The following is a 115343-nucleotide window of genomic DNA, read 5'->3' on the forward strand; positions in this document are numbered from 1 at the left end:
CCATTTAAGGTTGGGCTTGAGGGTATACACGACCTGCTTGCCGTCCGTCGAGATCGTCCAAGATTCAGCGAGAGCGGGTTCGATTTTGCCCGTCAAGCCGTTTTCGGAAATCAGCCCTTCGCCAATGAGGGGAAACACATCGCTCTGTTCCTGGCTCAAAACCGTATTAAAGGTTTTCGGATCGCTGAGGCTGCTGAGAACCAGTTGGGGTACCCGAGCTTGGGCAGACTTGAGCTGCCACTGGCACCCCGCAACAGCAACCACTAGCAAGCAACCCACCAGTCCCCAAACTATCCAACGGCGAACGGATAATAGAATGGCCTTCAGCATTGAAGTCTATTAGCTCGAGAATACAAACGCTGTAGTTAGCTTAAAGCACAATGATAACTTGGACCCCCCAACCGACCCAAGATGGCTCCTATACCTTTAGTTCGGCAGAATTTGGCGAAACCTTTCACAGCAGGCAGGGTGCTAAAACAGAGGCATTTCAAAAGTTTGTCGCCGCTACCGATCTCTGCCAAAAAGCAACGCAACCGACGCTCCGGTTGCTAGACATTTGCTACGGTCTGGGCTACAACACGGCAGCGGCGCTCGAGAGCATCTGGCGCGTCAATCCAAGCTGTCGGGTTGAGGTCTACGGGCTGGAGTTGGACGCAACGGTACCCGTTGGTGCGGCAATACCAGAAGTGCTGAACGGCTGGTCGAACGGGGTACAGGACGTCCTGCGGGACTTAGCCCGCACGCACACCTGTCAGCGAGAGAACCTGAGCGCTCATCTGCCGATCGGGGACGCCCGTCAAGGGATACAGCAACTCGTGCGACAGCGTTTTGAGGCGGATGCCATCTTCTTGGATCCGTTTTCACCCCGCCGCTGTCCTCAGCTTTGGACCGTAGAGTTTCTAGGGATGGTTGCGAAGTGTTTGGCCGCTGACGGGAAGCTCTCCACCTATTCGCGCTCGGCAGCGGTGCGGACTGCACTCCTGGCAGCAGGACTCTGCATTGGGACGATTCCCCTCAGCCAAAGTCAGGGGTCGTCCCACGAATGGTCTCAAGGGACGGTAGCGGCATGGCGATCGCAGACGCTGTTCCCCCTGTCGCAGATGGAACGCGAACACCTCCAAACGCGCGCTGCCATCCCTTACCGCGACCCGAGTCTGAGCGACGGAGCCGCAGCGATCGCCGCCCGACACCAGCAAGAACAAGCGCAAACGCAGCTCGAATCCACCTCTAGCTGGCGCAGGCGCTGGGGCATTCGTTAAGCTCGCCCGCACGGTAAAATAACGCTATGAAGATTTCCGAACTGATGCGCTGGTTTGAAGGCTGGGCGAACCCGGCTTGGCAAGAAAAGTGGGACAACTGCGGTTGGCAGATCGAGCCGGGAATTTTAGACGAACCCGCGCGGGTTTTGGTCTGTCTGACGCCGACTTTAGCAGTCATGAAAGAGGCGATAGCGCTCTCTCACCAAGGCACGTCCGTTAACCTCATTTTTGCCCACCATCCCCTCATTTTCGGCCCCCTCAAGTCCGTCCGTAAGGGAGATGCCATTGGGGAGATGGTCAGGCTGGCGATCGCCCACAACATTGGGGTCTACAGCGCCCATACCAACTTCGACCAAGTTGCAGGCGGCACCGCCGATGTCCTCGCGCAACTGCTCGACCTTCAGCACCCCGAACCCGTGGAGCCAACGCAGAACGGCCTGGGGTACGGTCGAGTGGGCGACTTGCAGCCGGCATTATCCCTCCAACAGCTTTTAGAGCGCGTTCAAACCGCTCTCAACCCGCCAGATTTACTGGTTTCGCCCCATGCAGACCGCCAGCAGACGATCGAACGGGTGGCCGTTCTAGGCGGTTCTGGGGCGAGCTACATCAGCGCGGTAAGCCAGACGGGCGCGCAAGCGTACCTCACCTCAGACTGCAAATTTCATCAGTTTCAAGAAAGCCGCGATCGCGACCTCATCCTGATCGATGCGGGTCATTACGCGACCGAACGGCCTGCTTGCGCCCGATTGGTAGAACGGTTGCAGCAGGCGGGGGTGGAATGGGCGAAGCTGAGCGATCGCGATGAAGACTTTCGGCAGTTTGGGCGCGGGCTCTAAAGATTAACCTTAGGGAACGTTCGGGGCGATCGCCCCGGAAAATCTTGAAGAGGCCAGCAGGACCAGCCTCACCTCCGCACAAAAACCGATCGGTTTAGAGACCTAGATCGGACAGGATGTCCGTAGCGTGGGTTTCGGTATTGATACTGCTGTAGACGTGGGCGATCGCCCCTTGGGGGTTAATCACGTAGGTGACCCGCTTTGCATATCCGCCACCATCCACATCGTAGGACTGGATAATCGAGCGATTGGTATCGGCCAAAAGCGGAAAAGGCAGGTTAAACTTCTGCGTAAACTGCTGGTGCGACGCTTCATCATCGGCACTGACGCCTAAAACGACAATATCTTTACCTTGGTAAACCGTGTAGTTATCGCGAAAGCTACAGGCTTCTTTCGTGCAACCAGGCGTATCGTCCTTAGGATAGAAGTACAGAATCACCGTTTTACCCGAAAAATCCGATAGCGACACGGTATTGCCGTGGGTATCTTGGGCAGTAAACGCAGGTGCAGGGGTTCCCACTGCTAAAGCCATATTTCACCTCATCCTTGACATAAAGTTTAGGCCCGAGACTAAAGAACGGTCTCGTCAAGCCTTCAACATTGTAAGGCTTGACGAGACAAGGTCGCGGTCGTGCAGCTCACGCCCCCCGCTGAGGAATTTGACGCGGCATGACAGGAACGGGCGGAGGATAGGCAATCCGCTCGTGATTGACCTGCTGCCAGACTTGGACAAAGATATTGGCTAAGCTTTCAAGGTCTTCGCGGCTCAGGCTGGCATCTACAAGTTGACCATCTTCCCACCGGGTTTTAAAGATTTGCTTCACCGTGCGCAGGGCGACTTTAGGATCTTTTTGTTTCATCGCTCGCAAAGCCGCTTCGCAGGAGTCCGCCAGCATCACGATGCCCGTTTCCCGACTTTGAGGCGTTGGCCCCTCGTAGCGAAAGTCTCGCTCTTGAATCGCGATGGGTGGAGTGGACTGCTGAGCGTGCTGGCAAGCTTGATGGTAGAAGTAGGCGATGAGCATGGTGCCCTGGTGTTCTGGGATAAACGCCTGTACCGCTGAGGGAAGTCCTGCTTTACGGGCCATCACCAGCCCTTGCTCTACATGCTGGCGGATGAGATGGGCGCTCAACCAAGGATCGTCGAGATCGGTGTGCTTGTTGGGACAGCCAAATTGGTTTTCGATAAATGCTTGGGGGTCGTGCATTTTGCCAATGTCGTGGTACAGCGTCCCGGTTCTGACGAGCTCGACGTTACAATTGAGGGCGCGCGCGCCTGCCTCAGCCAGGGTGGTGACGAGTTGCGTGTGCTGAAACGTACCGGGCGCTTCTTCTGCCAGTTGCTTGAGGAGCGGTCGGTTGGGGTTGGCCAACTCCGCCAGGCGAATCGGCGTAATTAAATCGAATAGTTTTTCCAGGTACGGGCTCAGGCCCAAGGCAATAATGCACCAGCCCACGCCAATCAGTCCTTGCCGGAGCGCAGATAGAGTTAGGCTGTAGATCCCTGGATTGCTGGTGCTGCCTAGGAAGATCGCATAGGCAACAGCCTGCACGACCCCCAACACCAGCCCCACGCGCGCTAATTCTTCCCGCGATCGCACGTGTCCCGCCAGCAGACTGCCGACAAGGCTGCCGATGGCAATGGCCGCAAAGGTGGGCCAGACTGCAGATGGCAATCCCAGCGGCACTAAAAAGCCGAGCAGGACCACCACGATCGCCCCGATCGCCGATCCGTAAAAGCTGCCCAGGAGCAAGCCTACGGCTGGTAGCGGCGTATAGGTGACTTCCGTCAGGCCGATCAAGAGAGGCGCGCCGAGGGACAATAACAGCACCAAAGACGTATCTGCGGGAGACCAGCGCTGGTGGGACCAGCGCTGGTAATATCGCCCCTTCAGCCATGCAAACAAGCCTAGCGCGACGCCGACGGCAAGACCTGTCATCAGCAAACCGGGAACGTTCACGCGCCGCTGACTCAGCCCAAAACTATCCAAGAGCGCGAAACTAGCGGAGGTGATGGGCTGATTTTTGCGAACGATCTCCTCCCCTTTGCGAATAGAAACCTGAATGGGTTGAATTTGCTGCGCCGCTTGTTCTTGCTGGCGCAGGGTCTCTCCCGGCTCGATCGCGAGGTTAGACCGGAGGACCTTGGGCAAAAGCTGGATTGCGGCCTCGCGGTGGGGTGCGCTCCAGTCGTCCACTTGGGCGGCGACGGCTTTTTTGGTCACGTCGCCGAGCAGTCCGGGGGCAACGCCTTGAGCCAGCATCCGCCGCAAAACGACTCTGAGTTTTTTATAAAATGTCTCCCATTCCCGATCGGGAAGGTCGAGGATCGGCTCGACTTGCAGCGTCACGAGCTGGGCGGCAACGGAACGCTTGGCGAGCTGGTAGCGTTCGTTAGCTTGGATGACGGTCTGGCGCATTCGCGCCCATTGAGGTGCGGTGAGGCCCGCTTTGCGATAAAACGCGCTGAGTTCGGTTGCGGACTGTCGCAGTTCCGGCGATGGCTCGATCTCGGCCAGGCGATCGCGGGATGTCACCGCTGCCAATAGGGCCTCTAGCTCTGAAAGGCTGAGCCGTCGCAGGATTTGCTGCGTCTGAATGGAAAGCGTTGCGGTGGGCAAAAATGGGAACGGTCCTGCCAGTTTGCGAATGGCCTGAGCCTGAATCATGAGGGTTGAGAGGTCATTCTCAATGGTCTCGGTCAGGGGTTGGCTTAAGGTAAAAACATTCAGCGCTGTCTGGCGGGCCGCCTTGCGTGCGATTGCGGTTGCAATTTTATCCTCGACGATCGCCGTCCGAGGGGCATAAATCGTTTGGGGGGCGCGCGTGTTGACGGTCAACTGCGGTTCGTTGTAGAACCGATAGCCAATGGTGCCGGTGAGGGCCAGCAACGCCAACAGCGCCAACAAAGCAGACCGACGAAACGTAGGACCGCGACGAGTTTTGACAGATGGAGAACAAAACCCCATCCGCTCGCTCAAGGATCCGAGCTTCAGACCCTTCAAACGATGGAACCCCTTCGATAAAAAGGGAGATACGCGAACAGAGGCGCTACTGCCATCGGTACATCTCGATCGGTCGCCATTACAGTGGGAGTGGACTCGGAAATAAAGCTGCCAGGATCGGACTTGGATGATGAAGCGGATACAATCCTCACCTGAACCATTATACGAAACGAGGTCTCAATCGAGTGCGTTAGCGCGGACGAAGCTGTCCCGGCGGGGAAACCGCAACGACAGACCAGTCTCGATCTGGGCTGGGCGTATGGCAACCAGCCCACCGCGCCGCACAGAGGTTGCCTAACGTTTGCAATCCGTCTTCTAGGGGTGTGGCGACAGACCACTGCAGGGTCTTGAGGGTCCAGCGCCAGGGTGCGGGCAGGTTCGAAAAGCCGTTATGGAAGCCTGACAAGGCGGCCAAGAGAATTTGCAAATCGGGTTGATGGGGAAGGGCAAGGGCCGATCGCTGTAGGGTCAGGCGGAAATCTTCAGGGGCGCTGAGCAGCAGGTAGAGAACCTGCGCGATCGCGAAGTCTGGGTTCGCTTCGAGGGCGGAGCTGTCCCTCGAGATCTGCGGCGGGATACCACTGCGATCGCTCAGTTGTCGGTACACCGCACCCAGTTGTTCGGCTAGGGCTGTTTCTTGCAGTCCGGGCGTTTGCAGGAGATAAGACAGTAAATATTCGGGCGGCTCGGCGCGCTGGAGCCATTCTAGGGTTCGAATGACAGCGAGGATGCGGCTTGCCGCTTGGGGCTGGACGTTGGCAGAGCGTTCCGACTCGGCGATCGCCGGATACATGAAGGTCAACGGCAATACATTTAAGAGCGAATCTTGCCATCGGGTGCAGTGCCACAGGTCGGCGTCGATGTCTCCGGGACCCTTCAGCCAGCGCGCGGTCAGAAGGCAGAGGCGGTAAGTTCTCGGTAACGCTTCTCGCACCGTCAGATCTCTTTCGCCCGCAGGCGGGAGTTCGTCGAGTTGCCCTTTGGCATGCAATTCGCCTAGGGCAGCTCCGACCCATAGGCCCTGAAGTTTTAAGTGCAGCGGGTCTGCGTTCATGGGGTCGCTCCTGCGATCGATCGCGTTGCCGAGACAGGAAACGAGTCTCCCGTCCAGAGCCTTTGCCAGGTTAGTGTTTTGGAATCGGAAGCGAGCCGCCACCGCAGTAACTGACGCGCTGACTGCCCCACGCCAAGCCCCGGTAAGCCCAAGGCCTGTCGAGGCGTTTCGGTGGCCGAGGCGATCGCCGTTTCTGGGTCGCAAATGCCCCACTTCACGAGATTTTTGACGCCCTCTAGCAAAGGTAACGTCGTGCCCGACAGGGTTCCATCTGGCAGGCGCGCGGTCCCTCGGGTCACTTCAATCTGCCGGCTGTCCCACGGGTAGCGCCCATCCGGCAATCCTAGGGGGGCAAGGGCATCGCTGACCAAGAACAGTTCTCCGGGATTGGTGGCGCGGATCAGCCATTGCAGCATCTGCGGTGCAACGTGCTGCCCGTCGGCGATCGCTCCGCACCATACCCCTGGCGCGAGGGCAGCGACCCCCAGCAGACCGGGCTCGCGATGGTGCAGGGATGGCATGGCGTTAAAGGCATGGGTGACCATGGTGGCACCTCGGGCAAAGGCGGCTTGGGCTTGGGCGGCGGTGGCATTGGAGTGGCCCAGGCTGACGGTGATGTTTTGAGTGCGGAGATAGGCGATCGCCTCCCCAGACTCATCCAGTTCTGGGGCTAAGGTCATCACTTTTACCCAAGGCGCGTAGGAGCCGAGCACCTGCTTCAGCCGCTCCAGAGTGAGGGGCTGAAGATACGCTTCGGGATGGGCACCGCGCTTCTGCGCGTTGAGAAAGGGACCTTCTAAGTGCGCGCCTAAAATTTGGGCGATCGGCTGGTGGCCTTGGGGCTTAAAGCAAGCGATGCAATCCAAAGCCCGATGAATGTTGCCAACAGCAGTGGTGACGATGGTAGGCAAAAAAGCGTCCACCCCTTGCGCCCATAAAAAAGCAGCCACCTCCTCTAGCAGTAACGCTTTATCTGGCCCTAAATCTGGAAATGCTAGCCCTAAGGCTCCATTAATCTGAAGGTCTAAACCGCCTAGAGAGAGCCAATCTCCCGCAACATCAACGCTAGATTGCAAAACCGATCTTGCCCCATCCATCGGCATAATGGCGAGAATCTTCCCCAACTCATCTAGCGCGAGCTGCTGTCGCCCTTGATATCCGAGAAGGTGGGCATTGACAATCCAGTAGCAGAAAGATGATTTCATGGCAGCCAATACATCTTATTGCTACAAAAATAATCATTAAATAAGTTCATTACATCCATCCAAAAGAAAAGTAAACGCGTTATTTTTTTTGCAATTTTAATTAAATCACTTCGCTATATTAAAAATTAATTTCATACTCGCGATGCGCTCGAGTCTTTGCCTAAAATTCTTGATTTTGATATAGTTCGAGGAACTCCTGACCAGAACAATTTTAGGTATGACCCAATCTAATCTATATCAGCCTGTTCTCCTTCGAATACTACATGGTGCTGCTGCAATATTAACCGTTCTAGCCTTAATTTCAGGTTTTTGGGTTTATAACACCTACGACAAGCGCTGGGGAAGTATTGCCTTACCCGCGCTGGCTGACATTCAAGGCATTCATGGCACCATTGCTCTAACCTTCCTATTGTTTCTACCCGTCTTTGCCTTATACAGCTTTCATCTGGGCGCTCGTCGTTTAGTTCGAGACGGATCTTTCAGTCAATTAAAACAGTTTGGCAAGCCCATTTGGTGGACTTCATTACATCGCCTTGCCAATACGTTAATGTTACTTGCAGTAACGCTTGCTGCGATTACTGGCCGAATGATGAAAGAAGAGTGGCTCCCTGCTGGAGAGATCTATCGACAATGGTATCTAGCCCATCTACTTGCATGGGTCGGCGTGTTTGTTAGTCTTGCAATACACCTACTCATTGGCGCGAAGGTCGGCGGAACGCCACTCCTCCTCTCGATGTTCGATTGGAAAATACGCCAAGGGGATCGCCCCCAATCTTGGCTTCAAGGAATCCAGTTTAAACATTCCGATTCAATCTTGAAAGCGATCGAAGGAATTGTCATGGTCGGTATCATCTTAGCCTTCATCCTACCCGTTTTTAATCCCTAAAATGCGGCAAATAGCGGGAGGTTAGGCGAAGCGCGAGCGCAATCCAACATTTCGCGCTTGAGGCAAACCAGCCAAAGCAAACCAGCCAAAGCAAAGCCGACCCGAGAGAAAGGTCGGCATACCCACACTCAAAATTCCCATGAGTGGTTGTAAATCCGGATTGAAGAGCTTGACTCAGATCTTTTCATCGCGCGCGATGAATCAAACTCTCTCGTTTTTACCCCGGCTGAACGATGCGCGAAGGTTCGACCGCGACGGTCGAATTAGACTGGGTTTTTTGCACGACTGAATCCGCAGGCAGTAATTCAATGTGATTTAATAAAGTCGTTACAAACGCAAACAGCAGAAATGGTACTGACAACACCAAAATTAGGCCGCTCGTCAGAAAGGCATAGACGGGATTCTGATACATCGCAATGGCCGCACCCAGGCTAATAAAAATGACGATCAGCCAAATCATCACCTGACCGTAGATATCCCCAAAAGTTAGCGTGCAGGCGAAGCGGTATTTTTGCAGTAAACCATTCATAACCATTTCCCTAGAAACGTTAAATCGTGTTACAACCCTAGCTCCATTCTGAATAAACCGAAGGGTTATTTCTAATAATGGCCCAGTTTTGCAATAGAAGTTTGTATAACTCGATAGTTCGATACAAAACGATACCCATCTAATCGCACCATCCTTAAAAATCCTTTACGGAGTTCGTCCCCTCATGTTCCATTCAGAACCGACGCCAGAAGTTGCCATTATCATGGGAAGCGATTCTGACTTGCCGACGATGGAAGCGGCGATCGCCGTCTGTCAAGATTTCGACATCGCCCATCGCGTTGAAATCATTTCAGCGCACCGCACCCCCCAACGGATGGTGGAGTTTGCCCAAACCGCCCATACCGTGGGCTTGAAAGTCATCATTGCCGGAGCGGGCGGCGCAGCGCACCTGCCGGGCATGGTAGCCGCGCTGACGCCCTTGCCCGTGATTGGCGTTCCAGTGGCCAGTCGGCATTTGCAAGGCGTGGATTCGCTGTATTCGATCGTGCAGATGCCCGCAGGGATTCCAGTGGCGACGGTGGCGATCGGCAACGCGCAAAATGCAGGATTGCTCGCAGTCCAGATCTTGGCAGCACAGCGGCCAGATCTGCTGGAGAAGGTTCTACAGTTCCGGCAGGGGCTTGAGGAAATGGTGCAGGCCAAGCAACGTCGTTTAGCAGAGATTGGCGCTAAGGCGTATTTGACGACTCAGTCTTCCCCTTGAAGTCGTGTATGGGGTTGAAAGCCTTAATCGATTGAGCTTTGCGTTCGATATCAGCGTCAGGAGCCAAACTAAAGATGACTCAAGAAAACTTTTTGCTTAAGGTAGCCAATCCAGAGATGCAGGAACAGAGTTTCCGCGAATTTTTAGAAGCGCAGCGGGAATTACAGGAGATCTGGCCGTGGCAAGCCTCTGTAGAGCATTGGGTGGACCGCATCCTCAGCTTTGCCGAGAAACCCTACCTGACAAAGAAGCCTTTGCGGAGCGCGGCTTCCAAACTTATTTCGAACAGGGGGTTGAGTTGGCTCGACAAGGATTGACCACGCTGAACGAAGCAGTCCGGGTGGGATTGGCGCGTAGATCCGAGTTGTAACTATTGCTCAATGGGCTTGCTCCGCGCAAAATAGGACTCGCCAGTTAGATCGGTTCGATTTACACTATGCCTATCCTCCCCTCCTCTGATGCGCTCGCGGCGGAACGCGCCTGGGTTGAAATCGATACAGAAGCGATCGCCCACAACATTTGCGCCCTTCAGTCCGTTCTCACCCCTGGAACTGACCTCCTCGCAGTCGTCAAAGCCGATGCCTACGGCCACGGTGCAGTCAGGGTTGCCGCCCTAGCAGAGCAATTAGAGGTAAAGTCCTTCGGTGTGGCCACCGTACCAGAGGGCATCGAACTGCGGCAGGCCGGGATTCGCGCGTCCATCCTGGTGATGGGGGCCGTGCAGTCCCGCGCTCAGATTGAGGCGATCGCCCAGTGGCGCTTGGAACCCACCCTTTGCGACCCCGTCCAAGCCCAATGCTTTGCCGATGCACTCTCAGCACCGCTCCCCGTCCATCTCAAAATCGACACCGGTATGTCGCGCCTCGGGTATCCGTGGGAGCAATGCGCAGACTTTATGCAGCAGGTCATGGCGCTCCCTCACCTGCACGTCGCCAGCCTGTATTCCCATCTGGCCACCGCCGACGACCCGGATCCCCGCTTCATGAAAGAACAGCAGGCCCGCTTTGAGGAAGCGATCGGGCGATCGCGCGCGGCAGGCATTCCAATTCCCACGCTGCACCTTGCTAACTCCGCCGGAACCTTATTCAGTCCGGCAATGCACTACGACCGAGTGCGGGTCGGACTATCCCTCTACGGCATTTATCCAGGGCCTCAGTTTGAAGCGGCAATCGCCCTCAAGCCAGCCATGCAGGTGCGCGCCCGGATCGCCCACATTCGAGACCTCCCCGCAGGGGTGGGCATTAGCTACGGACACCGCTTTGTCACCGCAAACCCCTGTCGCGTTGCCGTTATCAGCATTGGCTATGCCGATGGAGTCCCGCGCAATCTTTCAAATCGGATGCAGGTGTTGGTGCGGGGACAGCGCGTTCCGCAATTGGGAATTATTACAATGGATCAGATTGTGATTGACGTAACCGCCATTCCCGATGCAGCCGTTGGGGATAGCGTTACGCTCCTAGGGAAAGATGGCAGCAGCAACATCCCGTCCGAAGAGTGGTCCCGACTTCTAGATACGATTCCCTACGAAATCGCATGCGGATTTCAGCAGCGATTGCCCCGCGTTGGGGTTCGAAGTTCGATGTAACACCTGCGATCGCACCCTTCCGTTTTGCGAGCCGATCGGGCTAGAAGCTCGAACGACCGAGCGATCGGTTCTCCCTCGATCTTCAGCCTTATCTCCCTTGATCTTCAGACTTAAATGAAGCTATCGTGCATGAACGAAGGGATCGATGCCATCTTTGACAAAAGCTTAACCCTCTCAGGAACGTTGATGGCTGATCTCATCTTATTTTGGCACCGCCGCGACCTTAGAAGTTCGGATAATGTGGGCCTATCGGCAGCCCGCGCTCGCAGTCCTAGAGTGGTTGGAGTCTTTTGCTTAGATCCCGATATTTTGAACCGCAACGACGTCGCGCCCGCACGCGTCACCTTTATGATTGGGTGCCTTCAAGCACTAGAGCGATGTTATGAAGCGGCTGGGAGCCAACTCTTAATTCTCAAAGCCAAACCGGAAGAAGCCATCCCGAAGCTGGCCCGTGCCCTCAATGCATCGGCGGTATTTTGGAATCAAGACGTCGAACCCTATGCCAAAGACCGCGATCGCCGCGTGACCCTAGCCCTCCAACAAGAAGGCATCTCCGTCTCCACCTTCTGGGACCAACTCCTCCACGCACCCAACGAGATCCTGACTGGAGCGGGAGAACCCTATACGGTCTACACCCCCTTCTGGCGCAACTGGAGCAGCAAAACCAAACTAGAGCCATTCCCCGCCCTTAGAAATGCTCGAGGTTTAACTGCCGAAGAGCACGCCACCGCCATCGAAGCGGGCATTTTACCCCTGCCGACTGCACCAGAACTCGGCTTTGTGTGGGAAGCACCCCTGATTGCCGATCCGGGAGAGCAGGCAGCCAAGGACATGCTCGACTACTTCTGCCACAACGCGATCGCCGAATATCAGGAAAACCGCAACTTCCCCGCCACGCCCGGTACCTCCTTCCTGAGCGCCCCGCTCAAATTCGGGAGCATCGGCATCCGCACCGTTTGGTCCGCCACCACCGTGGTGTTGGAAGGCAGCCGCAGCGACGAAGTCCGCGCTAGCATTCAAACCTGGCGGCAGGAACTCGCCTGGCGAGAATTCTATCAGCACGCCCTTTACGCCTTCCCCGCCCTGGCGGACGGTCCCTATCGACCGCGCTGGAAAACCTTTCCTTGGCAGGGAACAGACGAGCAGTTTGAAGCGTGGTGTAACGGACAGACAGGCTACCCCATTGTGGATGCTGCCATGCGTCAGATGAACCAAATCGGGTGGATGCACAATCGCTGCCGCATGATCGTCGCCAGCTTTTTGACCAAAGACTTGATCGTCAACTGGCAGCGCGGCGAACAGTACTTCATGCAAAATCTCATCGATGGCGATCTGTCCGCCAATAATGGTGGGTGGCAGTGGAGCGCATCGAGCGGAATGGACCCAAAGCCCTTGCGGATTTTCAATCCCACCACCCAGGCGCAAAAATTTGACCCGGAGGGCGAGTACATCCGCGAGTGGCTCCCCGAACTGCGCCATATCGATACGGAAAACTTGGTCAGCGGCAAAATTTCTGCCGAGGACTGCGATCGCTGCGGTTACCCCCAGCCTATTGTCGATCACAGCGTGCAGCAGCGGCTCTTCAAACAGCTTTTTCAGCAACAAAAGTGACGCAATCCAGCGGCTTAATCCTTGGAATGGTGGAGGTACCGTGTTAGGATGTAGGGCGAATGTTCTGGAAAGAGACGCAATTTCCGAGCGTCGATGCAGTACTGGGGTGACTAGCTCAATGGTAGAGCAGAAGACTCTTAATCTTTTGGTTCGGAGTTCGAGTCTCCGGTCACCCATTCCAAAAGTCACACTCAATTCTGGATTGCTGCCAAGTTCAGTCCGGCGAGTCGCTAAACTGAGTTTGGCTCTATCTGAAAATCGCTGAACCCTCAGTGATGTGCGAAGAATTTGTGTACTATTTTAACAGTCCTTAACTTTTTGGCCCTCGCAAATCGCAACAAGGGTTAGAGAGCTGACATCAGTGCAAATAATTCTATGTTTGGTTTAATTGGCCATCTCACCAGTTTGGAACACGCTCAGCTTGTGGCGCGGGATTTGGGCTATCCAGAGTATGCCGACCAAGGGTTGGATTTTTGGTGTATGGCACCGCCCCAAATTGTGGATTCGATTACCGTCACCAGTGCCACAGGTCAGGTCATCCACGGAAAGTACGTAGAATCTTGTTTTTTGCCGGAAATGCTGGCCACGCAACGGGTCAAATCGGCAACGCGCAAAATTATCAACGCAATGGCTCACGCCCAAAAACACGGCATCGACATCACGGCGTTGGGCGGATTTTCATCCATTATTTTTGAGAACTTTAATTTAGAGCGCATTACGCGCGTCCGCGACATCGAACTCGATATCCGGCGGTTTACCACGGGTAATACCCATACGGCTTATATTATTTGTCGCCAGATCGAGCAGGCATCTCAGCAGTTAGGTCTCGACCTCGCAAAATCTACAGTAGCGGTTTGCGGCGCGACCGGAGACATTGGCAGCGCAGTTTGCCGCTGGCTCGATGCCCGCACAGACATCGACGAACTGCTGCTGGTGGCTCGCAACCAAACCCGGCTCCAGGATCTTCAGGCAGAGTTAGGGCGCGGCAAAATCATGGCCCTAGAAGAAGCGCTACCCTTAGCCGATATCGTGGTGTGGGTTGCTAGCATGCCCAAGGGAGTTGAGATTGACCCAGCCACCCTAAAACCCTCCTGCCTCATGATCGACGGCGGCTATCCTAAAAATTTGGCCACTAAAATTCAGGCTCCTGGCGTGCGCGTCCTCAGCGGTGGCATCGTCGAGCATTCCCTCGATATTGACTGGAAAATCATGAATATCGTCAATATGGACACCCCTTCCCGTCAGTTGTTTGCTTGCTTTGCGGAAGCAATGCTGCTGGAGTTCGAGCAATGGCACCTGAATTTTTCTTGGGGCCGAAATCAAATTACAGTAGAAAAAATGGAGCAGATCGGTCGAGCCTCGGTGAAACACGGGTTTAGGCCATTACTGCTCCCACTTGCAGCCTCCTGAAGAGAAGATAGCTGGATAGACTCGTTCCGCCAGAGCGGTATTTCTTGATACAGTCTTTTCTAGGCAATGTATTTTGCATGCGCGCCCCTTGCGGGTTGAAGGTATTGACGGATGGCAGCTTCTAATCGAAAACTTCAGCTTCTGGATTTTGAAAAACCGCTCGTAGAGCTGGAAACGCGCATCGAGCAGATCCGCCAATTGGCGGATGAGAATGGCGTCGACGTGACCGATAACCTCAGGCTGCTGGAAGCGCGGGCGACCCAGCTCCGTCAGGAAATTTTTAGCAGCCTCACGCCCATGCAAGAACTTCAGCTCGCGCGGCATCCTCGCCGCCCCAGTACGCTGGACTACATTCAGGCGATTAGCGACGAGTGGCTGGAACTGCACGGCGATCGCCGGGGTGGCGACGACCCGGCCTTGGTCGGCGGCGTCGGTCGCATCGACGGACAGCCGGTGTTGATGTTGGGCCAGCAGAAGGGACACGATACGAAAGACAATGTCACCCGCAATTTTGGGATGGCAAAACCCTGTGGATACCGCAAAGCTATGCGGCTGATGAACCACGCCAACCGCTTTGGGATGCCGATTTTAACCTTTATCGATACTCCAGCAGCTTGGGCGGGGCTGGACGCCGAAGAGTTCGGGCAGGGCGAGGCGATCGCCCGCAACCTGCGGGATATGTTCGGCCTAGACGTGCCCATTATCTGCACCATTATTGGAGAAGGCGGATCGGGAGGTGCCCTTGGCATTGGCGTCGGCGATCGCATTCTGATGTTCGAGCATTCGATTTACAGCGTCGCCCCCCCGGAAGCCTGTGCCGCCATTCTCTGGCGCGATGCTCAAAAAGGCCCCCAGGCTGCCGAGTCGCTCAAAATAACCGCGAGAGACCTCCTAGGGCTGGGACTCATCGACCAAATTTTGCCAGAACCCTTGGGCGGCGCCCACGCCCATCCCGTGAAAGCTGCTGATATCCTTAAAACATCGCTGATCGAAACCCTGGCTCAACTCCAGGCCCGATCTCCAGAAAAACGCAAGGAAGAGCGTTACAATAAGTTCCGCAAAATGGGTGTATTTATCGAGCGCGCTCAGCTTTAATGCCTGTAGGGACATGAGGTCCTGCGCTCCTGACAAAAGGCTGCATTTTATTTGGAGCGAGCTGTTATAGATGGATTCAATTTACCGCCAAAGATTAGAGCCAATTGTCAATCTTTGGTCAAAAATTTTCCTGGGGTGGAGCTGGCAATCTGCCAACTCGAACGGCTGGAAGGACTGGATTCCGCGTCTTTTGCGAGCTTTTGACAGATTAAGCCTGCGCTCGGACAGCAATGATATAATGAGCGAAGTTTAACATTTGTTAAGTATGTCTTAGAATTCAAATCATTCCCTTCTGAGTCGGTCCGGGGTTACCTCAGCAATTTCTCGGCTCTTGACAAACCGTACTTTCGTCGCGTCTAAATCCTTTGATTTCTCCCTCCTCTTCTCAGCGCGCCCTGATTACAGGGGCCAGTCGCGGCATTGGTAAAGCTACTGCTCTTGCCTTCGCAAAGGCTGGTATATCTTCTATTTTGATCGGTCGCTCCCCAGACTCACTCCAAGCTACTGCTGAGGAAGTGCGAGCCTTAGGGGCCGAGGCGATCGCCCTCAGCATCGATCTGTCCCAAGTCGATCGGGTTAAGAGTCAATTAGAGCAAGTCCTAGAGACCGTCGGCTCCGCAGACATCTTGGTCAACAATGCGGGGATGGGGTACACCGGGGGTCTGCTCGAGACTTCTCTCGCGGACTGGCAGCAGGTCATCGATCTCAACCTGACGAGTCCGTTACAGTGTATTCAAGCGGTTCTGCCGCAGATGCGATCGCGACGTTCCGGCACGATTATCAACGTGATTTCCATCGCGGGCCGACAAACTTTTCCGAGCTGGGGGGCCTATTGTGCCAGTAAATTCGGCTTGATGGGCATGACCAAAACCTTGGCTCAAGAAGAGCGGTCTTACGGCATTCGAGTGGTCGCCCTTTGTCCCGGAGCGGTCGACACCCCGCTTTGGGACACCCCTACCGTCAATGCCGATTTCGATCGGTCTTTGATGCTGACGCCGGAGGACGTAGCGGACGCCATCGTCCATGCGGCACTGCTCCCTCAGCACGTCGTCTTAGACGAACTGGTGCTGATGCCAAATTCGGGAACGTTTTAAATCGTCCCGCTTCAATCTCGTGAGGCTATTTCGCTGGAAGAATTCCTCATTCCCTTTGTTCTGTAAACCTGTAACCTTACTCGTGACCTATGACGATTTCTTCAACCAACCTCTCCGATAGTTCTAACGGTTTCCCAATCGCGCATCCAGCCAGGGAGACTCGCAGTCCAAACGCTAAAGGCGATGGGAGAGTCCCTCGCAAAGAAGTCACTCAGGAAGAAATGATGGAGTCGGTTGAGACGATGCTTCTAGGGGTGGGCGAAGATCCCGAGCGAGAAGGTCTGCTCAAAACGCCCAAGCGGGTTGCAGAGGCGATGCGCTTTTTAACCAGCGGTTACGCCCAATCTTTAGATGAACTGGTCAATGGCGCGATCTTCAATGAGGGTCACGATGAAGTCGTATTGGTGCGGGACATCAATTTGTTTAGCATGTGCGAGCATCACATGCTTCCCTTTTTAGGAAAAGCCCACGTTGCTTACATCCCCAACCAGAAAGTAATCGGGCTGAGCAAGCTCGCTCGCATCGTGGAAATGTACTCCCGACGGCTTCAGGTTCAGGAGCGTCTGACGCGGCAGATCGCGGAGGCCGTCAAAACAGTGCTAGAACCCCAGGGCGTAGCCGTCGTGATCGAGGCCAGCCACATGTGCATGGTGATGCGCGGGGTGCAGAAGCCCGGTTCCTGGACGGTCACGAGTTCCATGCTGGGCGTATTCCGGGACGATCCTAAAACGCGGGAAGAGTTCCTCAACCTCATTCGCCACCAGCAAAGTTTCTAGAGCCACCGCATTGGTTTTTTATCCTAAAGCGTTCAGAGCGGCTTCGCGCATGACCGAGATTGAGGGCGATTCTCCAGTCCACAGCTCAAACGCTGCAGCTCCCTGCTGAATTAGCATCTCTAGACCGTCTATGGTTTGGAGTCCTTGACGTTGCGCCAAGGCTAAAAGCTGGGTGGGTCTAGGCGTGTAGATAAGGTCGTAGACGATCGCCGTAGGGGGGAGAAGGGCGATCGCCGTTTCCCCCAGCGGCGATTCGTTTAGCTTGGGATGCATCCCCATGGGCGTCGCATTCACCGCCAATCCAACATCAGGCAAGAGGGTGTCGATCGACGACCAATCGCGAATCTGAATGGAGATAGACGCATCCGTTTGGCGTAAGCTGTCCTGAAGCTGCTGCAACTTCATTGGGTCGCGACCGACAACGTGAATCGCCGCACAATTGAGCTCGTGACAGGCTGCAATCACCGCGCGAGCCGATCCGCCGCTCCCCAAAACGCAGACTTCTAAATTGCTCCAATCCCGACTTAACGTTTCTAGAGGAGATAAAAAACCTCGAACATCGGTATTGGTTCCCACCCAGTCGCCACCTCGACGGATTGCGGTGTTGACCGCGCCCACGGCTCGAGCCAGAGCGGAAACTTCCCGAAGGTAAGGCATAATTGCCTGCTTGTGGGGAATCGTAACGTTAAACCCTCGATACCCTAGGGCCGCCATACCGTTTAATGCCGATTCGAGATTTTCCGGCTCCACCCTCAACGGCAAATAAACGTATTCAAGAAAAGTCTGGCTTCGATTGAGAGCGAGATCGGCCAGTGCGGCATTGTGCATCGCTGGCGAAAGGGAATGCTCGATCGGACATCCTATGACGCCAAGCAACTTGGTTTGGCCCGTAATTTGGGTCATAGGAGTCGGTCTCTGGATATTGCCCTGAAAGAATGGCTAGCGCGATCGAGGTATCGTCCCTTAAACCGCTTCAAAGTCCTTCTCACCGGTACGAATCCGAATAATTCTGTCTACGGGCGTCACGAAGATTTTGCCATCCCCAATTTCCCCCGTGCGAGCCGCGCCCACAATTTTATCGACGACCATGTCCACCTGACCGTCTTCGACCACGATCTCGATCTTGAGCTTCTGTAAAAACTCAACCGTATACTCAGAGCCTCGGTAGCGCTCCGTTTGCCCTTTCTGACGTCCAAATCCGCGCACTTCAGAAACAGTCATGCCAACGACACCTGCATTGACCAGCGCAATTTTCACTTCGTCGAGCTTAAAGGGACGAATAATAGCTTCAACCTTCTTCAATGTCTTTCTCCAGGGCTAAAACAACACTTTAAGTTCTTAACCGTAACCATACTTCAAACATCCCCCTTTCTATCACCGCCAGCAAAGGGATACTTGTAGCAGAATATACCGTTTTTAGCTTTGCCAAGCAAAGTCTCTCAGGCATCGTTTTCTAAACCCGATGGTTTGCACGCTCCATTTGGTTGCATCAGGTACAGTCTAGCGGTCAAAAAAGCCCTTAGAGTAAAGCTTTAGCCTAATATTCTAGGGGCGCGTTCTCTGACGCCTATTTCTGTAATGAGCGCAGCTTAAAACACTAGAATTAAGCATAGGGAAATGTATTTTTGTATCTTTTCGCTCGGTGCAGGCGCAGCGAAAGCGGAGGAGACTCCTAAAGTTAATGGTTAGAGATTTGCGCGAGAAGAGGCTTGAACATGCTGGAGTTATATCGTCAACAGGCACAAGAGCGAGCTGAAGCAGGTATACCGCCTCTTCCTTTGGATGCTCAACAGGCTACGGCGCTTTGCGAGTTGCTGCAACATCCGCCAGCGGGAGAGGAGGCCTTTTTGCTGACCCTCCTGCGCGATCGCATTCCACCGGGCGTAGACCAGGCGGCCTACGTGAAGGCTGGGTTCCTGACGGCGATCGCCAACGGCACTGCCGCTAGCCCCCTGGTATCGCCCCGAGAAGCCATCGTGTTATTGGGGACCATGATGGGCGGCTATAACGTGCGATCGCTCATCGACCTGCTCCGCCATGCCGAGCCAGACCTGGCCCAAACCGCCGCCAACAGCCTCAAAAAAATTCTGTTGGTGTACGACGCCTTTCACGACGTTCAAGAATTGGCAGAGAACGGCAACTCCTACGCCCAACAGGTCCTCCAGTCCTGGGCCGATGCCGAGTGGTTTACCGATAAACCTCCATTGCCCGAGTCCATTACGGTCACGGTCTTCAAGGTGCCCGGCGAAACCAACACCGACGACCTCTCCCCTGCCACCCATGCCACCACCCGCCCCGATATTCCGCTCCATGCCCTCGCCATGCTGGAAACGCGGCAGCCCGGATCTCTAGAAACCATTGTCGAACTCAAGAAAAAGGGATATCCGGTAGCCTACGTGGGCGACGTGGTGGGGACAGGTTCTTCCCGAAAATCCGCCATCAACTCCGTGCTGTGGCATGTGGGCGACGACATCCCCTTCGTGCCCAATAAGCGCGGCGGCGGCTACGTGTTGGGCAGCAAAATCGCGCCCATTTTCTTTAACACCGCCGAAGATTCCGGTGCCCTGCCCATCGAGTGCGATGTGACCGGGATGGAAACCGGAGACGTCATCACGATTTATCCCTACAAAGGAGAAATCGCCAACGCTGCGGGAGCGGTGATTTCGACCTTCGCCCTCAAACCCGACACCATTCTGGACGAAGTCCGCGCCGGAGGTCGAATTCCCCTCCTAATTGGCCGCACCCTGACCGACAAAATTCGGATGGCCATGGGTCTACCTCCCAGTCCCCTGTTTGCGCGACCGAAAGCCCCCGTCGATACGGGCAAAGGCTTTACCTTAGCTCAAAAAATGGTGGGCAAAGCCTGCGGGCTACCGGGCGTGCGCCCTGGCACCTCCTGCGAACCGATCATGACCACGGTCGGCTCCCAAGACACCACTGGCCCCATGACCCGCGACGAACTCAAAGAATTGGCTTGCCTCGGATTCAGCGCCGATTTAGTGATGCAGAGCTTCTGCCACACCGCCGCTTACCCCAAGCCAGTTGACCTCAAAACCCACCACGAACTGCCGGACTTTATGACGTCTCGCGGGGGCGTGTCTCTGCGCCCAGGGGACGGCATTATTCACTCCTGGCTCAACCGGATGTTGCTGCCCGATACCGTCGGTACCGGGGGCGATTCCCATACCCGCTTCCCCCTAGGCATTTCCTTCCCCGCCGGGTCTGGGCTGGTGGCCTTCGCTGCCGCATTGGGCGTGATGCCGTTGGATATGCCGGAATCGGTATTGGTGCGGTTTAAGGGCAGCCTGCAACCGGGCGTGACTCTGCGGGACGTGGTCAATGCGATTCCCTACGTGGCCATCCAGCAGGGTACTCTAACGGTCGCTAAAGAAAATAAAAAGAATATCTACTCCGGCAAAATCATTGAGATGGAAGGGTTGCCCGACCTCAAGCTAGAGCAGGCCTTCGAGCTGACGGATGCGACAGCGGAACGATCGGCGGCGGGATGCGCGATCGCCCTGAGCACCGCAACCGTAGCCGAATACCTCAGCTCCAACGTTGCGCTGCTCAAAAACATGGTGGCGCGGGGTTACGGCGATGCCCGTACCATTCTGCGCCGCGTCCGCAAAATGGAGGAATGGCTGGCAGACCCGCAACTGATGAAGGCCGATCCCGATGCGGAATACGCCGAAATCATCGAGGTGGATCTCGACCTCATTACCGAACCGCTGGTTGCGGCCCCCAACGACCCCGACAACATCAAGCTCATATCTGAATGTGCGGGCGACCCCATCCACGAGGTGTTTATCGGCTCTTGCATGACCAACATCGGACATTACCGTGCCGCCGCTAAGGTGCTTGAAGGGGAAACTTCCGTTAAGGTGCGGCTTTGGATTGCGCCCCCCACGCGTATGGACGAGCAACACCTCCGCGAGGAAGGCATCTACGATATCTTTAAAGCCGCAGGCGCGCGCACCGAAGTGCCGGGATGCAGTCTCTGCATGGGCAATCAAGCCCGCGTAGACGACGGCGTAACGGTGTTTTCTACCTCGACCCGTAACTTTAACAACCGCATGGGCAAAGGCGCACAAGTATATCTGGGTTCTGCGGAACTGGCTGCAGTGTGCGCGCTGTTGGGCAAGATGCCGACGGTTGAGGAATATATGGAGATCGTCCAGAAAAAGATCGATCCCTTTGCAGGCGATCTGTACCGCTACCTCAACTTCGACCAAATCGCTGGATTTGTGGATGAGGGGCGCGTGGTTTCGAAGGATGAGGAGGCTAAGCTCCTGGCAAACGTGGGTTAAATCAACCTAACCCTCTGTAAGCTCGACTTTATGAAGATCCGAAAGCATCGACTTGCCTGCCGCTGGACTGACAGCCGATACGCCGTGCTGCCTGACGAGGTACTGAGTCAACTAAGGCCAATGGCTGAAGCGGAGTCTCAGGAACTCTACAACCGCTTGTGTTCTTTGAGAATCTCCACTCATACCGACAGGTTGGGTGGGTGAGTATGTCAAGATGGAAAGTACTTCATCCGATAGGCATAGCCTGAAGGGTACAGACAGACATGGTTTCAACTCCGCTCTCCCCTGACGCGGTCGCTCGAGCGTCCATTCGCCCTGAAATTCGGGCGCTTCAGTCAGATCTAGTCGCGTGGCGACGGCGGCTCCATCAGTATCCAGAACTGGGTTTTCGCGAACACCTGACGGCAGCGTTTGTCCGTCAGCGGCTGGAGGAATGGGGAATCGATCGCGAGACGGAAGTGGCTGGAACCGGGATCGTCGCGACTGTCAGGGGTGCAGCCCCCGGTCCCGTGCTCGCCATCCGCGCCGATATGGACGCGCTGCCGATTTTGGAAGAGAACGAGGTCTCTTACCGCTCGAAGCACGATGGTAAAATGCACGCTTGCGGCCACGACGGTCATACGGCGATCGCCCTAGCGACGGCCTACTATTTGTCTCAACATCCCCATACTTTTCAAGGCACCGTCAAGATTATTTTTCAGCCCGCTGAAGAAGGGCCGGGGGGCGCTGCACCCATGATTGCGGAGGGAGTGCTCCAAAATCCTAAGGTAGACGCCATTATTGGCTTGCACCTCTGGAATAATTTGCCCTTGGGTACGGTGGGCGTGTGCAGCGGACCGATGATGGCTGCCGTCGAGCTGTTTGACTGCGAAATTCAAGGCAAGGGCGGGCATGGTGCAATTCCGCAACAAACCATCGATTCGATTGTGGTTGCCTCCCAAATTGTTACCGCGCTGCAGGCTATTGTGGCCCGCAATGTCAACCCTTTGGATGCGGCGGTGGTGACGGTCGGCTCTTTCCACGCGGGGCGCACCCATAACGTGATTGCGGATACGGCTGAGATTTCTGGCACCGTGCGTTACTTCAACCCCGAGTTGGCCGCGTTGATTCCCCAACGGGTCGAGCAAATTATTGCAGGGATCTGCCAAAGCCACGGCGCGTCCTACAAACTGGACTACCGCAAACTCTATCCAGCGGTGATTAACGACGGGGCGATCGCCGCCCTCGTGCGTTCCGTAGCCGAAACCGTGGTCGATTCGCCTGCTGGCGTCGTGCCCGACTGCCAAACTATGGGCGGTGAGGACATGTCCTACTTTTTGCAGCAGGTGCCAGGATGCTATTTCTTTTTGGGATCGGCCAACGCAGCCTTGGGCCTCGCCTATCCCCACCACCATCCCCGGTTCGATTTTGACGAGACCGCCTTAGGGATGGGGGTGGAGCTGTTTGTCCGCTGTGTCGAGAAGTTTTGCAGCGTTTGAGCACCCCGCCCCGCTCGTTCCCTGCGGGCATCTAACCAATGAATCGGGTCAAAGCCGTCAAATGTTCGCTCTAGAGCGCGACTGGGGATTGTCAGCGGCCTTAGGGAACCCTAGGGCCCAATTTTTCGACCAAGAAATTAAAATAAGCTAATACCTTCGATCGCTAGCGCTTGTCATGCGAACTTTTAGGTAACTTCTGCTCCTTCAGTCCAAACTCGAACAAAGCAGGGGATAAGCCAGTGCGTCGCGACGATCGTGGCAACCAGAATGCTGAAACGGCTCGGGAGAGATTGCGGTCTGCTCCAAAGGTCTCGCTGCGGGGAATGCTGACCATTCCCTTTATTTTGCAAGTCATGGCAGTTGTGGGCTTGGTGGGCTATTTGTCCTACCGTAACGGCCAGCAATCGATTGAAGATTTGACCGACCGACTGATGGATGCCGTCAGCAAGCGGATCGAGCAAAAATTAGCAACCTATTTAGAATCCCCTCGTTTGGTCAATCAAATGGCCAGCGATGCAGTGCGGCGCGGTGCGTTGACACTGGACTTAGAGCGTTCGGATCTCCAAAGAGAGCAGTATCTGTGGCAGCAAATGCAATTGTTTCCCAACCTATCCTGGATATCTTTGGCATCCGAACGTGGAGACAGTGTTGGCGTTTGGCGGCCTGGAGAGAATCGAGACCTGCAAATTTCGCTCTCCAATCCCTCAACCCAATCCTATGTCACTTACTATGATACGGACGATCGAGGGATCCGCACCGCGCTGCTCAAAGTGGAAAAGCCCGAGTTCGATCCGCGCGAGCGCCCTTGGTATCGAGCGGCGCTCGCGGCGAGACAGACCGTCTGGACTCCCATCTATGCGGGTTTCACGCCAGGCACGGTTTCTGTTGCAGCTAGTCAGGCCCTTTACGATCGCTCCGATCGACGGGTTGGGGTTATCGGAGCCGATCTCTCGCTATCGGGAATCCAAAAATTTCTGGCCCAAAATCCGGTCAGCGCTTCCGGCCAAACGTTTGTGATCGAACGCTCGGGGTTGCTCGTGGCCAGTTCCAGTCAGGAGTCTCCTTTCCAACGGTTGAAGGGGCAATCTCCTCAACGCGTTCGCGCGCTGGATAGCAAAACGCCGTTAATTCGGGCCGCAGCTCGATCTTTATTTAAAGAGGTCAAAGACTTCAAGACGATTCAACAGTCGCAAAAGTACTATTTTTCGACTGACGACCGAGGGCAATTTGTCAAAGTTTTACCATTTTCCGTCAAGGGTGGACTGGATTGGTTGATCGTGATTGCGGTGCCAGAAGCCGACGTGATGGCGCAAATTCACGCAGGCACCCAAACGACGGCTTTACTGTGTTTGGGGACATTGGCGGCAGCGATCGCCCTCAATAGTTTGTTGAGTCGCTGGTTGATCGAGCCCGTGGTGGAACTCAGTCAAGCGAGTCAAAGAATTGCCCAGGGCGACTTTACGGGGCAGATCGAAACGCCAAAAATTCGGGAATTATCGACGCTCGCGGACTCTTTTAGGCAAATGGGGCAGGAGATCCAGCAGTCGCGGCAGCAGCTTGAAGATTACTCGCGATCGCTGGAACAAAAAGTCAACGAGCGCACCCAGGCGCTCCAGCAAGAAGTCCGGCATCGGGCCACGGCTGAGGCAGCCCTCCAGGCAGCCAACCAGGAACTGCAGCGCCTCGCTTACATCGATGGGCTCACTCAAATTGCCAACCGCCGCCAGTTTGACGAACACATGGCCCAGGAATGGCGCAGGCTAAAACGCGAACAACGGCCGCTCTCTATCATTCTTTGCGACGTCGATTATTTCAAGCAGTACAACGATGCCTACGGCCATCAGGTGGGAGATGATTGCCTTCGCAATATCGCCCACGCGATCGCTTCTGCCGCTCGCCGCCCGCCCGATCTGGCCGCGCGCTACGGCGGTGAAGAATTTGCCATGCTCTTACCCAACACTTCCCTAGAAGGTGCCGTCGAAGTCGCCAGCTACATTCAGGCGTATATTAAGAGCTTGCAAATGCCCCATCGCCAATCTCGAGTTGGACCCTATGTAACGGTCAGTTGCGGGGTCACGAGTACGATCCCCACGGAGTCTATGGTTCCGTTGCAGTTGCTGGCACAGGTGGATCGCGCGCTCTACCAAGCCAAAAGTGCGGGACGCGATCGCATTGCCATCGCTTAGGGCCGCAACCCAGATAGGAACCTTTATTGCATGCGGTCTAAAGTCCGGTACTGGATGGCCTCAGCAATGTGGGCGGTCTGAATGGTCTCGGATTGAGCCAAATCGGCGATCGTGCGTCCTACCTTTAAGATCCGATCCGTTGCCCGCGCCGAGAGTCCCAGCCGCTGAATGGCCGCCTCTAACAGCTGTCTCGACCCATCGTCGAGACGGCACCACTGCCGCAAATGACGGCTTTGCATTTGGGCATTGCAGAACAACTGCGGTTCGTCTCGAAACCGATCGCTGGCAGCCTTTCGGCCCGCTAAAACCCGCGATCGCACGGCTTCGGACGGCTCGCCTTCGCTGACCTGGGTCAGCTCTGAAGGCTTGAGGCGACTGACGCTGACCTGGAGGTCGATCCGATCCATCAGCGGCCCGGATAGCTTGGCCCAGTAGGATTCTCGCTGGCGGGGAGAACAGGTACAGGCTTGGATCGTATCGCCAAAATAGCCGCAGGGGCAGGGATTCGTGCTGGCCACTAGCGTAAACTGGGCGGGAAAGACCACCGACTGACGCGTTCTAGCAATGTTGACAAAGCCATCTTCGAGGGGCTGTCGCAGAAATTCGAGGACATCCCGCTTAAACTCAGTCAGTTCGTCCAAAAACAAGATGCCATGATGGGCCAGGGAAATTTCTCCCGGTCTCGGAAAGCTGCCGCCACCCACCAAGGCAGGGCCGGAAGCAGAATGATGGGGACTCCGAAACGGACGAGAGCGAATTAAAGTCCCCCGTTCCTTGAGGAGTCCGGCGACCGAGTAGAGTTTGGTGACTTCTAGGGCTTCGTTCAGGCTCAGCGTTGGCAGAATGGTTGGCAAGCGACGAGCCAACATGGTTTTCCCGCTGCCTGGAGGCCCGACAAAAACGAGGTTATGTCCTCCTGCTGCTGCAATTTCCAGCGCGCGACGCCCGTGGGCTTGACCCTTGACATCCTTGAGATCGAGGGCGGTATTGAGGGCCTCTCCATCGCCGATCTGGGGTTCTGCCGCCGCAAAGGGGGCGACCGCATCCGGTTGGTGCAGGAAGTCTGCGACCTGCGCCACCGTCTCAAACCCATACACCTTGAGTCCCGATACCACCGCAGCTTCGCGGGCATTCGCTTGGGGCACGACGATCCCCTTAAAGCCAAGCTTGAGCGCTGTTGCCGCAATGGGCAGCACGCCGCTCACCGGATGCAGGACGCCATCTAAGGAAACTTCCCCTAAAAATAAAAAATCTTCGAGGTGTGTCAGATCGAGCTGATCGGAAGCCGCTAAAATGCCGAGACCGATCGGGAGGTCAAAGCTGGGACCTTCTTTGCGCAGGTCCGCAGGCATGAGGTTGATCACGACCCGTCTCATGGGAAAGGCGTAGCCCGAATTTCGGAGTGCAGCCCGCACGCGCTCCCTCGATTCTTGAACGGCGGTATCCGGCAGACCCACAATAATGATGCCCGGTAGCCCGCCGGATACATCCACCTCAACACCCACCCGAATGGCGTTAATTCCAAGCAGTGAGGCGCTCCAAATCCGAGCAAGCATGGGCAATAGGGGGCAATCGAAACGTCAAGTCGGTTGCTTCCAGAATACCTTAAGTTTTAGCCATCAATCGCAGCCAGCGTCACTCGGATTGAGAGACTCCTTGGATTTGCTTTAAGACAATTTGAGCGGCTTTGGCATACTGAGGATCCGATGGCGAACCGATTAATTTGGGGTTATCGGCTAGCGTTTTGGCTTGCGCGTTGGTCAGAGGAACCGCAACGTCGGGCAGAATGCCTTTGTGGTGGATATCCGCGCCATTGGGGGTGTAGTAACGGGCGATCGTCACATTCAGCCCCGATCCATCGGACAGCGGGTTGACCTGTTGCACGATCCCTTTGCCAAAGGTTTTAGTGCCCACGACGATCGCCCTTCGATTATCTTTGAGCGCCCCGGTCACGATCTCGCTGGCGCTGGCGGAGCCGCCATCTACAAGAACGGCGAGCGGTAACTTTGTGACTGCAGTGCGATTCGCTTCATCGGTCGCGCTGCCCCCATCCCGAACGACGGTTTTGACTATGGCTCCCTCGTCAATCCAGAGGCGCGATACCTCAACCGCCATCGACAGCAACCCGCCTGGATTCTGGCGCAAATCGAGGATAAAGCCTTTAACCTGCTGCTTTTCAAGGGATTGAATGGCATTCTTGACCTGCTCGTCGGCGTGGTCGTCAAATTCGGCAAGGCGGATATAGCCAATCCGGTTGCTGCCTTCCTGCTTCACGGCTGAGGTGACGATTCTAACCTGAATCACTTTACGGGTCAGGGCCACATCAAAAACTTTGGCCCCTGGGCGGGAGATCTTCATCTTGACCGTGGTATTCGGTTTGCCCCGGATCAGGCCGACGGCTTTTTCAACATCTAAGCCCCGCACGGGCGTGCCGTTAACCGCAAGAATCCGGTCTCCCGATTTAAGTCCGGCTTCGAAGGCGGGAGAATTCGGCATGGCTTCAACCACGGTCAGCGCTTTGGTGGTCTTGTCCAACTCCAGCCTCGCACCGATCCCCGAAAGTTCGCCGGAGGTTTGTTGCGCGAGCTCCGTAAATTTCTGAGGGTCTAGGAAGCGGGTGTAGGGGTCGTTTAATTTCTTGAGCGCGGCTCGAATCGCTTCGTAGGCTTGCGCTTTAGAGCTATAGTCTTTGCTGAGGAGTTCGCGGCGCGTGGCTTGCCAATCGCTGTGGTTGAACGTCCCATCGACATAGGTTTTTGCAACAATTTGCCAAACTTCATCGACCAGCACTTTGGGACTGTCCTTCAACCCCAAACTGGGGATGCTATACCCAGGCGGAGGCGTTGAGAGGACGGTGCTGGCCGTCATCAAACTACTAAGGGAAAAGAAACGAAGGATCCGCAAGGGGTGTGAGGGGTGATTCATAGGTTCCATAGGCTCATGCTCGGCAAGGCTTTCTTATCGATATAGGATAGTCTGTCTTGGCACGATCGGGGCGTGCGCCTCCCATTTCTCTCGGTCGATTTCTCTCGGTCGAGCGATTGCACAACGTCGAGGCGACCTAAGTAGGCTAGGATGGGTCAAACTCTGGAGAACATCGCTCATGAATAATCCTTCGCTGCGGTCTATGCCCCGCGCGCAAAAAGCCGATGTTTTTCCACCCAATATGGAAGGTTCGATCCTGGGTTGGATCGAAGATACGGGCCGCTTCATGGAACGAGAAGTCGCGATCGATCTCAAATTACTCGAGGAAGATGACCTGACGGTTGCGCTGATCGGTGGTGACGATTACGGGGACGATGAGGAAGACTTTTCCAATGACGATGAGGATTAGCAATCCTTTCGCCCCCTTAGCCCCTCAGACTACCGTTGCTTGGGTCAGTTGATGCAGTTTCTCCACCAAGAGACTTAGAAACAACCCCACGTCCGTCACCACGCCGACGGATTCTAAAGAACCGCGATCGCTGAGCTTTGTCACCACTGCTGGATTGATATCGACGCAAAATAGCTTCACGCCAGCGGGAGTCATGTTGCCCACCCCAATCGAATGCAGCATGGACGACAGCATCAGAATCAAATCGGCTCCTTTAATGAGTTGGGCGTAGTCTGCCTGGGCTTGGATTAAATTCATCTCGGTATCCGGCAGCGGACCGTCATCGCGAATCGAACCGGCCAGCGCGAAGGGAACGTCACGTTTGACGCATTCGTAAAATATCCCTTTGGTTAAAACGCCCTGCTCCACCGCGTTGGCAATACTGCCGCACCTGCGAATTAAATTGATGGCCTTCAGGTGGTGGCGGTGGCCGCCGTGGACCGAATTGCCTCGCTGTACGTCGATCCCCAGAGAAGTCCCGAGGAGGGCTTGCTCGATATCGTGAACGGCGATCGCATTCCCCCCCAATAGCGCCTGTACGTACCCCTCCCGGATCAGCGCAGACAAATGCGCCCCGCCCCCCGTATGAATCACCACGGGACCCGCCACAACAACTGCCTTACGGCCTTGGTCGCGGATGCGGCGAAAGTCCCAAGCGAGTTGCTCCACGACTAATTCCACCCGTCGCTCGCTCGAAACGCCAGATCCCATAAAGCTAAACTCTGCGGGCGGTCGAGCTTCTCGCGATTCGGGCTTGCGAACTGTGCGCAGGCCGTCCACGCCTACGACCACGCGATCTCCCACCGCTAAATCTCGCAGCAGCTTGCACTGGGCCACGAGACCTGTAGGGGTTTGGGTGAGGGCGATCGCCCCGTCCATGCGCTGATTCCCAACGAGAATCCATTGGCCATCCACCCGCACTTCCGTCGGGTAAATCGTGCTGACGTAAAAATCATCCGGTGCAACCCCAGCAATTTCGACAGGTTCGAGCTTGGCATCGCAGACTTCTGGCAAGTTGGGCACTGCGCCTAAGTCGATGAGCTGGGCCACAATGGTTTCCATCAGCGCTGTTGAAGGCGTAATGACTTTAAATTCTGCGGAAGACGTGCTCTGCCGTCGCTCGCCCAAGTTAAAGTTCAAAATCTGGAAACTGCCGCCCGCATCGACGATGTAGTCTAAAGCTCGCTCCATCAGTCTGGAATCGAGCAGGTGACCCTCCATGCGCAGAATGCAGCTTTCGATGTCGGCCTTGGCATGAACCGTGGGTTGCAGAGGCTCCGTCACCCGCAAGGTCAAGCATTTGGCCGCGCCGCCCGCTTTCATGAACTCGGTGAGGGGCGTTTCAAATACCTGGAACCCGCAGTCGCCCAGGCGATGTTTCAATGCCTCGCTGGCTTGGTTCAGCACGATCGCCCGATCGATATTGACCGCATTGCAGGCAAAGTTGATCGCATCGGATTCGGCGATCGCAATTCGCTTTTCTGCGGCCACGCGTTGCTCGATCAGCCGATTAGAATAGGCATCGAAGGCATCGGGGTAGTACAGCAAATAGCCCTGACTCAGCGGGCAAAAGCAAGTATCTAGGTGATAAAAACGCTCGTCGATCAGCCGCAGCGACAGCACTTCGATATCCAGCCACTTCGCGATCGTCTGATGGGAATCCAGTTCCGAACGCTGACCGTAGCCCGCCCAGAGCCACTGACCGTCGCGATCGAGCAACGCGTCCCCAGCCCCCTCAAAGGGGAGATCTTTCGGTAATTCGTGGACTTGGTACCCCTGGGATTGAAACCACTGCTTGAAGTAGGGTTCCTCGCCTTGACGTTCTTTGTGATAGAACCGACTGACAACGGCAGTCTTCCCCAACACCAATCCGGCATTGGCGGTAAAGACCATATCGGGCCATCCGGCCTGGGGTTCGATAGTATCGACAATGGCGTGTTCTTTGAGGATGTCAAACAAGCCTTGCCACTGCTGCTGGGCTAAATCTGGGGAAGGTTTGTGCAAGTTTCCTTCCATCCAGGGATTAATCACGTAGTCTACGTCGTAGTATGTGGGGGGGCACATCAACACTCGAATCGTCACGGTCTTTTTCCTCTCGAGATGAGATAGGTACATGTTGGCAGATCTTGCCCGATCGAGGTTCAGTTCTAGAATGAATAAAGCTGCGCAATTACAAATAGATGCCTTTAACGCTGCTAATTGTAGAAGACGATCCGGCTATATCGCTGGCTTTAATCGATCACTTTGAAGCCGAAAGCTATGGTGTGCTCTCGGCTTCGACGGGAGAAGCGGCTTTGGAAATGCTGGAACGCTATCATCCCCATCTGGTGATCGCAGACATCACGCTGCCGAAAATGGACGGCTACGAGCTGGTGCGAAAACTGCGGATGTTGCCCGCCCACCGACTGCTGCCGATTATTTTGCTAACGGCAAGGGGGCAGGTGGAAGATCGGGTGCGCGGATATCAGCTGGGCTGCGATGTGTACATTTCCAAGCCGTTCGACCTTTTGGAACTCTCGGCAGTGGTGCGGAACTTGCTCGATCGCTCTCAGATGCAGCAGTCGGAATTGCACGTTCGCGCTCAAGGGGAGTTAACTCAGGCTCGTCCGTCTACCTCCAACGAAGTTACTTTAACAGAGCGCGAGGGGCAGGTCTTGGATTTTCTTTGTCATGGGTTGTCCAACCGCCACATCGGCTTAAAACTGAAGCTCAGTCCGCGTACGGTGGAGAAGTACGTGAGTCGTTTGCTCCAAAGGACGGACTCTAGCAATCGAGCGGATTTGGTGCGCTACGCGATGGAGCACCAGCTCGTAGAACGGCGATCGCCCACCGATACTACCGACTGACGCCGATCGGATTTTCTCTGACGTGGGCTAGCAAGCCGCTACAGGCATCTCGCAGCAGGTCGATGACGCGGTCGAACCCATCGGGACCGCCGTAGTAGGGGTCGGGGACTTCCGTTTGCGGCGATCGCCCCGCCTCAGAAGTCCGCTCGCAAAAGTCGCACATGAGGCGAATTTTGGGGTGGTAGCGTCCGGTGCGATCGCGCTCCAGCAACGTGCGGTAGTTATCGCGATCCATGGCCAGAATCAGGTCGAACTGCTCGAAGTCTGCTGGTTCGACCCTTCGACTGCGCCCGCTGAGGGAGATGCCCTGTCGGCGGGCTGCTGCGGTCATGCGCGGGTCGGGCGGTTCGCCGATGTGGTAGCCGCTGGTGCCTGCGGAGTCGCAGACGATCTGTCCGTCTAACCCTGCTTGCGCGATGAAATGGTTCATGATGCCTTCAGCAGAGGGCGATCGGCAGATATTGCCCAAACAAACAAAGAGAAGTTTTACCGCCATCGTCTTAGCCCAACGTCTGACACATTGCTTCAAAAAACCTGGGGCACAAAGCACCCATGCAAACCATAGGGAACGTGATGGGTTAAATGTAAGCGGGCAAGGGGACCTTTTTCAAGGTCTTGATTATCCAAAATGATAATATCCGTGCGGTGATGGGACGCGTCGTAGACCAAACTCAGGATCCAGCCCGCGTCTTCAGCACAAGCGTGGGGTTTTGCCACAAACAGCGGTTCGCTGACAAATCCATGGGGGGCAGCACTCCAAAGAGATTGAGTCCCAGCCTTCAGGTCTAGCTTCAGGATGGCCTGGAGGGGCGCGTTGCCGATCGATTCGTGGGCGGTCCCGATGGTGACAAATTGGTAGGGACGGCCTACTTGTTGCGGGTTTAGGGTAGGAAATTCGCAGCAGCGGGTCGCGATCGCCTCATGCTCGACGGTTTTAGCGGCAAGATCGATCCGAAACCGCCAGAGTTGACCTTCGGGCAGCGTTGCAAAGTCAATGTCTCGAAAATCTTGCTCGGGGTCGACGGTCGGGAAATTCTCGTAGCAGATGGAATCGACGACCAAGGTGTCGCCGTCTTCGTAGGCGTTGGCGTGGTGAAACACGAAGCAGGAGGCAGTTTCTAAGGTTTGAACTGCCCCTTCGCCTCGGGGCACGATCCAGACGCGGGTGGGCCGATCGGCTTTGAAGTCGATGCACTGGCCTGCGCCGCGAAGCCCCAATACAAAGGGGAACGGGTTGAGCGCAACTGGATTTTGGAAAAAGATATAGTAGCGGGGCGTCAGGATGAAGTCGTGGATAAAGGCAAAACCGGGAATGTTAAAGCTTTTAACTCGAATCAAATGCCCCTTTAAGTCGAGTTCGTGGACCGCCACTTGGGTGGTCAGCCCCGTCTTCAGGGAAAAATTCACTAGAATCGGGTCTTGCCCCGGTTCGCCCGGATCGATGCGGGGGTGAGCCGACCAAGCATCGCTGGGCTTGAGGATGTCGCCTACTGTGCTAGGGCCGAGGGTTTCCAGGGTGGCGGGGTTGAGTTCGTGGGGGAGTCCGGCTTCCCACAGGGCTAGGAGGCGATCGCCCCAGTACACCACATTCGTATTGGCAATATTTTTGACCTTCAGGTCGAACAGGTTCGCGAGCCACCCCCCCGGTTTCTGGGTGCCAAATACCCCGCGATACAGGATTTTGCCCGCCGCCGATTCCGCCAAAAAGCCTTCGGTGCGGACGTAGCGATTGCGGAAGGTCGCTTTACCGTCTTTAAATGTAATGGCGCAGACCATCCCGTCCCCATCAAACGGGTGTTGGAGCGGCGTGCCGTTTACATCCAGTTTTCCAGGCCCGTTGCGAAACAACGTCCCTTCTAACTCGGCGGGAATTTCCCCTTCAATGTCTTCGATGGCATAGCTGTATTCCGTCGTCAGGGATTCGTAGCCGCGCTGCCAATCGGCGACGCGATAGGCGGCAGCAGGGCGAGTGTCTACAGAGGTCATAGGTTAGCGCTCGAACAGGAGTGGGGACTAAACATTAAGGCGAGGTATCGGAAACCAGACGGATGTGGGCTTCCAGTTCTGCTTCCGCTAGAAGCACCTCGGAAGAACGGCTCAGATCTGGAACTCGCTCCGGCTCGCCATCGGAAACGCCGTCAGGGACCCAGCGCAGCATGGGTAACGGCAGCAGCGTTGCCAGATTGGTCGCTAATACCAACCGCCAGAGGTTTGCAAAGTCGGTATCGGTTACGCCGAGCCAGTGGGTTAACAGCGCGCCGGACTCGTGGGATACGATCCCAGCCAGGTTGCAGATAGACATCAGAATGGCAAACATCGTCGCTTCCACGCCCGGCGGGCAGAGTTGCGCTGCCAAAATCAAGACGGGCATGAAGGCAATTTGCCCCATCACCGTCAAAATGAGGCTGTCGCCCAAGCTAAACCATCGATCGTCAATGCCCAGAGCGCGATTGGCATGGGTGACCAAAATTAGGGAGGTCATTCCCAACCCGGCGGAAATCAGGGTGCTCCACAGAAAAATCTGGCGGAGGGGCACCGCTTTGAGAAAGCGCTGAAACGCCCAAACGCCCAACAGGGAGGCCACGCTGGTCACCAGCCGCACCCGCCCTAAAAATTCTGGCCCGAACCCGAGATCGTTGGTGGAAAAGAAGAAAAAGGCAGAGTCCGAACTTGGGGTCGCCTGCCACAAAAACACGAACAAGACGGGCAGCCAGATGGTCTTTTGACCGATCGCCACTCCGATTTTCTGAAGCTGCGACTTTGCCGCGCCAAAGTTTTGCGGCATCGCAACCTTGGCATCCTGAATCAGGCTGGCCGTAATCAAGACCAGCAATGGAAAGCTGGCTGTAATCAAAAAGATGTTACGAATGCTCAGATGCTCTAGCAAAAAGCCGCTCAAATAGGCTGTCACCAGCCCCCCCAATGCCGTCGTTGCCCAGCAAAGCGACTGAAGGGAACCCGCGTCAGCCTGCGACTGCGACTCGTCGCGGATGCGCTCCACCACAATGGAATCGACGATCACGTCGCTGACGGCGATCGCCAACGAACACAGCGTAATCGTCACCATCGCGGCGATCGCAGAGTGGACCACCGTCCCCATCGCTACCCAAGCCCCGCAGCCCAAAAGGCTGGAGATTAACAGGTAGGAGCGACGGCGATAGCCAAAAATGGGCAAACTGTCAGACAAAAAGCCAAAGATCGGCTTGATCACCCACGGCAAAGAAACGACCCCCATCATGGCGGCCACTTCAGCGGGGGTCAGCCCTAGATCGTCCTTCAGGAAAAAGCTAGTGGCCAGGCGGGCCAAACCTAAAATCCCCTGGACGAAGTAAACCACCAAGATGGCAAACAACTCCCAGCTTGGCTCTTGACCGAACAAAAGCGTTTGCTTGAGCGCTACCTTGAATCGAGGCGAGTCCGGAACAGACACAACCATTGAGGATCGTTAACAAATATCAACTTTCTTATCATACCTTTGTCGTCCGGGAAGGGGGGACTCAAGGTAGCCATTGAGGCTCGGCCCCCACTGCAACCACCTTAGGGCTGGCATTGGACTCCGTCAGTGCCAGAGACCAAATATTGGCTGGGACGGGTTGGGCCGATCCGCCCGCAGTAGTTGCTGTGCCTCGATCGAACAAAAGCTGAGAGCCATCTGGTGCAAGGCTGAGGGTAACGTTGCGCTGGAGGGGGAGGGTCAGCAGTTCGCTGGGCTTTCCCGTCTTTAAGTCAATTTTGGCGATGAAGGGCTGCTCTTGGTAGTCTTTTCCGGTTATCAGCCGGGTCAGCAGGCAGTACAGCGCGTCTCGCTGCGCGGTAAAAGTAGTGCTGAGAATGGATCCGGTTGTGCGCAGCAATTCTCTAGGATCGCCTTGGCTGCTGACCAGAAACAAGGAGCGGGTATAGTCCGTATTGAATTTCACCATGGTGGCGGCGGACCCGTCGCGGGCAAAGTTCAGTACCATGCCGTACTGGGGCAAAAAATCCAGGACTTGCTCTGCGGCAGCTTTTTGTTCGAGGGGGATGATGGCCAGTCCCTTGCCTTGAGCTGCCACTAAGGTTTCGCTGTCGGGAGCCAGCAAAAAATCTCCCGCGCTGTCGATTTTAATCGGCTCTGGCGTTCCGCTGCCGCGAATTTGCCACAGGCCTGTTTCGCTGGCATTCTGACGGGCAGAGCGCTGCACCACAATGCGATCGCCGTTGGCCGACAGATCGAATTTCAAAATTTGGTAGTCCTGGTTGTCCAAAACCAGATCGACCTGTCCTAGCTGAGTGTCTGCTAGTCCGGTTGTGGCTTTATAGAGCTTTGAATTGAGTTCGCTGGGATTGGCCGCACTGCGATCGGTGGCGGTAAAGAGGAGGCGATCGCCTTTAGGGTAAGCCTTAAAGTGGTGTACCGATAGGTTGGCGGGCGTTACAACCGTTTTTTTGTCCTGGGTGAGGTTGTAGAGAACGATCCGTCCCGCTTCATCCCCGTTGACGCCGAGATAGGCAAAGGCTAAATCCCGGCTCTTAAACTGAGCGTTAAAGGGAACGACCGCACCGCCCGCTGCCGCTTTAGCGCCGTCGAGGGTGAGCTGAAACGACTGTCCGTAGGGTGCGGGTCGGGTCAGGGTGTAGGCCAAGCGCCGCCCCGACCAGCTCGTTTTGCCCGGTAAGGCTGGCGAGATCTGGATCTGCTGCGAGACGCTATCCCAATTCATGGGGCGATTGAAGGTCAGCGTAAAGGCGATATCTTCCGCGCCGACGGACTCCTCGGCCCAGCTAAAGTCTCGAACTTGGGGGCGGGTGCGATCGCCCCAAATGAGCAGCAGGCCCAAGACCAGCCACAGCACTGCGATGAGGCCCACCACGAAACGATCTAAAGGATGAGTTAAAAACGAAACGCGTTTAAGAAATCCTTTCATGAACATCATTCAATCTGAGAGGGATAAAGCGAGATGCGTCCAGCTTACATCCCCATAATGGAATAACCGGAATCCACGTAAAGCACTTGGCCCGTGATGCCGCTGGCGAGGTCGCTGCACAAGAATGCAGCCGCATTCCCCACCTCAATCTGCGTGACGGTGCGGCGCAGAGGTGCAATTTCTTCGACGTGATGGATCATGTCTAGGATTCCGCCCACCGCCGAAGATGCCAGGGTTCGAATCGGGCCAGCAGAAATGGCATTCACTCGCACGTTCTGAGGGCCGAGTTCGGCTGCGAGGTAGCGCACGTTCATTTCTAAAGCTGCTTTGGCAATTCCCATGACGTTATAGTTGGGCACCACCCGCGCGCCACCGAGGTAGCTCAGGGTTACGATGCTGCCGCCTTCGGACATGAGAGGCTTAGCGGCTCCGCTGAGGCTGATGAGGGAATGGGCGCTGATGTCGAGGGCAAGGTTGAAGTTTTCGACTTTGGTATTGCTGAAATCTCCGCTCAAGTCTTCTTTACTCGCAAAGGCCAAGCAGTGAATCAGGATATCTAACTTGCCCCATCGGTCTTTAATGGCTGCAAAGGTTTCTTCTACCTGAGCTGCATCCTGCACGTTGCATGGCAAAAACAGACTGGGGTTCAGGGGTTCCACCAGGGATTTGACCTTGTCTTCCATCCGTCCCCGTTCGTCGGGCAAGTAGGTAATGCCCAGGTTGGCTCCGGCGGCATGGAGCTGTTGGGCAATCCCCCAGGCAATGGAACGGTTGTTCGCAATCCCAGTGACAAGAGCGTTTTTTCCGTGTAGGTCGAGCATGGGCGTGGTTCTAGTCTTGATTTACGGTGCAGTTGCTGCCTACCCATTCTTGCAGCTTATGGGTCGATCGGAGAGGCTTCGATCTGAGCCGCAAACCTTCAGATATCGAAACAGCAATCTATACAGATGTATCAAATATGTTCGTATAATGTACTTCTTGATACAATCGCTCCATCTTGAGTCCGATTAAGTGAGTTATATTACCTATTAATCAAAGGCTAAATAAGATAGCTTCATCTCAATTCTTTGAGAAAATAGATGAAGTTCGCTTCAGTTTAGCCAAAAAAATGAAGATGATGATTCGGGACGCGATCGGGATAAAGATATGGTTTTGATGCAGGATAACCCGTTAGAGGCAGTGTTTCGTCAAATCAACACTGGGGTTTTTCCTCCAATGGTTGAAACGTTTGAACGGGGCAAAACGATCTTTTTTCCTGGGGACCCAGCTGAGCGCGTTTATTTTTTGATCAAGGGCGCGGTCAAGCTATCCCGCGTTTACGAGGCAGGAGAAGAAATTACGGTGGCGCTCCTGCGCGAGAACAGCGTGTTTGGGGTGCTGTCGCTGCTCACCAAAAATCGTTCGGATCGGTTTTACCACGCGGTGGCTTTTACGCCCGTGGAGCTGCTTTCGGTGCCGATCGAGCAGGTGGAGAAGGCGATGAAGGAAGATTCGGATCTCCCGATGGTGTTGCTGCGGGGGCTATCATCGCGCATTCTGCAAACGGAGATGATGATCGAGACGCTGGCGCACCGGGATATGGGGTCTCGTCTGGTCAGTTTTATTTTGATTCTCTGTCGGGATTTTGGGGCGCAAAGCGGCAATGGCATTACGATCGACCTGAAGCTGTCACATCAGGCGATCGCCGAGGCGATCGGTTCTACCCGCGTGACCGTCACCCGTCTCCTGGGCGAACTCCGCGATCAGGGGATGATCTCGATTAATAAGAAAAAAATTACGGTGCATAACCCTATTTTGTTAGGGCAAAAGTTTGCTTAGACAAATATTGAAAATGAACTTGTACTGCGCTTAGTAATTTAGATTGATTACCCTTGAGCGCTCCTAGGAAATCATTCCCACTCTTGACGATGGTCTGAGCTGTTTTTTTAGGTGCTAATTGCATCAAATGCAAACACAACGCCCTTGAGAGCCATTTGGGTGGTGAACGCAGGCAATGCGGTAATCTCATTGGTTTTCGAGTCTACTTCGTAAGGTTCCAGAATCAGTCCGCGCTCCACAATGTAGGCACTCACGAGCATGATATGGCATAGGTTTCGAGGATTTTTTTAAATCGTCATGAATAATGCAGGCTAGATACATTTCGGGATAGTGAAGCTTTTGGCCGTCAACTCGGCCTTAATACGTCTTAAGATGGACTTTAGAACATTACAGCTCCCAAAACACTGAACCATGGACTCTTTAGCAGAGAAACTGAACGTTAAACTGCATCAATGGCAGCCTGATATTGCCGATCGGGTGAGGCAATCCGTGGCTGAGATTATTGAAATGGCGGATCAGAATACACTTGACGTTTTGCGTTCCAGAGCGATCGAGCAAGAAGTGCTGGATTTACTCGATGAACCCAATGCCCGGTGAGGTTTGGTTAGCTGATTTGGGTCTAGCGGCAAAAACGCGGCCTGTTGTCATTGTTTCACGCAGTGACCCGCAGCCGCCACGGGCTTTGATTATCTACGTCCCTCTAACAACACAATACCGAGACAGTGAGTATGAGGCGATCTTGCCAAGGCTTAACTTTCTGAGGCAGGACTCTTTTGCAAATGTGCAGGGATTAGCTTCAATCCCAACCGTCAGACTTGAGCGCAGGTTAGGTGTATTACCAGACGATGTAATGCTTAAAATTAAGCAAGCTCTTTGCTTTGCTTTAGATCTAGACGCTAACCTGTGAAACTGCTTTATGAAGCTAACGCCACAAATCCAAATTTCGCTAGAAGCTCGGCAGTATGTATTGAAGCGCGATCGCTCCAACAAAGAAACAGAGATTGTACGACGAGGGTCTACGATGGAAACCTACCGATCGATAAGCCCTCGCCATGCACCCTTCACGTCTCTTTCTCGCTGCGCTGTTCTTACCATGCGCGATCTCGGGCCTGACCCTTAGTCCAGCGCTAACCCAGCGATCGCCCGCCGAACCCCTGCCCCAGACCAAACGCGATCGACCTTCCACTAGCATTTCCCTCAAACCGCAGACCGTCGTTTTGAGCTTTGGCAAAAAAGGCGCAGCATTTCCAGACTATAGAGAAGCGCGCATTCAATATCCCATCGCTTCCGGGTTGACAAACGCGACTGTTTTGCAGAAAGTCCAGACGGCTATTAGCCTCAAACAGGTCGTCGGCCAATCCCTGGCAGAAATGAAGCAGGAGTATAAAGAAAACCAGTGGCTGACGGAGGTGGCCTATGCCGTCAATTACAACCGCAATAATCTGCTCGATCTGACCTACGCAATTTCAGGCGTTGGCGCCTATCCCAGCAGTTTTGAAAAGCATGTGGCCGTCAATCTTAAAACAGGCCAAAGAGTACGGGCCAAGGATTTATTTAAGGCTGAAGGTCTGGGGGCGATCGCCCAAACCGTCGATCGAATGATGCAACGGGAGATTCAGCAGAAGATTGCAGAGGTGAAACAGCAAGAACCCGACCTGGGAATCGATCGTTTTGCCAACCATCGCTTTCAACCCAAAAATTTAGAAGACTTTACCCTCGGCACGACGGGTGTTACATTTCACTACAACTTTGAATTTCCTCACGTCATTAAAGCCATTGAGCCGTCTGGATCCTATCTTCTGCCCTATACCCAACTGATTCGCTATATTCGTCAGGATGGCGTCCTCGCCTTTCATCTTAAATAGCGTAACGCGGGCAACAATCCCATTTGCCTTTAGATCGAGATCCCTTAAAGCGCGCCTCAGCGATGTCGATCCTCAGCATTAGGCTTAAAAAATCAGGAATGGTAAAGAATGAGATTAATTCAGGCCGGGTGGATAGTATCGATGGCGGTAGTGTTGGCGGGGAGCGGTCTCTCTCGCAATCCTGTCGCAGGGTCGAGTCTGCCGTTCGACACGGCAGCATTAGCAGCTCCGGTCAAGCAGACAATCGAGGCAAAAATCGGACAATTTTTAGAGCGATTTGGCGGTCCCTATACAAAAGCAGCCGATGCCGTCTGGGTTGTCCCCTTTAAGGGCAAAGCGCTGGCAAACTTCGATGTTTTTATTGCAACCTCTTCAGATTCAAACTTATTGATTATTGGCGCGACCGTCGCTAAAAAACAGAACCTCAAGCTCTCTCAAGCGCTACTCCATCGGCTCTTAAAATACAACCATACGGCAGACTACGTGAAAGTCGGGCTGGATGATGACGAGGATTTATTTGCAAGAGCCGAACTCAATGCAAAAACGATGGATTTTGAATCGTTTAAGGAAGTTCTCGAACAAGTGGGGGCCGTTGCCGACGAACTTTACGCTCAAATTAAGCCCAATCTGAGCGCCGCACCCCAAACCCCTTCAGAGTCTCCGGTTGCAACTCATTGAGGATTCGGCCTGCTAGAGTTTAACGTTTCTTAACCCTAGGCATTTAGACTGATCGCAGGAACTCGACGGCCAGTTTTTCTGTACCTCGAGTGCGGGTTTTAAGAATTCGTCATTTTAATGAAGTTTGCCCCTATGAACCGTCGGGACTTTCTCGCGTTTTTTGGCTCAGCGTTGGGAGGAGCCGCGCTATCTCAGCATTTTTTATTCCGCGAAACCACGGCAGAGGCTACGTTATCTCAGGCCGCGCTTCCTTTCGTTCCCGTCCGAGGGCCGATGCCACTTCAGACTAGCGGCATCGCACCGCTGCAACAGGCCGAGCGCTATCGGCAGTTTGCGGTGGCAGACGATCTGGTTTTACCCAAGGGGTATCGATATCAGGTCATTGCGGCCTGGGGCGATCGCCTCGGCGATTCTCGGTTTGGCTATAACAACGACTACCTCTCCTTCATCGAAACCGCCCCCAACGAAGGCCACCTCGTCGTCAACTTCGAATACATCAGCGCCATTCCCTGGATCCAAAGCTATGAAGCTGCGATCGGTCAGCCCCTGCCATTCAAGGCCGTGGAAGTGGCTGTCAAAGCGGCTGGAGACAAGGGCATCGATGCCTTTAGCTTGCAGGATACGGACCCCCTCAAGGCCCAAATTCGCCAGATTGCCAAAGAAGCGCTGATCGACCAAGGGCTTGGGGTGCTGTCCGTTCGCAAAACTCCTGCAGGGCAGTGGGAGCGGACCTACGCCAAAACCGATCGCCGCGTGACCGGAATTTCCGGGTTAGAAGATCGGCGTTACTTGGCCTGTACGGGTCCGGCTCGGGCCGTGTTTCAGAAAGCGAAAGGACAGGGTTATGCGGATCGACTGGGCGATCGCATCATCGGCACCATGGCGAACTGTGCGGGCGGCACAACCCCCTGGGGGACTGTCCTGAGTGCGGAAGAGAATTTCCAAAACCAGGTTGTAGAGGCTGTCTATGCCGACGGTACCTCCTTTTCCCCCAGCAATAAGCGATTTGCGTTCGATGCCGAAGAAGTTTCGGGGCAAGGCAATGTTTTGGGGCTGGCTGGCAACAAGTATGGCTGGATTGTCGAAATAGACCCCGCCAACCCTCAGGACTACGGCACGAAGCATAGTTGGTTGGGACGCTACCGCCACGAGGCTGTCGGGGTTAGGGCTGAGGCGGGCAAGCCCCTGGCGTTTTACTCCGGCTGCGATCGCCAGGGCGGGCACCTGTACAAATTTGTCAGTCGCGATCGCGTCGTCAACCCTAAGAACAAACAAAACTCTCGCCTGCTCGAAACCGGAATGCTCTATGCGGCCAAGTTTAACCCCGACGGAACGGGCCAGTGGATTGCGCTAAAGCCCGATACGCCCATCAACCCAAACCTGCCCAGCCAATTGCTGGGAAATCTATTGCCCTTGCCCAAGCGTCCAGAAGGCGGGTACCTTGCGGCCAAAACCGATGGAGAAGTGCTGGCCTTCAAGCAACAATACAAAACCCTAGCCGATCTCTATACGGGTAGCCCCGTCGAGCAGCAGGGCGCAATTTTAATCGACGCGCACTATGCCGGGAATGCCATTGGCGCAACCGCAACCGCCCGTCCCGAAGATACTGAAATTGCACCAGATGGCTCGTTGTATATCGCCTTTACCTCCGGTACCCCAGGCAGCAGCGGTGGGATAGATGGTGCGATCTTCAAAGGACCTCAGGGCGAAACGCCCTACGAGTACGGCTTCATCATGCATCTGATTGAAGATAAAGCAGACCCAGCCGCCCTGACCTTTCGCTGGTCCATGCTGGCAACGGGCGGAGAGCCAGCCCAAGGCGGGCTGGGCTTTGCCAATCCAGATAATCTTCTGTTCGACCGCGCCGCAAACCTGTGGATGGTCACCGACATGTCCAGCAACAAGCTCAATCAAGCGCTTCCAACTCGCCTGGAAGGGGGCAAGTCCGCCAGCCAGTCGAACCTGCGCGGACTTTATGGCAACAACGCCATTTGGTTTATGCCAACGCGCGGACCGCATGCGGGCAAAGCCTATTTGTTTGGAATGGGTCCGATGGAGTGCGAAACCACTGGGCCAGTGTTCAGCACCGACCAAAAAACCTTATTTCTGTCCGTGCAACATCCAGGAGAAACGAACGGCACCCGTCAGGCTCAGGCTTCCCAACCCCGCCAATTTGCCATGAAAACCACCGATGGCAAAGACTTCGTCCAAACGCGTCAAGTCCCCATCGGCTCCAATTGGCCCAACCCCAACAGCAACAAACCCCCTCGCCCCGCAGTCGTTGCCATCACTCGGGACGACCGACAGGCGATCGCCTAGTCAAACGGCCTAATCGGGCAGAATCGATCGCTGGCACTTCGGACAAATGGCATGGATGAGAAGCTGACAGTCCAGCAAGTGGAAGCCTTCTTTCTCTGCCGTTTTAGACCCCACCTTGAGAATCGATTCGCTCTTGAACTCAATGGTTTTGTTACATTTCACGCAAATGAGATGGTGATGGTGATTGGGATAGGGCTGATTGATTTCGTAATGCTTGTGATCTTCCGCAAATTCCAACTCGCGCAGAATCCCCATCCGCGCCATCAACTTCACCGTGCGGTAAATGGTAGACAAACTGATGGGATTGCCCAGCTCTTGAAGCTTGTTATGAAGATCTTCTGCACTGAGGTGGGTGCCTTCAGTCAGATTTTGAAACACATTGAGGATCACTTCCCTTTGCGGAGTGAGCCGCCATCCTCTCTCATTGAGTTCAGACTTCAGCGAGTTTGCAGTATACATCGCTCTAAGTTCTCAATAAAGTTCACTTATTGAGAATCATACATCAATTCCAAGGGCACTTGCAACAAAGACGTCTTATTGAGAATTAGTCGCTTTAGGTGTCAAAGGCATTCAGCGCAAGGGTTTTCTCGATCTCTTGCCAATGGCTCACGCAGCCCGAAACGGTTAAGGTTGCCGCTCTGCCCCATTCTGTATGGGTTAGCTCGATTTTGAGATAATTTTCCGGCCAGTCTGCCAAGCGCTCCGGCCATTCGATCGCCGTAATTCCTAGGGGAGCATCCAGTCCCAGCCAATAAGTTTCTGGATGCAGATCGCAAACTTCGGCGGGCGTGAGGCGATAGAGGTCGAAGTGATACAGCGGAATCCGGCCTTCGCGATACTCGTGAATGAGCGCAAACGTAGGGCTGACAATGACATCGACAATCCCCAATCCCATTCCTACACCCTGCACTAAGGAGGTTTTGCCCGCGCCCAACCTTCCCTCCAGGATCAGTACTGCCCCGGCAGTCAGCATTTTACCTAAGGTTTGACCGAGAGCCTGAGTGTGTTCCAGGCTCAAAAGCTGTAAGGTCAGAGATGTATCGTCTGCCATTGCGTTCTTTCAAAGATTTCCATCATAGTGGTAGGAATGGACGGTGCGGTCAAACACCCCAGAGGCAGATTCTCCTCTGCGGGCTTTCGCTCGTCGCTTGCTGCAGTAGAGCTGCGCCTGACTCGTTCTGTTCACTTTCCTTTAGGTTAGCGAAATATGAGAGTTGCAATCTTGTCGCAAGATGGCTCGTTTTATTCAACCCGCCGCCTGATGGAAGCAGGGCTAGAACGCGGTCACGAGGTCCAGGTTCTCGATTTTCTGCGCTGTGCGGTGATGCTCCACGCCCGCAGTCCTCAACTATGGCATAAGGGTCAGCGCTGTCCCAGGTTTGATGCTGCAATTCCGCGCATTGGCCCTGGCAAGGCAATCTACGGGACTGCTGTGGCGCGCCAGCTCGAAATCATGGGCGTTCCGATCCTCAACTCGGCAGCGGCGATCGCCTGCGCGCGGGACAAGCTGCACTGCTATCAGCAACTGGCCGGCCAAGGGCTGCCGATTCCTGCAACTGGCTTTACCTATGCCTGCAAGGATGTAGAAACCGTGCTGTCTGGCATGAATTCTAAATCTGTAGTGATGAAGCTGTTGAAAGGCAGTCACGGCATTGGAGTCGTCCTGGCTGAGACGTTACCGACTGCCCGTGCCCTGTTTGAGGCGTTTCGGGGCGTGGAAGCCGACGTACTGGTTCAGGAGTGTATCGATGAGGCGCGTGGCGTCGATCTGCGCTGTTTTGTCATTGGCGATCGAGTTGCAGCTGCAATTCAGCGCAAGGGACCGCCGGGGGAATTTAGGGCCAATCTCCATCGCGGTGCGACGGCCCATCCAGTGGTGCTAACCGCGCAGGAGGAGAAAATTGCTGTAGCGGCAGCCCAAGCGATCGGCCTTCAGGTGGCGGGGGTCGATCTGCTGAGAACGCAACGGGGCGCGCTGGTGATTGAGGTGAATGCTTCTCCAGGTCTCGAAGGCATCGAAAAAGCCACTCAAATTGACTTAGCCGATCGGACGATCGCGTTTTTGGAGAACTGGGTAGTAGATCGGATCGTAACCTAAAGCCAAACGAGCGCGGGGTCAGGATTTGAATATGTCAGAAGGAGAAGATGTTTCAATCTAGATTGGTAAATTGGCAGAAGGCGAGCGGTTGGATGAGATGATTGAGTAAATTTTGCATCCCTTCGACATGTCCAAGAATAGCTCTGACCAATTCTCTAAACAGTTCTTAGAGGAAGTCCTGACGCCTCTGGGCAACGTAGAAATTAGTCACGAAGTCTTGGGCGAAGCTCAGCTTGTCGATGTCTACTTCGTTCCGAGTCCTCAACCTTCTGTTGACCCTACTTCTTTAGGGCTGCTCGGTCGCATTTCTCAACATCCTTGTCTGATCGAACCCTTTCGCAATCAGCCTACCGCTACGGAGATACGGAGTTGTTTGCTCAAGCTGTTTCAGGTACAGGGAGATCGTCAGCGACAGGCCAGACGAGAATCGAAAGCGTTACTAGAAGTTAATTTGCCCCAACTTTGGATTTTTGCGCCTTCGGCCTCCGAGCGTTTATTGCAAACTTTTGGGGCAATCGGTTCTGAAAGCTGGCCTGCTGGAGTCTATTTTTTGGCACCCTCATTGAGGACGGCGATCGTCGCGATCGATCGGCTTCCTCGTACTGAAGAGTCCCTCTGGCTGCGGTTATTGGGAAAGGGAAGGACGCAAAAGGGGGCGATTGCTGAGGTGTTGGCGTTTGAGACGGACGACCCCAGGCGCTCCAGTATAATGAGATTGTTGGCAAACTGGAAAATCAGCATTGAAGTGACCGGGCAGATTGAAGCAGAGCAGGAGCTGATGATGGTGTTATCGCAAGCTTATCTAGAGTGGGAACGGCAGACGGAGCAACGCGGCAGACAAGAGGGCAGACAAGAGGGCGAATGCTCGCTTGTTCTCCGCCAGCTAACCCGCCGCATCGGTAACATCGCCCCAGACCTGCGAGCGAAAATCCAATCGCTCTCGCTGCCTCAACTTGAAGCCTTAGGCGAAGCACTACTGGACTTTTCGCACCCTGATAATTTGGTGGAATGGCTGCGATTGCATTCTTGAGAAAAACCTGCATCGCGTTTCCGATCGACTGCGATTACTGGAGTGTAGCTCGAAAGAGATAATCACACTTTTAACCAACAAGGTTGCGCTCTAAACCGATTCTGCACCCAAACGCTGAAGCGAAATTACTGCCGACGCTGAAACTTGAGGGTGCTCGTCTTTACTCAGATACTTGAGGGCCGAAATACTCTTCGGCGTCGGTAGGTTTCCCAGCGCTTCGGCCAGTCGCTGCCGCACCAACCAATCCTCCGCTTGAGCAAAGCGCAGCAGCTCGTCCACCGCATCGATCGCCTTAATCTCACCGAGGGCGGCGATCGCCGCCTGTTGGATCACCACCGCTTCGCTGCTGAGTGCCTGCACTAACGTTTCGCGGGCGCGCGGGTCCTTCAAATTGCCCAAAGAAACAGCCGCACTAAACTGCACCAACCAGTTCGTGTCTTCCAGGAAAGCGCGCACCAACGGCTCAAAAGCGCGCCGATCTGCCAAGTAACCCAAAGCGCCCGCTGCTGCTGCTCGAATGCTGTAGTCGCTGTCGTCGAGGATTGCGAGCAAAATGTCGTAACATTCCGGCGTTTGCTTGATGCCCAAGGCAAAAATTGCCATGGAGCGAATGTCGAGACTGGGATCGTTTAAAACTTTTTTAATGAGGGGGACGGCATCGATGGGCGCGACATCTCGCAGGGCCACCAATGCCAAACGGCGATCGCGGGTACTGTTGCTGTCGAGCTGATGCGAAATCTCTTGAAGGTTGGGGACAGCCATTGTTTGTTACAAAAGTTCATCACTGCTTTCAGTATAGTACGCTGCATCCGGCGACGACTGTTGGGGAATGCCCTCGGCGAAGTTAGGGATAGGGATATCGCGAACTTTTGGATTGTGGCTGCGCGCTTCTACCGACGGCGCAGCAGCTTGCTGACCATCTTGCGCGAGAACCGGAAATTCAGATCGGATTTTTCGGCCCAATCTTGCAGCAATCGATAAAATAAATGCCGATCTTCGGCCTGGAGCACCGCCACTTGATCGGCAGTTTCGATGACGTAGGGGTAGCCGTTGCCGATCGCGATCTCGCCGCGCACGTAGTCTAAAGCCCTATCCAGCAATCCCGCTTCGTACATCCATCGCGGAAACTCCAGCCGGACGGGCGGGTTGTCGTTGGCTTTGAGGTAAGTAAACGTAATGCGGGTTGCGTGCTCTTCGTACTCGGCCAAAATGCCGTGTCCCCACGCATCTCCAGGGCGATCGCACAGAAACAGAGGCGTGCGATCGCCCCATTGCATGTCTGAGGCTAAAAGCTGGGCGTCGTTCAAGGTGGTCGTTTCGGGGACGCTTTCCAGGCACTGCAAGGTTTGGATCAGGTCGCAGGCATGGGACGTATCGATATAGCCCACGAGGGGGACGCGATGCCGTTCGCTGGCCCGCAGGAGGTTGACGTACTGCTGCGCGTAAAAGGCGCGACATTCCAGGTCAAAGGCTTCGGCAAAGGTGGCGACGAGCGAGCCGTCGAAAAAGACGATGCAGTCCGCGCGTCCGGCATAGTCTTCGATGAATTCGATGACGCGCTCTACTTCCATCTCAAACCGACGCATGCTGACTTGGCGATCGAGGGAACGGCCATTGCGCTGCACCTGGAGTTCCGCTGGGGTCATGATGCTCAGGCGCACGTTTTTGTCGTAGGTGCCGAGAGGTAAATGGGGGTTCTCAAACCAGCCCACTTGAACCAAGGCGATCGGCGGTGCGACGTCCTTGCTCGGAAAAATTTGGGAGCCATCTACTGCAAAGGTGGTGATACCCGTGAGGCGATCGCGCACCCATTGCAAACTCTCTTCCCGATTGGCCCACTTGAGCTTTGAGGGGACGATCCAGTTGGGATGCTTGCCGAGCGGCTCTAGCGGGCGCGCGCCGGAGTGGGGATAATCTGACAAAATTTCTGCAATGTCCGGGTCAGATTGCGCCGAAACTTTCCGAAGGGCGCGGCGATAAGCTTGATAGGTCGCGGACGCATCGTGGTGAAACTGAGAAAATTCCGACTGTTTTTGGTCCAGAATCTGCAAAAGTTCCGAGGGTTTCAATGGCATGGCACACCAAAATGATGGTCTGAAGAACTAAACTCCAACCGATGGGTCAGAAACATCCCCTAAGTTAGCGCGTTCTCAGCCGTTTTAGACCGGATAAAATCATCTGCTTTTGCAAAAATCTGCTGCCGCCGTTCGGGATTCATTTTATCTAAAGACTTCACCATCATCGACAGGCGCGGATTGCGCGTCAGCATGTCCTTTTTGCGGTCTATAAAGCGCCAGTATAGGCCATCCCAAACTTCGCACCAGTCACCCTTAACGTAATTCCCCATTTTGTTGAGATAGTTAGACCCCGACAGGTAGGGCTTTGTCATCATCTGGCCCCCATCCGCAAACTGACCCATGCCATATACGTTCGGCACCATCACCCAATCGGCACTGTCTACAAACAGCTCCATAAACCAGCGAAATACTTCATGGGGATGGGCCTCTGCCAGCAGCATGGCATTGCTCATCACCATCAGACGCTCGATGTGGTTCGCCCAGCCGCGCTCCCGCACGCGCTGGATCGTCAGATCGACCGGAACCAGTCCTGTCGTGCCGTCATACCAATCGGCGGTGAGCTGCCGCGTATGCTTGAGGGCATTCTGCTGGCGCTGAGTGGAGCCGATCGCGTGGTACGCACCCCGGATGTACTCCCGCCATCCAACGATTTGCCGCACAAATCCTTCTAGGGAATTGAGCGGGACATCGGTCTCAGCCGCATAGGCCAAAGCCGCTGCAACGACTTCCTGAGGCACGAGCAATCCTACATTCAGCAGAGGCGAAAGAACGGAATGAAATAAAAAAGGCTCTTGGGTCGAGAGCGCGTCTTCATAGGGGCCGAAGTTCGCAAAGCGTTCGGTTAGGAATCGATCCAGCCAAGCCAGGGCATCTTGACGGGTTACGGGCAACCAGAAATTGGCGCTGCAACCGGGATGGTCTGGAAACTTGGCGTCTACCAAAGCACCCACGTCTCTAACGTGCTGGGTATGGACGGGTCGAGAGAGTTGCGGCACTTCGATGGTTTTAGGCAATGGCTTGCGGTTTTGCTCGTCATAGCTCCATTGTCCGCCTTCCGGTGCGCCTGCTGGATCTACTAAAATGCCCAGCCGCCGCCGTTGCAGTTTATAGAAGTCGCCCATGAAGAGGCGTTTGTAGCGATCGCGATAGTCCTGAAACTGGCCGTGGGTGGTCAGAAACATGGGGCTATCGTAGGTGATGAGCTTGAGGCGATGGAGGGCGCAGAAGGTTTGGAGGCGATCGCGCATTCCGCAGTCTTCCATCTCATAGGTACGCAATTCTGACGCGCTGTATTTTTGGACGGCTTGCCAAAGTTTATCTTCGTAGGTAGACGAAGCTTGCGGCAGCGTCTGTTGGCAGTACTCTACCGTCACGCCCTGCTCCCGCAGGAGATCTCGGTGGTGACGCATCGCGGCAAGGTAAAGGATGAGCTTGTGTTTGTGAAACTTGAAGTCCGTACACAGCCCCTCGTCTTCGGCCATGAACACGGGCATTTGGCGAAGGGGCAACCTTCCGTGGTCCGGGAAAAGCATGTTGCCGAACAGAATAATCATAGAGGCTTTAACGTAGCTGGACGCATGAGAGGGGCAGCTACACAAACCATGCTATTTCAGCCACTCAAAGACATCATTCAGGGTGAGCTGTAGGGTCGAAGCGAATACTGGGACAGGTAGCAGAGTAGCGGCCTCATCAATTACCCTTAAATCTTGACCGGACTGGCAAACAATAATCGAACGGTCGTCGGGGTCAATGGCCCATCCCATCTGAGATCCGTGCGCTATGCAATGGGTAATATTTTTCAGCACTTTTGTCATGTGTTGGTCGGGGGAGAGAATCTCAATCGTCCAGTCTGGCGCTGCGGTAAAGATATCGCCGATTTCTCCGTTTTCAGAACGGGGAATCCTTGAGTTTTCAAATACTGCAATATCCGGTACAACGGAGCGATCGCCAAAAGTGCATCTTAATTCTGTGAAAGCTGTCGCAACCCCTTTATTCCTCAAGATTGAGTTGATAGCAGCACCGAGTTCAGCCTGAAGTATGCTGTGGCGTCCTTTTGGCATCGGTTTTTGAATAATTTTTCCGTCAATGTATTCACTGGCAGGTTTTGTCTCTGGCAGGGTTAGAAATTCTTCAAGGGTTTTAGGCTTAACTGGCGTTTGAACCATCGCGGTGGCCTCAGGCGATCGATGCTATTGTGCTCTCACTATATTATTTTAGACATCATCAAGCTTAGGCTTTAGTGTCGAGGTGCAAACTAGGACAGGTAGCTACGTATCTGCTCGATCGGCGATCCCAGATGACAAAAGCCTCAATTTCCCTTCGTTTATACTAAAAGCAGTTCCGCTAGAGAGTCCAGCAATGGTTCGTCTTGATGCCAATCCACCCTCTGCCTATGACGACGAGATCCTGGATGGGATTGTCGATGACATTCAGTGGCCTCCCACCCAATTAGATAGCGATGAGCCGTCTTTGGAATCAGACTTTCACCGCAACCAGATCGACCTGTTAATTCGACTGCTCAAGTATTGGTGGCAAGATCGGCCAGACTTCTACATTTCTGGCAACCTGACGGTGTACTACAACGTACAGCAGCTCAAAAAACGCGACTTTAGAGGGCCAGATATCTTTGTGGTGCTGGGGGCCGAAAAGAAAGATCGTTGCAGTTGGACCATCTGGGAAGAAGGGGGCCAATACCCCAATGTAGTCATTGAGCTATTGTCTAGCGCTACGGCAACAGTAGACAAAGGCGCTAAAAAAGACCTGTATCGAGATGTGTGGCGGGTGCCCAATTATTTCTGGTTCCATCCCGAGACAATGGAGTTTGCGGGGTTTCATCTTGTGAGTGGTCGGTATGAGGCGTTAGCTGCTAATGATGCCGGATGGCTTTGGAGCGAGCAGCTTAAGTTATTTTTAGGCATCCATGAGCGTCAGCTCCGGTGGTTTAGCGCAGAGGGGCAGCTTGCACCGTTACCGGAGGAAGCAGAACGACAAGCTAAAGAGCAAGCGCAGCAGAGAGTAGAACAATTAGAGGCACTGTTAAGATCGCAGGGTATTGACCCCAATCAATGCCTTTGAAGAGTGCTGTACTTAGATTGAGATCCCCTTGAGACACGGTTCGAAAAGTTTTTTAGACATTACACTCGCCCCCTAGCCCCCCAATTTTGGGGGGAATGACCCTAGTTCTCGGCTTTCTCCCCCCAAATTGGGGGTCGGGGGGCTAATGCAGGAATAAATGAGGTTTTTGAAACAGCCTCTGATAGATTTAATGCAGGGTTAGGTGCTAAGCACTGATAGCCTCTCTCCGCCCAATCTTCGCGAAACGAGAGTCCCTGCGCAGACATGGACTCTTTGTTAGACGAGGGATGTGTCTTTTATCCTGATACAGTACCATTCTCCGTAGAAATACTGAACTTCAAAGCCCGTGATATGAAACCCAAAAAGGCTGGGTAAGTTATGAATGGGAGCGAACAATACATCTCAAACCTAAACGTTAAACCAAGAGAGCAAGCACAATGAAATCTGAATTCAAAGCTAAATTCTTACAAAACCTCGTCAGCAAGAAAAAGGGTGCAGAAGGTTTCACCCTCATCGAATTGTTAGTTGTTATCATCATCGTCGGTGTTTTGGCTGCTATTGCACTACCCAGCTTCTTGAACCAAATTGGTAAGGCTCGTGGTTCTGAAGCAAAAGCTAATCTAGGCACCATCAACCGCGGTCAGCAAGCCTATCGCCTTGAAAACCAAACGTTTTCAGATGAAGTTACGAACTTAGACGCAAGAATCACTGGCAACTTCTATACATACGATGCGACAGGCGGTCAGTACACCACAACTACTGCAGCAGACCCAGGTACAAATACTGACCTTAAGGTTTATGCTTCCGGTGTTGCGCAAAGTGGAGATAACACTTCCGCAATGGTAGTATGCGAAAGCGCAACTAGTGACGCAGCTGGCGGGACAGCCGCCGCTGATGTAGATGCAAGTGCAACAGTTGCTGCTACTGCTGATTGCAGCTCCGGTAACGTAGTACAGTAGAAATTAGACAGCCTGTTGTTTTTTAATTAAGAATTTCTAGAGCCTAGAGGGCTATTTAGAAATTTTTGAAAAGAAGAGGAAGAGGAGGAAGAATGACTAAAGCATTAGTTTCTCTTCTTCCTCTATTAAAGATTGCTGGAATTGAGCTTAATAAAAAATCAAGAACAAGTAAACTGCTACTTAGGAGAGAAATAGCAACTTCAAATATATTAAAAGTCCTAATGTGAGTTAATTGGAAAACTCATTAGTTCCATTAGATTTGACTTTTAATATATTTGAAGTGTGGATTGATGTATACCCACAAGTGCCAACCAGGTAGATGCCACGACTAGTTGGTATTCACTGAAATCTCCTCTAAAATAAGGGCTTTTACGCAAACTTTAGAATACAATAAGTTTTAATTCTAATTAAAACTCTGAATCAATAACTTTGCCATCTAAATCAGAGACTCTTGATTGTTGAATTCAGATTAATTGAGTTTAACAGTCTACTTTTGCAAATATAGAAATTATAAAATCTTGAAATCTTTAATATACTTTTTAAGTGCTTGCTGCAAAAATGCAGCCTGAACTTATGCTTTGCAGCTTATCTCTAGTCAGCAATATTTTTTGAAGGCAGTATTCCATGCGCTGCAAGCAGCACAAATCCACTCCTAGAGTTCTGAGGGTTCATATACCTGATTTGTGTCAGGACACATGTGTGAGTAGCTTATCTTTAGAAGTCATAGAGCAACGAACTTGCAGGCGAACATTATTATGGAACCATAAAACCCAACAGGGTTTTACATTAATTGAATTACTTGTTTCTGTTGTAGTTATTGCGATCTTAGCAGCGATTGCGTTACCGAGCTATCTCAACCAAGCAGGAAAAGCCAGAGGCTCAGAAGCAAAATCAAATTTGGGCACGATCAACCGCGCTCAGCAAGCTTATCGGTTCTCTAATGGTACTTTTGCCTCAGATATCAACGATCTAGAATTGGATGCAGTAACGTTAAGTAGCCAACACTATGTTTACTCAGTGGTCGGCAGTGTGGGTACAGCTACTGCCGTTGCAGAACCAAACTCAAATGACTATAAAGTTTATGCAGCAGGAGTAGCACAGGGAAATGATAATACTTCCATTCAGATCATTTGCGAAAGTTTGCAAAGCAAAGGGGCTGCTTCCGACAACACTGCTACTGTCAATGTTAATGCAGGGCCACCAGCTATAGCAAGCTGCTCTGCAGGTAGTAGGCTTCAATAGATAGTTACCATTTAGGATTGAGTAGCTTTAGTATTTTCTGTCTTTGGCCTTAGATTTGCTAGACTTACATTAAAGGTTTATTTGGCGATATGAATAACCCTGTAAGTAAAGCCTAAAGAAATCTTTTTGGGATCGAATATTAGATTTTCTTAGTGCGTATTATTTAAGTTTAAAGAGTTTTGAATCTTTGCCTCATTGGTCTCATTAGTAGGTTATGATTCTAAGGCTAGTGCTTTTAATTAAGCTACTGCGGAGCATTAAATGAATAATCAAAAAATAGCTAATAACCATTTAATTGAAGGTCAGTACGAGGAAGCTGTAAGACTATACGAACAATTAATTCAGGAAGAACCGGATATTTCATCTCACTATTGGCATTTAGGATTAGTATACCTTCTTCAAGGTCTAGAAGACTTAGCTCAAACAACATGGCAGTTCTATATAGCTCATGGATCGGATATAGAAATTGATGTTTGGATTTATGAATTAATTGAGGTTCTTGAAACCGAGGCTCAGCATCAATCAATACTCAACAACATTGAAAATAGCTGGTTAATTAGACAGCATATTCGAGAAATAAAACCAAATGAAATAAATAACTTACTTTATCTAGTTTTATTGACTGTCGATTTAAATAGTTTTAGTTTAGATCTTATAGAGCAGTGGAATCTTTTAGAGTTAATTTGTAATACAGAATATGGTGATATTGATTCTGAATTACTCCTTAAGACACTAATTAAGCTATTAAAATTTCCTTCAACAGTAACGATAAATTTTCTTGAAGTTGTTTTAGCTCGTATTCCTGACTCTAGATTATGGATTGACGCCTTAACGACTTGTGCAATTGAAGTTGCCGATCAATTAGGACAACCAGAATTTGCTGTTCAGATTGTTGAAGCAAACCTTTGTATAAGTCCAGAAGATTTCAGGTCGCTACAATATTTATATATATTTTACGATAAATGCGGTAACTACAAGAAAAGCTTAGAAGCCGCAAATTTATTCTTGAATCAGTGCTCTAGTCCAATTGAAAAAGCATTTGGAAACTACTTAGTTACTCAATCATTTATTAAGCTCGGACGTTGGTCAAACTCAGATGAACTTATAAAGCGATATAAAAGCTCAATAAAAGAAGTAATTAATACTAGTGTAATTGATGCGGCCAGCAATGTTCAATTCTCTCTTATTGTTCTGCCTACTTTACTAGAGTATTTGCAAGATAATCCCCATGAAAATAGTTTCTTGCAAAATGGAATTGCAAATCTATTTCAGGAAAATGTCAAAAAATATACACCTTCTAAAGTATTTAAACAATCCAAGAAATCAGATCGTTTGAGGATAGGCTATATTGCACACACGTTTAGAGTTCATTCAGTGGGATGGTTAAGCCGTTGGCTTTTTCACTATCATGACAAAGAAAGATTTGATATTGGCCTGTATTTTGTTAATCAGAATACAGATAATAATTTCTCAAAAACTTGGTTTAAAGATAAAGCAACTTTTTATCGAACCTTAGGTATTAATCCGCAAGAAATTTCCGAGCAGATCGTTAAAGATGAGATTGACATTCTAGTGGATCTAGATAGCACAACATTTAATGGAACCTGCATAGTAATGGCGTTTAAATCTGCTCCTATCCAGGTAACGTGGCTGGGAAAAAACGCTTCAGGAATTCCAGCAATCGATTATTACATTGCAGACCCCTATGTTTTACCTGATAATGCACAAGACTACTATCAAGAAAAGATTTGGCGATTGCCTCAGACATATATTGCTGTGAATGGCTTTGAAAGTGATGTGTCTACACTTCGTAGAGACGATCTCAACATTCCATCAGATGGGATTGTTTACCTTACCGCACAAAATGGACTCAAACGTCATCCAGACACCATACGTTTGCAACTACAAATTTTGAAAGAGGTTAAGAAAAGCTACTTATTAGTAAAAGGATACTCAGATGAAGAAGCAATTCAGCGACTTTTTATCGAAATTGCAGAAGAAGAAGGTGTTGCCTTAGATAGGTTGCGATTTTTGCCCATGGCTCCTAATGAGTTTATTCATCGGGCCAATTTGCATGTTGCCGATGTCGTTTTAGATACCTACCCTTATAATGGAGCTACAACAACACTAGAAACACTTTGGGCTGGTATCCCATTAGTAACGCGGGTAGGACAACAATTTGCAGCTCGTAATAGTTACACTTTTTTGATGAATGTTGGAGTTAGTGAAGGTATTGCCTGGAACGAAGAGGAGTACGTTAAATGGGGCGTTAAGTTTGGAACTGACGAGCTGCTGCGGCAAAAGGTTTGTTGGAAACTGAGGCAGTCCCGCCAAACATCTCCCCTATGGGATGCAAAGCAGTTTACCCGTGAAATAGAGAGTGCATATACAGCAATGTGGGAAAATAGTTTAAAGGTGTAAATAAATCTTTTATAGAGAAATATAGTGGTCATAAATAGACAAAAAGCTTCATTGCTAACACAGTAACTTTAAGAGAATTTTTCTTTGTTTTAGTATGAATAGTTTGTTTTTTTAGATCTAAAGAATCTTCGATATTTTTAATGCTTAACTCTAAGTTATATAAATCTGCAACGGATCTTTTTTCTCAAGGAAGCTACTCGGAATCTATTGTAGCATTTGAGGAGTTGATTCATGTGTATCCAGATGAATTAGTTAGCTATTGGTATATTGGACTAGCTTATCTTTTCCTGGATGATGAAACGACAGCTCAACTAGTATGGCTTGGTGCGATCGCGGAGCATAATAATCAAGATACAGAAGCTATTATTCAAAGTTTAATTAAAACTTTGAGCAAAGAAGCAGAACACTTAAGCACAATTCAACTATATTCTAAATCATTATTGATCCGAAAATATATTGACTTTTTTGATTCTTGTAATATAGAAAATAAGTTATTAATTATTGATTTGCATATAAGACTAAACTCTTTTTCGCCAAATATGCTTGATGAGATTGAGTTAATAGAATTATTAAGAGATGAAGCAATTTTTGTCAAAAAGTATCTAATTGCCTCTGTTTTGAAGTCAGTTTTAAATCAACAGATTGATGATAGATCCGTAAACTTTTTTGAAGCTTGTCTGTTCCGCAGTGACTCTCGAAAAGAATGCTTTGAAACAATTAAAGTTGCCGCGATCAAGTATGCGTTTGAAAACAAACTATTCAATGCTGCAATACTTCTCTGTAACCTATGCTTAAAGTACGAGCCTTATGACTTAGTTGTACTAGGATATCTTCCGCATTTCTATACGGCTGTAAACCAACATAAGGAAGCTATAGAAGCTGCAAAGTTTTTCTGGTTGCAGAGTATCAAATTGGAAGATCGATTTCTTTCATGCTGTATATTCTTACAAACTTTAATGAAGGCTGGGGATTGGGATGAGGTACCTATAGTCTCTGAACAACTTAGAGTCTTGATGTTGGAAATTATTGAAAATGGATCGACTCAACTCTCCTTAAATGTACTTCAGTTTTTAATTGTTAATACTGGTCTTTTTGCTTATCTTAAAGATGACTTAGCAGAGAATCGTAAATTACAAAATGAGGCGGCAGAGTTATTCTTTAATAATATTATAACTAATGCCAAATCACAAATAAAAACTCTCCCTTTTTCTAGGGTTGATGCAGGAAGACCGTTAAGAGTTGGTTATATATCTAGTAAATTTAGCAGGCACTCAGTGGCTTGGCTAGCTCGATGGCTATTTCAGTATCACGACCAAGTAGAATTTGAAATCACTGCGTATGTGGTCGAACAGAGCCCTGATAACGATTTCTTTAAAGCTTGGTTTTCTCCATATGTCGGATGTATTAGACATTTGATTGGTGATATTGGCATTTCTGCCGATATTATCCGCAACGATCGATTAGATATATTGGTCGATCTTGATAGCTTTACTGTCGATCAAACCTGTTTGATTCTTTCCTTAAAACCAGCTCCGATACAGGTAACCTGGCTAGGGTGCGATGCATCAGGTCTACCAGCTATTGACTATTTTATTGCCGATCCTTATGTTCTACCTAGCAATGCTCAAACCTACTATAAGGAAAGAATTTGGAGGCTTCCTCAAACTTACGTAGCCGTTGACGGTTTTGAGGTTGGTACTCCATCTTTACGGCGTTTAGATTTAGACATTCCTAATCATGCGGTTATTTACTTGAGTAGTCAAGTGGGTTCTAAACGCAACCCAATGGCAGTTCGCTTACAGATGAAAATTTTGAAAGAAGTATCTGAAAGCTATTTTCTTGTCAAAGGATTAGGCGACCAAAATCTTATCTGTAATTTCTTTTCACAAATTGCTTCTGAGGAGGGAGTTTCAGCTGATCGTTTGAGGTTTTTACCTTTCGCTGAAAATGAATATATTCATCGCGCAAATCTTCAAATTGCTGATATAGTTCTCGATACTTATCCTTACAATGGTGCCACAACAACTCTAGAAACTCTTTGGATGGCAATTCCTTTGGTAACGCGAGTAGGAGAGCAGTTTGCAGCTCGCAATAGCTATGCCTTTATGCAAAATGCTGGGATTGAAGAAGGGATCGCATGGACAGATGAAGAATATGTTGAATGGGGCATCCGTTTCGGTCAAGATGAGCAATTGCGCCAGCGAGTTGCGTGGAAGCTAAAGCAATCTCGGAAAACGTCTCCATTATGGAATGCAAAACAGTTTGCCCGCGATATGGAAAATGCTTACCGTTCTATGTGGGCGCTGTATTTGGAGCAGCAATAGTATTTAAGTTGCCGTCAAGATTTTTACTTGCGTTAAGAGGTACAAATTTTTGAGTAAATGGCTGAGAACCTGTTTGAAAAATATTTTGAAACCCTTGCCTAGAGAGATTTTTGAGTGAAATGATTTGATTCTATTCAAAGCCTTGTGTGTTAAACCTTCGATCTGACTTTTTAAACAGGTTTTTAAGGACATAATTCAATCTATAAAAACTATCAAGCTTGGGATTTGCAAAAACCTTTTATATTTTTTACGATTGACAGATGTTGGATTGACTGAATATCTAATTCGGGAAATTGAAGTAAGGTTTCAATAATGATATCAGCAAAATTATATTGCTCGTCTTTCCCATAATTGATGGTTAAAAATTCCAGCAGTTCAAGACCATAATCCGGGAATAAAAGTGCATCGGCAAGACATGCAAGCTTAAATATCCTATCGGGGCTTACTGTAGAACTTGGTTCATCATACATTAGCTGTATCAGGTCTTTGAAGTAAAACGCATCTCCCCAAAGTAGTTGTCCATTTCTTAAGGCCGATCGTATGGGCGAACAAGCCCTGACTCGATGCGATAGAGACAAGTCAAAGAGCGAAAAGTCATATCCTCTGAGAAAAGAATCAACATCTGCGAATAAAGGTTGATTTTTGTAGAGCGATGAAAACTCTACTTCTATCTGTATGCCTAATATACCTCTTTCTAAGAGTTGAGATGCCCCTTCAAGAACATGTAAATCTGCTCCTTGAACATCAATTTGCAGAAAATCAATATTAGTAATACTTTCGTCTTTACAAGCTTGATCGAGTGTTACAACCTCAATTTCAACTGAATAATCTAATGAAACCAGATCGGCTAAATTTGAAAACCGCTTCAGATAGGATTCATTGGGCGGGTAAAGCGAACTACACATCGGTGCCTTGGTGACATACAGTGTAGATTCTCCGATGACGTTACTAAGCGCTAGAGGAATATGACGCTCAGTCCAGTTAATTTGACGGGTAGCTAGTTCTTCATTGGCGGCCTGACAAGCATCGGCATCGGCATCGAAGCCAAGAATAGATAAGTTGGGCAAAAAATTACTCCATGGCCCAGTGGCGTATTCGTCCTGGCTACTAATTTTTCGAGAGCCAACATTGCAGATTGTGAGGTGAATAGGGTCAAGTCGGCCATGTTTTTTAAGCGTTGACAAAAAAACAGACAATTGCAGTCCCTCCTAATGCTCAAGGTCTAAAAGTGCGATCGCAGCTGGAAGAATAGAAAAACCTAGCTGTGTTTTGCCTATTCTTAGCTCTATCATTGATGCCAGAGTCGATTCCAAAGTCCAAATCGCTATGTGCTTGGCGTTGCTACAACATTAAGCTGTCCCTCCAACGCATCTAAAGACTCTAGCTTAATCAACTGCTGTAGGTAAGGCTGATATATATTCAGCTCATAGCCCTGCTCCACCAAAAAACGGGCAACCTCCATATTACTTCCCTGAGAACCTGCAATATTCTCGTACAAAATGATAGGTGAAAACTCCGCCAGAAGCCGCTGAGCACCTCGTAAAACGCTAATCTCATGTCCCTCTGCATCCAGCTTCAAAAAATTGACAGCGCTCATCTGCTCCGTTTCAATGAGGCTGTCCAGTGTTAGACACGGCACCTCGACAACTTGCCCCGATACCACCTCCGCATCGTCCGCAATCACCTCATTCAGTTCGCTTGCCCCATAAATAGAAAGGCGAATGCTGCCCGTACGATCGCTCGCTGCCGCCCCATACACGCGCACCCAGTCAAATTGATTGACGCGACAGGTTTCTTCTAAATACCCCACGCAAGCCGGAAACGGCTCGATCGCAATCACCTTGCCACTCGCACCCACTCTAGTTGCTGCACTAAAAGTATAGACCCCTGCATTGGCCCCTACATCAATCACAGTCATTCCAGGCTTTAGCCAACTGCGCCAAAACTCCATCTCACTCTCAAACCAATCCCCTTCTCCTAACAAAACACTGGTCACAATACTGTTCAGACTGGGCTGTACCGCCAGCGTCACCCCCTCGTCAAAAGGAACATAGGTAAAATCCCGATCGGGTGATACTTGAGTCCATACGCTATCAAAATCTAGACGTCCTGCGGATCGATCTGCTGCCAATTGCCAATAGTGGTGAGCCGCCGCAGTCTCATTAATATCTCGATAGGCAATAGATAAACTCTGTAGCACCGTTAAATTACCAGGCGCTAAACGCAGAGCATTGTGGAGATAAATAAACCCTTCAGCCTGCGCTGCCATTCGACAAGCAATTCCCTGCTTTAGCTGTAGCGCAGGTAAATTGGGGTTCACATGCGCCGCCGTAGATAGCGTGTGTAGCCCCATTGCATTGTAAAAAACCTGGGCAGAATGCACAAAAATTTGATTCCAATACTGATACACCTGCTCCAACCCATTTTGAGGGGATACGTAGAGCAATTCCATCACCTGCAACCGATCCACCGCGCGACCGTACCACCCCGTCGGCACATAAATTAATCCAAGCGGTACTTCAGCCGCGTCCTTTTCCAACGCAATTTGAAGCTGTAACAGAGCCGTAAACGCCTGTTGACGAGCTGGATAAAACTCACCGACCAATACACTCAATAAAGCTTTGTGGGCTTGACAAAGGAGATAATCTGCTTCACCTTCGCTAAATGCATCTTGCGCTAACTCGACCAAGGACATTTTGAGAGACAGATCGTCGCAATCCTGTGCCTGAATCAGTGCCGCAACCCCTATATTATTCCAGTCCTGCCCAGTACTTGGACTATTCCAATCTGTTTCTATACAGATACTGTCTAGGCGTTGCCGTAACGAGTCGTCGATCTGCCAACCCAACTGCTGGAGAGATTCTAGGTAAGACTGCGTTGCTTCGCTGACCATAAATGTTACTGATTAAAAAAAGCAAATCATCTTAATCAGTATGCCCATTAACTGTGCGATCGCCTTCCTTCTCGCGCAACCCAGTTGATGTCGGTTAGGTCAAGGCGTGCGATCGCAGCCAATCCAGCAAATCCGTGCGATCGCCAAAATCCAGCAGCGCCTCTCCCAAATCCTCCAGCTGAGCTAGAGACAAAGCCTGCACCTGCATCTCAATCCCAGCCTCAAGCGAACCCAATTTACGCTTTAACAGAAGTAAAACAAGTGCCAAAGCCTCCAGCCGTCGCCCCTCTTGTCGTCCTTCTTGCCGTCCCTCTTGCCGTCCCTCTTCCAGTGCTTCCTGATAAACACGGGTTTGTTTTAGTTCACTTAAACTAAACATCTGCTCGATTTCCTCTCGGCTCAACGTCGGAAACTTATAGACCATCACCGTCTCAATCAATTCTATAATTCTTTCCAAGTCTGCATCCGGCTGTAACTGACTGCGCGCCCTTTCTACCAGCACTCGCGCCTGAGCCTCAGACACCTCTGGCCTAGCGTTAATCAATTGCAGTAGCCCTACCCCTAACGACCCCGTAGGCATATCCTGTAAATCTTCTAAATAAATTCGCTGGACTTGGACACTATCCAGCAGCGTACGAAAAAGATGCGTTTGGTCTGGCTCCACAGAACGTTTGGAAAACAAGACAACCGCCTTCCAGTCTTCCGTTTGAGGATACTGCTCAAAAAAGAGAAAGATTTCCGCAAAGAAGCGATGGTAAAAGTAAGGGTCTTTCTGGTACTGCACCTCCACAAACCAGACGGTCCGATCGGGGCCATCCGGTTGGGGTAAAAAGACCCCATCCAGGCGAAAGGAAAGCTGCTTCACCTCCACCGAGCGAAACACATAACCCTGAGCGCGTTCAGCAGGCTCGCCCAGTAGTTCAAAAAATACTCCTGGCGCGGTCTGAAAAATGCGGTAGAAAATTGAGTCTGTCTTCAACAGCGTGATTACCCCGTGGTTGCCCCTTCAAAATAGAAATCTTATCGAGTCTCTCTCGTCTAGGCTGAGGCTACTCGTGCGATCGCAGCCAGTCCAGCAAATCCGTGCGATCGCCAAAATCCAACATCGACTACAGCCGAGCTTCCAACACTTGAGTAGCGGTCAAGATTAGATCTGGAAAAGTGGGGGACACAATAAGCTCGTTGCCTCGAAACTCTACAGAGTCGTAAAACTCACGATCTAAAATGCAAAGGGTAACTTTCTGAGCGATGGGGTCTACGATCCAGTACTCAGAAATCTCTAAGAGCGCATATTCAGAGCGCTTCGAGCGGTAATCATCAGCTTGGGTCGATGGGCTAACAACTTCGACAACCAGCAAAGGGGGTGGCTCATTGAGGTTAATGACAGCTTCTCGGTCTGCCATTGCGTCCCATTGTGCAAGAGATAGAATGGTGACATCAGGGATACGGGAAGTATCCCAACTTCGTCCGCGCGGGGAACGTACCCCAACCGTCATCTGTTTGCAAGTCCAAGGGAGGTTTTTTTGTTGGATTCGATCGCGAAACTGGTCGTGTAAAAACTCAGTGATACCGCCATGCTTTCCCGTGCCTAGACTCATCGGTACGAGTTCTCCATCAACCAGTTCATAGCGGGTATCGGTGCTATCACTATAGATTAGATATTCTTCAAAAGTGAGCTTTTGTGTAGTGATAGTCATGCTATTGCTTCATCCTACGCTTTCGTTTGATTCACTATTAATGAAAATCGAAGTTCAGGGCATACTTAGAGCTATACCACCAAATCACCGCCCATTGCACCAAACTTGAGTGCCATGACCGACTCCATCAAATTAACCGCTCTAGCCTCAGTCTTGTCTCGAAAGACTCCGCTTTTTGTGACGGTTGCAATTGTTCTGCTGAGTTACGGCACCATCGCCCATCTTCAGCTTAGCCGCCTCTCCGAGATAGATCGCAAAGCCGATCGGCCGCTGACTAAAGCCGAATATCTGCGCGAAGAACAGCAAACTCAAGCCAGCCTCAAACTGTTGGCTAAATTGCCCACCTTTGGATTTGACAACCTCATTGCAAACTGGTCGTTCCTTAACTTTCTGCAATACTTCGGAGACGACCAAGCCCGCCCCAAAACGGGGTATCGCATCACCCCCGATTTCTTTCAAGTCGTCGTAGATCGGGATCCGCGTTTTTTAGCAATGTATCCCTACCTTTCCGCTAGCGTCTCGCTCTATGGCGGAAAGCCGCAGGAAACCGTCCGTCTGCTTCAGCAGGGCATAAACGCGATTCCTCCCGCAATGCAGTCAGAAGCTTATTTTCTGTGGCAGGCCAAAGCCACCGACGAACTGCTGTTTTTAGGCAAAACTCAAGACGCTCGCCGCTCCTACGAAATGGCAGCATCCTGGGCCAGTCAGTCAAAAGATCCTCAAATGCAGGCGATCGCCGCCCGCTCCCTCCAAACCGCCCAGTTTCTCGCCACCAACCCCGACAGCCGCCGCGCCAGAGTAGGGTCTTGGTACAACATCCTGACCAACGCGATCGACCAGCCCACCCGCGAATTTGCAGCCAAGCAAATCCAGGCGCTCGGGGGCGAGATCGTCAACCGGAATGGCGCGTTCCAGGTGAAATTACCCCAGACAGACTAGCAAAATCTAGGTTAGAAGCGCTAAGCCCGCGATCGACTACGGCGCAACGCGAGTTGAAGCCACGATCGAAGCCTTGATGCCCGTTTTCGACTTGGACAAATGTCCGAGCAGGCACACTCTAGCTGTACTCGGGCTATCGAGCCGCACCATAAAGCCAGCGTCTCCGCTCGCTAAAGGCCCAGAGCCAGGACAAAACTCAGAGGGGCTAACTCCAATCTCGCTAACAGTAGCAATTTGGTCTATCAGAGCATAGGGTCGCGTCTCGCGAGAATCTTTGCGATAGATAATCTGTGGCCCTGCCCACACTCTTGTGCCCCGCGCCCTAGAGTAGTAGCCAATCTTAGGCTCATCCTCATCAGGGAGAATAATTTGAAACAGGCCGTTGTATCCAGAAAGAGCAGGTGCTCCTGCCTCAATTCGCTTCCCTTCCTTAATATCGCCAGCAATGAAGCGAAGCGCTCGCTGGAGTTCTGCTTCTTGGACGAGTCGCTCGTCCATTTGTTGGCTCATCTGCTGGAGCACGATTAATCCCCCTAACGTCACGCCACACAGAATGATGCTGGCGGCGGCGGCAACCATCAACTCAGTTAGGGTAAATCCAGCTTTGAAGTTACGCATGAAAGCTACGGGATCCAATCTAGGGCGTAATGCAAACGTTGTTGCGATACTGACCTGTCCTTCGCAGTCCAATTCCCACAGAAATGACAAGGCACTTCGATTGCACGCTGGGCGCGCTGAGCCATAGCGTACCGGGATCGTTCCCAGGCGATCGATTTTCGCCAGCGGCATTGAAAGAAATCACCCATGTAGCATTACTCCGGCTATGGTCGAGCCTTACGCCTTTAAGGGTACGCGGCCCTGTGACCAAACAGGTTCCCGTCAAAGTCACTTCAGTCCCCCGCGTCAGACTGATACTGCAACCTCGATTGCGCTTTAAAGCCTCGGACTGGGTTTCCTGAATTGCTTGGTCGATTTGATTCAGCGCTGCATTAACCTGCTGCTGGCGGAGCCACGGCGCGAGGTTCGGTGCGGCGATCGCCGCCAATATGCCCGCGACCAATATCGCAACCATCAGCTCAATTTGCGTGAACCCTAGAGCCGATCTAAAAACAAACCATCGCAGCATTGGGAAGAATCGCGGCATTGAGTTGGGCAACGACGGTCGGCTCCGATAAATTGAGGTTGGCGGGCGGGTCCTCGACACTATCCCCTTCCCGAACTTCAGCAGGCTCGCGCAGTACGACCCGATATGCAATTTGCAGCACCTGTTCCGATGGAAGTCCACTGGTATCTACGGATAAAGTGCGCTGCATGCGGTAGTCTCCTGGCAGAGCTGCCATCGGCAAGGTTGCAACCTGCTCCATCACAATAGGTCGATCTTCGTTGGGCGCAATGGTACTGACGCTGACTTCAGGGGGAATGTCAACCAATACGTTGAGGGCTACCCTATCTTTATTAGCGATGCTTTGCATAATTTGCTGGGCGTAGCTTCCCGACGGTGGCAGTTGACAGTCCGCTGCATTACTCGGGAGCGCTTGGGCCATCTGGCGAATGGACTCCACATCAGCTTGGATAGAGGCGATCGCCGCATCTGCCTGTCGAGTTTTGACGCGCAAACCTGTTGCCGCAACGTAGGCTTGCAGCGTCGTACTCAGAAATAATGCCGAAGTCAGCATGCTAACCATGACCTCAACATAGGAAAGACCGACCGCGTTCCGATAGCGCATAAGCTAAAAGAAATGAAGGTTGACGATACAGACAGACAGAAGGATTTAGCGTCTCGATCCTTCTTCTATCGTAGAAGCTATTTGGAGATTTGTTTCCAATTTTACAGATTGGTTATAAACAGGATTGAAGCTCGTTTTTTGAGTGACGTCTCTCCAGCTAGAGCCAGAACAAGTCCGCTCGCTCTATCCATGCATACGCTGCTCGAGTCAACAATTTTGTTACAAAAACCCGCAAATAGCGGAAATGAGTTAATTATTTTGACCTGAATGGGTAGTCTACGTAGAGAAACCCGCTCGACTTTCGATCGCCGGGATGCCATCGTTTTCTTTTTTCAAGACTCGACATTCATCGGAATTTCAAACCCAGTGTTTGATGCATATGCCCCTTAGTAAGAGAAAAAAACGCCGCTCCATGGGCTGGCTCCAACGCTATGCCCGCTTTATCTGGGTGCTCCAACGCACCTTAGATGTCGTAATTGCAGTGGCCGTTTTATGGGGACTCGGTTTCGCGCTGGGGTTCAATACACCCTTCATAACACCCTACATAGCGCTCTCAGTTTTGACCGCCTCGATCATGTGGCCCATTTTTGGGAGCATTGGCATCTACGTTTCCTACCGCAGCGGTCATCCTGCCGCGACCTACCCTCGGGTCTGGATGGCCTGGGGTTCTGTTTGCGCGCTGCTGCTATTGTTCGGCTACATCACGCAAACTTCTGCTTTATTTTCGCGGCTGGTGCTGTGCTCGTGGTTCGCGATCGTGCCCTTTGCCATCTGTTTGCACCACCTCAAACTGCGACTGCTGCTGCGGCAGCTTCGCGCGACAGGCTTAAATTCTCGAAAAGCCGTCATTGCTGGTACGGGGGAACTCAGTCAGATGCTGTCCCAGCAGTTTCGGGACAGCCCTCAGTTTGGGCTTCAGTTCTGCGGTTTTTTTACGGAAGACCCCCTCGAAGCCATGACGGAAATCAAGATTAAGCCGTTAATTGGCACTTTAGAAGAACTCCCCGACTACGTGCGGCGCTACCACATCGATGTGGTGTACATTGCCATGGCACTTCAGGAGTCTACAAAGGTCAGCCAACTCATTCACGAGCTAAAAGATACTACCGCTTGCGTCTATTTTGTCCCCAACATCACCGCCTTTAATTTGATGCAGGCGAAGGTACAGGATTTTCTGGGAGTGCCGCTCGTCGCGCTATCTGAGATTCCATCAATCACCCCTCACGTGGTCGCCAAACGCATCACGGATATTGTGGTGGCCGCTGGCACGTTGGTGTTAACCTTGCCCGTTACGCTCGGGGTGGCGATCGCCCTCAAAACCACTTCTTCTGGCCCTATCCTTTACATGCAGCGACGCTATAGCTTGAATGGGAAGCCTATTACGGTCTACAAATTTAGAACGACGCGGGGCAAACCAGCTCGACCCATGGCCGAACCTCAGTTTTACTGGGTCGGGTCGTTCTTGAAAAGCACGGGTCTAGAGTGCCTTCCGCAGATGATTAGCGTGCTGCGAGGCCACATGAGTCTCGTCGGCCCTCGCCCTCAGCGATTGGCTTACTCAGAACTGTATCGGAACTATTCCAATCGATACCCTCTGGGGCAGAAAGTTAAACCTGGCTTGACAGGCTGGGCGCAAATTCACGGCCTGTATGGAGAATATGAAACCCAAGAAAACCTCCAGCAGAGGGTGGCCTACGACCTCGACTACCTGCAAAATTGGTCTTTTTGGCTGGATCTCAAAATTATGGCCAAAACCACTCTAACCATGCTTAAGCATCAGAATGCTTATTTATAAGCGCGTTGCAGTTTCTGAAATCTATCAAAAATCTGTCTTTAGCCCAGATTTTTCTCAAGCTGATACTGCTTCCACAGGGTTTGGTAAAGCCCTGCCCGAGCCAGTAGGTCTTCGTGGGTGCCGACTTGGACGATCTCGCCTTTGTCCATGACCCAAATCCGATCGGCGATCGCCGCTGCGGAAAGCTGGTGGGTAATGAATAGGACGGTTTTGCGCTGGGTGCCTTCCGTGAGATTTTTTAAGATTTCGGTGGCCGTTTGGTTGTCCACGCTGGCCAGGGCATCGTCCAAAATCAGGATGGGGGCGTCTACGACTAACGCCCGCGCTAGCGCCGTGCGCTGTCGCTGACCGCCGGAGAGCGTAATGCCTCGCTCGCCGACGAGGGTTTTGTAAGTTTGGGGAAAGTTTAGGATTTCGCTGTGAACTTGGGATTGTTTTGCAGCTTGCTCGATTTCGAACTGCTCCAGGTTCGGCTTACCGTAGCGAATGTTGTTTTTAATCGTGGTGCTAAACAAGAAACTGTCTTGGGGGACATAGGCGATCGCCGCTCTCAAGTCCCGCAGTTGCACTTGGGTAATGTCTCGACCGTCCAAAAAGAGCTGGCCGGATTGGATATCGAGCAAGCGCGGAATCGCGTTAGCCAAGGTGGATTTCCCCGAACCCACGGGACCGACGATCGCCACGGTTTTGCCCGGCTCTAGGGTAAAGGAAACATCCTTGAGTGCGGGTCGATCGGCACCGGGATAGGTAAAGGTGAGATGGCGCGCCTGGAGTTCGCCTTTGACGTTGGCGAGGGGGAGGGCGATCGCGTCGGGTTCGCTATCAATCGCGGGCTGTACGGTCAGGATAGCTTCAATCCGGTCGATGCTGACTTCGCCGCGCTGGTAGGCAGTAATGGTGAAGCCGAGCAACGCCGTCGGGAAGATCAGCCGTTCTACGTAAAGGATGAGGGCGACGAAGCCTCCCACGGTAATGGCTCCACTGGCGATCGCCCGTCCCCCAAACCAGATCAGCACCAGTAAGCTGAGGCTGGCGATACCGCCCAGGATGGGAAACAAAATATTGCGGGTTTTGGCAAGGCGCAGGTTTGCGTCTAGCAGCTTTTGGTTGAGGTGGACGAACGCCTGCTGTTCGTTTTGTTCTTGGGAGTAGATTTTGATCAGGGAGATGCCGCTCATGTCTTCTTGGATGAGATCGCTCAGTCGGGAAAGGCATTCCTGAACTGCGACCTGCTGGGCTTTGAGCCGCTTGCTAAAGCGGTTCACCAGTAAAAAAATGAACGGGTAGACGGCGATCGCCGCTAAGCTCAGCTCGAGGTCGATCCCAAACATGATGGGCAGCGTCAGCATATAGGCGAACAAGGTGTTCACAAAGCTCAGAAGTGCAAAGCCGACCAATCGGCGGATGTTGTCCACATCGCTGGTGGCGCGGTTGATCAGGTCGCCGATGGTGCGAGTGGCGAAGTAAGCGGGTTCTAAGCGCAGAACGTGGTCGAAAATCTGCTGTTTGAGGTCGAACTCTACTTGACGGCCCACGCCAAAAATTGCAATCCGAGAAACCATCCGCATCAGCAGCATGAGCGTTGCCAATCCGACAATCAGACCCACTTCTTGCCAAAGTTGGGAAAGCTGGAATTGGGTTTGCAGCTCGTCGATAACCTGGCTGATCGCGAGCGGCAGATAGGTTCCGATACCGTTGACGGCCAGCAGCGTAAACACGCCAATTCCCACCCGAATCCAGTGGGGGCGAAGGTACTGGATGAGCTTTTGAAATCGAGAATACTTTCGTGCCTGAGGCAATTCGAGCGATCCATCCATTTAGGCCACAATTGCGCGAGGGTCGGAAGCGGAGATAGCTGCCATGGGTTTCGGACGGGGATGCTCCACCATCAGCCGTCGCACTTCTTCGGCGTGGTAAGAGCTGCGCGTCAGCGGGGAGGAGACGACTTGTAAGAAGCCAAGGGTTTCCCCTGCCATGCGCCACGCTGCAAATTGTTCTGGGGTGACAAACTCCTGGACGGGCAGGTGTTTGGGGCTGGGCTGGAGGTATTGACCGAGGGTGACGATATCGCAGTCAACCTGCCGCAAATCTGCCATCACTTGCTCGATTTCTGCTGGCGTTTCCCCTAACCCTGCCATGACACCGGATTTGGTATAAATCCAGGGCGCAATATCCCGCGATCGCCGCAATAACTCCAGCGATCGCCCGTAATCCCCCTGAGGGCGCACCCGACGGTACAAACGCGGCACGGTTTCGGTGTTGTGGTTGAGGACATCTGGCGCAGCGGCCAGGATTTGGGTCAAGGCATCCCAATTGCCGCACAGATCTGGAATTAAGACTTCAATGGTTGTTTGGGGGGACAGGGTGCGAATATTTTGGATGCACCGCGCGAACTGGTTTGCGCCGCCATCGGGCAAATCGTCTCGATTGACGGAGGTAATGACCACATGATTGAGGTTCATGCGGCGCACGGCTTCGGCGAGACGAGTCGGTTCGGTAGGGTCGAGGGCGACAGGCTTTTTCTCAAAATCGATATCGCAGTAAGGGCAGGCACGGGTGCAGGCAGGACCCATGATCAAGAACGTAGCCGTCCCGTGGCTAAAGCACTCGCCGATGTTGGGGCAGGAGGCTTCTTCGCACACTGTATTGAGCTGCAAGTCTCGTAAGATGTCTTTTACACTGCCGACCCGTTCCCATTGAGGAGCCTTGACACGCAGCCATTCCGGTTTCACCGCCACAGATATTTCGACCTTTCAGCTCGATCTCCCACATTGTATCAACATCCCGAAGTCTCCATCTTGACGGGGGCTTTGCTGCGGCGCTATCAAAATCTCTGAAAACGGCTTTTCCGAGGTCGGGCAAACCTGTTATACTTTGTAAGCTGAAATGGGTGAGTTCGCTCGATCCATTGCCTGAATAACCCTTGCGGATGTGGTGGAATTGGTAGACACGCACGCTTGAGGGGCGTGTGGCTCACGCTGTGCGAGTTCGAGTCTCGCCATCCGCATAGAAAAATAAAGCCTCCCTTTTTGGGAGGCTTTATTGTAGGAAAACAAGGGTTGCGATCGCTGCCTGTTTGCAAAGACTAAATCATCGATGTTGGAATCGTATGCAGCTTTTCTTGAGCCGCTTCGCGCTGCTGCTTTCGTTTTTGGCAATAAATGTAAAAAGGTTGCTGCTGGTTTTCAGCTTCTAGCTGAGTGCTCAGCCGATCCAGTACTGCAATTTGCTCGTCAAACGCAGTACAAATTTCACGCATTCTAGCAACAGAACGCGCTCTTGTCTCAGCGTCAGGAATAATGGGTTGACTACTCATGACAAGTTCCAGTTGCGTTTAATTTCTCGGTTGCTTGCTTCGCCAGCATCAGCCACCGCTCGCGTTCGATCGATGGACTGAACCAATAAATCTAGTGTAGCGGAAGTGGCTGTAGGTTGAGATTCAGAATGCTGCAATAAAAGCCGATAAAGACGAATGTAGTAAGATGTCGCTCGCTCTCGAAGGCTTTGAAGCTCATCCAGTTCAGGAGTTGTTTCCTCCGTTTCGCCAAACTGCTCAAAAATCATGAATGCAAGTTTTGTTGCCTCATTAATAATTTTCAAAAGCCGTTTCTGTAAGGTAAACACCAACATTACGGTTTCTTCAGACAAATCTGCCATAGATGCTCGAGATTACGCCTGGTTTCAAGCAGTATCCCATTATTAATGTGCATTTTAACGACTCATGTCTAGCATCCGCTGAATGGGTTTGAGGGCGGCGAGGCGGGTTAGTTCGGGGACGGTGACTTCCGGCGATCGCCGTTTCATGGCCCAGTACACTTTCTCTAAAGTATTCAGACGCATGTAGGGGCACTCGTTGCAGGCGCAGTTGGCTGTTGGGGGCGCTGGAATGTAGTGTTTGTTGGGGTTTTGTTTTTGCATCTGGTGCAAAATGCCGGACTCGGTGGCAACGATAAAGGTGTCGGCATTGCTGCGCTGGGTGTAGTTGAGGAGCGCGGTGGTGGATCCGATGAAGTCGGCATGGCGAAGAATGGGAGCTTCGCATTCGGGGTGGGCGATGATTTCGGCGGCGGGGTGTGCTGCTTTTAGCTCTAAAAGCTTGCGTTCCGAGAAGGTTTCGTGGACGATGCAGCTTCCTTGCCATAGCACCATGTCGCGTCCGGTTTGGGCCATGACGTAGCGCCCTAGATTCTGGTCCGGCGCAAAGATAATGGGTTGGTCTGCGGGGATTTGGCGCACGAGTTCGACGGCGTTGGAACTGGTGCAGATGATGTCGCTCATCGCCTTAATGTCGGCGGTGCAGTTGATGTAGGAAATGACGAGATGGCCGGGATGGGATGCTTTGAAGGCAGCAAAGGCATCGGGGGGGCAACTGTCGGCGAGGGAGCAGCCTGCATCGAGGTCCGGGATGAGGACTTGTTTGGCGGGATTGAGGATTTTGGCGGTTTCTGCCATGAAGTGGACGCCTGCAAAGACGATGACATCGGCGTTGGTGCTGGCGGCTTGGCGGGACAGGCCGAGGGAGTCGCCGATGAAGTCTGCGATGTCTTGGATTTCGGGTTCTTGGTAGTAGTGGGCCAGGATGACGGCGTTGAGTTCCTGTTTGAGGTCTTGAATGGCGGCGACTAGGTCAAGGGGTTGGGTGTCGCTATTTGGGGTGGACGAAAGAGTAAACACTGGCTTAACTCCCTTTAGGATTGGGAGCGGTGAGGCGTGGGTGTCTACGATTGTAGTGGAAATCGCAAACCGCTGAAGTCGGTTTTCCCGCCACGCTCTTGCTGTTTGTGTTCTGTCTTTGGACAAGATTCCTGCCGTCGATTTCAACGTTAACGTTGATTGGCATTAAGCGATTTCTGGAAAACAACTTACCGCTGGCTTCGACTTCCCTTCGACAAGCTCCCTTCGGCAAGCTCCCTTCGACAGGCTCAGGGCATCGCAGGACACGGCAGGGCAACGCGCTCAGCCAGCTAGAGACTAGAGATTGCGCCCTGAGCGGAGTCGAAGGGTGCAATCTCGGCTGGTGAAACCTTTGCAGGGAATCACCTTAAACCTTTGCGAGAAACCCCAGAGCTTTGAAGAAAACTGAAGACCGGATTACGAATCGGGGATCTCAGATGTTGCATCTTTGTCTAACATAACCTTTCGATAGTGGGGTTCAACTTGGTGAATGGTCTGAAACTGCGATCGCTGCGCGCCAAGCGATCGCCCATTTCCCTTCCCCCGCGCCTGCAATTCCTGGTGCAATCCATCTACATCCACCGTCAGCACCTTACCATTCTCCACAATGGGTTTGCCGTTAATCCAGACCCGATCTACCGCATCGACGGGTCTACCCAAAACCAAAAGGCTCGCCGGATCGTTTTGGGGCAGCATAGACGGGCAGTTGAGATCGTAAAGGACTAAATCCGCCGCCCTCCCTACGGTTATAGACCCGGCCCGATCGCCTAAATTGATGCCCTTCATGCCCCCCAATGCCGCAATTTCAAGGGCCGTGTGGGGTGCAATCCAGTCTCGATAGTCCGGTTCCGCGACCGTGTGGAGCATTGTGCCCAGCTTAATCGCCTCCAGGAGGTTCTGGGCATCGTTGCTAGCGGCCCCATCGCAGCCAAAGGACACGTTAACGCCAGCTTTGAGACACTTCAAAATAGGCGCGATGCCGCTGCCGAGGCGCAGATTGCTGACCGGGTTGTGGACGACGGTGGCCTGGGTTTCGGCCAAGATTTTGATGTCTGCATCGCTGAGCCAGACGCAGTGGGCTAGCGAGGTGCGATGGTCTAAGAATCCCAACTGCTGGAGATGAACGACGGCACTGCCGCCGTAGCGCTCTTGGGCCAACCGCTTTTGCGCTCTGGTTTCTAGCAAGTGCGTATGCCGACAGAGGTTATGGCGATCGCTGATGTCCCGACAGCCTTCCAGTAGCGCATCCGAGCAGCGATGGAATCCAGCCGGACCCACGGCAACATAAATGCCCGCTTCAGGATTGTGGAACTGCTGGGCGATCGCCTCCATCATGGCCAGAATGTCTGGGGTCGATTTCGGATAGGGGGTGTGGGGCAGCGATAATCCTGACGGCAGCCCCGCCACTAAGGGTAAATCCTGGGTCATGGGCGCAATGACAGCGCGGATGCCTGCTTCGGTATAGGCTTTTGCCAAGGCCGCGATCGTTTCCAGTTCGTAGCCAGGGACCAGATAGGCATGATCGACAACGCAGGTGCCGCCGGAGAGAAGGGTATCGACTGCCACCTTGAGGGCGCTGAGGTAATGCTGTTCGAGATCGGCGATCGCCGTGTCGAAGACATCGGCAAGCCATAGCTCTAGAGGCAAGGGCGGAATGAGTCCGCGCTGCCAGATTTGGGAGGAGTGGGTATGCCCGTTCGCGAATCCTGGCAATAAAAGGCGATCGCGACCATCAATGGCAAGTTCTGCGCTTAGCTCCGACTCAGATGGCGCAATGACAACGATCTGGCTTCCCGTAATCTGGACATCCAAGGTTTCATACCGATCGCCCTTGAGTACCTGCACGTTCTGAATCAGCGTATTCATGAAGCGACCTAGCTAACGCCCATTGTCCTGAGTTAAACGAAAGGCTAGGGCGATAGTTACGCACCAAGAGTCCGCAGCCAATTAAACAGGTCATCGGGTTTCGAAAAATCCAGTAGCGCCTCGCCCAGAGATTCTAACTGCGATAAAGATAATGCTTGAACCTGCAATCGTAGATTGGGGGTCAAGTCCCCGATTCGGCGCGCAAGTTGACGAAGAATAAGAGATTGGGCTTCTTCTAGCTTGCCTTCTAGCTTGCCTTCTAGCTTGCCTTCTAGCTTGCCTTTGAGCATTCCTTTGAGCATTCCTGCTTGTTCCCCCTCTTGCAGCAACTCTTGATACCAGGGCGACTCTCGTAATACCGTCATGTCCCACCTCATAATTTGCCGTACCAGTTCTGTATCCAGCACAAAACTGGCGAAGAATCCTAGCAACGATTCTAACTCAACCAATTCTTCGTTTTGTTGCAATTGAACTAAAGCACGATTTACAGTCTGCGGATCTCCGCCATTTTTGAGAATTGGGACGAAAGGGAGTAATGCCTCCAGCGATCGCTCAAACACCATTTCGGCCTCTACTTCCCACAGGTTAATGACGCAGTAATCCTGACGGGATTGAAGCCCTAAAAAATTAGATTCAAAGCGATTACGGACAACCGCCGTCGAAGAGGGCGGCAAAATATTGATCAAGACCGGAAACACTGGCAATCCATATTTTTCTTGAGCGAGTGCTGTGTAGGCTCTCATTCTCAGGGGCAGTTTGTCGGAGTATCGCAATTGCAGCTCATTGAGGATCAAAAACTCCCCATGCGCAGGGCTATACGCTTTCATGAGCACATCATTTTCACGACTCACCCACTGAAATTCGGAGCCGAGAATCTCCAGCGCGACGACATCGGGCTGTTGCGTGACCCATTGCGCCCAAGCATCGGGCGCTAAACTCAACAGACGCTTTCCGCCAATATCTGAAACTTTTGCCACGTATTGAATCCTTTTAGATAGAAGCGAAATCGTGTTTTTGCCGATTACATCGGCCTTGCGCCAACACCCAGGCCGCTTTCCTGCACTAGTGGATGTTAAGTCTTGCCTGCCGTCGCGACCGTCGTTTGTCGATACATTTCGACAATGTGCTCTCCAGCCGTAATCGGCGCATACTTGGGCGGATTGTGCGCGCTTTGACAGGTGGGCAGGCATTCCACCACTGCATGGTAGTTGATATCCCAAAAAAACGGAATCGAGTACCGCTCCTGCCCAGAGCGATTGATGACCCGGTGAGGGGTCGATTGATAGAAGTCATTGGTCCACCGTGCCATCATGTCCCCCAGGTTGATAACAAACGTTCCTGGAATTGGCTTGGCTGGAATCCACTCTCCCTCGGGGGTGCAAACTTCCAATCCGCCTGCTCGATCTTGGAGCAGAATAGTCAGAAATCCCCAGTCTGTATGAGTGCCGCATCCATACTCGTCGGATTGCGCTTGGGCCGGATGGGGCGGGTAGTGCAGCAGTCGCAGGATGGGCATGGGGTTGTCCATCAAAGGGTCGAAGTAATGTTCGTCTAAGTCCAGGGAAAGGGCCAGCCCGCAGGCTAACTGACGCGCCAGATCGATCGCGGCGGCAAAGTATTCCTCTAGGTGCGATCGCCACCCCGGTGAGTTCGAAGGCCACAGGTTGGCCCCGTGATTCGGCAACCCTGCCCGCACGAGCGGATCGTCGGGGCTGCGATCGATGCCCATGTAGAAGCTTTCTTTGAGATCGGGTTGGGCGTCGATATCTAAGCTTTGGGCTTTAAGGGGATCGTAGCCCCGCGAAATGCTGGAATGGACGGAGGAAACCTCGGCTTTGACCGCCAGCGGCAGATCGAAAAATCGCTTGGCTTCTGCGAAGGTTTGGGCAATCAGGCTCTCGGATACACCGTGATTGGCAATGTAGAAAAATCCGGCATTGCGACTCGCCTGCCGAATTTGCTCGGCTACCGCTTTGCGATCGCCCAAATCCTTTGAGCGCAAGCCTCCAATATCAATAATGGGAATGCTTGAAAAAGCCATATTTCTGCCAAGATGCACTCAATTCACCTAGTGAAACATAGAATGTCCGGTTATTTGGTGTCGCAGCGCAACATTTCAACTCGTACAAACGCGATTATCTCGGCCTAAAGCGCTCTTTTTGTACAAATATCGTATATTTTGAGAAGCCATGTAAAATAAAAATTTAGGGAACCATACTCTACGAGAAAGCCGATGTAACATTTCAACTCGTGCAAATGTGATTATCTCGGTCTAAAGCACTCTTTTTGTACAAATATCGTATATTTTGAGAAGCCATGTAAAATAAAAATTTGGGGAACCATACTCTACGAGAAAGCCGATGTTTGTAAAACAATCTTGGATAATGGGTTCTTTATTAATTCTAAATCTAACAGGAATCACTCAAACGTCGCCGAGCGTGGTAGCTGCAACTCCAGACGAAAAGTCAATCCCATCGCAAACAGATTCTGTCGGTAAGCCAGCGGCTGAGGTCCAACCAAAACCAGACGCTAAGCCGAAATTGCTTCCCAGTCAAAAACCTAAGTCTCCTGAGAAACCAGCAGCTCAGGTCGAACCAAAGCCAAGTACCGATCCTAAAAAACTGCCCAGTAAAAAACTGGATTCCGTGGCTAAGCCTGCAGCCAAATCCGAGCCAAAACCCGAAGTCAAACTGCGTCAGAAAGTTGCGGCACTATTCCAAAAAGGGGTCAAGCAGTACGGCAAAAGTGATTTTAAAGGTGCGATCGCCACGCTCACCGAAGCCTTGACCCTCGCGCCAAACGATGCCAAAACCAGCCCCAAGATTTTGTACTACCGCGCCCTTTCTCATTCAGCGCTCAAAGACTACAATTCTGCCATTTCGGACCTAACCGCAGCACTGGAGGCCGATCCTAAATGGGCGGAATTATACGTGCAGCGGGGGCTTGCCAAAACAGCCCTACAAGACTCGTCCGGTGCCGCTCGAGATTATGACGAAGCCATCCGAGTCGATCCAAAGGCTGCGACGGCCTATCTCCAGCGCGGGCTGATCCGCACCCAAAACGCAGACCATAACGGTGCGATTGCCGATTTTGACCGCGTCATCGCCCTCAACCCGAGATCTGCCGTGGCCCATACCTTTCGCGGGAATTCGCGCATGGCCTTAGGGCAAAATGCAGCGGCGGTCAAAGACTACGACAGGGCGATCGCGCTCGATCCTGGCTATGCAACGGCCTACAACCATCGCGGCATTGCTTTGGAGGCGTTGGGTAAAAAGCAAGATGCATCCAAAAGCTACGAGAAGGCCGCAAAGCTCAACCCTCAGTCGGCAGCAGCCATTAATAATCGAGCCATTGACGCTATGGCAAAGGGAGACTTCAAAACTGCCCTTTCTCAATTCACCAAAGCCCTTCAGATTAATCCTCAATTTGCACCAGCCTATAACAATCGCGGGATGGTACAGGTCGCGATGGGGGATTTGGACGCAGCCGTACTGGACTACTCTAAATCCATCGAACTCAATCCTAAGGATGCAGCGGTATTCGTAAATCGAGCCATTGCCTACGTTGCGTTGGATAAGCCCGATGCGGCGATCGCCGATTACACCTCGGCCCTCGATTTAGACCCCAATAATGCAAGGGCCTATCACGGTCGCGGCATGGCCCGCATTGCAATGAAAGGGGATGCAAGCGAGATCCAATCCGATCTCAAAAAGGCGGTAGATCTCTATCAAAAACAAGGCGATCGCAAACAGGCTACGGCTGTTCGAGAGCTGCTCGAGTAGCGATCTTTCCGCTCCCTAGGTTTATTTCCTACACTAGACATAGCGTCGAAACGTCACTCAAGGTTCAGTCATGGTTGCCGAGTTAAATCGCGCAGATCGAGTCTTGCTGCATAACATTACTTGGGAGCAGTACGAAGGTTTTCTAGAGGATTTAGGCGATCGCCCCTCGGCCCGCATCGCCTACGACAACGGCACCTTAGAAATTATGACCCCCCTCCCAGAACACGAGCACTTCAAAGAAGTTATTAGCACTGCGGTAGAGGATGCGGCGGAAGAACTGGAGATAGACTACGAAAGCTACGGTTCCGCTACTTGGCGCGAGCGTGTAAAGCTGGCTGGGGTTGAACCGGACAACTGTTTTTATTTTCAACACGAAGCCGTCGTCAGAGGCAGGCTCGACCTTGACTTAAGCCGAGGCGACCCGCCCCCCGACTTGGTTTTAGAAATCGACATGACCAGCAAATCCCTCAATCGGTTTCCCCTTTATGCCCGATTGGGCGTGCCGGAGATTTGGTGCTATGACGATGGATCGCTGAATATTTACCATCTGCAAGAGAGTGAGTACGTCAAAGCGCCGATCAGTTTGGCTTTGCCCCAACTCCCGGTGCAAGAACTACCTTCATTAATTGAAGCCCATCGAGCAGAGGGGCGACGAGCGATTCGTCGAGCAGTACGGGAATGGGCTAGGCGATACAAGTCATAAAGCCCTGGTTACTGTGCTGGGAATTGAGTCATGATTGAGCGCTACTGCTGCGGAATGCGATTCTGGTTTTGCTGCTCAAATAGCGTGGGCTGTTTATTGGCTGCAGTTTCCCGTCTCGGTCCATCAATCCCCTCAAGCCGCTCTTTTTTGAAAAATGTGGCAGCTTTTCATGAAAGTGAGATAGCCTGAGCTATGCACTTTCCTAGACATGTCAACCCATTTCAACTCATTCTTGTTGCACCAGACCCATCTCTATTTGCTGCTTTTCAAGAGCAATTTTCGCAGTTTGCAAATGTTTCAATATTCGGAGAGCACTTCGAGTGGATCTCGACCTTTGACTGTTTGGTCAGTCCTGCTAACTCATTCGGCATGATGGATGGTGGGATAGATGCTGCGATTACTCGGTTTTTTGGACTGTCTCTAGAGCGCAGGGTCAAAGAACGAATCCTTGAAGACTATCTAGGCGAACAGCCCGTTGGCACGTCGTTCATCATCGAAACGGGACATCCCAAGCATCCTTTCCTTGCCCATACGCCAACGATGCGCATTCCGATGTCAATTAAAGGGACAGATGTTCCCTACGTGGCAATGTGGGCAATGCTTCTGGCAATTCGGCAGCACAATCGAACGCATCAACGAACGATTGAGAGTGTGGTCTGCCCTGGACTGGGCACAGGTATTGGTCAAGTTCCCTGCTCTGAAGCTGCTCGGCAGATGGCGATCGCCTACGACCACTTTCTGTATCCGCCCAAGGCGATCACTACCTTTGTTGCTGCATCCAGACAACTCCAGATTTGGGAAGGCTAAGATTGGCCAGTTTGGGAAAATTATTGACTATCTGCCTTAAGTGCTGAAGATATCGAAACCTTTGAACGCGAGGCGATCGGCAAGGCTCAGTCTAAGAATACCCATGTATTTAGAGGCGGGCCAGGCGATCGCGCAAAATCTCCGTCTGCTTCTGGGCCTCGGCTAGCGTATCTCGCGCGCCTTGAACCACTTCCGGGGGCGCTTGATCGACAAACTTTTGGTTTTGCAGACGGCCTTGGAAAGACTGCACTTCTTTCTCCGCCTTCGCCAGATCTTTTTCCAGCTTGGCGCGGAGGGCTTCAATATCGATTACCCCCGCTAAGGGAATCAGCACCTGGACAGTTCCCGTCACGCCCACCATCGTTTGCTTCAGATCGTCTTCGATGATCGCAGCCGTCAGGGTCAGGTCCGAAACCTTCGCCAAGTCCTTGATGTAGTCTTGTCCGTTGGTTAGGGCGAGCCGTTCGCGATCGCTTTCGCTTTGCAGCGTCACTGCAATCGGCAGGCCGGGTTTGATATTGGCTTCCTGACGCAGATTGCGAATCGTGCGGATGGTATCGATAATCAACTCAAACTGTGCTGCAATATCTAAGGTCGCAGGTGCCGTCGTTGCAATGAGTTCGCGATCGGAGGTTTTAATAGCCCGCAACCGCTGAAGTGCAAGTACGGCAGTATTGTCTTCTAACACTTCCGAAGCTTTAGGAGAAGTATCGTTCGAGCCATCGCGAATGGATTTGATTATTTTGTCCTTCTCTTGGCTGACAGAACGGGTGAAGGCTTGACGGCGATCGCTCCAGAGCAGGTTCTTATAAATAAATTGCCCTAAATAAAACAGCCCAAACAGCTCCAGAGCATTTTCGACAAAGGGGATAGCGTTGAGGGTACTCAGCACCCCATCCAAAATATTTACCCCAATCACCGCAACAAACACCACCAGTCCAATGACCAAAACGGACTGATACTGTAAAACCCATTGGAGCAGTTTTTCTGGCTCTGCTAAAAACGTGAGGATATCTGGCTTAGGGGGCGCAGAGGATTTGGTCTGAGAGGGTAAAGACCTCGCGGATTCAGCGACATCTGGCTCCGGTTTCTCCCAGGGGTCGTCCAGGCTAATCTGGACAACGGGTGCCGTCACCTCAGGGTAAGGCTGGAGGGCCAAAAAGCGATCGTCCGTCGATTGGGTGAGGCTGTGCCAAATTTCCTCCGTGACGTGGGGCATAAACGGATGCAAGAGCTTGAGGGTTCCCTCTAGGACATAGGCAAGCGTCTGCTGGGCCGCAAGGCGAGAGGGGCTGTCGTCTTGGCGCAGGCGGGGTTTGACTAACTCAATGTACCAGTCACAAAAGTCGCCCCAAATAAATTCGTAGAGGTTTTTGGCCGCTTCGCCGAGTCCGTAGTTGTCAATGGAAGATCGCGTTTGGGACACGAGGCGCTCGTACTTTTCTAAAATCCAGCGATCGGCCAGTTCCAGCTTGTCGCGCTCGGGTGCGCCCAACTGAGCGGGGGATTGCCCCTTGAGGTTCATCATCACAAATCGAGAGGCATTCCAGAGCTTATTGGCAAAGTTACGGGATGCTTCTACAGATTTGGATTCGTCGGTTTCGCGGTTGTATTCCAAGCTAATATCTTGGCCCGCTCCCGCCACTTCTCTAATTAGGGTGTAGCGCAGAGCATCGGTGCCGTATTTAGCAATCAAAAGCAGCGGGTCGATGCCGTTGTTAGAAGACTTGGACATCTTCTTGCCGTTTTCGTCCCGCACCAGGCCGTGGATGTAGACATCCTTAAAGGGAATCTCTCCCGTAAAGTGGGAGGCCATCAGCGCCATCCGCGCCACCCAGAAAAAGATGATGTCAAATCCAGTAACCAGGGTGGTGGTGGGGTAGTAAAAGCTCAAATCTTCGGTTTGCTCCGGCCAGCCGAGGGTCGAGAACGGCCACAATCCTGACGAGAACCAGGTGTCCAACACGTCTGGATCTTGCTGGATTTTGACGCCATCGCCAAACTGGGCAACGGCCTTTTCCCACGCCTCCCCTTCAGATTTTGCCACCACAAAGGGCGTGTTGTCGCGAATCTCGCCCTCGGTTTCGCTGATGGCGTACCAGGCCGGAATCTGATGTCCCCACCACAATTGACGCGAAATACACCAGTCTTTCAGGTTCACTAGCCAGTCGCGGTATACCTTGGTCCATCGCTCCGGCACGAAGCGAGGGGATTGTTCTTCATCCAAGAACGCCAGCGTCTTTTGGGCGATCGCCTCAACCTTGACAAACCACTGTGTCGAAATCAGCGGTTCCACGGGGACTTTCCCGCGATCGCTGTAGGGCACCGTATGCTTGTAGTCTTCAGTTTTGACCAACACCCCTTCGTTTTGGAGCCAGTCAATCACTTCCTTGCGGGCATCAAATCGGTCTAGCCCTTCAAACGGCCCACCATTTTCGTTGAGAGTGCCATCTTTGTTGAGGATATTAATAAAGGGTAAATTGTGACGCTGACCCATGGCAAAGTCGTTGAGGTCATGGGCAGGAGTCACTTTGACACAACCCGTCCCAAAGGCCGGATCCACGAGCTCATCCCCAAAAATGGGGATCTCCCGATCCATGATGGGCAGCTTGAGGGTTTTGCCGATGAGGTGTTTGTAGCGATCGTCCTGGGGATTCACCGCGACACCTGTATCGCCCAGCATGGTTTCAGGACGGGTGGTGGCAACCTCAACGTATCCCGAGCCATCGGTGAGGGGATAGCGGAAATGCCACAGATGTCCGTCTACTTCTTTGTTTTCAACTTCAAGGTCGGATACCGCTGACTGACTGGCAGGGCACCAGTTCACCATATAGTTGCCGCGATAGATCAGCCCTTCGTCATAAAAACGCACGAAGGCTTCCAGAACCGCTTTGGACAATCCCTCATCCAGCGTGAAGCGCTCGCGGCTCCAGTCTACAGATACCCCCAAGCGCCGGAGCTGATTTACGATCGTTCCGCTGGATTCCGCTTTCCAGGCCCACGCTCGCTCTAGATAGGCATCCCGCCCGATCTGCTGGCGCGTTGTTCCCTCTGCCTTCAGCTTGTTGTCCATGACGGTGCTGACGGCAATGCTGGCGTGGTCGGTGCCGGGGAGCCATAGGGTATTGCGCCCAATCATGCGGTGATAGCGCACCAGCGTATCGATGAGGGCGCTCTCAAAGGCGTGACCCATGTGCAGACTGCCCGTGACGTTGGGAGGCGGAATCACAACGCAGTAGGGTTCTCCTCCCTTCGATGGATCGGCTTGAAAGGCATGGTTTTGTTCCCAAGCGGCTTGCCATTTAGCTTCCGTGGCGCTGGGTTCGTACTGGCTGGAAAGGGCGGGGAGGGTTTCAGTCATAAAGCAATGGGATCGCGTTCAAAGGATTGAGACTACTGAACAACGGGCAAAATAAAACGGTATTAATCACTCCAATACTAAACCTTTGAGGTGGATTGAGTCCTATTGTATTGACATCCTGAAGAGGGTTGCGCCAAGAAAAACAATGTACCTTAACCTACCCTTGGTTTCGATTGCAGACATTTGATGTTATTGTATAATGTGGATCTTCTTGAGAAGATCTATCAATAGCGAACTGTTTGAAAGTTTTTAGAGCGGTTCAACTTTTTATCAGGTGTGAGGATTACATGAATTTCAATCAGTCCGCGCTATCTTGGCGCGTTCAGCTATCTTTCTTGGGTCTAGTTGCAAGTAGCTCCTTGTTTTTAACGACTACAGCAAAAGCCAATGACCTCAGCGAGTCTCCAGCTTCGACTTCAGTGCCCACTGCTTCAACAAATTTGTCTGCGGCCCCGCCAGACGATCTGCCCGCAACATTTTCACCCCTCATAACAGATGTCAACAGCACAGATGAAGCCGGACAAGTGACGTCCGTTTCTCAACTCTCTGACGTACAGCCAACGGACTGGGCGTTTCAGGCGTTACAGTCTTTGGTCGAGCGTTATGGCTGTATTGCTGGGTATCCCGACGGCACCTTTCGCGGCAATAGAGCCGCAACGCGTTATGAATTGGCTGCTGCCCTCAATGCTTGCCTCGATCAAATTAGCGATAGGTTTGCCACCAAAGAAGATCTAGCTGCAGTTCAAGCCCTGCAGGAAGAATTTAAGACAGAGCTTGCCACCCTAAAAGGCAGAGTGGATGGGTTAGAGGCCCGCACTAAAACCCTCGAAGCCCAGCAGTTTTCAACCACCACTAAATTGAGCGGGGAAGTCATTTTTGCAGGGGCGCAAACCTTTACAGACAATGACAGAAGAGCCGTCGCTACCGGAACACCAGTAGCCCCGCTCAATTCCCGTTTCTTTTCCGGCTACCGCGCCCGGTTGAACTTCGACACGAGCTTTACGGGTGAAGATAGACTTCGCGTTCGCTTGCAAGCACGGGATGTCGCCAGCGTTAACACCTCTGTTGGCACAAACATGGGACGCCTGAGTTTTGACGGCGGCAACGATGCGACGGCAGGTCAGTTTCAGCTTGACGACTTGTGGTACCGATTCCCGATTGGGAAACAGGCCAGAGTTACGGTCATTGCTAAGTCAGGAGAATTTAACGACTTTGTTGGAGATACCTTCAACCCGTATCTTGCCAGCAGCGGTACCGGAGCGCTTTCCCGCTTTGGTCGCTTCAACCCTATCTACCGTTTTGGAGATAGCTCCGATAGTGCTGGCGTTGTAGCCACCTATAAGTTTAACGACCAATTTGCGGCCACGGTCGGCTACCTAGCGCCCAGACCTACCAATTCTGTCGGACCCAGAGGCGGCCTCTTTGGGGGAACGTATTCGGCACTTGCCCAGCTAGAAGTGAAGCCCACCAAAAATTTGGGGTTTGGCCTAACCTACGTTCATGCGTTTCAAGAAGGGATCGCTGCTGATAACGCGTTACTCGATTTAACTGGCAGCACGGGCAGTGCCCGTGCGCGTCGGCCCTTTGGCAATAACCCCATGGAATCTGACTCGGCAGGGCTTCAATTTAATTGGAAAGCTGCAAAGTGGTTCAATCTATCTGGATGGGCTGGCGTTACCTTTGCCGAGCAGACCAATGCCAATGCCTCTGCAACGGTTCTCAACTGGGCAGTAGCTGCGGCCTTCCCCGATCTCTTTCTCCCAGGCAATTTGGGTGCCATCATTGTGGGTCAAGAACCCAGACTCATCGGCGGTTCTGCAAAGCCAGCCTGCAATACGATTCCACGCGCCGCAGATTGCGGTGCTAATTTCCACATTGAAGGGCTGTATAAGTTCAAGGTCAATGGGAACGTTACTGTCACACCAGGTCTGATCGTGATCGTCAATCCAGAAAACAATGAGTCTAACGGCGTTGAGTTTGTCCCCGTCGTGAGAACGACCTTTACCTTCTAACGGTTTTGTCTGTCGATAATCCATCGATGAGGTAAAGGCATGACTGTGTCATGCCTTTACCTGCTTTAAAGGGCGGACTCTGAGAAAAGAGGGATCCTATGCAACTCGCTCCTCAACTAAAATCTGGCTTTTTAATCTATAAAAGTCATTTCTATGGATTGAATGGGTCATACAGTTTGCGATTCTGCTGCAACCCTGGAAACTTTACAAAATTTGAGGTTGACAATCCACCCCATTATTTTAGAGAATGAGTAACTGGCGCGATTGCGCTCGCTCGGATCGGGTGAACTGACTTTATAAATCTTGGTTATTATCAGCCACGGTTATCGACCAAGTACCCGTACGGCGGAATAAAAATAAGGTGAACTATGGCATACGCAATTATTGAGACGGGCGGCAAGCAGCTCAAAGTGGAACCCGGTCGGTTTTACGATGTTGAGCTGCTTCACGAAGAAGAGGATGCAGCAATCTCCATCGACCAAGTTTTGCTGGTTAGCGATGGCAGCACCGTAACTGTGGGACGACCTTTGGTTGAAGGCGCTGTGGTGGAAGCCACTGTCATGCAGCATCGTCGAGACAAAAAGATTATTGTCTACAAGATGCAGCCCAAAAAGAAAACTCGCAAAAAGCAAGGACACCGTCAAGAACTGACGCGGCTGATGATTAATTCAATTTCCGTTGGCGGCAAGGCCTTAGCAACGGCTTAACCCAAGGCTAGCTCGTCGTGCGATCGAATTATTAGCGTGAAGTAAGGTAAGGAAACAATGGCTCATAAGAAAGGAACAGGCAGTACTCGTAACGGTCGCGACTCAAACGCAAAACGACTGGGTGTCAAAAAGTACGGCGGACAAGTGGTTCGTGCTGGAAACATTATTATTCGGCAGCGCGGGACCAAGGTCCATCCTGGCGAGAACGTCGGTCGCGGTAGCGATGATACGTTGTTCGCATTATCTGATGGCATTGTGACTTTCGAGCGCAAGGGGAAAAGCCGTAAAAAAGTCAGCGTCTATCCTGTTGCTACTCCCGTGACAGCTTAATTTGCTTTCAAAACCAAAAGAATAGAGAGGGGGCGGTGTCATGAATGCATCGACCCCTCTCTTTTTGCACTTAGGATGCCGATCTGGGTCGGATGGGGCAGGAGTTGAATCGCAAGCCTTAAGAAGGACCAGCTAGATCGAGGGGTACCATATTGCATTCAAGAACCTTGCCGAGCATTGGGGCGCTCACCTTCTGAATAATAATGTCTTTGAGTTTAGGGTTCGTTTTTACATCGAGTAATACCTTCCCTACTAAGGAATCTCGATCGGGAGCCTTCGCGCTGGCCTCCTTCATTTTATCGAGCAACGCGATCGCCTCCGGGCAGGTTGAGCTCTGAATTTTTGTCGCTAAGCCATCGCTGATTTGAGTGACGAAGTCCACCAATGTTTCTTCTGGCAGGCCGCTACTAGAAGGGGCGGGCAATACGCTGGGAGAAGGGCTAGGAGAAGGGCTGGGTGACGAGCTGGGAGGTTGTGCAAAAACGATCGTCTGAAGCAAAATTAAACTAATCGTCAGTAATGCATAGAGAAAAATTTTTTTCCAAAGGCGTGTAAAGAAGGCAAGCATAGGTGAATCCTTGAGAATTTTTGTTCTGAATATGGACGTCAATCTCGAGCGAAGGATTTAGCAAGCAAAGATTAGAACGCAAGAGCGAACGAACATGATGGTGCTCGCATCTGCCGAAATTGTAAATTCTGTTGTTCTAGAACGACCGAAGAAAAAATTATAAGTTTGCGGGCTAAAACACCACCATGAGAACATTCTGTCGAGATTGCAGCTCAAACGCAAGCATTTTGAAAAATAAATCAGGAGTACAGGCTAACTTAATAGATTGAATAATGTCCACTCAACCGCCTTGAAGGTTGGCGATTCTCAGTCGCTCGCGTCATGCGGTACGGGTTGATTGAATTGAGAAGCCGCGAGTTTTACGAAACTGCCGATCCAAAAACCTTTCTTGAAGAGAATATTGAGAATAAAATGCTCATCACTAAATGGCACATCAAAACTGCAAAAGCAACCCAATATATCCCAAATTGAACTGCGGATAGAATGCTCAGCGCAAATACAATTGTATAAACAACATCAAAATACAAGGAAAACTCAGGTTTGTTATCAGCATTTAAAAGGACTGAACCCACGAGCTTGAGAGATACTGGAATGACGGAAATGCATATCAATATCAGAAGAGGAATTGCAGGAATCCATTCTTTTCCCATAAGAATAGGTACGTAAAAATGCGATAAAGAAGTCTGAAGGACGACTGCTAAGGAGATGGAAAGCATTATTATTTTGAGATTTTTAAAGTATTCAAGCTTGAATCTCAATCGCTCTACTCTGATACTGCATAAGTGAGGATATAAAGCCCACACAAAGGTATTGACGATATTCATCGTAATGCCAGAACCTGCACTAAACGCAAAATAATAAAGACCTAATTCTTCAACACTTAAAAACTTGCCGATGATTAAATAATCTAAATTGCTTCTTAATCTATTTAAAAGTTCTACGCCAAAAACATTTTTGCTAAAGTTTACTACTTCCTCCCAGCCCTTGAACGTAATTTTTTTGGGTGCTTGCCAGGAAGTTTCTCGAAAATTGACAACCATCCAGATTGAGGTAGAAAAAAACATTGCTAGAGCGATGGCCCATATGCCCATTCCTAAAATAACCAAAACCACTATCGTCAGACTTGCCGTAATCGATTGAGCCGCATGAATTATAGCAATTTCATTCATTCTATTCTCGCGCTGAATTAGAGCGGATTTAATCAAAAATAAAGGAAACAGCAGATATGTCAGCGCGCAAAAGCAGAGCGGCCAAAATAAATCCATGCTCCCAAAAAACTTAGAAATTGGATAAGCCGCCAAGCACTGTATGCAGAATGCAGAAACGCAGGCCATCCAGTTGATCCAATAGGAAGTATCGCAGACTGTTTGGAGAGACTCATCATCTGTCTGTACGATTTTTGCAGTAATTCCGCTGTGAATGAATACAAAAGCAAAGTCAAGAGCTACGTATACGATCGCCATCAAGCCGTATTCATTTTTGCTAAAAAATCTTGGCAAAGTTAAAGTCGTGCCCAGGCGGAAAACGCGGTTGACTAATTCTGCACCGCCTAACCAGCTCATATTGCGAAAGACTTGGCCAGAAACTATTTCTTTTACTTTCGCACTTAACAACATATGACCTTTAAACGACCTGAAGAGTTTATGATTCTATGAATTTAGCTAGAAATTATTCCACTAGTTGGCCTGAGAAACTTGGATCAGCCGTCGGCGAAGGGCGTACATTAAAGATAAGACATACCTGTAAGATTTCACGCCCAACCATTGATTCAGTACGATTAAAAGGGTGAGTTTCCAAAACTCTTTTGACAGAATAATTTTAGGGTATTGGGCGATCGCCTTTCGCTGGAACTCTGCTGCAACCTTAGGTTGAGGAGCGTGACCTTGGAGGGGCTTCCAGGCTAGATTGAGACTCATAAATCCATTGCTTCTCGCCTTCAGGTATTGCATGGAATCGGGAGCCGTACTGAAATTCTTTTCAATTACAATTTGGTAGCTTTGTGCCATGGCCTCCCAGTTTCTAGATGCACTTGAAGGAAGTTGACGGTAGTAGACCAACGGTTCCTTAACAACTTTGAATTCAAAATGCGGGGCCATTCGCAACCATAGATCCCAATCTTCCACGAAGGAGCGTAAATTGCGATCGAACAATCCTACTGTATCAAAACAAGACCGCCGAATCAGCGGAACGCTTCCGCAACCTACAACGTTAAACTCGATTAACTTTTTCCAGACTTTACCTTCATCTTCAGCGCTGAAAAAACGCCCAGTAGGCCGACCGCTCTCATCCATGAGTGCGGTCCAAGTATAAACTAATCCCGCATTGGCAAACCGATCTAGAAGCTGAACTTGCTTTTCTAACTTGGTGGGATGCCAAAGATCGTCTGCATCCAAAAGTGCAATGTAGTCTCCCTGCGCGTTCTGGATACCAGTATTTCGAGCACCCGAAAGTCCTTGATTGGCCTGAGAAATTAATTTGATTTTGGGATGGTTGAGGTTGGCAACCCAAGTTTCTACATCATCAGTACTACCATCATTGACAATGATGACATCGTAATCTTGAAAAGTTTGCTGTAAAACAGTTTCCACGGTTTCGGGCAAATACTTCATTGCATTATAGGCAGGAATAATAATAGAAACTACAGGCATGCATTTTTACCTTAAAAGCTACGATCGTAGAAGTTATTGCGTTTTATTTTTGAGCGACTAAAATAACTCCTAAAAGTGCTCTTACAGGAAGAAAATTTCCGATCCAGTAACGTAGTTTAGATGGGACTTTATCGAGGATATACTCGCCAATTAATGCCAAAAACCTAGGTACTTTAAGGTAAACTCCTTTCCCTCCTGCATAGGTCGTTATTTTTGAGAATCCAACTGTTAAGAACAAATCGTATAGTTCCTGATTGGTATATTCCTTTAAATGAAAGCCCGTTGCAACTGGATCGAAATATTTAGAAATGTCGTGAGGTCCTGCCAGCCGATTTGGTGTGATACAGATATAAGACCCGCCTGGCTGCAGGCAACGATATAAATCTTGAAGCTGCTCGTACGCATCTTCAGGATGTAGATGTTCCATAAGCTGATTGCTATAGGCTATGGAGATCGAATTTTCTTCTGCAGGGACGTCACATCCACTTGAAATAATTAGCTCAAAATTGTCTGGCATTTTAGCGTTTTTTGTGATTTCTGGCGAGACATCAACCGCATAAACCTTCTTAACGTCCTCGGCCACCTTAAACGAAAATTGACAGTCCCCAGGACCCACTTCCAGAAACACGGTATCTGGATGGAGGTAGCGCTTTACCAAATTCATCTTGCGTTGAACTTCTACACGAGAAGCTTCTGCATCCATTTTTCGGGTAATTTGGGGATGATGGGTAATTTCTCGAAAAAGTTTATCGTACAGAGACCGATAGAGATGGCGCCGTTCGTGTTGTTGAGCCTGGAGCAAGTGAGCTGCTAAATCCTTCTCCAAAAGATAGTGTTCTGTGATTTGTTCTGGACTCCTGTTATCGCCTTTTACTGCTCTAATTTTTGTGGGTTTTTTTGAGCGATTTAAATTCATTGGCTTATGTTGACTAGATGGAACGAAGAACACACTAGGGGGAATGAGAAGAAGCAGGTTTAAAGATGGTTAGTCAAAAAAAACGACAGATTTATATTAGCCTTTTATGGATTGTAAAAAGCATATTTTACCTCATGGGACTTTATGCTTTTTTCCTTAAAAGCAATGCCTAAAATTATCAAGCCCGGCCAATATAGATAAGCAAGAGTGTCAATATTGTCTACAGTAGAAAACACTAAAAGCACGCACAGAATGCAGATTCCAACAACTGCATGTTTGTGAGTACCTACCTTGGTAATAAGATCGAAGAAGCTCCACAGGAAAGCGATCGCTAAGGGAATTGCTGCGACTAAGCCATAAGCATACAGAACGCCATACCAGGTTTGATGAGAGCCGATACCGCGAAACCCAACCGAAGCGGGGCCATTTTCTGACATTGTTCCATGTCCCCAAATCGGAGATTCTTTCCATCCATCTAAAGCAAGCTGTTTTAACATATCTCTAGCCTTGGTCGACCCTCCTCGGTAGTCTTTTACCTTCGAAGCAAAGTCATCAATTGCATTTTTGATTTCAGTGAAAAAGATACTTCCGCTGAATAAGCTGCCTGAGAAGATAAACATTGCCCAAGGGTTTGTAAGACCGGACAAAATCCAACTCAAAAGGGGAATTAATGGCAAGCAAACAATTGCAGCTCGTGAAACAGAACTGATTGCTAAGGAAGCAGCACCTGCCATCCCTAAAATCTTAAACTTCTTATCTTTTTCTTGCATGCACAAACAGAAAAAAATATCTCCTACTAGTCCTAATGCAGGCGGCCAGGGGGCTATCATCTGAAGCCGTTTTTCACTGACATCAATGACGGCGCCGAATATTTTGACGTTGTAGTAAAGCGTTCCTCCTCCAAATTTTGCAAGGGGTGAAATATATGAATAGTTGTAAGAATCAAATACATAGGATAGCAATGTAAATATGGCGACGAGAATGAGACTTTGTATGCAAAATATGCAGATTGCGCGATAAATAAGCTGAGGGCGTATGTCTAAATGACCGATCGCGGGAAACAGCGCGAGCAGAGCAAAGGTTTTAAACCAGCGATTCACTAACGTAAACGCTATTTTTGAATAGGGTAGGTCCGCTCCTATCCCGCCGACTACTGCGGCGATCGCAACGATAACCATGCAACCCAACCAGACCCAAGCCGGCAGAGAGAGGCATATTCTGTCTTCTTCCGGGGTGTAAGGGGTCTGCAACCACCACTTTCTCAAGAGGTATAACGACAAAAATAGAGCCAGTAGCGGGGCAAAAAGGTAAAGTCCGCCAATATAATAAATCGCGTAAGTACTAAGAATATAGTACCAAATGAGTTTTTCTGGCAGATTTCGAGGCTTCATGAATCAATAGCTCTTATTCCTGCCCGGGGAGCGAGGGGTATACGGCATTCGGGCGAAGCTGAGGGCTGGGGAGCGGGTCAGATAAGCCGGACGATCGTTCTTTGCGCAGCCGCAGCCAACGGCGATCGCGCCACCACAGGGCAGCTAAACCCATCGATAAAAGGACAGAGGCTAGAAAAGTCCCCATCAAAATCGGGACGACCTTAGGAGAACTCGGCAGCTTCGGCAGGTTCGGCTTACTGCGCACCGTGACCTGTGGGTAGGCATTGGAAGAGCTAGAATTCGTCAGGTCTAATTTTCCAAGGGTTGAGGTGAAAATTGCCTCAGCAATTTGAACGTCTCTCTCTAAATTGACCAATACTGATTTTTTGTTCGAAAGTCCCGTCATCATGCCCTCAAGCTGCTGAATTTGCCGATCTAACGCTTGAGCTTGTCCCTTTAGGCCCTCTTCTCGTCCCTTTAGGGTAATGATTTGTTGAAACATCCCGCTCCGTTGAGACTCAGAGCTAATCCCATTGCTGACATTGATTTGCTTGAGCGTGGCATCATTGACCTCGCGGCCTAAAAGCTGCTTCCCTCTATTGAGCAATCTTTGACGGGCAGATTGATTTTCTTCAATGGTTTCGATCACTTTAGGGTGAGTCGGTGAAAAAGAAGATTCTAGGGCGCTTAGAGCCGCACTGGTTCTGCTATAACCCAATAAATACTGTTGAAAGACGGCATCCGACTGAAGCACAAATGCATCGGCAGCCTGTTGGGGGGAAAGACCTAAACTGCCGGAAAGTTGGCGAAGCTGATTGCCTGATTCCTCCGATTGTCCGAGCGTTTCAGACTTTTGACGGCGTAAGGACTCGATATTGACCGACAGGTCTCGCAGTTGCTCGCCGGAGTCTAACCCCGACCGAACTTTATAATCTGAGAGTTTTTGCTGGGCTACTTTCAATCGTTCTGATGCTAAATCTAGAGAAGATTTAAGACTTTGGCTTTTTTGCGATATCTCCTGCTTGCGGAGAGCGCTCAATTTGCGCTCAAATGCATCTTGAAAGGCGATCGCCTTTTGCCGTGCCTCTCTGGGGCTAGATCCGTTCACGGCAATCTTAATCAAGGTCGTATTGGGAACGACATCGACGCGAGGTTTCCCAAACTCCTCCGGTCGTTCTTTGGTAACGTCTGCCGCAAAAGCAAGCACCTCTGGCCCTTCTAGCAAATCCTTATAGTTGGTGCGAGGGTCGGCGACCATGAAGTTACTGTAAGGCGAGTCGCTGTTTTGGGCTGCGCGCCCCACCCCTGGCACTTCTAGAAACGCATCGGAACGAGATGCAGGCAAATCCAGGGTCCATGCACTGGTATAGACCGGACGTTTGAGCTTTAGGGCGGCGATCGAAAAAGTCCACAGGCAGATATTCAGGATCGCTCCCAAGATGATATAGCGCTTCCATCGATCTTTCTCTGAAGCATCTCGTTCCTCGGCTTTAACAGATTCTGAGCCATAGATTGCCAGGGAAGATTTGGGTTGGGAGGGTCTGTAATGGCCGTTCAAGCTCGATTTCTGCTCAGAATGAGACAATGGCAGTTCTCTTGCATGGGAATTGGCAATGCGCCGAGAAACAGGCTCCTGACTCAATTGCCGGTCGCTCGTATCAGAGATTGAGATGAGCTCGTTAACTTCGTGGATCTCGCGGGTTCCATAGCCATTCCCATGGGGTAGGAAATCTTCCTTAGAAGAAATCACCTTATCTAAAAGCCCAGGCCCGTACTGAGGATAGCCGAGCTGCACAAAGCGTACTGCTGCCCGCAGTTCCTGAGGCGGCGTATTTTTTAATAAATACCCCAAAGCCCCCGCATGGGTAGACTTAGCAATGAGAGCCTCATCGTCATGCATGCTGAGAACCAGCACTTTTACATCTGCAAATTTCTGGCTGATAATTTGAGTCGCGCTGACTCCATCCAAACCGGGCATTTCCATGTCAATGAGCACCACGTCTGGATTGAGATAACTCACCTGCTCGATGGCCGTATGCCCGTCGCTGGCCGTTCCAACCACTTGGAGGTCTGGAGCCGACTCCAGAATCATTTTGAGACTTTCACGGATAGATTTCTGGTCGTCGACCAACAGGATACGAATCATGGGTTAATCCTTCTAAAGGCACTTGGAATGGCGGCAAGATTTGTACCTTTCCAAGGCACCAAGCCTTACTATACGACCATGTTCCACAGACACCATAGAAAAAAATGTTTTAAAGGATTCTAGCGTTTATGGGGTGCTACCGCATTGCCGGAAATTGCAACTAACTTGCAAAATCAGGCTATTGGCCGTTTGAGAGATTTATTTTATCTACTATATCCTGTTGTATTTTTTCGGCAAGTTTATCGTTCATTTAAGCTTAGTCGTTTGACGGTACTCCGTTGCACTAGCTTGGAAGGCCGGCGCTATCGCCTGTTCGCACAGGAGCATCCCACTTTGGCAAATACACTCTGTTATGAAATTTCAGTCGAACTCCAAAAATGCCTATTCACGAGGATCGGACAGAATCTTGATTTTTTGGTCGAGCCTCAATATTGATGTTTTTTCCAAAGTGGGATGCTCCCCCCATTCGCACAAAGATTCGTAGAGCCGAATGGTTTCAGTGGAAACGCGGTTCCAGTTGTAATTCAACAAAATTTCCTTCTTTGCTTTTTCGGCCATCATTTGCATTTGGTGGGGGTGGCACAGCGCCCAATTCAGGCAATCCCGCAATGCAATCGGATCGCCCTTCTTAAATAACAAGCCCTTATCTGTTTGGAGCAATTCTTGATGCGGTTTTATGTCGCTTGCAATCACGGGAATATTTTCGCGCATGGCTTCCAGTAACGCCAGAGGAGACCCCTCCAAATTGGAAGGAAGGGTAAATGCCCCCGCCCCGCGCATGACCTCGGCAAGGCGAGCGCCTCTCAATTCTCCGGCAAAAATAATGTTGCGGTTGGTGGCTGCTAATCGGTAGAGTTTAGCCGTAAATAAATCTGCAGCAGCATGACCGCCAACCAAAATCAATTTCCAATCTTTGGCCTGGATCGATTGAAACGCCTCAATTAAGAGATCGGGACATTTTTCAGGCACGAGGCGACCTAAAAAGATAATATATTTCCCTGGTTCGGCCCCCAGCGATCGGACAAAAGGGAAGTCTGGATCGGATGCTGCATAGCCTGCTGGGGCATTGGGAATGAAGGTCGTAGATCGACCGTAGGTTTTAGCAAAGTAATTTTGAAGGTCTGCCGAGACCACTGTAATTTCGTGGGCAAACCGAACCGAAGCCTTTTCTCCGAGCCGAATCAATCGGCCCGATAGTTTTCCCCATTTTTCGCGCTGCCAATCTAAACCGTGACAGGTTACGACGATTTTTGACTCCGTGGCTAGACGAGGAAGGAGACTAAATAAACCGGGCCCGAGCGCGTGAAAGTGGACTACATCGTAAACGGGTCTGACGGTCAGCAGCGATGCAACTGCCGATGAGACCAGCGTATCGATTCCGTTGACGCCAAAACTCGGTAACGTCCTAACATTAACGCCCCGAAACTCATGGCGATTGAACCATGGAAAACCTGTATAAGTGGATTGAGCAAAGAGATCCACTGAATGACCTTTTTCTACAACCCTAGGAAATACTTCTGCACAGTAGTGCTCGATTCCTCCTTGCCTGGGCGGCAAGCCTTTAGCACCAATTACTGCAATTCTCATTAAGTTAATATACTCGTTTGAATGTGAGCCTAGGACCCCCCCTAATGTCAGATTCAGAGCATCAGATTATAACTGTATGCATCTATGTTTGTATGTATTCACGTAATTTCCTCTCTCATAATACTTTTTTTGATAAAAGTTGTTCTAAAAATCAAAGATAAAAGTAGGTTGTGGGAATTTTAAGCAAACTTGGTGACAAGAATGAGATTGAAGCCGCTGTCTAAAACGCAAGGACTTTCTGCAAAATATATCTACTCGAAATCCTAGCTTAGCCCTGAAGGAATTGCCAAGCCTATTGTCAAGATTAGATATCTATACAGCCATTTAATGTTATTTTTAACCCGATAGGGCGAATTAAATATTTTTAATGCGCTCATCTTATAGCACTGGTTTGTCAGTATTGGCATAAGTTTAAGGACTCAATCGATCTAGTCGTTAACAATAATTGGCGCTTTTCTCATTTCAGTACGGTGGCGAGGAGAATATTTTCGCAGATTGCATCCATCTTGCATACATACTTTCATAGATTTGGCCCAAAACCGTCCGAACGGCAAAAGGACCTGCGGTGTCCAGACAGGCTTGGGTTGGAAACTGCTCGGGACGATCGAGAACCTTGTGGATGGCTGCTGCGATCGCCTGAGGTGCGCGCTCTTGACACACCACTCCGCTCCCCGGCATCAAGAATCTAGGGGTTTCTCCGCAATTGGTCGTCACAACGGGGGTCCCTGAAGCAAGGGCCTCTAGGACCACAAGGGGAAGGCCTTCGTAGGCGCTGGTTAGGACTACCGCGCTAGACAGCCGATGGAGTGCGGCCAAGTCTCGCAGCGCGACTGCACCCAATAGGGAAACCGATGTCGTTAAATTCAGCGTTTGAATCTCCTCCCGAATCGATTCCATGAGTTCGCCTTGTCCGGCAATGAGAAGATGAACGGGAGCGTTTTGTTCCGCAAGCGGTTGGAGGGCGGCCATGGCCCGCACCAGCAGCAGCGGATCTTTTTGAGGGTGCAGCCGACCCGCAAATAGAATGAAGCGGGTGTTGGGGGGCAAGCCTGTTTGAGACGCATATCGTTGGCGTTGCTCTTCTTTATCAGAAGAAGAGAGGGGATAAAACACTTCGTTATCGACCGTGTTGCGAACCAACTGAATGCGGTCGGCCCATTGAGGGTACTGGCGTCGATACAGGTCGATGGAATCGGAATTACAGGATAAAATTTGCTGAAATTGCTCGAGCAAATTTCGCTCTAAGGCAAAGTAAACGTTGGGAAAGCGCCGCCAGAGAATGGCATTTTTACTGGCCGAAGCGTTGTTAATTTGCTGGTGAATGTCGTTGTGAATAAATAACGTTTTTTCCCCAGACCAGTGCCGCGTCATTAAGGTGGGTTCGAGGCGATGAAAGTGCATGAAGTCTGAGGCGAGATTTTTTCCCCTGAGCGCTAAAGTATAGCGGACTGAAGTGGGGACGATTTTGCGGACGTTATCGTCTTGGGCATCGAAGAGGGGCATGAATTGGAGCGATCGCCCTTCTAGTTCGCTATCGTGCCAATGACCTAGGGTCTGTTTTGGGTCGACCCCCGTCCCGACAAGGCGCAGGTCGAACTCAGGGGGAGCGTATTTAATATAGGAGCGGATGAGGGTTTGAATACCGCCAATAGTAGACCGCCAAGGGTTGAATTGATAAAAAATGGTTAAAATTGGCTTGCGCACTGCCGATTGCAACTCCTGGTCTTTAGAATAGATTGAGTCTGAGGGAAAAGCGTCTTACCAGAGCAGATCTGCTGCTGTCGATCTGTTATTTTGCGGCATGGAGCGTTGTGATGGATTACTTGCCAAATCTTCTCATGCCGCCTGCGGTTTTGTCTGTGGGCGGCCTTACCGGTTACATTCAATCCCTGCTAGAGCAAGACGAGCAGTTAGTGCAGGTTTGGTTGACAGGGGAGGTTTCCAGCGCCAACCGTTACCGCAGTGGATTGTTTTTTACGCTGCGAGACCCCGATGAGGAGGCGACGTTACAGTGCGTCGTCTGGAGTGCCTCGCTTGAAAAGCTGGTCGTGGTGCCGGAACCAGGCGAGCAAGTCATTGTTTTAGGACGGATTCGCCTCTATCCCCAGCGCGGGCAGTATCAACTTGCAGTTTGGCAGGTGCTCTCGGCGGGAGAGGGGCTGCGGGCGCTGCGATATCAGCAAATGCGCGATCGCCTGGCCGCAGAGGGCGTCTTCGACCCCGAGCGCAAACGGCCCATTCCCGTCCATCCTCAAGCGATTGGCGTTGTGACGTCCCCTCAGGCAGCGGCTTGGGGAGATATCCAGCGGACTTTGAAGTCACGCTACCCTGGACTGCGGGTGCTGTTTTCGCCTAGTTTGGTCCAGGGCGATCGCGCGCCTGAATCGATCGCGCAGGCGCTCGCTTGGCTGGAGGCTGACGGACGAGCCGAGGCGATTATTTTGGCGCGGGGCGGCGGCGCTTCTGAAGATCTCGCTTGTTTTAATGACGAGCGCGTCGTGCGGGCGATCGCCACCTGCCGAATCCCGATCGTTTCCGGTATCGGACACCAGCGCGATGAAACGTTGGCCGATCTCGCCGCAGACTGCTGTGCCCATACGCCGACCGCTGCCGCGACCGTAGCGGTGCCCTGCCTTGAGGACCTGCAAGCGCTCCATTTCGAGCGCCGCGCTCGGTTGTTCGCTCGGGTCGAATCGAGGGCTGTAGAATCGCAGAAAGCGTTGCAGCGCCTCGAGACGAGGCTCCAGCGCATCCACCCCGAGCGCAGGGTGCAGCAAGAATTGAGCGCGATTTCTAGCTACCGCCATCGGTTGTTGCAGGCAGCCAGTTATCGACTGCGATCGCAACAGCAGCACCAGCAATTTCTCCAGGAAAAGCTGGCAACGCTGGATCCCCGCGCAGTACTGCGACGCGGCTATGCGATCGCCCGGACCCTGGATGGTACGATTGCGCGCAAGGCAACCGACTTGAGCCGCGACCAAACCTTCTCGCTCCAGCTCGGCGACGGCTCAGTCCGCGCGAAGGTCCTTGACTTATCTGAAGATTGACTGACCGGAGCTTCCGCAACCCTACCCGCGATCGTGGCCCTACCCTCAAAACCGATGCCCAAAAAGTCCGAACCCCAACCCCAACCCTCCCAACGCCCCGACCATTGGCACTACGAAACCAGCGTGGCTGAAATTGAAACCATCATCAGCCGTATTGAATCGGGGGAGCTAGAGCTTGAAGATGTATTCGAGCAGTTTGCCCGAGCCGTCGAGTCCCTGGGGCAATGCGAAGCCTTTTTGACGGAGAGACAGTCTCAAATCGAGCTGCTCATCGAAACCTTGGGAGATTTGCCCAGTTCCTGAGCACGGCTTGACGCGCGAGCTCAGAGGCGGTTGGAAAAGGTTCAGAGTCACTACACTCGCCCCCCTAGCCCCCCAATTCTGGGGGGAAATAAACCTAGTTTTCGGAAATGACTCTAGTTTTCAGCATTCTCCCCCCAGAATTGGGGGGCGGGGGGGCTAATGCAAAGACGAACGAGGTTTTTAAAACAGCCTCGTGACATACTCCCGACGCTGATGCTACACATACAGTGCGGGCTTCTCGGCTCATGTACCACCACTGAAGGAGTACCGCACTTTGAGAAGTTCCTACATCTTCCGGTCTTTCCTGGATCGCGAGAGACTTACAATCCCCGTTCAGAGCCCCGTCCGCAGGCAATTTGTTTATAGTCCACGAGATAGACCTCCCGCCGACTTTATGAATATTGATTTGAGCTTTCCTTTCTTCCTTGCGTTGGCGCGTCACCATTACGTTTTCGAGGGTGATATTTTTCTCGACACACAAAAGGAGGGGTGGAAAAACCTTGTAATTAGTTGGTGTTCCTCAATCTTACACTTTTGGCGATTCGTCGCCAACCCCGCTCACTGTTTGAGCGCTGGTCAAAATTGTTCGGGGGTTGAACTCCTCATCGCCCTGCCTTTCATCCCGTCGCTCAATCGAAGCGATTAGAGCGCGGGACTTCCCGCCGAACAGTTAAAATCAAAGCTTATCTTTCTGCGTCATTCCCGTTTACGTCCGAAGATTTGCCGGATAATGAATCCTCAAGACGCATCGAGATCGCGGACAGTCCGTCTGCGACACGACCCGATGCAGTGGATCCTTTGCCTAACTTGCCCATGACATCCTCCCCTCCCGCCCGTCCGCCCGCAGATCCAAAGCTAAACTTCGGCACCAAGTTGGCCTTCGGTGCGGGGGATGCGGGTTCTGCCATTACGGCAAACTTGCTCATTTTTTACCTGTCTCCCTTTTTGACCGACGTGGCAGGGTTGAGCCCCGGTATGGCAGCCCAAACCCAGCTTATCGGCAAATTTTGGGATGCTGTCAACGATCCCGTGATGGGAGTAGTGAGCGATCGCACCGCCTTCGGCAAATGGGGGCGGCGCTATCCTTGGATGTTGATTGGAGGGATTCCCCTAGGGCTGTTTTTCTTTTTGCAGTGGATCGTGCCCCACTTTAGCAGCGATGCCGCGACCAACCAGTGGGGGCTGTTCTGGTACTACACCCTCATTTCAATTCTGTTCAATACCGCCTTCACAATGGTCAACTTACCCTACACGGCCCTTACGCCGGAGCTGACCCAGGACTACGACGAGCGCACCCAGCTCAACAGCTTTCGGTTTTTGTTTTCCATCGGCGGTAGCATTGTTTCTATTATTATTTTCGACTTTATTATCAAGCAGATTTTTGCCGATCCGGCGCAGCAGTATCTCGCCATGGGAATCGTGCTGGGGCTGTTAGCTGCGGTGCCCATTTATTGGTGCGTTTGGGGCACCCGCAAGCGCGAACGCGAGATGGCCGCGCGCCACCCCAATGAAGATGTGGCCGTATCCATGCCTTTAATCCAGCAACTCAAAATCGTTGCGAGCAATAAGCCCTTCCTATACGTCGTCGGTATTTATCTCTGTTCCTGGTTTAGCGTTCAGCTCACGGCAACCATCATTCCCTATTACCTGAGAAGCTGGATGTTAACTCCCCAAGCAACGGGAGTCGTCATTCTGGCCGTGCAGGGAACTGCCATGGCAATGCTGTTGGTGTGGAGCAAGCTCAGCGATCGCTATGGAAAACAGGCCGTTTACTTTATGGGTATGGGCCTGTGGGTCATCGCCCAATTCGGGTTGTTCTTTTTGCAGCCCGGTCAGGTGGGGTTGATGTACTTTATGGCCATGTTGGCTGGATTTGGGGTATCGGTCGCCTATCTCATTCCCTGGTCCATGCTGCCGGATGTGATCGAACTCGATGAACTCAACACAGGCCAGCGGCGGGAGGGCATTTTCTATAGTTTTATCGTCTTTTTGCAAAAAATTTGCTTGGGGATAGCCGTTGCCTTGGTTTTGGCCTGTTTGGGCTGGGCGGGTTACGTTAAACCCACAGATGCCATTCCCATTCCCGTACAGCCCGATGCCGTGCTGTGGGTGATTCGATTGGCGATCGGTCCCTTACCGACCCTTGCCTTGATCGCGGGGTTAATCATGGCCTACTTTTATCCCATTACCCGCGAAGTCCACGCTGAAATTTTGCTGAAGCTAGCCGAGCGTAAGAATAATCGTCAAGGGGCGTAACCGCTCCCGCACTTCCGCATGAGATGACCGCCATGAAAAAACCGAAATCCAACCCCTTAGAGCGCCCCGCTTATCTAGAATTTGGGGCAGAGTCTGCGAACCCCTCCCCAGCGCGTCCCGAACTACCGCCTCCCCAGCAGCAACTTAAGGTGGAAGCATCTCGGAAGGGACGCAAGGGTAAAACCGTCACGGTTGCGAGCGGGTTTCAGAGTTCTGCCGCCACCCTTGATGCACTGGCCAAACAGCTTAAAAATCAATGCGGATCTGGGGGGGCCGTCAAGGACAATACCATTGAAATCCAGGGCGACCATCGCCAGAAAGTGCAGCAGATTTTACTGGAGCTGGGCTACAAGGCCAAACTGAGTGGCGGCTAGACGCTCAGTTTGAGCTGACTTCCGAAAGCTCTGTTTCATTGGCTAGCAGCATGTCCATTTTATGAACCAAATGCTCTGGGTTTAAGGGTTTTGTCAAGAACGTATCGGCCCCAGCCGAGAGATAGGGTAGCGGATCGTTGAGGGCAGGTTTTGGCGCTAGGGCAATAATCCGCATGGCGCGATCTGCGCTGAGTTGCCGGAACTGCTGAATTAGCTTCAGCCCGTTGCCCTGAGGTCGATCGACGCTGATGATGGCCGCAGCGGGTTGCAAAAACTTGATCTGTTGCAGAGCCGTGGAGTCCTCGACAATCCAAACGACATGATAGCCAGCAGCGGTTAGCATCTCGCAGATCAGCGTCGCGCTGTCTTCGTTGTCTTCAATCAGGATGACCCGCGCGTTGAGCTCGTTGGCATAGCGCGATCGCACGAGGTCTTCGTTTTGATGTAAAAGTTTCTGATTGGGAATTTCGACAGTAAACGTAGAGCCTTGGCCTTCCACGGAACTCACTTCAATCCAGCCCCGGTGCATATCAACTAATTGCTTGGCCAGCGCTAGGCCCAACCCAGCTCCGTCGTAAGAACGTCGGTAGGAGGTGTCTAATTGCTGAAATTTTTGAAACAGTAATGACTGCTGAGCGGAGGAAATGCCAATACCGCTGTCTTCGATCTGGAAAATGGCAGCATTGGGTTCGACCCAGACCCGCAGGGTGACTTCCCCTTCGGCGGGCGTAAATTTAATCGCATTCGACATTAAATTAAAGAGAATCTGCTTCACGCGCCGCGCGTCTGCTACAAATCGATCGCGCTGGGGCACGATCTTAAGGTTGAGTCTGAGTTGAATATCGCTCTTTTCAGCAGCTTCGCGCAGCATCTGGACGCTCTGCTGGGCCAAGCCAGTCAAGGAAAATTCGCTGAGGTTCAGGACTGCCTTACCGGATTCGGCCTGGGAAAAATCTAAGATGTCGTTAATGAGTTCCAGCAAATGCTCGCCGCTGTCGTGGATGGTTTGGAGGTAGCTACGCTGTTTGTCGTTGAGAGGTCCCAGCGACCAGCGAATCAGCGTGGCGGACATCCCGATGACGCAGGTCAGCGGGGTGCGAAGCTCGTGGCTCATGGTGGCTAAAAACTCGCCCTTGACGCGGTTCGCCACTTGGGTTTCGGCTAGGGCTGCGCTGAGTTCCTGGGTGCGTTGGGCGACCTGTTCTTCTAAGGTTTGCTTTTGACCCTGGAGCTGTTGGTAAAGCTCGGCTTGGTGAATAGCGATCGCCAGATGGTCTGTCATCTGGTCCAAAAATTCAATTTCGCGCGGGGTCCACGTATGGACTTGGCCGCAGTTGTGGGCGATCAGCAGGCCCCAAAGCCGATCTTGTACCAACAGCGGTGCTACAAACTGCGCCCGCACGGCATGGTCTTGGTAGAGCAGTGCCACGGGTCCGTCTAACAAATCCGTCGCACGAGCAACCATGGTCGTTGCTGTCCGCTCTCCCTTGCCGTAGGCCTGATACAATTCCGCTGTCGCAGCCCACTGGTGCTGGAGATTGGCCTTTCCCAAGGGCGAAATTGCAGCGCTGGCACAGGATTCATAGGCAATCTTCCCGCTCCGGGCCTTAAGCGAGGTGGCCGAGCGTTTTGATGCATTGCTTTTGGGCGCATCGAACTGATAGATCAAAAGCCGATCCACGGAGAGGCATTCTCGAATTTTATGGACGGCAGTCTGTAAAATGACTGGCAGCTCTAGACTTTGGCGAATTTGACGCGTAACTTGGTTAATTAACTGCTCTTGTTGGACCTGTTGGTGAAGGGCTGCATCCACGAGAGGGCGACAGGCGACGGCAGAGGGGAGCTGTTCTGCGGTAGGTTGTGGCTGTCCCATCAGGCCGCACAATTGCTGGATGAGTCTCTCGTAGACAGAGGCTGCCCCAGGACGTTGGGGGGAGATCGAGAGGGCTTTGGTTAACTGCGCCTTAAGCGTAGGGTGCTTGGCGACTTGAGCGCGCAGCTTTTTGAGGAAGGCTGCAATAGATTCTGGGTCGAAGGTGAGCGAGGAAGCTGCAACGCCATCTTCAGTGGTTTCGGCCTGCAGGAGCGCGCGAAACTCTGCCGCTACCACGACAAAAAAAGGCGACACGGCTACGCCAGCCGTTGTAAAGGCATCTTCTGTTAAAGTCACTCCATCTCGAGCAACCCCTTCGGCGAGATTTAAGAGTGCCGGCTTGAGGTGCTCGAACTCGCAAGGCACTCGAATGTGCGCGAGGGTATTGGAGAGTTGAGTTGTCATCAGCAGAACCCTCCATAGATATGTCGATCGAGCAAAACCATAGCCCCTTTTCCCCTCATCACTGTCCCTTATTTTCGTTAGTCATGCGAAGGGAAAACGGATCTCATAAGATCGCAATACAATCTTAATTTTGGCAACTGACTCTGTTCTATCGCAAATTTTGGGCAACTTTGTAGAATCTACTAGATCCTTTAACGGTTCGAACGGGCTTAGATGGATGGTACCTGTCGGTTCGCAGGCTATTGTGTCATCCTAAACACACGGGGCTGCAGATTTTTCAATTGTTCCTCATCTTTTTATAATCCTTTAATCTTCCGTGCAAGACACCATCATCATCGAGCTGCCCAATCCCCAAAGTGCGATGTCTCTGGCGGGCGAGCAGGAGTCCAATCTTAAAACCTTAGCCAAACACACCGGGGCGCGGCTGGTATTGCGCGGTCAGGAACTCAGCATTTTTGGCACGACTGCCCAGACGAATCTCGCCCGCGAGATGATCCATCTGCTCCAAAACTTTTGGCAGGAAGGACGCGCGATTTCGGATGTGGATATTTTGGCGGTGCGTCATGCCCTGAATACCGATCGCACTGAAGAATGGCGATCGCTCCAGGATGATGTGTTGGTCAAAACGCGGCGAGGAGAGGCCATCCGTGCCAGAACCTTCCGCCAGCGCCAGTACATCCAAGCCATTCGCAGCCACGCCATTACCTTCGGCCTGGGTCCGGCGGGAACCGGAAAAACCTTTTTGGCTGCTTTGATTGCAGTGCAAGCTCTACTGGACAACGAGTACGAGCGCCTCATTTTGACCCGTCCCGCTGTGGAAGCTGGAGAAAAGCTCGGCTTTCTGCCGGGGGATTTGCAGCAAAAAATCGACCCTTACCTGCGGCCCCTCTACGATGCGCTTTACGAACTGATCGACCCGGAACGCATTGCCGCGCTGATGGAGCGGGGCGTAATTGAAGTCGCGCCCTTGGCCTACATGCGAGGACGTACCCTCAACAATGCCTTTGTGATTTTGGACGAGGCCCAAAACACGACGCCCGCTCAGATGAAGATGATGCTGACGCGGATTGGGATGAAGTCCCGTCTGGTGGTGACGGGAGATGTGACCCAGACCGACCTGCCGTCTCATCAGGTATCGGGACTGACGATCGCCCGTAAGATCCTAGAGCCAGTTGAAGGGATTGCCTTCTGCCATCTCTCGAAGGGGGATATTGTGCGCCATCCCCTGGTGGAAAAAATTATTGAGGCGTACGAACGCTATGAGGGAGATTCATAACCTCTAACTTTTGAGCGCGGATTCAGTGGCGAGTTTGGCAGAATTTCAGCGTTGGGCGGCTCAGAATGAAGAAATCTTCCGCTGCACTGTTTCAAAATGGAGAATCGCCCCGATGTTAGTCTCCCAACAGCCTGTCCTGCGGCGATTCTGGTATCCAGTCCTGCCGATCGCCCATCTCGGTACCGATAAGCCCCAACCCTTTCAGCTTTTGGGCCAAAAGATCGCGCTGTGGCTGGATGGGGAGGGCAAACCTGCGGCGGTGGGCGATCGCTGTTGCCATCGTTCCGCGCAGCTTTCGGCAGGGGTTGTCGCGGACGGCTGCGTGCGTTGCCCGTACCACGGCTGGTCCTACAACCGCGAAGGCACCTGCGTTAACGTACCGCAGCTAGAAGGCGACGCGATTCCGAGAACCTATGCCGTGGAATCGTTCCAGTGCGCAGAGCGCTATGGCTATGTCTGGGTGTGTCTGGGCGATCCGCTTTATCCGATTCCAGACATTCCAGAAGTAGAGGACAGCCGCTTTCGGATGATTCCTGAATTTTACGAAACCTGGGGCGTGGGCGGTCTGCGGGCAATTGAAAACTCCTTTGATAGCGCCCACGGCAACTTTGTCCATGCCAGTTCTTGGGGCGATCGCGGAAATCCGGTGCCGCCGCCCATCGACGAGATCGCGGATACGGCAGACGGTTTTGTGATGAAGCATTGGGTGGAGGTGCTCAATCCCGATATCCAAAAGAAAAACCTAGGCATCGAAACCGAAAAAACGATCCGCACCAACGAGCGCCGCTGGTTGATGCCCTTTGCCCGCACCCTCAGAATTCAATACCCCAATGGTTTGGTCCATCTCATTTTTACGGCCTATACCCCCATCGACGATCGCACCGTTCAGCTCGTCCAGTTTTGCCTGCGCAACGATACGGAAGCCGAGGCAAAGGCTGCCGATATTATTGCCTTCGATCGCCAAGTTACCCAAGAAGATCGAGTCGTTCTGGAAACGACGGATTACGATGCGCCCCTCTCGCTGGTGGAAGAACAGCATATGGCCTCGGATAAACCGGGCATTTTGATGCGGCATCGATTGGCAGCGCTGTTGAAGGCCCATGGAGAGACGGAGCAGCGCCGTCACGTCCTTTAGGGCGCAAGGTATGTGCCCCTACACCCGGTCACTTAAGGAGAACTAAGTTCATGCTCGCGACCCAACAACCCGTCCTGCGGCGGTTTTGGTATCCGGTCATGCCGATGGCGCAGCTTATGGGCGATCGCCCTCAAGCCTTTCAGCTTTTGGGGCAAAATATTGTGCTGTGGTTGGGGCAGGACGGACAGCCAGTGGCATTGGGCGATCGCTGTTGTCATCGCACCGCTCGACTTTCCACGGGGACGGTAGTAGACGGCTGCGTGCGCTGTCCTTATCACGGCTGGTCCTATGATGGAGCTGGAGTTTGCGTCAACGTGCCCCAGTTTCCGCCAGAGCAAGCCATTCCGGCCAGCTATAAAGTGCCGTCCTACCCATGTGCGGAACGCTATGGCTACGTCTGGGTTTGTTTGGATGACGAGCCGCTGCTGCCTATTCCCTCTATCCCAGAAGCTGAGGATCCCACCCTGCGCAGGATTCCTGAATTTTACGAAACCTGGCAATGCAGCGGCCTGCGCGTGATGGAAAATGCCTTTGACAACGCCCACTTTAGCTTTGTCCATTTTGCCTCCTTCGGGAATCTCCAGCAGCCGAAGCCTGCCCCCCTCAAGGTGGTTTCTACGGAATACGGGTTAGCGATGAAGGCACGGGTGGAAGCCGTCAACCCGCCCGCCCAGCAGAAAAATATCGGCATTGCCGAGAAAACGGTGCTGCGCACCAACGAACAAACCTGGTACATGCCCTTTGCCCGGACGCTCAAGATTATCTATCCCAACGGCCTCATGCATCTGATTTTTACCGCCGCAACGCCCATCGACGATCGCACGTCTCAAATGATTCAGTTCTGCGTCCGCAACGACACGGAAGCGGACGCCAAAGCGGAGGATATTATCGCCTTCGATCGCCAGGTGGTGTCTGAAGATCGCGTGGTGTTAGAAACCACGGACTACGATACGCCCCTGAGCGTTTACGATCAGCAGCACATGGCCTCAGACCAGCCCGGCATTGTAATGCGCCATAAGCTAGCGGCCTTGCTGCGGCAGCACGGAGAAACGGAGCAGCGTCTGAACGCGATTGTCTAGTCTTAGAGCGATATAGCAATATCAATCCTGAAAAATTGCGCTACAGATGCATTTGGTATAGGCTCCCTATTCGCGAGTAATGGGTAAAGACAGCCAACTGCTCAGCTCTTGGGCCAACCATTCGAGTTCTGGCTGCGTGAGCGTGGAACCGCCAAAAAATCCGTATTTGCGGGTACCGGCCCAAATCAGAAGTTGGGGCTTCACCTCTATGCGATCGCCATCGGAATCTTTTTTGAAAAATGTCTTCGTCAGCTCTAGCTTTGTAATATCTTCACGCAGGCTGGGGGGCGGTACAGAATACGTAAATCCAAACAGTTCGCAGTCTTGACGGATTTGCTCTGAGGTTAGCTTTATCCGAACTCGACCGAATAGCCCAAACAAAACGCCGCCAGCCATGCTCAGGCCAACCGCCCAAAAGGGGAGCGAAAACAAAATGAATACCAACTTTATGGGTGAAGGTATCATGAACGCAAAGCCTGTCCAGGTAACGATGAAAGAATTCCAGGCGATCGCAAATGCGCCCATAAAAACGAGTCCGATCGTTCCCGCTGCCGTTGATGCAGCAGGGGGCAGCAGGATTTCCAGAGATTCTGATGTTTTGGCAAACATCACTTTACTGTTCGCAGGTTGGAGAACCAATGCTTCTTGCTGCTTATCCCGCTGCTGTAGGGTGGCCAGCGCTTCCTGAGCTGAGCTAAATCGCCGATTAAGACTGGGCTGAATCATTTTCTTGAGCCATTGGTCTATCCCTACACTTAAATGAGCGCTCTCTTCAAACTGAATCTGCTGATCTATCTGAGGTAAATCTGCTGGATGTTGACCTGTTGCCAAATAAACCAGCGTTGCCCCCAAGCTATACAGGTCGGAAGCAGGCACCGCGCGATCGCCAAATTGCTCTGGGGGCATATAGCCATAGGTGCCCACTACCGTTTTGGTTCCTCCAGTTTGGGCAGCCTGTACGGAACCAAAATCGACGAGATAGACCGAGCCGACGCTGTTTCCGGTGCGTACTCTTGGTGCGAAGCTATCGCCGAGCAGAATATTGCTGGGCTTAATATCGCGATGAATGACGGCTGGGGCGCGCTCGTGGAGGTAGCGCAAAATTTCGAGCAGGGCCGTCGCTAACTCCACCAGTTCTGCTTCGCTGAACGTCCGACCTGCCTTGACGTGCGCTTCTAAAGACTGGGCCGGAATATAGGTCTGCACCAGCGCAACCCCTTTCCCGGAAGGCAAATCCAGATCGAAGTAGTCGAGATAGCGCGGAATAGCCGGATGATAGAGATCTTTGAGGGTTGCAGCTTCGCGCTCGAATAGTTTGAGGTCTTCCCAGGCAAAATCTTCCCCAAAGGAAAGGCGTTTGATGACGACCTGCGCGTTGGTCTGGAGATCGCGGGCTAGGAGGGTATAGCGTCCTGCCCGCTTCCCCAACTGCTGCTCGATTTGGTAGCGATCGCCAAATAACTCGCCCGGCGTTTTACCAAAGGTTTTTGACTGCATGACTGAGGCCGTGGGTTAGACGCTAGCCCTATGTTGCCCAAAATGAAGGCATGACAATAATCTTTGTGGATTACATGCTTATTTACTCCACCGGAGCGATCGCAATCTTGTTTCTAGTAATGATAGCGACAGGCCAAAATCCGAATTTTACGATCCAGCACTTGATAGACCAAGCGGTGTTCTCGATTAATGCGCCTTGACCAACAGCCAGCTAAGTCATGCTTCAGTTTTTCGGGTTTGCCTGTGCCAGAAAATGGCTCACGTTGCACTTCCTGTATGAGTTTGATAATTTTGAGCGCTGTAGCGCGATCTTTTTCGATCCACTAGGCTAGATCCTCGAACGCATCGGCGTCAAATTCCAAGTTTTTCACAGACTGATTCCAGAGATAAACCGTCTTGACGATCTTTAGCGGCAAGCAGGCGCTGCTTCATCGTTTCGCTGTTCAATAAGTATGCAGTTTCTCGTTCAGATTGAATCTCTTTCCATAAAGAGATTGGGACAATCACTGCAATGGGTGTACCGCTGGTGTCAGAAACGTATTGTAAGCCTTCGCTATTCATACTGGCTGAACTCTTCTTGATTCAATCGCTACTACCCATTTTAAGGGCCATTTTAAGGTCTAGGACTGCTGCGAAATCAATATGCTTGAACGTTAGTCCTGAGCAATAGGTTTAGGGATATCTCTTTCCTCTACTCCAGCACCTAGCCCTGTCAAATACTTGAGCGCAGCGGCAGTATACTGCGCGCATCGCAGCGGCGAGCTATCGTAAAAATCGTCCCAAGCTTGACTCTTGTACTCGGCATAGCGATCGCCCCGTTCCTTGAACCGATCCAGGTAAGCCAATCGCACCGCATGACCGATGAGCACATCCATCACCAGATAATCTTCTAGATAAAAGCTAGGATTTGCTTCCACAATCGCCGCCAATTCCATCAGCGTTTCAATATTGAGCTGACGGTACTGAGGGGCGCTAATTTTGTTGAGCAGATGCTCGATACGCAGGGCAAAGTTGGTTTCGCCAGGGGTCATTTCCGACAAAACGGCCTTGCTGTCTAGGCGATTGAGCCACTGTAACTTATCCCCAATCACGATGCCCTTGCAATGCTTCAGCAATTGCCATACGCGCGGGCAAAACTGCGGCGGCAGGCGATTCAGCATCCCCTGAAGTTCGCGCTTGCGATGCCAGCTACTGCCGGGCTGCTCCTCTGCTGCATTGCTCTCCGGCTTCACGATCCATTCAATTGACTGCTGGGGACTGCGCAGGTGCAAAGACTCTTGACTCAACAACTCTTGATTCAATGCTTCGTAATCGATCAGCGCCTTACGGAGCCGTTCTTTTACCTCAAACGGACTGAGGTTCATCAGCTGTTCGTAGGCTTCGTCTTGCAAAACGTGCCGCTCGCTCGCCAGTTCGCCGATCATCAGCAAGATAAAGTACCCCACCCGCAGCGTGAGCAGTCCTTCAAAAAGCTGAGGTTCCGCCTTTAGCAACAGACTCAGATAAATGATGACCTCTTGGGTAAGGGCGCGATCGCGGATATCTTCCCGACAGAACACCGCAATTTTTTCCATCAGTTCAAAATGGGACATGGGTCGCGAAATCAGCGAAGCAGCGCTATAGGCCTTACCCACCGCCACCTGTCGCTGCCGCACCAAAAGATAGGTTAGAGAATCCGAGAGGCTGATATCTGCCTTGTCCAATAGCCCTGCCACCCGCCGGATGATGCTCCAGAGCCGCAGTTCGCCCGCTTTGTCGTAAACCTCATCGAGTAAAACCCGAACCGTGACGGCCTGAGCGTGGCCCCTTGGTATGGATCGATCGCCCAGCCCCGTATCGAAGGCCAATCCTTTGAGATAAACGAGCGTTTGCAGGAGCTCCGCCTGTTCGTAGAGGTTGGTAGACTGCTGCAACCGTTGGAGCATGTGGGGAATATCGGTTTCCCGTTCTAAGCTCATCTCTACCGTGTAGGCCAGCGGTTTACAGTTGGCCGGATCCAGGGGTAAATAAATCGAAACTTGGCGAGGATCCATCCGGTCGGAGGGCGCAAACTCAAAATCCCGCAGCGCGTCCATTCGCTCCACCCCAGCCATCAGCAAGAGCTGCTGGAGCGGACCCAGTTTCACTTTCACCCCATTGCAGTTGCCGCTGTTCAGTTCCTGGAATAAATGCAGGAGCGGTCTCCGCCCTCCCATCAGCATCGTTTTCGTCAGCAGCAGCGCGATCGTGGGCCGCCCCAGATGGGACCAATGACGGCGGATGTAAGCTAACTCCGTCTTAATTTGATCCACCAAAAAGTGATAGTCCAGGGTGAGGTAAAACTGCGTTCGGTCTAGAAAAGCAGGCAAAAAGGCCTTGGTTTGCCCCTGGAACCGATACAGACAGGCCGTGGTCAGGCTCCGCAGCCGACGAATGGGGCGTCCGCTCAAGCCCAGTTGATGGTTTTGGCCTAAATGGCTGTAGGCACGCGCCAAGGCTTCGGCTTCTAAAACCTGAATCGGCTCAATTTGCTGAAGCGTCTGGGTTTCCACCCCAAAAGCGCGCAGTTCCTGCTGAAGCCGCTCATCCTCGGCCAGCAGTGCAATCTGGACCACAGGGGCAGGCGAGTATCCCAGCCGCAAATGTCGCCCTAAAGGATCGATATCGCCCAGGGCAATAAAGCCTTCCGCAATCAGCTCGCCCAAAATGTAGAGACTTTGCGCCCAAATCAGCGGAATATTCTCGTTGGGCCGTCGCGGTTGGCTGTGGGGAGCCGCTTTTTCGGCTGCAATCTTATCGGCAGGGACGTAGTACAGCTCCGGCAGTAGCGGCCAACCGTTGCGCTCGACAAACAAAGGCTGAAGCCGCTGCCGAAAGGTTTCGACCTGGGCCGTGTCGCCCCGAAATAGTCCGTCTAAAATTAGGTAGGTAAAAAAGAGCGGCCACTCGCTTTCGATATGCTCGAATTTTTGCAGTTCTTCCGGTTCGTAGTGCAGGCGGCTGGTGTCTTCTAGGACGGTCTGGTGCCCATCTCGCAAAAAGCGCTTGCAACCGTAGTTTCCCGCGAGCTTATCTAGAATTTTTTGACGCGTGCGCGCCACGATGTCTCGATCTTCCACCGCAAACGCCGGAAATCCAATGACGCTCAACAGTGCCGCATCGATTTCCTTCGAGTTAGATTCTCGCGGCAAGAGAGAGAGAAGGGTCGTCCGCGATCGCGCGACTTCATCGGGCAAGACGTGAACCACGCTTGAGGGGCCGCCCCGCAACCCAAACAGATTCAGCCCATCGACGGCTTCCAACGCAGCCTTCGCCATCCCGAGGGAGCTGGTATTGAGTTCCGGGTTGCCGTGGTTAATTTTGTTGCCCCGCTCCCAGATGCCGTAGTCCGGCGTGCGGTAGGTGCGACCGATGTAGTAGACCAGATTCTGGACAAAATCCACTTCATCTAAGGTTTGGATGATTTCCAATCCAGACACCGTCATCTGAGCCAGCATCAGCACGTATAGCGAGGTGGCGTCGAGTTGGAGATGCCCCCACTCGTCGTCGCCCACGACTGCATTGCCCGTGCGGGTGTCGTATTTGGCGTGCATCGCATCCAGGGGAGCTTGCGTTTCTTTGAACCGTTCGACTTTATGGGCTTGCTTCATCATGGCCGCGAGCAGCCCCCGCATGAGCTTTATGGTGCTGTGCTCTAGTTCGTAGGCGCGACCTCGATCGTCGTCTACTTTGCGGTAGGCTAGCCCCAATCCCCAAACAGCCAAAATGCTATAGACGTTATCGCGCACCCAGGCATCGGTGTAGTCGCCGTGGGCGTTAACGGCGGTACTGGCGGGCAGCAGTCCGGTGATGGCGCTTTGCCGCGCCAAAATAATTTGTTTGACTTGCTGATAGTACGCGTCTAAGGACTGAATGCGATCTCTGGGAACGTTGAGATCGGCACTGGGATTTGATGTGGAGGCATCTAGGCTTTGCGAGCGTTGCGGTTGAACGTTGACCATATTTGCGGGCCTGTGCGCCAAGCGGACGTGCGATGGGGATACGCTGGCGCCTTTAACTCTATCAAATCTTAAGAAAACATTAAAGCCCGATGTTGTCTGCGTTCTGCAAGAGATTGACGGTTGTCGGCAATTGCGCGATCGCTGCGGGCGGGGCGGCGATCGCCAGATTAGAGCTTTCTGACGCGATTTGCAGCGAGATTGTCATTTCTATCTTGTTGGTGGCCCAGTCTGCTGGTCGTGAAGCCTAGATTGCCTGCACGCAAGCAGGCGATCTAGGCCGTATCTGAGGTTGCTGAGCTTTGAAGTGGTAGGGGGTGGACGACTACATTCGGGACAGGGCAGACATTTTTGAAAGCTTGTCGGCGGCTATTCCCGATAGCTCATCTAAACTCAACCATTTATCTTTGATCAACCGTGCGAACACGAAGATAAAGGCTGAATAGTCAAAGTCATACTTTCCATCAATTTCATGTCTTTTGGCGCTTAAATAGTCGTGGAGTTGCCAGACGTCTTCAATTTCCGTGACAAGGTTGATTTTTTCGCAAATTTCATTGATGAGGGCGGTGGTTTCGCGCTTGTAAGCTGTGTGAAAGGCTTTCTGAGCAATTTGCTTTTCTACCTCAGACCAATCTGTTTCAGTTCCTTGCATGATCTAGCCTAAATCGATATTGATTGAATTGATGAATGAAGAGATTTGAAAAATTGTATTTTATGCCCCCTTCCCTAGTTCCAATTGTTAAGACTAAAGTGCGATTCCATTGCACGCACTCCTAAATCCCCCAGGTCTGGAAGACTTAAGGTCAGAACCAGACTTGGGGGACATGCGTTGGTGGGGAAGAAGGGCTCGATCGAACCGACGCGAGCTTGACGCTTGCTATCGAGCTAGGTTGAGCAATTCTTTGGGAGAGGCCAATAAGTCGATCGCCACGAAGAAAATCTTACCTTCGGGATTGAGCAAAAAGCGCCATGCCATATTCATTCCAACCGCACCGAACCAAGGGGTTAGCACTTTACCCGTCACTTTAATTTGAGTGAACCCATCATCTGCGGGTTCAGCAACACCTCGTTCGGGCATTAACTTCAGATTTTGGCAATCTTCTCTGAGGTACTTGAATACATTGTCTCGACCTACAATGGGTCTTTGGAACGGCGCTTGCAATGCACCGTCGGCAGTAAAGAGATCGATGACCGCCTCAAAGTCATTGGCGTTCATGTTATTGATGTAGCTGAGCACGGTAGGATTATTCACCCCTTCGATCGCAACGGAAGTGCGCCCGGCAGAAGCCGTAGGCGGAACGACAGGTTCTGAAACTTTGGTGTAGCTACCCATCTTGCTGGTGTCGTAGCCCATATCGACGACCGCATTTCGCAAAACGGTGATTTGTTGTCCTGCTTCTAGTCCGCGAATGGCTTGCAGTACGGCTGATGCGTTTGCAGAAAGCTTGTAGCCTTCAGGAATGGGAGCGACAATTCCTTGTGCCATCCACTCTCCAAGCTGATACCAGAATCCGAGCTTAATGTTGACGCTCCAAGAAGCGTAGGCTCTGCAAATCGGCGTATCGGCGCGGTTTGCTAGGTCGCACATGACTTGGGTTTGCTCGGGAAATGACATGACTTTGATTTGATTCAGGGTTCCTTCAGCAAGCACCATGCTAGCTGCGCCAGGAGCCGCGACGGTAATGGTCGTGCCCATTTCAGTGTAGGCAAACCAGATGAGAGCCAGTTGATCCTCAGCATTGAGTTGAACGAAGCGAGCGATTGTAGCGGGGACAGTATCGGCAGCTAACGTGTTGGGAAAGATGCCTCGTGCGGTATCGATAGTAAACGGCATAAGTGTCTCCTTTCAATCTAGGGTGAATCACTCATCGCAAAGCTTTCAGTGATGGAGAACGAGCTCCTGATATTTAGAGTATTGCGAAATGTTACGGAAAGTCAACTTTTGTGGAGATCTATATTCATATGGATTCCATTGGGTTTTTGAAGGGTGCTAGGCAATTGAAGGGTTTGAAGGGCATTTGAGTCGAGCGTTTTGGTGCGAGAGCCTGCCTGGAACGGTCGCAATCTGAGAAATAGTTACATTCCTTAAATGAAAATATTGACTTTTATCACTAAAGTCGCTGTGGTGTAAGTGCAGAAATCTCTTGAGGCGTGCAAAGTCTGAGTTAACCTGTTGAGGGGAAAGCGCTATGGCAGTCTTGATTGATGGACGCGCGTTTGAGGAGAAGCCGCAATGACCGTGCCGCAAATTCTTTGTATTGGCGAACTGCTCTTCGATTATTTGGCAGACCAGCCCGGACAGTCTTTGGAAGCAGTCAGCTCTTGGACGCCCTACCCTGGCGGTGCCCCCGCGAATGTTGCCTGTGCGCTAGCGCGACTGGGTACCCCTGCTGCCTATTTGGGTTGTCTCGGGCAAGATCCTGAAGGCGACGCGCTGGCAAGTCTTCTGGATGCGCTTGAGGTCAACCTCGAAGGACTTCAGCGCCATCCCCAAGCTCCTACTCGAATTGTCTACGTAACGCGAACTTTGGAGGGCGATCGCCACTTTGCCGGATTTGGCAAAACGGACACCACCGCCTTTGCCGATGCAAAACTTCAGGCATCGGCCCTGCCCGAAAAACTATTCCAGACCGCTCGATTTTTGGTTTTAGGGACCTTGGCGCTGGCTTATTCCAGCAGCCGCGAGGCGATCTACCGCGCTTTGGAACTGTCCAAAACCTATGGATTGTCCCGATTGGTCGATCTCAACTGGCGGCCCGTGTTCTGGCCCAACCCAGCGGAAGCGGCGCCATTCATCCATGGCGTTTTAGCTCAAGCCGACTTCATCAAGCTGGCTCGAGAAGAAGCCGAACTCTTTTTTGACTCCTCAGACCCCCAGTCCGCGATCGAACGGTATCCCCGCGTCCAAGGTGTTTTCGTTACAGATGGCGAACGCGGCTGCCGCTATTGGTTAAAGGGCATTGCGGGAGAAGAGCCCGCATTTGCTGTCAAAGTCGTGGATACGACTGGAGCAGGAGATGCCTTTACCGCAGGTTTGCTCCATCAGCTTTGCCAACAGCCGGACCTCAAGGATCCTCAAACCGTAAGGCACATTATTCGGTACGCCAGTGCTGTTGGAGCGCTCGCGACCACTCAAGCGGGGGCGATCGCCGCCCAGCCCACTGCCGCCCAAGTCGAAACATTTCTCGCTACACCATCCGCTCGGTAGAGCGCTATCATGGGTCTTGCCCGCGCTCAACAAACGGACTCAACCTTGACTAGTCTGGGCCAACATCCTTTACCGAGCGGCTCCATTTTGCATAGTCCGGGAGGCCAATTCCGCTATCGCATTATTGGGCCTTGCTGTCGCCTATTCGATCGAGAGCAGCTCCCGTGGCCCTGCTGTCGGATTCAATGGCACAGCAAAGAACCCAGCTGGCGACGCATTGGCAATCGCTTTGTCGCCGATATGGCGGCTAAACGGTACCCATCCTACAGTGTCGAGCTGGTGGGATACGAAAACACAGCTGAACCCACCCTT

At 51.9% G+C, this 115343-nt stretch carries 102 protein-coding genes, 2 tRNA genes and 1 pseudogene (2 of these 105 running past the window's edge); 50 read left to right on the plus strand and 55 right to left on the minus strand.

Features of this window, described 5'->3' with window-relative positions; genetic code table 11:
- On the minus strand, positions 1-330 hold the beginning of the coding sequence (locus R6H26_RS00905) for an ABC transporter substrate-binding protein (protein WP_404787524.1). It extends 1458 nt beyond the left edge of the window; 330 of the gene's 1788 nt are visible here — the first part of the coding sequence; its start codon is at positions 328-330; the stop codon falls past the left edge of the window.
- 50 nt (positions 331-380) lie between these two features.
- On the opposite strand from R6H26_RS00905, the gene R6H26_RS00910 reads away from it, so the two are divergent.
- Both R6H26_RS00910 and R6H26_RS00915 read left to right on the plus strand, forming a co-directional pair.
- Positions 381-1259: a tRNA (5-methylaminomethyl-2-thiouridine)(34)-methyltransferase MnmD gene (locus tag R6H26_RS00910; protein ID WP_404787526.1), complete on the plus strand. Its 879-nt coding sequence runs from the start codon at positions 381-383 to the stop codon at positions 1257-1259.
- A 26-nt stretch (positions 1260-1285) separates the two neighbouring features.
- A complete protein-coding gene (locus R6H26_RS00915; RefSeq protein WP_404787527.1) occupies positions 1286-2095 on the plus strand; it encodes a Nif3-like dinuclear metal center hexameric protein in 810 nt (269 codons plus the stop codon).
- 94 nt (positions 2096-2189) lie between these two features.
- Here R6H26_RS00915 and R6H26_RS00920 read toward each other — a convergent pair whose 3' ends face one another.
- From R6H26_RS00920 to nagA, 4 genes are all read right to left on the minus strand, one after another.
- Positions 2190-2627: a peroxiredoxin gene (locus R6H26_RS00920; RefSeq protein ID WP_404787528.1), complete on the minus strand. Its 438-nt coding sequence runs from the start codon at positions 2625-2627 to the stop codon at positions 2190-2192.
- Positions 2628-2733: 106 nt separating this feature from the next.
- The gene (locus R6H26_RS00925) at positions 2734-5100 is read right to left on the minus strand and encodes an HD family phosphohydrolase (RefSeq protein WP_404787530.1); all 2367 of its coding nucleotides are present in this window, start codon (positions 5098-5100) and stop codon (positions 2734-2736) included.
- Positions 5101-5290: 190 nt separating this feature from the next.
- Complete coding sequence (locus tag R6H26_RS00930; RefSeq protein WP_404787532.1) at positions 5291-6154, minus strand: hypothetical protein; 864 nt, start codon at positions 6152-6154, stop codon at positions 5291-5293.
- On the minus strand, positions 6151-7359 hold the full coding sequence (nagA, locus tag R6H26_RS00935) for an N-acetylglucosamine-6-phosphate deacetylase (RefSeq protein ID WP_404787534.1): 1209 nt from the start codon (positions 7357-7359) through the stop codon (positions 6151-6153). Before nagA ends, R6H26_RS00930 begins: the two co-directional genes overlap by 4 nt.
- 217 nt (positions 7360-7576) lie before the next feature.
- On the opposite strand from nagA, the gene R6H26_RS00940 reads away from it, so the two are divergent.
- On the plus strand, positions 7577-8245 hold the full coding sequence (locus R6H26_RS00940) for a cytochrome b/b6 domain-containing protein (RefSeq protein WP_404787535.1): 669 nt from the start codon (positions 7577-7579) through the stop codon (positions 8243-8245).
- A gap of 217 nt (positions 8246-8462) precedes the next feature.
- Here R6H26_RS00940 and R6H26_RS00945 read toward each other — a convergent pair whose 3' ends face one another.
- Entirely contained in the window at positions 8463-8780 is a 318-nt protein-coding gene (locus R6H26_RS00945; protein WP_404787536.1) for a hypothetical protein, read from the minus strand.
- Between the two features lie 178 nt (positions 8781-8958).
- On the opposite strand from R6H26_RS00945, the gene purE reads away from it, so the two are divergent.
- From purE to folE, 9 genes are all read left to right on the plus strand, one after another.
- Positions 8959-9498 carry a 5-(carboxyamino)imidazole ribonucleotide mutase gene (purE, locus tag R6H26_RS00950; protein ID WP_404787538.1) on the plus strand — a complete coding sequence of 180 codons (540 nt, stop codon included), beginning with the start codon at positions 8959-8961 and terminating at the stop codon, positions 9496-9498.
- A 74-nt stretch (positions 9499-9572) separates the two neighbouring features.
- Positions 9573-9815 carry a hypothetical protein gene (locus R6H26_RS00955; RefSeq protein ID WP_404787540.1) on the plus strand — a complete coding sequence of 81 codons (243 nt, stop codon included), beginning with the start codon at positions 9573-9575 and terminating at the stop codon, positions 9813-9815.
- A 119-nt stretch (positions 9816-9934) separates the two neighbouring features.
- Positions 9935-11083, plus strand: coding sequence for an alanine racemase (alr, locus tag R6H26_RS00960; protein WP_404787542.1), 1149 nt, complete (start codon positions 9935-9937; stop codon positions 11081-11083).
- 186 nt (positions 11084-11269) lie between these two features.
- Positions 11270-12694 carry an FAD-binding domain-containing protein gene (locus R6H26_RS00965; RefSeq protein WP_404791165.1) on the plus strand — a complete coding sequence of 475 codons (1425 nt, stop codon included), beginning with the start codon at positions 11270-11272 and terminating at the stop codon, positions 12692-12694.
- Between the two features lie 104 nt (positions 12695-12798).
- Positions 12799-12870 (plus strand) — tRNA-Lys (locus R6H26_RS00970).
- A gap of 199 nt (positions 12871-13069) precedes the next feature.
- Entirely contained in the window at positions 13070-14104 is a 1035-nt protein-coding gene (locus tag R6H26_RS00975) for a long-chain acyl-[acyl-carrier-protein] reductase (RefSeq protein WP_404787544.1), read from the plus strand.
- A 111-nt stretch (positions 14105-14215) separates the two neighbouring features.
- Positions 14216-15199 (plus strand): acetyl-CoA carboxylase carboxyltransferase subunit alpha, encoded by a 984-nt coding sequence (locus R6H26_RS00980; RefSeq protein WP_404787546.1) that lies wholly within the window; start codon positions 14216-14218, stop codon positions 15197-15199.
- Between the two features lie 365 nt (positions 15200-15564).
- On the plus strand, positions 15565-16293 hold the full coding sequence (locus R6H26_RS00985) for an SDR family oxidoreductase (protein ID WP_404787548.1): 729 nt from the start codon (positions 15565-15567) through the stop codon (positions 16291-16293).
- Positions 16294-16382: 89 nt separating this feature from the next.
- Positions 16383-17069: a GTP cyclohydrolase I FolE gene (folE, locus tag R6H26_RS00990; protein WP_404787550.1), complete on the plus strand. Its 687-nt coding sequence runs from the start codon at positions 16383-16385 to the stop codon at positions 17067-17069.
- Between the two features lie 18 nt (positions 17070-17087).
- Here the strand turns inward: folE and R6H26_RS00995 are convergent, their stop codons facing one another.
- Positions 17088-17972: a shikimate dehydrogenase gene (locus R6H26_RS00995; RefSeq protein WP_404787552.1), complete on the minus strand. Its 885-nt coding sequence runs from the start codon at positions 17970-17972 to the stop codon at positions 17088-17090.
- Between the two features lie 60 nt (positions 17973-18032).
- The gene (locus R6H26_RS01000; RefSeq protein WP_404787554.1) at positions 18033-18371 is read right to left on the minus strand and encodes a P-II family nitrogen regulator; all 339 of its coding nucleotides are present in this window, start codon (positions 18369-18371) and stop codon (positions 18033-18035) included.
- Positions 18372-18784: 413 nt separating this feature from the next.
- Here R6H26_RS01000 and acnB point away from each other — a divergent pair, with 413 nt between their 5' ends.
- From acnB to R6H26_RS01015, 3 genes are all read left to right on the plus strand, one after another.
- Positions 18785-21376 carry a bifunctional aconitate hydratase 2/2-methylisocitrate dehydratase gene (gene acnB / locus R6H26_RS01005; RefSeq protein ID WP_404787556.1) on the plus strand — a complete coding sequence of 864 codons (2592 nt, stop codon included), beginning with the start codon at positions 18785-18787 and terminating at the stop codon, positions 21374-21376.
- A 263-nt stretch (positions 21377-21639) separates the two neighbouring features.
- The gene (locus R6H26_RS01010) at positions 21640-22854 is read left to right on the plus strand and encodes a M20 family metallopeptidase (RefSeq protein WP_404787558.1); all 1215 of its coding nucleotides are present in this window, start codon (positions 21640-21642) and stop codon (positions 22852-22854) included.
- 239 nt (positions 22855-23093) lie between these two features.
- On the plus strand, positions 23094-25040 hold the full coding sequence (locus R6H26_RS01015) for a diguanylate cyclase domain-containing protein (RefSeq protein ID WP_404787560.1): 1947 nt from the start codon (positions 23094-23096) through the stop codon (positions 25038-25040).
- 23 nt (positions 25041-25063) lie between these two features.
- Here the strand turns inward: R6H26_RS01015 and R6H26_RS01020 are convergent, their stop codons facing one another.
- Both R6H26_RS01020 and R6H26_RS01025 read right to left on the minus strand, forming a co-directional pair.
- Complete coding sequence (locus R6H26_RS01020) at positions 25064-26596, minus strand: YifB family Mg chelatase-like AAA ATPase (RefSeq protein ID WP_404787561.1); 1533 nt, start codon at positions 26594-26596, stop codon at positions 25064-25066.
- 79 nt (positions 26597-26675) lie between these two features.
- On the minus strand, positions 26676-27965 hold the full coding sequence (locus R6H26_RS01025) for a S41 family peptidase (protein ID WP_404787563.1): 1290 nt from the start codon (positions 27963-27965) through the stop codon (positions 26676-26678).
- A 178-nt stretch (positions 27966-28143) separates the two neighbouring features.
- Between R6H26_RS01025 and R6H26_RS01030 the strand changes: the two genes are divergently transcribed.
- Entirely contained in the window at positions 28144-28374 is a 231-nt protein-coding gene (locus tag R6H26_RS01030) for a DUF3134 family protein (protein WP_404787565.1), read from the plus strand.
- Positions 28375-28398: 24 nt separating this feature from the next.
- On the opposite strand, the gene R6H26_RS01035 is transcribed toward R6H26_RS01030, so the two are convergent.
- Positions 28399-30528 (minus strand): TIGR00300 family protein, encoded by a 2130-nt coding sequence (locus R6H26_RS01035; protein WP_404787567.1) that lies wholly within the window; start codon positions 30526-30528, stop codon positions 28399-28401.
- A 65-nt stretch (positions 30529-30593) separates the two neighbouring features.
- Between R6H26_RS01035 and R6H26_RS01040 the strand changes: the two genes are divergently transcribed.
- Positions 30594-31259, plus strand: coding sequence for a response regulator transcription factor (locus R6H26_RS01040; protein WP_404787569.1), 666 nt, complete (start codon positions 30594-30596; stop codon positions 31257-31259).
- Here R6H26_RS01040 and R6H26_RS01045 read toward each other — a convergent pair.
- From R6H26_RS01045 to fabI, 5 genes are all read right to left on the minus strand, one after another.
- Positions 31249-31755: a low molecular weight protein-tyrosine-phosphatase gene (locus R6H26_RS01045; protein ID WP_404787570.1), complete on the minus strand. Its 507-nt coding sequence runs from the start codon at positions 31753-31755 to the stop codon at positions 31249-31251. The genes R6H26_RS01040 and R6H26_RS01045 overlap by 11 nt on opposite strands.
- 29 nt (positions 31756-31784) lie before the next feature.
- Positions 31785-33245: a carotenoid oxygenase family protein gene (locus R6H26_RS01050; protein WP_404787572.1), complete on the minus strand. Its 1461-nt coding sequence runs from the start codon at positions 33243-33245 to the stop codon at positions 31785-31787.
- A gap of 34 nt (positions 33246-33279) precedes the next feature.
- Complete coding sequence (locus R6H26_RS01055) at positions 33280-34695, minus strand: folate/biopterin family MFS transporter (RefSeq protein ID WP_404787574.1); 1416 nt, start codon at positions 34693-34695, stop codon at positions 33280-33282.
- A 61-nt stretch (positions 34696-34756) separates the two neighbouring features.
- Positions 34757-36163, minus strand: a complete 1407-nt coding sequence (locus R6H26_RS01060; protein ID WP_404787576.1) for a hypothetical protein — start codon at positions 36161-36163, stop codon at positions 34757-34759.
- Positions 36164-36207: 44 nt separating this feature from the next.
- Positions 36208-36984, minus strand: a complete 777-nt coding sequence (gene fabI / locus R6H26_RS01065; protein WP_404787577.1) for an enoyl-ACP reductase FabI — start codon at positions 36982-36984, stop codon at positions 36208-36210.
- A gap of 325 nt (positions 36985-37309) precedes the next feature.
- Between fabI and ntcA the strand changes: the two genes are divergently transcribed.
- Positions 37310-37981, plus strand: a complete 672-nt coding sequence (ntcA, locus tag R6H26_RS01070; RefSeq protein ID WP_404787579.1) for a global nitrogen regulator NtcA — start codon at positions 37310-37312, stop codon at positions 37979-37981.
- Positions 37982-38088: 107 nt separating this feature from the next.
- Here the strand turns inward: ntcA and R6H26_RS01075 are convergent, their stop codons facing one another.
- Positions 38089-38235 (minus strand): hypothetical protein, encoded by a 147-nt coding sequence (locus R6H26_RS01075; protein ID WP_404787581.1) that lies wholly within the window; start codon positions 38233-38235, stop codon positions 38089-38091.
- A 157-nt stretch (positions 38236-38392) separates the two neighbouring features.
- On the opposite strand from R6H26_RS01075, the gene R6H26_RS01080 reads away from it, so the two are divergent.
- The 5 genes from R6H26_RS01080 to R6H26_RS01100 all read left to right on the plus strand — a co-directional run bounded on the left by R6H26_RS01080 (position 38393) and on the right by R6H26_RS01100 (position 42843).
- Positions 38393-38578: a hypothetical protein gene (locus R6H26_RS01080; RefSeq protein ID WP_404787582.1), complete on the plus strand. Its 186-nt coding sequence runs from the start codon at positions 38393-38395 to the stop codon at positions 38576-38578.
- Positions 38568-38888 (plus strand): type II toxin-antitoxin system PemK/MazF family toxin, encoded by a 321-nt coding sequence (locus R6H26_RS01085; protein WP_404791167.1) that lies wholly within the window; start codon positions 38568-38570, stop codon positions 38886-38888. Before R6H26_RS01080 ends, R6H26_RS01085 begins: the two co-directional genes overlap by 11 nt.
- A 145-nt stretch (positions 38889-39033) precedes the next feature.
- Positions 39034-39846, plus strand: a complete 813-nt coding sequence (locus R6H26_RS01090) for a hypothetical protein (RefSeq protein ID WP_404787584.1) — start codon at positions 39034-39036, stop codon at positions 39844-39846.
- Positions 39847-39954: 108 nt separating this feature from the next.
- Entirely contained in the window at positions 39955-40524 is a 570-nt protein-coding gene (locus R6H26_RS01095) for a T3SS (YopN, CesT) and YbjN peptide-binding chaperone 1 (protein ID WP_404787586.1), read from the plus strand.
- A 117-nt stretch (positions 40525-40641) separates the two neighbouring features.
- Positions 40642-42843, plus strand: a complete 2202-nt coding sequence (locus tag R6H26_RS01100) for a PhoX family protein (RefSeq protein ID WP_404787588.1) — start codon at positions 40642-40644, stop codon at positions 42841-42843.
- A gap of 9 nt (positions 42844-42852) precedes the next feature.
- Here the strand turns inward: R6H26_RS01100 and R6H26_RS01105 are convergent, their stop codons facing one another.
- Together R6H26_RS01105 and tsaE are read right to left on the minus strand one after the other, a co-directional pair.
- Entirely contained in the window at positions 42853-43302 is a 450-nt protein-coding gene (locus tag R6H26_RS01105) for a Fur family transcriptional regulator (protein WP_404787590.1), read from the minus strand.
- A gap of 94 nt (positions 43303-43396) precedes the next feature.
- Complete coding sequence (tsaE, locus tag R6H26_RS01110) at positions 43397-43894, minus strand: tRNA (adenosine(37)-N6)-threonylcarbamoyltransferase complex ATPase subunit type 1 TsaE (RefSeq protein WP_404787591.1); 498 nt, start codon at positions 43892-43894, stop codon at positions 43397-43399.
- Positions 43895-44050: 156 nt separating this feature from the next.
- On the opposite strand from tsaE, the gene rimK reads away from it, so the two are divergent.
- Positions 44051-44941, plus strand: coding sequence for a 30S ribosomal protein S6--L-glutamate ligase (rimK, locus tag R6H26_RS01115; protein WP_404787593.1), 891 nt, complete (start codon positions 44051-44053; stop codon positions 44939-44941).
- A gap of 127 nt (positions 44942-45068) precedes the next feature.
- Positions 45069-45971 (plus strand): DUF4351 domain-containing protein, encoded by a 903-nt coding sequence (locus R6H26_RS01120; protein ID WP_404787594.1) that lies wholly within the window; start codon positions 45069-45071, stop codon positions 45969-45971.
- A gap of 90 nt (positions 45972-46061) precedes the next feature.
- On the opposite strand, the gene R6H26_RS01125 is transcribed toward R6H26_RS01120, so the two are convergent.
- The 4 genes from R6H26_RS01125 to R6H26_RS01140 all read right to left on the minus strand — a co-directional run bounded on the left by R6H26_RS01125 (position 46062) and on the right by R6H26_RS01140 (position 50214).
- Complete coding sequence (locus tag R6H26_RS01125; RefSeq protein ID WP_404787595.1) at positions 46062-46733, minus strand: HEAT repeat domain-containing protein; 672 nt, start codon at positions 46731-46733, stop codon at positions 46062-46064.
- A 128-nt stretch (positions 46734-46861) separates the two neighbouring features.
- Positions 46862-48046, minus strand: coding sequence for a DNA double-strand break repair nuclease NurA (locus R6H26_RS01130; protein ID WP_404787597.1), 1185 nt, complete (start codon positions 48044-48046; stop codon positions 46862-46864).
- Positions 48047-48105: 59 nt separating this feature from the next.
- Positions 48106-49602 (minus strand): cryptochrome/photolyase family protein, encoded by a 1497-nt coding sequence (locus tag R6H26_RS01135; RefSeq protein ID WP_404787599.1) that lies wholly within the window; start codon positions 49600-49602, stop codon positions 48106-48108.
- Between the two features lie 51 nt (positions 49603-49653).
- A complete protein-coding gene (locus R6H26_RS01140) occupies positions 49654-50214 on the minus strand; it encodes a Uma2 family endonuclease (RefSeq protein ID WP_404787601.1) in 561 nt (186 codons plus the stop codon).
- Positions 50215-50407: 193 nt separating this feature from the next.
- Between R6H26_RS01140 and R6H26_RS01145 the strand changes: the two genes are divergently transcribed.
- From R6H26_RS01145 to R6H26_RS01170, 6 genes are all read left to right on the plus strand, one after another.
- Complete coding sequence (locus R6H26_RS01145; protein WP_404787602.1) at positions 50408-51124, plus strand: Uma2 family endonuclease; 717 nt, start codon at positions 50408-50410, stop codon at positions 51122-51124.
- Positions 51125-51561: 437 nt separating this feature from the next.
- Entirely contained in the window at positions 51562-52083 is a 522-nt protein-coding gene (locus tag R6H26_RS01150; RefSeq protein WP_404787603.1) for a type IV pilin protein, read from the plus strand.
- A gap of 92 nt (positions 52084-52175) precedes the next feature.
- Positions 52176-52310 carry a hypothetical protein gene (locus tag R6H26_RS01155; RefSeq protein ID WP_404787605.1) on the plus strand — a complete coding sequence of 45 codons (135 nt, stop codon included), beginning with the start codon at positions 52176-52178 and terminating at the stop codon, positions 52308-52310.
- A gap of 472 nt (positions 52311-52782) precedes the next feature.
- Positions 52783-53325 (plus strand): type IV pilin protein, encoded by a 543-nt coding sequence (locus R6H26_RS01160; RefSeq protein ID WP_404787607.1) that lies wholly within the window; start codon positions 52783-52785, stop codon positions 53323-53325.
- Between the two features lie 261 nt (positions 53326-53586).
- Positions 53587-55746, plus strand: coding sequence for an O-linked N-acetylglucosamine transferase, SPINDLY family protein (locus R6H26_RS01165; RefSeq protein ID WP_404787608.1), 2160 nt, complete (start codon positions 53587-53589; stop codon positions 55744-55746).
- 140 nt (positions 55747-55886) lie between these two features.
- On the plus strand, positions 55887-58070 hold the full coding sequence (locus R6H26_RS01170) for an O-linked N-acetylglucosamine transferase, SPINDLY family protein (protein WP_404787610.1): 2184 nt from the start codon (positions 55887-55889) through the stop codon (positions 58068-58070).
- 212 nt (positions 58071-58282) lie between these two features.
- Here the strand turns inward: R6H26_RS01170 and R6H26_RS01175 are convergent, their stop codons facing one another.
- The 4 genes from R6H26_RS01175 to R6H26_RS01190 form a co-directional block, all read right to left on the minus strand.
- The gene (locus R6H26_RS01175; protein ID WP_404787612.1) at positions 58283-59266 is read right to left on the minus strand and encodes an FkbM family methyltransferase; all 984 of its coding nucleotides are present in this window, start codon (positions 59264-59266) and stop codon (positions 58283-58285) included.
- 128 nt (positions 59267-59394) lie between these two features.
- Positions 59395-60963, minus strand: coding sequence for an FkbM family methyltransferase (locus R6H26_RS01180; RefSeq protein ID WP_404787614.1), 1569 nt, complete (start codon positions 60961-60963; stop codon positions 59395-59397).
- A gap of 94 nt (positions 60964-61057) precedes the next feature.
- Positions 61058-61942 carry an Rpn family recombination-promoting nuclease/putative transposase gene (locus R6H26_RS01185; protein ID WP_404787616.1) on the minus strand — a complete coding sequence of 295 codons (885 nt, stop codon included), beginning with the start codon at positions 61940-61942 and terminating at the stop codon, positions 61058-61060.
- 130 nt (positions 61943-62072) lie between these two features.
- Positions 62073-62660: a Uma2 family endonuclease gene (locus tag R6H26_RS01190; protein WP_404787617.1), complete on the minus strand. Its 588-nt coding sequence runs from the start codon at positions 62658-62660 to the stop codon at positions 62073-62075.
- A 114-nt stretch (positions 62661-62774) separates the two neighbouring features.
- On the opposite strand from R6H26_RS01190, the gene R6H26_RS01195 reads away from it, so the two are divergent.
- Positions 62775-63599: a hypothetical protein gene (locus R6H26_RS01195; protein ID WP_404787619.1), complete on the plus strand. Its 825-nt coding sequence runs from the start codon at positions 62775-62777 to the stop codon at positions 63597-63599.
- Positions 63600-63635: 36 nt separating this feature from the next.
- Here R6H26_RS01195 and R6H26_RS01200 read toward each other — a convergent pair whose 3' ends face one another.
- From R6H26_RS01200 to R6H26_RS01210, 3 genes are read right to left on the minus strand one after another with little or no spacing between them, the layout of a single operon-like run.
- The gene (locus R6H26_RS01200; protein WP_404787620.1) at positions 63636-64217 is read right to left on the minus strand and encodes a type II secretion system protein J; all 582 of its coding nucleotides are present in this window, start codon (positions 64215-64217) and stop codon (positions 63636-63638) included.
- 19 nt (positions 64218-64236) lie between these two features.
- Entirely contained in the window at positions 64237-64743 is a 507-nt protein-coding gene (locus R6H26_RS01205; RefSeq protein ID WP_404787622.1) for a Tfp pilus assembly protein FimT/FimU, read from the minus strand.
- Positions 64703-65326 carry a hypothetical protein gene (locus tag R6H26_RS01210; RefSeq protein ID WP_404787623.1) on the minus strand — a complete coding sequence of 208 codons (624 nt, stop codon included), beginning with the start codon at positions 65324-65326 and terminating at the stop codon, positions 64703-64705. Before R6H26_RS01210 ends, R6H26_RS01205 begins: the two co-directional genes overlap by 41 nt.
- A 412-nt stretch (positions 65327-65738) precedes the next feature.
- Between R6H26_RS01210 and R6H26_RS01215 the strand changes: the two genes are divergently transcribed.
- The gene (locus R6H26_RS01215; protein ID WP_404787624.1) at positions 65739-67121 is read left to right on the plus strand and encodes an exopolysaccharide biosynthesis polyprenyl glycosylphosphotransferase; all 1383 of its coding nucleotides are present in this window, start codon (positions 65739-65741) and stop codon (positions 67119-67121) included.
- Between the two features lie 38 nt (positions 67122-67159).
- Here the strand turns inward: R6H26_RS01215 and R6H26_RS01220 are convergent, their stop codons facing one another.
- Together R6H26_RS01220 and lipA are read right to left on the minus strand one after the other, a co-directional pair.
- Positions 67160-68938 (minus strand): ABC transporter ATP-binding protein, encoded by a 1779-nt coding sequence (locus R6H26_RS01220; protein WP_404787626.1) that lies wholly within the window; start codon positions 68936-68938, stop codon positions 67160-67162.
- Positions 68939-69859: a lipoyl synthase gene (gene lipA, locus R6H26_RS01225; RefSeq protein ID WP_404787628.1), complete on the minus strand. Its 921-nt coding sequence runs from the start codon at positions 69857-69859 to the stop codon at positions 68939-68941.
- A 187-nt stretch (positions 69860-70046) separates the two neighbouring features.
- On the opposite strand from lipA, the gene R6H26_RS01230 reads away from it, so the two are divergent.
- Positions 70047-70128: transfer RNA gene (locus tag R6H26_RS01230), tRNA-Leu, on the plus strand.
- 78 nt (positions 70129-70206) lie between these two features.
- On the opposite strand, the gene R6H26_RS01235 is transcribed toward R6H26_RS01230, so the two are convergent.
- The 6 genes from R6H26_RS01235 to R6H26_RS01260 form a co-directional block, all read right to left on the minus strand.
- On the minus strand, positions 70207-70437 hold the full coding sequence (locus tag R6H26_RS01235) for a hypothetical protein (protein WP_404787630.1): 231 nt from the start codon (positions 70435-70437) through the stop codon (positions 70207-70209).
- Positions 70434-70778, minus strand: a complete 345-nt coding sequence (locus R6H26_RS01240; RefSeq protein WP_404787632.1) for a hypothetical protein — start codon at positions 70776-70778, stop codon at positions 70434-70436. The genes R6H26_RS01235 and R6H26_RS01240 overlap by 4 nt, the downstream gene beginning before the upstream one ends.
- A 54-nt stretch (positions 70779-70832) precedes the next feature.
- Complete coding sequence (gene nadA, locus R6H26_RS01245) at positions 70833-71795, minus strand: quinolinate synthase NadA (RefSeq protein ID WP_404787633.1); 963 nt, start codon at positions 71793-71795, stop codon at positions 70833-70835.
- Positions 71796-72212: 417 nt separating this feature from the next.
- On the minus strand, positions 72213-73661 hold the full coding sequence (locus tag R6H26_RS01250) for an amidohydrolase (RefSeq protein ID WP_404787635.1): 1449 nt from the start codon (positions 73659-73661) through the stop codon (positions 72213-72215).
- 56 nt (positions 73662-73717) lie between these two features.
- Positions 73718-74638, minus strand: a complete 921-nt coding sequence (locus tag R6H26_RS01255) for an Rpn family recombination-promoting nuclease/putative transposase (RefSeq protein WP_404787637.1) — start codon at positions 74636-74638, stop codon at positions 73718-73720.
- A 95-nt stretch (positions 74639-74733) separates the two neighbouring features.
- Positions 74734-75702, minus strand: coding sequence for an isopenicillin N synthase family dioxygenase (locus tag R6H26_RS01260; protein WP_404787638.1), 969 nt, complete (start codon positions 75700-75702; stop codon positions 74734-74736).
- 319 nt (positions 75703-76021) lie between these two features.
- Here R6H26_RS01260 and R6H26_RS01265 point away from each other — a divergent pair, with 319 nt between their 5' ends.
- The 3 genes from R6H26_RS01265 to R6H26_RS01275 all read left to right on the plus strand — a co-directional run bounded on the left by R6H26_RS01265 (position 76022) and on the right by R6H26_RS01275 (position 78953).
- On the plus strand, positions 76022-77443 hold the full coding sequence (locus tag R6H26_RS01265) for a tetratricopeptide repeat protein (protein ID WP_404787640.1): 1422 nt from the start codon (positions 76022-76024) through the stop codon (positions 77441-77443).
- Between the two features lie 70 nt (positions 77444-77513).
- Positions 77514-78146: a Uma2 family endonuclease gene (locus R6H26_RS01270; RefSeq protein ID WP_404787641.1), complete on the plus strand. Its 633-nt coding sequence runs from the start codon at positions 77514-77516 to the stop codon at positions 78144-78146.
- 192 nt (positions 78147-78338) lie between these two features.
- Positions 78339-78953, plus strand: a complete 615-nt coding sequence (locus R6H26_RS01275) for a macro domain-containing protein (protein WP_404787643.1) — start codon at positions 78339-78341, stop codon at positions 78951-78953.
- 109 nt (positions 78954-79062) lie between these two features.
- Here the strand turns inward: R6H26_RS01275 and R6H26_RS01280 are convergent, their stop codons facing one another.
- Positions 79063-79314: a hypothetical protein gene (locus tag R6H26_RS01280; RefSeq protein WP_404791169.1), complete on the minus strand. Its 252-nt coding sequence runs from the start codon at positions 79312-79314 to the stop codon at positions 79063-79065.
- Positions 79315-79704: 390 nt separating this feature from the next.
- Positions 79705-82314, minus strand: a pseudogene (locus R6H26_RS01285) (valine--tRNA ligase); the annotation flags it as partial.
- 287 nt (positions 82315-82601) lie between these two features.
- Here R6H26_RS01285 and R6H26_RS01290 point away from each other — a divergent pair.
- From R6H26_RS01290 to rpmA, 3 genes are all read left to right on the plus strand, one after another.
- Positions 82602-84326, plus strand: a complete 1725-nt coding sequence (locus tag R6H26_RS01290; RefSeq protein WP_404787645.1) for an iron uptake porin — start codon at positions 82602-82604, stop codon at positions 84324-84326.
- A gap of 368 nt (positions 84327-84694) precedes the next feature.
- Positions 84695-85033: a 50S ribosomal protein L21 gene (gene rplU, locus R6H26_RS01295; RefSeq protein WP_404787647.1), complete on the plus strand. Its 339-nt coding sequence runs from the start codon at positions 84695-84697 to the stop codon at positions 85031-85033.
- 57 nt (positions 85034-85090) lie between these two features.
- Positions 85091-85363, plus strand: coding sequence for a 50S ribosomal protein L27 (gene rpmA, locus R6H26_RS01300; RefSeq protein WP_404787649.1), 273 nt, complete (start codon positions 85091-85093; stop codon positions 85361-85363).
- A gap of 118 nt (positions 85364-85481) precedes the next feature.
- Here rpmA and R6H26_RS01305 read toward each other — a convergent pair whose 3' ends face one another.
- The 8 genes from R6H26_RS01305 to R6H26_RS01340 form a co-directional block, all read right to left on the minus strand.
- Complete coding sequence (locus R6H26_RS01305) at positions 85482-85931, minus strand: hypothetical protein (RefSeq protein ID WP_404787651.1); 450 nt, start codon at positions 85929-85931, stop codon at positions 85482-85484.
- Positions 85932-86290: 359 nt separating this feature from the next.
- Complete coding sequence (locus R6H26_RS01310; RefSeq protein WP_404787652.1) at positions 86291-87547, minus strand: oligosaccharide flippase family protein; 1257 nt, start codon at positions 87545-87547, stop codon at positions 86291-86293.
- 60 nt (positions 87548-87607) lie between these two features.
- Positions 87608-88579: a glycosyltransferase family 2 protein gene (locus R6H26_RS01315; protein ID WP_404787654.1), complete on the minus strand. Its 972-nt coding sequence runs from the start codon at positions 88577-88579 to the stop codon at positions 87608-87610.
- Between the two features lie 43 nt (positions 88580-88622).
- Positions 88623-89495, minus strand: coding sequence for a class I SAM-dependent methyltransferase (locus R6H26_RS01320; RefSeq protein WP_404787656.1), 873 nt, complete (start codon positions 89493-89495; stop codon positions 88623-88625).
- A gap of 104 nt (positions 89496-89599) precedes the next feature.
- A complete protein-coding gene (locus R6H26_RS01325; protein WP_404787658.1) occupies positions 89600-90886 on the minus strand; it encodes an O-antigen ligase family protein in 1287 nt (428 codons plus the stop codon).
- A 13-nt stretch (positions 90887-90899) separates the two neighbouring features.
- Complete coding sequence (locus tag R6H26_RS01330; protein WP_404787660.1) at positions 90900-93014, minus strand: response regulator; 2115 nt, start codon at positions 93012-93014, stop codon at positions 90900-90902.
- A 381-nt stretch (positions 93015-93395) separates the two neighbouring features.
- Complete coding sequence (locus tag R6H26_RS01335; protein WP_404787661.1) at positions 93396-94601, minus strand: glycosyltransferase family 4 protein; 1206 nt, start codon at positions 94599-94601, stop codon at positions 93396-93398.
- A 462-nt stretch (positions 94602-95063) separates the two neighbouring features.
- Entirely contained in the window at positions 95064-96305 is a 1242-nt protein-coding gene (locus R6H26_RS01340; RefSeq protein WP_404787662.1) for a glycosyltransferase family 4 protein, read from the minus strand.
- A 110-nt stretch (positions 96306-96415) separates the two neighbouring features.
- Between R6H26_RS01340 and xseA the strand changes: the two genes are divergently transcribed.
- The 4 genes from xseA to R6H26_RS01360 all read left to right on the plus strand — a co-directional run bounded on the left by xseA (position 96416) and on the right by R6H26_RS01360 (position 100581).
- Positions 96416-97648, plus strand: coding sequence for an exodeoxyribonuclease VII large subunit (gene xseA / locus R6H26_RS01345; protein WP_404787663.1), 1233 nt, complete (start codon positions 96416-96418; stop codon positions 97646-97648).
- 54 nt (positions 97649-97702) lie between these two features.
- Positions 97703-97951 carry an exodeoxyribonuclease VII small subunit gene (gene xseB, locus R6H26_RS01350; RefSeq protein WP_404787665.1) on the plus strand — a complete coding sequence of 83 codons (249 nt, stop codon included), beginning with the start codon at positions 97703-97705 and terminating at the stop codon, positions 97949-97951.
- Between the two features lie 813 nt (positions 97952-98764).
- Complete coding sequence (locus R6H26_RS01355) at positions 98765-100207, plus strand: MFS transporter (protein WP_404787667.1); 1443 nt, start codon at positions 98765-98767, stop codon at positions 100205-100207.
- 23 nt (positions 100208-100230) lie between these two features.
- Positions 100231-100581, plus strand: coding sequence for a translation initiation factor (locus R6H26_RS01360; protein ID WP_404787668.1), 351 nt, complete (start codon positions 100231-100233; stop codon positions 100579-100581).
- A 4-nt stretch (positions 100582-100585) separates the two neighbouring features.
- Here the strand turns inward: R6H26_RS01360 and R6H26_RS01365 are convergent, their stop codons facing one another.
- Positions 100586-102859, minus strand: a complete 2274-nt coding sequence (locus tag R6H26_RS01365; RefSeq protein WP_404787670.1) for an ATP-binding protein — start codon at positions 102857-102859, stop codon at positions 100586-100588.
- Between the two features lie 361 nt (positions 102860-103220).
- Between R6H26_RS01365 and R6H26_RS01370 the strand changes: the two genes are divergently transcribed.
- From R6H26_RS01370 to R6H26_RS01380, 3 genes are read left to right on the plus strand one after another with little or no spacing between them, the layout of a single operon-like run.
- Positions 103221-104135 carry a PhoH family protein gene (locus R6H26_RS01370; RefSeq protein ID WP_404791171.1) on the plus strand — a complete coding sequence of 305 codons (915 nt, stop codon included), beginning with the start codon at positions 103221-103223 and terminating at the stop codon, positions 104133-104135.
- Between the two features lie 10 nt (positions 104136-104145).
- Positions 104146-105270: a Rieske 2Fe-2S domain-containing protein gene (locus R6H26_RS01375; RefSeq protein WP_404787671.1), complete on the plus strand. Its 1125-nt coding sequence runs from the start codon at positions 104146-104148 to the stop codon at positions 105268-105270.
- A gap of 50 nt (positions 105271-105320) precedes the next feature.
- On the plus strand, positions 105321-106349 hold the full coding sequence (locus tag R6H26_RS01380) for a Rieske 2Fe-2S domain-containing protein (RefSeq protein WP_404787673.1): 1029 nt from the start codon (positions 105321-105323) through the stop codon (positions 106347-106349).
- A gap of 66 nt (positions 106350-106415) precedes the next feature.
- On the opposite strand, the gene R6H26_RS01385 is transcribed toward R6H26_RS01380, so the two are convergent.
- The 4 genes from R6H26_RS01385 to R6H26_RS01400 form a co-directional block, all read right to left on the minus strand.
- Positions 106416-107846 (minus strand): serine/threonine protein kinase, encoded by a 1431-nt coding sequence (locus tag R6H26_RS01385; RefSeq protein ID WP_404787674.1) that lies wholly within the window; start codon positions 107844-107846, stop codon positions 106416-106418.
- 113 nt (positions 107847-107959) lie between these two features.
- Complete coding sequence (locus R6H26_RS01390; protein ID WP_404791173.1) at positions 107960-108166, minus strand: Txe/YoeB family addiction module toxin; 207 nt, start codon at positions 108164-108166, stop codon at positions 107960-107962.
- A 31-nt stretch (positions 108167-108197) separates the two neighbouring features.
- Positions 108198-108407: a hypothetical protein gene (locus R6H26_RS01395; RefSeq protein WP_404787675.1), complete on the minus strand. Its 210-nt coding sequence runs from the start codon at positions 108405-108407 to the stop codon at positions 108198-108200.
- A gap of 92 nt (positions 108408-108499) precedes the next feature.
- A complete protein-coding gene (locus R6H26_RS01400; protein WP_404787677.1) occupies positions 108500-111826 on the minus strand; it encodes a glycoside hydrolase family 15 protein in 3327 nt (1108 codons plus the stop codon).
- Positions 111827-111915: 89 nt separating this feature from the next.
- Between R6H26_RS01400 and R6H26_RS01405 the strand changes: the two genes are divergently transcribed.
- Entirely contained in the window at positions 111916-112074 is a 159-nt protein-coding gene (locus R6H26_RS01405; RefSeq protein ID WP_404787679.1) for a hypothetical protein, read from the plus strand.
- Between the two features lie 74 nt (positions 112075-112148).
- Here R6H26_RS01405 and R6H26_RS01410 read toward each other — a convergent pair whose 3' ends face one another.
- Positions 112149-112475, minus strand: coding sequence for a hypothetical protein (locus R6H26_RS01410; protein ID WP_404787681.1), 327 nt, complete (start codon positions 112473-112475; stop codon positions 112149-112151).
- Between the two features lie 225 nt (positions 112476-112700).
- Entirely contained in the window at positions 112701-113657 is a 957-nt protein-coding gene (locus tag R6H26_RS01415) for an orange carotenoid protein N-terminal domain-containing protein (RefSeq protein ID WP_404787683.1), read from the minus strand.
- A gap of 399 nt (positions 113658-114056) precedes the next feature.
- Between R6H26_RS01415 and R6H26_RS01420 the strand changes: the two genes are divergently transcribed.
- Together R6H26_RS01420 and R6H26_RS01425 are read left to right on the plus strand one after the other, a co-directional pair.
- Positions 114057-115031, plus strand: a complete 975-nt coding sequence (locus R6H26_RS01420; RefSeq protein WP_404787685.1) for a carbohydrate kinase — start codon at positions 114057-114059, stop codon at positions 115029-115031.
- Between the two features lie 9 nt (positions 115032-115040).
- Positions 115041-115343: the 5' portion of a hypothetical protein gene (locus tag R6H26_RS01425; RefSeq protein ID WP_404787687.1), read on the plus strand. The gene runs 168 nt beyond the window's last position; 303 of the gene's 471 nt are visible here — the first part of the coding sequence; its start codon is at positions 115041-115043; its stop codon lies off the right edge, out of view.

Origin of the sequence: Altericista sp. CCNU0014, assembly GCF_044923475.1 — a bacterium.
Taxonomy (GTDB): domain Bacteria; phylum Cyanobacteriota; class Cyanobacteriia; order Thermosynechococcales; family Thermosynechococcaceae; genus JAAURS01.

Coding starts and splice junctions, on each gene's coding strand:
- R6H26_RS01250 (WP_404787635.1), bottom strand. CDS start 73,661: ATGAATACGCTGATTCAGAACGTGCAGGTACTCAAGGGCGATCGGTAT.
- R6H26_RS01140 (WP_404787601.1), bottom strand. CDS start 50,214: ATGGTTCAAACGCCAGTTAAGCCTAAAACCCTTGAAGAATTTCTAACC.
- R6H26_RS01135 (WP_404787599.1), bottom strand. CDS start 49,602: ATGATTATTCTGTTCGGCAACATGCTTTTCCCGGACCACGGAAGGTTG.
- R6H26_RS01030 (WP_404787565.1), top strand. CDS start 28,144: ATGAATAATCCTTCGCTGCGGTCTATGCCCCGCGCGCAAAAAGCCGAT.
- R6H26_RS01420 (WP_404787685.1), top strand. CDS start 114,057: ATGACCGTGCCGCAAATTCTTTGTATTGGCGAACTGCTCTTCGATTAT.
- ntcA (WP_404787579.1), top strand. CDS start 37,310: ATGGTTTTGATGCAGGATAACCCGTTAGAGGCAGTGTTTCGTCAAATC.
- R6H26_RS01400 (WP_404787677.1), bottom strand. CDS start 111,826: ATGGTCAACGTTCAACCGCAACGCTCGCAAAGCCTAGATGCCTCCACA.
- R6H26_RS01260 (WP_404787638.1), bottom strand. CDS start 75,702: ATGGCTTTTTCAAGCATTCCCATTATTGATATTGGAGGCTTGCGCTCA.
- R6H26_RS01155 (WP_404787605.1), top strand. CDS start 52,176: ATGACTAAAGCATTAGTTTCTCTTCTTCCTCTATTAAAGATTGCTGGA.
- R6H26_RS01170 (WP_404787610.1), top strand. CDS start 55,887: ATGCTTAACTCTAAGTTATATAAATCTGCAACGGATCTTTTTTCTCAA.
- R6H26_RS01180 (WP_404787614.1), bottom strand. CDS start 60,963: ATGGTCAGCGAAGCAACGCAGTCTTACCTAGAATCTCTCCAGCAGTTG.
- R6H26_RS01150 (WP_404787603.1), top strand. CDS start 51,562: ATGAAATCTGAATTCAAAGCTAAATTCTTACAAAACCTCGTCAGCAAG.
- R6H26_RS01165 (WP_404787608.1), top strand. CDS start 53,587: ATGAATAATCAAAAAATAGCTAATAACCATTTAATTGAAGGTCAGTAC.
- R6H26_RS01085 (WP_404791167.1), top strand. CDS start 38,568: ATGCCCGGTGAGGTTTGGTTAGCTGATTTGGGTCTAGCGGCAAAAACG.
- R6H26_RS01320 (WP_404787656.1), bottom strand. CDS start 89,495: ATGAATTTAAATCGCTCAAAAAAACCCACAAAAATTAGAGCAGTAAAA.
- R6H26_RS00910 (WP_404787526.1), top strand. CDS start 381: ATGATAACTTGGACCCCCCAACCGACCCAAGATGGCTCCTATACCTTT.
- R6H26_RS00980 (WP_404787546.1), top strand. CDS start 14,216: ATGGCAGCTTCTAATCGAAAACTTCAGCTTCTGGATTTTGAAAAACCG.
- R6H26_RS01045 (WP_404787570.1), bottom strand. CDS start 31,755: ATGGCGGTAAAACTTCTCTTTGTTTGTTTGGGCAATATCTGCCGATCG.
- xseA (WP_404787663.1), top strand. CDS start 96,416: ATGGATTACTTGCCAAATCTTCTCATGCCGCCTGCGGTTTTGTCTGTG.
- R6H26_RS01355 (WP_404787667.1), top strand. CDS start 98,765: ATGACATCCTCCCCTCCCGCCCGTCCGCCCGCAGATCCAAAGCTAAAC.
- R6H26_RS01370 (WP_404791171.1), top strand. CDS start 103,221: ATGTCTCTGGCGGGCGAGCAGGAGTCCAATCTTAAAACCTTAGCCAAA.
- R6H26_RS01090 (WP_404787584.1), top strand. CDS start 39,034: ATGCACCCTTCACGTCTCTTTCTCGCTGCGCTGTTCTTACCATGCGCG.
- R6H26_RS01035 (WP_404787567.1), bottom strand. CDS start 30,528: ATGTACCTATCTCATCTCGAGAGGAAAAAGACCGTGACGATTCGAGTG.
- R6H26_RS01220 (WP_404787626.1), bottom strand. CDS start 68,938: ATGGATGGATCGCTCGAATTGCCTCAGGCACGAAAGTATTCTCGATTT.
- R6H26_RS01125 (WP_404787595.1), bottom strand. CDS start 46,733: ATGGCTGTCCCCAACCTTCAAGAGATTTCGCATCAGCTCGACAGCAAC.
- R6H26_RS01325 (WP_404787658.1), bottom strand. CDS start 90,886: ATGAAGCCTCGAAATCTGCCAGAAAAACTCATTTGGTACTATATTCTT.
- R6H26_RS01270 (WP_404787641.1), top strand. CDS start 77,514: ATGGTTGCCGAGTTAAATCGCGCAGATCGAGTCTTGCTGCATAACATT.
- R6H26_RS01060 (WP_404787576.1), bottom strand. CDS start 36,163: ATGAAAGGATTTCTTAAACGCGTTTCGTTTTTAACTCATCCTTTAGAT.
- R6H26_RS01130 (WP_404787597.1), bottom strand. CDS start 48,046: ATGCCATTGAAACCCTCGGAACTTTTGCAGATTCTGGACCAAAAACAG.
- R6H26_RS00940 (WP_404787535.1), top strand. CDS start 7,577: ATGACCCAATCTAATCTATATCAGCCTGTTCTCCTTCGAATACTACAT.
- R6H26_RS00920 (WP_404787528.1), bottom strand. CDS start 2,627: ATGGCTTTAGCAGTGGGAACCCCTGCACCTGCGTTTACTGCCCAAGAT.
- R6H26_RS01405 (WP_404787679.1), top strand. CDS start 111,916: ATGTTGTCTGCGTTCTGCAAGAGATTGACGGTTGTCGGCAATTGCGCG.
- R6H26_RS00965 (WP_404791165.1), top strand. CDS start 11,270: ATGGCTGATCTCATCTTATTTTGGCACCGCCGCGACCTTAGAAGTTCG.
- R6H26_RS01020 (WP_404787561.1), bottom strand. CDS start 26,596: ATGCTTGCTCGGATTTGGAGCGCCTCACTGCTTGGAATTAACGCCATT.
- R6H26_RS01265 (WP_404787640.1), top strand. CDS start 76,022: ATGTTTGTAAAACAATCTTGGATAATGGGTTCTTTATTAATTCTAAAT.
- rpmA (WP_404787649.1), top strand. CDS start 85,091: ATGGCTCATAAGAAAGGAACAGGCAGTACTCGTAACGGTCGCGACTCA.
- R6H26_RS01305 (WP_404787651.1), bottom strand. CDS start 85,931: ATGCTTGCCTTCTTTACACGCCTTTGGAAAAAAATTTTTCTCTATGCA.
- R6H26_RS00915 (WP_404787527.1), top strand. CDS start 1,286: ATGAAGATTTCCGAACTGATGCGCTGGTTTGAAGGCTGGGCGAACCCG.
- alr (WP_404787542.1), top strand. CDS start 9,935: ATGCCTATCCTCCCCTCCTCTGATGCGCTCGCGGCGGAACGCGCCTGG.
- R6H26_RS01025 (WP_404787563.1), bottom strand. CDS start 27,965: ATGAATCACCCCTCACACCCCTTGCGGATCCTTCGTTTCTTTTCCCTT.
- R6H26_RS01210 (WP_404787623.1), bottom strand. CDS start 65,326: ATGCGCTATCGGAACGCGGTCGGTCTTTCCTATGTTGAGGTCATGGTT.
- rplU (WP_404787647.1), top strand. CDS start 84,695: ATGGCATACGCAATTATTGAGACGGGCGGCAAGCAGCTCAAAGTGGAA.
- R6H26_RS01410 (WP_404787681.1), bottom strand. CDS start 112,475: ATGCAAGGAACTGAAACAGATTGGTCTGAGGTAGAAAAGCAAATTGCT.
- R6H26_RS00930 (WP_404787532.1), bottom strand. CDS start 6,154: ATGAACGCAGACCCGCTGCACTTAAAACTTCAGGGCCTATGGGTCGGA.
- R6H26_RS01040 (WP_404787569.1), top strand. CDS start 30,594: ATGCCTTTAACGCTGCTAATTGTAGAAGACGATCCGGCTATATCGCTG.
- R6H26_RS01290 (WP_404787645.1), top strand. CDS start 82,602: ATGAATTTCAATCAGTCCGCGCTATCTTGGCGCGTTCAGCTATCTTTC.
- R6H26_RS01415 (WP_404787683.1), bottom strand. CDS start 113,657: ATGCCGTTTACTATCGATACCGCACGAGGCATCTTTCCCAACACGTTA.
- R6H26_RS01235 (WP_404787630.1), bottom strand. CDS start 70,437: ATGAGTAGTCAACCCATTATTCCTGACGCTGAGACAAGAGCGCGTTCT.
- R6H26_RS01080 (WP_404787582.1), top strand. CDS start 38,393: ATGGACTCTTTAGCAGAGAAACTGAACGTTAAACTGCATCAATGGCAG.
- R6H26_RS01100 (WP_404787588.1), top strand. CDS start 40,642: ATGAAGTTTGCCCCTATGAACCGTCGGGACTTTCTCGCGTTTTTTGGC.
- R6H26_RS00955 (WP_404787540.1), top strand. CDS start 9,573: ATGACTCAAGAAAACTTTTTGCTTAAGGTAGCCAATCCAGAGATGCAG.
- R6H26_RS01315 (WP_404787654.1), bottom strand. CDS start 88,579: ATGCCTGTAGTTTCTATTATTATTCCTGCCTATAATGCAATGAAGTAT.
- R6H26_RS00945 (WP_404787536.1), bottom strand. CDS start 8,780: ATGGTTATGAATGGTTTACTGCAAAAATACCGCTTCGCCTGCACGCTA.
- R6H26_RS01380 (WP_404787673.1), top strand. CDS start 105,321: ATGCTCGCGACCCAACAACCCGTCCTGCGGCGGTTTTGGTATCCGGTC.
- purE (WP_404787538.1), top strand. CDS start 8,959: ATGTTCCATTCAGAACCGACGCCAGAAGTTGCCATTATCATGGGAAGC.
- R6H26_RS00975 (WP_404787544.1), top strand. CDS start 13,070: ATGTTTGGTTTAATTGGCCATCTCACCAGTTTGGAACACGCTCAGCTT.
- R6H26_RS01190 (WP_404787617.1), bottom strand. CDS start 62,660: ATGACTATCACTACACAAAAGCTCACTTTTGAAGAATATCTAATCTAT.
- acnB (WP_404787556.1), top strand. CDS start 18,785: ATGCTGGAGTTATATCGTCAACAGGCACAAGAGCGAGCTGAAGCAGGT.
- R6H26_RS01010 (WP_404787558.1), top strand. CDS start 21,640: ATGGTTTCAACTCCGCTCTCCCCTGACGCGGTCGCTCGAGCGTCCATT.
- R6H26_RS01200 (WP_404787620.1), bottom strand. CDS start 64,217: ATGCGTAACTTCAAAGCTGGATTTACCCTAACTGAGTTGATGGTTGCC.
- R6H26_RS01275 (WP_404787643.1), top strand. CDS start 78,339: ATGCACTTTCCTAGACATGTCAACCCATTTCAACTCATTCTTGTTGCA.
- R6H26_RS01365 (WP_404787670.1), bottom strand. CDS start 102,859: ATGACAACTCAACTCTCCAATACCCTCGCGCACATTCGAGTGCCTTGC.
- R6H26_RS01240 (WP_404787632.1), bottom strand. CDS start 70,778: ATGGCAGATTTGTCTGAAGAAACCGTAATGTTGGTGTTTACCTTACAG.
- xseB (WP_404787665.1), top strand. CDS start 97,703: ATGCCCAAAAAGTCCGAACCCCAACCCCAACCCTCCCAACGCCCCGAC.
- R6H26_RS01145 (WP_404787602.1), top strand. CDS start 50,408: ATGGTTCGTCTTGATGCCAATCCACCCTCTGCCTATGACGACGAGATC.
- R6H26_RS01335 (WP_404787661.1), bottom strand. CDS start 94,601: ATGAGAATTGCAGTAATTGGTGCTAAAGGCTTGCCGCCCAGGCAAGGA.
- tsaE (WP_404787591.1), bottom strand. CDS start 43,894: ATGGCAGACGATACATCTCTGACCTTACAGCTTTTGAGCCTGGAACAC.
- R6H26_RS01050 (WP_404787572.1), bottom strand. CDS start 33,245: ATGACCTCTGTAGACACTCGCCCTGCTGCCGCCTATCGCGTCGCCGAT.
- R6H26_RS01055 (WP_404787574.1), bottom strand. CDS start 34,695: ATGGTTGTGTCTGTTCCGGACTCGCCTCGATTCAAGGTAGCGCTCAAG.
- R6H26_RS01215 (WP_404787624.1), top strand. CDS start 65,739: ATGGGCTGGCTCCAACGCTATGCCCGCTTTATCTGGGTGCTCCAACGC.
- R6H26_RS01385 (WP_404787674.1), bottom strand. CDS start 107,846: ATGCAGTCAAAAACCTTTGGTAAAACGCCGGGCGAGTTATTTGGCGAT.
- R6H26_RS01105 (WP_404787590.1), bottom strand. CDS start 43,302: ATGTATACTGCAAACTCGCTGAAGTCTGAACTCAATGAGAGAGGATGG.
- R6H26_RS01360 (WP_404787668.1), top strand. CDS start 100,231: ATGACCGCCATGAAAAAACCGAAATCCAACCCCTTAGAGCGCCCCGCT.
- nagA (WP_404787534.1), bottom strand. CDS start 7,359: ATGAAATCATCTTTCTGCTACTGGATTGTCAATGCCCACCTTCTCGGA.
- R6H26_RS01395 (WP_404787675.1), bottom strand. CDS start 108,407: ATGAATAGCGAAGGCTTACAATACGTTTCTGACACCAGCGGTACACCC.
- R6H26_RS01195 (WP_404787619.1), top strand. CDS start 62,775: ATGACCGACTCCATCAAATTAACCGCTCTAGCCTCAGTCTTGTCTCGA.
- R6H26_RS00995 (WP_404787552.1), bottom strand. CDS start 17,972: ATGACCCAAATTACGGGCCAAACCAAGTTGCTTGGCGTCATAGGATGT.
- R6H26_RS01205 (WP_404787622.1), bottom strand. CDS start 64,743: ATGCCGCGATTCTTCCCAATGCTGCGATGGTTTGTTTTTAGATCGGCT.
- rimK (WP_404787593.1), top strand. CDS start 44,051: ATGAGAGTTGCAATCTTGTCGCAAGATGGCTCGTTTTATTCAACCCGC.
- R6H26_RS01095 (WP_404787586.1), top strand. CDS start 39,955: ATGAGATTAATTCAGGCCGGGTGGATAGTATCGATGGCGGTAGTGTTG.
- R6H26_RS01310 (WP_404787652.1), bottom strand. CDS start 87,547: ATGTTGTTAAGTGCGAAAGTAAAAGAAATAGTTTCTGGCCAAGTCTTT.
- R6H26_RS01280 (WP_404791169.1), bottom strand. CDS start 79,314: ATGGTGGGCGTGACGGGAACTGTCCAGGTGCTGATTCCCTTAGCGGGG.
- folE (WP_404787550.1), top strand. CDS start 16,383: ATGACGATTTCTTCAACCAACCTCTCCGATAGTTCTAACGGTTTCCCA.
- fabI (WP_404787577.1), bottom strand. CDS start 36,984: ATGCTCGACCTACACGGAAAAAACGCTCTTGTCACTGGGATTGCGAAC.
- R6H26_RS01330 (WP_404787660.1), bottom strand. CDS start 93,014: ATGATTCGTATCCTGTTGGTCGACGACCAGAAATCTATCCGTGAAAGT.
- R6H26_RS01120 (WP_404787594.1), top strand. CDS start 45,069: ATGTCCAAGAATAGCTCTGACCAATTCTCTAAACAGTTCTTAGAGGAA.